The sequence below is a fragment of the Pseudonocardia autotrophica genome (genome assembly GCF_003945385.1).
In the GTDB taxonomy this organism is placed as follows: Bacteria; Actinomycetota; Actinomycetes; order Mycobacteriales; family Pseudonocardiaceae; genus Pseudonocardia; species Pseudonocardia autotrophica.
In genome coordinates this window covers 2,788,552-2,903,894 of record NZ_AP018920.1, presented here as the reverse complement: position 1 = coordinate 2,903,894, position 115,343 = coordinate 2,788,552, and the positions used below count along the sequence as shown (strand labels likewise).

105 protein-coding genes, 1 pseudogene and 1 riboswitch (2 of these 107 only partly in view) are annotated in these 115,343 nt (G+C 72.8%); of the genes and pseudogenes, 57 read left to right on the top strand and 49 right to left on the bottom strand.

The genetic code is table 11. The annotated features are described in order from the left end of the window. The 4 genes from Pdca_RS13710 to Pdca_RS13695 form a co-directional block, all read left to right on the top strand. A protein-coding gene (locus Pdca_RS13710) for a hypothetical protein (protein WP_085911483.1) crosses the window boundary here: on the top strand, window positions 1-88 show its end. 221 nt of this gene lie to the left of the window's left edge; the window shows 88 of its 309 coding nt (coding positions 222-309); its start codon lies off the left edge, out of view; its stop codon occupies window positions 86-88. Window positions 89-91: 3 nt separating this feature from the next. Beyond that, window positions 92-583, top strand: coding sequence for a hypothetical protein (locus Pdca_RS13705; RefSeq protein WP_085911482.1), 492 nt, complete (start codon window positions 92-94; stop codon window positions 581-583). Continuing rightward, complete coding sequence (locus tag Pdca_RS13700; protein WP_085911481.1) at window positions 584-931, top strand: hypothetical protein; 348 nt, start codon at window positions 584-586, stop codon at window positions 929-931. Window positions 932-1,011: 80 nt separating this feature from the next. Further along, the gene (locus Pdca_RS13695; RefSeq protein ID WP_125911394.1) at window positions 1,012-6,036 is read left to right on the top strand and encodes a hypothetical protein; all 5,025 of its coding nucleotides are present in this window, start codon (window positions 1,012-1,014) and stop codon (window positions 6,034-6,036) included. Here Pdca_RS13695 and Pdca_RS13690 read toward each other — a convergent pair. Then, window positions 5,994-7,282, bottom strand: a protein-coding gene (locus Pdca_RS13690) for an IS3 family transposase (protein ID WP_125911393.1) whose coding sequence is annotated in 2 segments (ribosomal slippage) — window positions 5,994-6,928 and window positions 6,928-7,282 — 1,290 coding nt in all. Because the reading frame shifts where the segments join, the coding sequence is not laid out codon by codon here. The genes Pdca_RS13695 and Pdca_RS13690 overlap by 43 nt on opposite strands. Before the next feature lie 373 nt (window positions 7,283-7,655). Here Pdca_RS13690 and Pdca_RS13685 point away from each other — a divergent pair. The 9 genes from Pdca_RS13685 (at window position 7,656) to Pdca_RS13650 (ending at window position 17,508) form a co-directional block, all read left to right on the top strand. Then, window positions 7,656-8,498 (top strand): hypothetical protein, encoded by an 843-nt coding sequence (locus Pdca_RS13685; protein WP_085911479.1) that lies wholly within the window; start codon window positions 7,656-7,658, stop codon window positions 8,496-8,498. A gap of 70 nt (window positions 8,499-8,568) precedes the next feature. After that, window positions 8,569-9,078 (top strand): hypothetical protein, encoded by a 510-nt coding sequence (locus Pdca_RS13680; RefSeq protein ID WP_085911478.1) that lies wholly within the window; start codon window positions 8,569-8,571, stop codon window positions 9,076-9,078. 56 nt (window positions 9,079-9,134) lie between these two features. Further along, window positions 9,135-13,484 (top strand): phage tail protein, encoded by a 4,350-nt coding sequence (locus Pdca_RS13675; RefSeq protein WP_125911392.1) that lies wholly within the window; start codon window positions 9,135-9,137, stop codon window positions 13,482-13,484. Beyond that, window positions 13,481-14,047: a hypothetical protein gene (locus Pdca_RS13670; protein ID WP_085911476.1), complete on the top strand. Its 567-nt coding sequence runs from the start codon at window positions 13,481-13,483 to the stop codon at window positions 14,045-14,047. Before Pdca_RS13675 ends, Pdca_RS13670 begins: the two co-directional genes overlap by 4 nt. 2 nt (window positions 14,048-14,049) lie before the next feature. Beyond that, window positions 14,050-14,202, top strand: a complete 153-nt coding sequence (locus Pdca_RS35560) for a hypothetical protein (protein ID WP_158092084.1) — start codon at window positions 14,050-14,052, stop codon at window positions 14,200-14,202. A gap of 66 nt (window positions 14,203-14,268) precedes the next feature. Beyond that, complete coding sequence (locus Pdca_RS13665) at window positions 14,269-14,922, top strand: excalibur calcium-binding domain-containing protein (RefSeq protein ID WP_085911475.1); 654 nt, start codon at window positions 14,269-14,271, stop codon at window positions 14,920-14,922. 2 nt (window positions 14,923-14,924) lie between these two features. Further along, a complete protein-coding gene (locus Pdca_RS13660) occupies window positions 14,925-15,482 on the top strand; it encodes a sortase domain-containing protein (protein WP_125911391.1) in 558 nt (185 codons plus the stop codon). Between the two features lie 2 nt (window positions 15,483-15,484). Beyond that, on the top strand, window positions 15,485-16,468 hold the full coding sequence (locus Pdca_RS13655) for a glycoside hydrolase family 16 protein (protein WP_125911390.1): 984 nt from the start codon (window positions 15,485-15,487) through the stop codon (window positions 16,466-16,468). 41 nt (window positions 16,469-16,509) lie between these two features. Next, window positions 16,510-17,508 carry a C40 family peptidase gene (locus tag Pdca_RS13650; protein ID WP_158092083.1) on the top strand — a complete coding sequence of 333 codons (999 nt, stop codon included), beginning with the start codon at window positions 16,510-16,512 and terminating at the stop codon, window positions 17,506-17,508. A gap of 98 nt (window positions 17,509-17,606) precedes the next feature. Here the strand turns inward: Pdca_RS13650 and Pdca_RS13645 are convergent, their stop codons facing one another. Continuing rightward, window positions 17,607-17,864, bottom strand: coding sequence for a hypothetical protein (locus Pdca_RS13645; RefSeq protein WP_125911389.1), 258 nt, complete (start codon window positions 17,862-17,864; stop codon window positions 17,607-17,609). Between Pdca_RS13645 and Pdca_RS35555 the strand changes: the two genes are divergently transcribed. The 5 genes from Pdca_RS35555 (at window position 17,854) to Pdca_RS13630 (ending at window position 20,811) form a co-directional block, all read left to right on the top strand. Then, window positions 17,854-18,744 (top strand): hypothetical protein, encoded by an 891-nt coding sequence (locus Pdca_RS35555; protein ID WP_170205949.1) that lies wholly within the window; start codon window positions 17,854-17,856, stop codon window positions 18,742-18,744. The genes Pdca_RS13645 and Pdca_RS35555 overlap by 11 nt on opposite strands. Continuing rightward, a complete protein-coding gene (locus Pdca_RS35550) occupies window positions 18,741-19,061 on the top strand; it encodes a hypothetical protein (protein ID WP_158092081.1) in 321 nt (106 codons plus the stop codon). Before Pdca_RS35555 ends, Pdca_RS35550 begins: the two co-directional genes overlap by 4 nt. Then, window positions 19,061-19,999: a M15 family metallopeptidase gene (locus tag Pdca_RS13640; protein ID WP_158092080.1), complete on the top strand. Its 939-nt coding sequence runs from the start codon at window positions 19,061-19,063 to the stop codon at window positions 19,997-19,999. The genes Pdca_RS35550 and Pdca_RS13640 overlap by 1 nt, the downstream gene beginning before the upstream one ends. Window positions 20,000-20,088: 89 nt before the next feature. Beyond that, on the top strand, window positions 20,089-20,364 hold the full coding sequence (locus Pdca_RS13635; protein ID WP_085911469.1) for a hypothetical protein: 276 nt from the start codon (window positions 20,089-20,091) through the stop codon (window positions 20,362-20,364). A gap of 99 nt (window positions 20,365-20,463) precedes the next feature. Beyond that, complete coding sequence (locus Pdca_RS13630; protein WP_085911468.1) at window positions 20,464-20,811, top strand: hypothetical protein; 348 nt, start codon at window positions 20,464-20,466, stop codon at window positions 20,809-20,811. Between the two features lie 98 nt (window positions 20,812-20,909). Here the strand turns inward: Pdca_RS13630 and Pdca_RS13625 are convergent, their stop codons facing one another. From Pdca_RS13625 to Pdca_RS13580, 11 genes and pseudogenes are all read right to left on the bottom strand, one after another. Beyond that, window positions 20,910-21,353: a hypothetical protein gene (locus Pdca_RS13625; protein WP_085911467.1), complete on the bottom strand. Its 444-nt coding sequence runs from the start codon at window positions 21,351-21,353 to the stop codon at window positions 20,910-20,912. A 434-nt stretch (window positions 21,354-21,787) separates the two neighbouring features. Continuing rightward, window positions 21,788-21,925, bottom strand: a complete 138-nt coding sequence (locus Pdca_RS35545; protein WP_158092079.1) for a hypothetical protein — start codon at window positions 21,923-21,925, stop codon at window positions 21,788-21,790. A gap of 112 nt (window positions 21,926-22,037) precedes the next feature. Then, a complete protein-coding gene (locus Pdca_RS13620) occupies window positions 22,038-23,507 on the bottom strand; it encodes a hypothetical protein (protein WP_085911466.1) in 1,470 nt (489 codons plus the stop codon). Next, complete coding sequence (locus tag Pdca_RS13615; RefSeq protein WP_125911388.1) at window positions 23,504-23,971, bottom strand: hypothetical protein; 468 nt, start codon at window positions 23,969-23,971, stop codon at window positions 23,504-23,506. The genes Pdca_RS13620 and Pdca_RS13615 overlap by 4 nt, the downstream gene beginning before the upstream one ends. A gap of 43 nt (window positions 23,972-24,014) precedes the next feature. After that, a complete protein-coding gene (locus tag Pdca_RS13610) occupies window positions 24,015-24,344 on the bottom strand; it encodes a hypothetical protein (RefSeq protein WP_085911464.1) in 330 nt (109 codons plus the stop codon). Further along, the gene (locus Pdca_RS13605; protein WP_085911463.1) at window positions 24,341-24,559 is read right to left on the bottom strand and encodes a hypothetical protein; all 219 of its coding nucleotides are present in this window, start codon (window positions 24,557-24,559) and stop codon (window positions 24,341-24,343) included. The genes Pdca_RS13610 and Pdca_RS13605 overlap by 4 nt, the downstream gene beginning before the upstream one ends. Before the next feature lie 16 nt (window positions 24,560-24,575). Next, complete coding sequence (locus tag Pdca_RS13600) at window positions 24,576-24,809, bottom strand: helix-turn-helix domain-containing protein (protein ID WP_085911462.1); 234 nt, start codon at window positions 24,807-24,809, stop codon at window positions 24,576-24,578. Window positions 24,810-25,043: 234 nt separating this feature from the next. Further along, window positions 25,044-25,268, bottom strand: coding sequence for a hypothetical protein (locus Pdca_RS13595; protein ID WP_232021560.1), 225 nt, complete (start codon window positions 25,266-25,268; stop codon window positions 25,044-25,046). Further along, window positions 25,265-26,468 (bottom strand): annotated as a pseudogene (gene fmdA, locus Pdca_RS13590) (formamidase). Before fmdA ends, Pdca_RS13595 begins: the two are co-directional and overlap by 4 nt. A gap of 143 nt (window positions 26,469-26,611) precedes the next feature. After that, window positions 26,612-26,896, bottom strand: coding sequence for an FmdB family zinc ribbon protein (locus tag Pdca_RS13585; protein WP_085911543.1), 285 nt, complete (start codon window positions 26,894-26,896; stop codon window positions 26,612-26,614). A 53-nt stretch (window positions 26,897-26,949) separates the two neighbouring features. Continuing rightward, window positions 26,950-28,014 (bottom strand): substrate-binding domain-containing protein, encoded by a 1,065-nt coding sequence (locus tag Pdca_RS13580; RefSeq protein ID WP_085911542.1) that lies wholly within the window; start codon window positions 28,012-28,014, stop codon window positions 26,950-26,952. A gap of 88 nt (window positions 28,015-28,102) precedes the next feature. On the opposite strand from Pdca_RS13580, the gene Pdca_RS36375 reads away from it, so the two are divergent. After that, window positions 28,103-28,528 carry a MarR family winged helix-turn-helix transcriptional regulator gene (locus Pdca_RS36375; protein ID WP_197719984.1) on the top strand — a complete coding sequence of 142 codons (426 nt, stop codon included), beginning with the start codon at window positions 28,103-28,105 and terminating at the stop codon, window positions 28,526-28,528. Between the two features lie 267 nt (window positions 28,529-28,795). Beyond that, complete coding sequence (locus Pdca_RS13570; protein WP_085911461.1) at window positions 28,796-29,047, top strand: hypothetical protein; 252 nt, start codon at window positions 28,796-28,798, stop codon at window positions 29,045-29,047. A 282-nt stretch (window positions 29,048-29,329) separates the two neighbouring features. Here Pdca_RS13570 and Pdca_RS13565 read toward each other — a convergent pair whose 3' ends face one another. The 3 genes from Pdca_RS13565 to Pdca_RS13555 all read right to left on the bottom strand — a co-directional run bounded on the left by Pdca_RS13565 (window position 29,330) and on the right by Pdca_RS13555 (window position 31,601). Beyond that, window positions 29,330-30,076 (bottom strand): AAA family ATPase, encoded by a 747-nt coding sequence (locus Pdca_RS13565; protein WP_232021559.1) that lies wholly within the window; start codon window positions 30,074-30,076, stop codon window positions 29,330-29,332. 266 nt (window positions 30,077-30,342) lie between these two features. Further along, window positions 30,343-30,564 carry a hypothetical protein gene (locus Pdca_RS13560; protein ID WP_085911460.1) on the bottom strand — a complete coding sequence of 74 codons (222 nt, stop codon included), beginning with the start codon at window positions 30,562-30,564 and terminating at the stop codon, window positions 30,343-30,345. A 308-nt stretch (window positions 30,565-30,872) separates the two neighbouring features. Then, window positions 30,873-31,601: a helix-turn-helix transcriptional regulator gene (locus Pdca_RS13555; RefSeq protein WP_158092078.1), complete on the bottom strand. Its 729-nt coding sequence runs from the start codon at window positions 31,599-31,601 to the stop codon at window positions 30,873-30,875. 54 nt (window positions 31,602-31,655) lie between these two features. Here Pdca_RS13555 and Pdca_RS13550 point away from each other — a divergent pair, with 54 nt between their 5' ends. From Pdca_RS13550 to Pdca_RS35540, 3 genes are all read left to right on the top strand, one after another. Continuing rightward, a complete protein-coding gene (locus Pdca_RS13550; RefSeq protein ID WP_125911386.1) occupies window positions 31,656-32,669 on the top strand; it encodes a pyridoxamine 5'-phosphate oxidase family protein in 1,014 nt (337 codons plus the stop codon). 66 nt (window positions 32,670-32,735) lie between these two features. Beyond that, on the top strand, window positions 32,736-34,106 hold the full coding sequence (locus tag Pdca_RS13545) for a cytochrome P450 (protein ID WP_166665945.1): 1,371 nt from the start codon (window positions 32,736-32,738) through the stop codon (window positions 34,104-34,106). An 18-nt stretch (window positions 34,107-34,124) separates the two neighbouring features. Continuing rightward, window positions 34,125-34,859 (top strand): TetR/AcrR family transcriptional regulator, encoded by a 735-nt coding sequence (locus tag Pdca_RS35540; protein ID WP_170205948.1) that lies wholly within the window; start codon window positions 34,125-34,127, stop codon window positions 34,857-34,859. On the opposite strand, the gene Pdca_RS13535 is transcribed toward Pdca_RS35540, so the two are convergent. The 3 genes from Pdca_RS13535 to Pdca_RS13525 are packed head-to-tail and all read right to left on the bottom strand — an operon-like array spanning window position 34,846 to window position 37,780. Next, a complete protein-coding gene (locus Pdca_RS13535) occupies window positions 34,846-36,207 on the bottom strand; it encodes a TRAP transporter large permease (protein WP_085911457.1) in 1,362 nt (453 codons plus the stop codon). The two genes, Pdca_RS35540 and Pdca_RS13535, sit on opposite strands and share 14 nt — an antisense overlap. Then, window positions 36,204-36,743, bottom strand: coding sequence for a TRAP transporter small permease (locus Pdca_RS13530; protein ID WP_085911456.1), 540 nt, complete (start codon window positions 36,741-36,743; stop codon window positions 36,204-36,206). Before Pdca_RS13530 ends, Pdca_RS13535 begins: the two co-directional genes overlap by 4 nt. After that, complete coding sequence (locus Pdca_RS13525; RefSeq protein ID WP_085911455.1) at window positions 36,740-37,780, bottom strand: DctP family TRAP transporter solute-binding subunit; 1,041 nt, start codon at window positions 37,778-37,780, stop codon at window positions 36,740-36,742. The genes Pdca_RS13530 and Pdca_RS13525 overlap by 4 nt, the downstream gene beginning before the upstream one ends. Window positions 37,781-37,919: 139 nt before the next feature. On the opposite strand from Pdca_RS13525, the gene Pdca_RS13520 reads away from it, so the two are divergent. After that, on the top strand, window positions 37,920-38,807 hold the full coding sequence (locus Pdca_RS13520; RefSeq protein ID WP_085911454.1) for an IclR family transcriptional regulator: 888 nt from the start codon (window positions 37,920-37,922) through the stop codon (window positions 38,805-38,807). Window positions 38,808-38,841: 34 nt separating this feature from the next. Here the strand turns inward: Pdca_RS13520 and cobN are convergent, their stop codons facing one another. After that, complete coding sequence (gene cobN, locus Pdca_RS13515) at window positions 38,842-42,549, bottom strand: cobaltochelatase subunit CobN (protein ID WP_085911453.1); 3,708 nt, start codon at window positions 42,547-42,549, stop codon at window positions 38,842-38,844. Between the two features lie 96 nt (window positions 42,550-42,645). Then, window positions 42,646-42,717: riboswitch (cobalamin riboswitch) on the bottom strand. Window positions 42,718-42,948: 231 nt separating this feature from the next. Here cobN and Pdca_RS13510 point away from each other — a divergent pair. The 12 genes from Pdca_RS13510 to Pdca_RS13455 all read left to right on the top strand — a co-directional run bounded on the left by Pdca_RS13510 (window position 42,949) and on the right by Pdca_RS13455 (window position 55,538). Further along, on the top strand, window positions 42,949-45,096 hold the full coding sequence (locus Pdca_RS13510) for a molybdopterin-containing oxidoreductase family protein (RefSeq protein ID WP_085911452.1): 2,148 nt from the start codon (window positions 42,949-42,951) through the stop codon (window positions 45,094-45,096). Window positions 45,097-45,228: 132 nt separating this feature from the next. Continuing rightward, window positions 45,229-45,492: a ferredoxin family protein gene (locus Pdca_RS13505; RefSeq protein ID WP_428842056.1), complete on the top strand. Its 264-nt coding sequence runs from the start codon at window positions 45,229-45,231 to the stop codon at window positions 45,490-45,492. Beyond that, window positions 45,489-46,463, top strand: coding sequence for an NAD(P)/FAD-dependent oxidoreductase (locus Pdca_RS13500; RefSeq protein ID WP_085911450.1), 975 nt, complete (start codon window positions 45,489-45,491; stop codon window positions 46,461-46,463). The genes Pdca_RS13505 and Pdca_RS13500 overlap by 4 nt, the downstream gene beginning before the upstream one ends. Continuing rightward, on the top strand, window positions 46,460-46,927 hold the full coding sequence (locus tag Pdca_RS13495; RefSeq protein ID WP_085911449.1) for a CBS domain-containing protein: 468 nt from the start codon (window positions 46,460-46,462) through the stop codon (window positions 46,925-46,927). Before Pdca_RS13500 ends, Pdca_RS13495 begins: the two co-directional genes overlap by 4 nt. Before the next feature lie 22 nt (window positions 46,928-46,949). Further along, window positions 46,950-47,891, top strand: a complete 942-nt coding sequence (locus Pdca_RS13490; RefSeq protein ID WP_085911448.1) for a cupin domain-containing protein — start codon at window positions 46,950-46,952, stop codon at window positions 47,889-47,891. A 400-nt stretch (window positions 47,892-48,291) separates the two neighbouring features. Further along, a complete protein-coding gene (locus Pdca_RS13485; protein ID WP_085911447.1) occupies window positions 48,292-49,329 on the top strand; it encodes a C40 family peptidase in 1,038 nt (345 codons plus the stop codon). Between the two features lie 82 nt (window positions 49,330-49,411). After that, the gene (locus Pdca_RS13480) at window positions 49,412-50,680 is read left to right on the top strand and encodes a nitrite/sulfite reductase (protein ID WP_085911539.1); all 1,269 of its coding nucleotides are present in this window, start codon (window positions 49,412-49,414) and stop codon (window positions 50,678-50,680) included. Further along, entirely contained in the window at window positions 50,650-51,315 is a 666-nt protein-coding gene (locus Pdca_RS13475) for a precorrin-8X methylmutase (protein ID WP_085911538.1), read from the top strand. The genes Pdca_RS13480 and Pdca_RS13475 overlap by 31 nt, the downstream gene beginning before the upstream one ends. Then, entirely contained in the window at window positions 51,312-52,889 is a 1,578-nt protein-coding gene (locus Pdca_RS13470) for a precorrin-2 C(20)-methyltransferase (RefSeq protein WP_085911446.1), read from the top strand. Before Pdca_RS13475 ends, Pdca_RS13470 begins: the two co-directional genes overlap by 4 nt. Window positions 52,890-52,933: 44 nt before the next feature. After that, the gene (locus Pdca_RS13465) at window positions 52,934-53,407 is read left to right on the top strand and encodes a GNAT family N-acetyltransferase (RefSeq protein WP_085911445.1); all 474 of its coding nucleotides are present in this window, start codon (window positions 52,934-52,936) and stop codon (window positions 53,405-53,407) included. Window positions 53,408-53,433: 26 nt separating this feature from the next. Next, a complete protein-coding gene (locus tag Pdca_RS13460; protein WP_085911444.1) occupies window positions 53,434-54,522 on the top strand; it encodes an alanine racemase in 1,089 nt (362 codons plus the stop codon). Next, a complete protein-coding gene (locus tag Pdca_RS13455; RefSeq protein WP_085911443.1) occupies window positions 54,522-55,538 on the top strand; it encodes an alcohol dehydrogenase catalytic domain-containing protein in 1,017 nt (338 codons plus the stop codon). Before Pdca_RS13460 ends, Pdca_RS13455 begins: the two co-directional genes overlap by 1 nt. Before the next feature lie 67 nt (window positions 55,539-55,605). On the opposite strand, the gene Pdca_RS13450 is transcribed toward Pdca_RS13455, so the two are convergent. From Pdca_RS13450 to Pdca_RS13415, 8 genes are all read right to left on the bottom strand, one after another. Next, the gene (locus Pdca_RS13450; RefSeq protein WP_085911442.1) at window positions 55,606-56,355 is read right to left on the bottom strand and encodes a cobalt-precorrin-6A reductase; all 750 of its coding nucleotides are present in this window, start codon (window positions 56,353-56,355) and stop codon (window positions 55,606-55,608) included. 34 nt (window positions 56,356-56,389) lie between these two features. Continuing rightward, a complete protein-coding gene (locus tag Pdca_RS13445) occupies window positions 56,390-57,574 on the bottom strand; it encodes an ROK family protein (RefSeq protein WP_085911441.1) in 1,185 nt (394 codons plus the stop codon). Beyond that, a complete protein-coding gene (locus Pdca_RS13440) occupies window positions 57,571-59,040 on the bottom strand; it encodes a sugar ABC transporter permease (RefSeq protein ID WP_174824312.1) in 1,470 nt (489 codons plus the stop codon). Before Pdca_RS13440 ends, Pdca_RS13445 begins: the two co-directional genes overlap by 4 nt. Window positions 59,041-59,095: 55 nt before the next feature. After that, entirely contained in the window at window positions 59,096-59,869 is a 774-nt protein-coding gene (locus Pdca_RS13435) for an ATP-binding cassette domain-containing protein (protein WP_085911536.1), read from the bottom strand. Between the two features lie 64 nt (window positions 59,870-59,933). Continuing rightward, complete coding sequence (locus Pdca_RS13430; RefSeq protein ID WP_232021558.1) at window positions 59,934-61,076, bottom strand: sugar ABC transporter substrate-binding protein; 1,143 nt, start codon at window positions 61,074-61,076, stop codon at window positions 59,934-59,936. A 177-nt stretch (window positions 61,077-61,253) separates the two neighbouring features. Further along, the gene (locus tag Pdca_RS13425; protein WP_085911440.1) at window positions 61,254-61,991 is read right to left on the bottom strand and encodes an ABC transporter ATP-binding protein; all 738 of its coding nucleotides are present in this window, start codon (window positions 61,989-61,991) and stop codon (window positions 61,254-61,256) included. Next, window positions 61,988-62,740: an ABC transporter permease gene (locus Pdca_RS13420; protein WP_085911439.1), complete on the bottom strand. Its 753-nt coding sequence runs from the start codon at window positions 62,738-62,740 to the stop codon at window positions 61,988-61,990. The genes Pdca_RS13425 and Pdca_RS13420 overlap by 4 nt, the downstream gene beginning before the upstream one ends. Then, window positions 62,737-63,741 carry an ABC transporter substrate-binding protein gene (locus Pdca_RS13415; protein ID WP_232021557.1) on the bottom strand — a complete coding sequence of 335 codons (1,005 nt, stop codon included), beginning with the start codon at window positions 63,739-63,741 and terminating at the stop codon, window positions 62,737-62,739. Before Pdca_RS13415 ends, Pdca_RS13420 begins: the two co-directional genes overlap by 4 nt. Before the next feature lie 190 nt (window positions 63,742-63,931). Between Pdca_RS13415 and Pdca_RS13410 the strand changes: the two genes are divergently transcribed. Beyond that, entirely contained in the window at window positions 63,932-64,777 is an 846-nt protein-coding gene (locus tag Pdca_RS13410; protein ID WP_125911385.1) for a GAF domain-containing protein, read from the top strand. A 12-nt stretch (window positions 64,778-64,789) separates the two neighbouring features. On the opposite strand, the gene Pdca_RS13405 is transcribed toward Pdca_RS13410, so the two are convergent. Beyond that, window positions 64,790-65,212 carry a helix-turn-helix domain-containing protein gene (locus Pdca_RS13405; RefSeq protein WP_085911437.1) on the bottom strand — a complete coding sequence of 141 codons (423 nt, stop codon included), beginning with the start codon at window positions 65,210-65,212 and terminating at the stop codon, window positions 64,790-64,792. A gap of 141 nt (window positions 65,213-65,353) precedes the next feature. Here Pdca_RS13405 and Pdca_RS13400 point away from each other — a divergent pair, with 141 nt between their 5' ends. Next, a complete protein-coding gene (locus tag Pdca_RS13400) occupies window positions 65,354-67,051 on the top strand; it encodes a choline dehydrogenase (RefSeq protein WP_085911436.1) in 1,698 nt (565 codons plus the stop codon). 365 nt (window positions 67,052-67,416) lie between these two features. Here Pdca_RS13400 and Pdca_RS13395 read toward each other — a convergent pair whose 3' ends face one another. Further along, window positions 67,417-67,602 carry a DUF7455 domain-containing protein gene (locus tag Pdca_RS13395; protein ID WP_085911435.1) on the bottom strand — a complete coding sequence of 62 codons (186 nt, stop codon included), beginning with the start codon at window positions 67,600-67,602 and terminating at the stop codon, window positions 67,417-67,419. A 368-nt stretch (window positions 67,603-67,970) separates the two neighbouring features. Here Pdca_RS13395 and Pdca_RS13390 point away from each other — a divergent pair, with 368 nt between their 5' ends. Continuing rightward, window positions 67,971-68,828 carry an EamA family transporter gene (locus tag Pdca_RS13390; protein ID WP_232021678.1) on the top strand — a complete coding sequence of 286 codons (858 nt, stop codon included), beginning with the start codon at window positions 67,971-67,973 and terminating at the stop codon, window positions 68,826-68,828. A 127-nt stretch (window positions 68,829-68,955) separates the two neighbouring features. On the opposite strand, the gene Pdca_RS13385 is transcribed toward Pdca_RS13390, so the two are convergent. Together Pdca_RS13385 and Pdca_RS13380 are read right to left on the bottom strand one after the other, a co-directional pair. Further along, a complete protein-coding gene (locus Pdca_RS13385) occupies window positions 68,956-70,680 on the bottom strand; it encodes a DEAD/DEAH box helicase (protein ID WP_085911433.1) in 1,725 nt (574 codons plus the stop codon). Window positions 70,681-70,834: 154 nt separating this feature from the next. Beyond that, a complete protein-coding gene (locus Pdca_RS13380; protein ID WP_085911533.1) occupies window positions 70,835-71,452 on the bottom strand; it encodes a class I SAM-dependent methyltransferase in 618 nt (205 codons plus the stop codon). Between the two features lie 117 nt (window positions 71,453-71,569). On the opposite strand from Pdca_RS13380, the gene Pdca_RS13375 reads away from it, so the two are divergent. Together Pdca_RS13375 and Pdca_RS13370 are read left to right on the top strand one after the other, a co-directional pair. Beyond that, window positions 71,570-73,306, top strand: a complete 1,737-nt coding sequence (locus Pdca_RS13375) for a hypothetical protein (protein ID WP_158092077.1) — start codon at window positions 71,570-71,572, stop codon at window positions 73,304-73,306. Beyond that, window positions 73,306-74,142 carry an alpha/beta fold hydrolase gene (locus tag Pdca_RS13370; RefSeq protein WP_085911431.1) on the top strand — a complete coding sequence of 279 codons (837 nt, stop codon included), beginning with the start codon at window positions 73,306-73,308 and terminating at the stop codon, window positions 74,140-74,142. The genes Pdca_RS13375 and Pdca_RS13370 overlap by 1 nt, the downstream gene beginning before the upstream one ends. Here Pdca_RS13370 and Pdca_RS13365 read toward each other — a convergent pair. Both Pdca_RS13365 and Pdca_RS13360 read right to left on the bottom strand, forming a co-directional pair. Beyond that, the gene (locus tag Pdca_RS13365; RefSeq protein ID WP_166665832.1) at window positions 74,076-74,714 is read right to left on the bottom strand and encodes a Pr6Pr family membrane protein; all 639 of its coding nucleotides are present in this window, start codon (window positions 74,712-74,714) and stop codon (window positions 74,076-74,078) included. The genes Pdca_RS13370 and Pdca_RS13365 overlap by 67 nt on opposite strands. Before the next feature lie 61 nt (window positions 74,715-74,775). Continuing rightward, the gene (locus Pdca_RS13360) at window positions 74,776-76,212 is read right to left on the bottom strand and encodes a dicarboxylate/amino acid:cation symporter (protein WP_085911430.1); all 1,437 of its coding nucleotides are present in this window, start codon (window positions 76,210-76,212) and stop codon (window positions 74,776-74,778) included. Window positions 76,213-76,575: 363 nt separating this feature from the next. Here Pdca_RS13360 and Pdca_RS13355 point away from each other — a divergent pair, with 363 nt between their 5' ends. Then, window positions 76,576-78,021 (top strand): alkaline phosphatase D family protein, encoded by a 1,446-nt coding sequence (locus tag Pdca_RS13355; RefSeq protein WP_373865499.1) that lies wholly within the window; start codon window positions 76,576-76,578, stop codon window positions 78,019-78,021. A 3-nt stretch (window positions 78,022-78,024) separates the two neighbouring features. Here Pdca_RS13355 and Pdca_RS13350 read toward each other — a convergent pair whose 3' ends face one another. Beyond that, window positions 78,025-79,185, bottom strand: a complete 1,161-nt coding sequence (locus tag Pdca_RS13350; protein ID WP_085911429.1) for an acyl-CoA dehydrogenase family protein — start codon at window positions 79,183-79,185, stop codon at window positions 78,025-78,027. Continuing rightward, window positions 79,178-80,356 carry an acyl-CoA dehydrogenase family protein gene (locus tag Pdca_RS13345; protein ID WP_085911428.1) on the bottom strand — a complete coding sequence of 393 codons (1,179 nt, stop codon included), beginning with the start codon at window positions 80,354-80,356 and terminating at the stop codon, window positions 79,178-79,180. Before Pdca_RS13345 ends, Pdca_RS13350 begins: the two co-directional genes overlap by 8 nt. A 263-nt stretch (window positions 80,357-80,619) precedes the next feature. On the opposite strand from Pdca_RS13345, the gene Pdca_RS35535 reads away from it, so the two are divergent. The 3 genes from Pdca_RS35535 (at window position 80,620) to Pdca_RS13335 (ending at window position 84,394) form a co-directional block, all read left to right on the top strand. Then, on the top strand, window positions 80,620-80,757 hold the full coding sequence (locus Pdca_RS35535; protein WP_158092076.1) for a hypothetical protein: 138 nt from the start codon (window positions 80,620-80,622) through the stop codon (window positions 80,755-80,757). Window positions 80,758-80,839: 82 nt separating this feature from the next. After that, a complete protein-coding gene (gene hrpB, locus Pdca_RS13340; RefSeq protein ID WP_085911427.1) occupies window positions 80,840-83,335 on the top strand; it encodes an ATP-dependent helicase HrpB in 2,496 nt (831 codons plus the stop codon). A gap of 69 nt (window positions 83,336-83,404) precedes the next feature. Next, a complete protein-coding gene (locus tag Pdca_RS13335; protein WP_085911426.1) occupies window positions 83,405-84,394 on the top strand; it encodes a threo-3-hydroxy-L-aspartate ammonia-lyase in 990 nt (329 codons plus the stop codon). An 11-nt stretch (window positions 84,395-84,405) separates the two neighbouring features. On the opposite strand, the gene Pdca_RS13330 is transcribed toward Pdca_RS13335, so the two are convergent. From Pdca_RS13330 to Pdca_RS13290, 9 genes are all read right to left on the bottom strand, one after another. Beyond that, window positions 84,406-85,245: a CPBP family intramembrane glutamic endopeptidase gene (locus tag Pdca_RS13330; RefSeq protein ID WP_085911425.1), complete on the bottom strand. Its 840-nt coding sequence runs from the start codon at window positions 85,243-85,245 to the stop codon at window positions 84,406-84,408. 69 nt (window positions 85,246-85,314) lie between these two features. Further along, window positions 85,315-86,307 (bottom strand): zinc-dependent alcohol dehydrogenase family protein, encoded by a 993-nt coding sequence (locus Pdca_RS13325; RefSeq protein WP_085911424.1) that lies wholly within the window; start codon window positions 86,305-86,307, stop codon window positions 85,315-85,317. Between the two features lie 181 nt (window positions 86,308-86,488). After that, the gene (locus tag Pdca_RS13320) at window positions 86,489-87,199 is read right to left on the bottom strand and encodes a GntR family transcriptional regulator (protein WP_197719983.1); all 711 of its coding nucleotides are present in this window, start codon (window positions 87,197-87,199) and stop codon (window positions 86,489-86,491) included. A gap of 56 nt (window positions 87,200-87,255) precedes the next feature. Further along, the gene (locus Pdca_RS13315) at window positions 87,256-88,419 is read right to left on the bottom strand and encodes a fumarylacetoacetate hydrolase family protein (protein WP_211286601.1); all 1,164 of its coding nucleotides are present in this window, start codon (window positions 88,417-88,419) and stop codon (window positions 87,256-87,258) included. Next, window positions 88,416-89,729 (bottom strand): enolase C-terminal domain-like protein, encoded by a 1,314-nt coding sequence (locus tag Pdca_RS13310; protein ID WP_085911422.1) that lies wholly within the window; start codon window positions 89,727-89,729, stop codon window positions 88,416-88,418. The genes Pdca_RS13315 and Pdca_RS13310 overlap by 4 nt, the downstream gene beginning before the upstream one ends. 29 nt (window positions 89,730-89,758) lie before the next feature. After that, window positions 89,759-91,039 (bottom strand): TRAP transporter large permease, encoded by a 1,281-nt coding sequence (locus tag Pdca_RS13305; RefSeq protein ID WP_085911421.1) that lies wholly within the window; start codon window positions 91,037-91,039, stop codon window positions 89,759-89,761. After that, window positions 91,036-91,635 (bottom strand): TRAP transporter small permease, encoded by a 600-nt coding sequence (locus Pdca_RS13300; RefSeq protein ID WP_085911420.1) that lies wholly within the window; start codon window positions 91,633-91,635, stop codon window positions 91,036-91,038. The genes Pdca_RS13305 and Pdca_RS13300 overlap by 4 nt, the downstream gene beginning before the upstream one ends. Further along, window positions 91,632-92,660 (bottom strand): TRAP transporter substrate-binding protein DctP, encoded by a 1,029-nt coding sequence (dctP, locus tag Pdca_RS13295; RefSeq protein WP_085911419.1) that lies wholly within the window; start codon window positions 92,658-92,660, stop codon window positions 91,632-91,634. The genes Pdca_RS13300 and dctP overlap by 4 nt, the downstream gene beginning before the upstream one ends. A 48-nt stretch (window positions 92,661-92,708) precedes the next feature. Next, window positions 92,709-93,728: an Ldh family oxidoreductase gene (locus Pdca_RS13290; RefSeq protein WP_197719982.1), complete on the bottom strand. Its 1,020-nt coding sequence runs from the start codon at window positions 93,726-93,728 to the stop codon at window positions 92,709-92,711. 202 nt (window positions 93,729-93,930) lie between these two features. Between Pdca_RS13290 and Pdca_RS13285 the strand changes: the two genes are divergently transcribed. Then, the gene (locus tag Pdca_RS13285) at window positions 93,931-94,308 is read left to right on the top strand and encodes a DUF6319 family protein (protein WP_085911417.1); all 378 of its coding nucleotides are present in this window, start codon (window positions 93,931-93,933) and stop codon (window positions 94,306-94,308) included. A gap of 5 nt (window positions 94,309-94,313) precedes the next feature. Here the strand turns inward: Pdca_RS13285 and Pdca_RS13280 are convergent, their stop codons facing one another. Beyond that, on the bottom strand, window positions 94,314-95,060 hold the full coding sequence (locus tag Pdca_RS13280; protein ID WP_085911416.1) for an IclR family transcriptional regulator: 747 nt from the start codon (window positions 95,058-95,060) through the stop codon (window positions 94,314-94,316). Further along, entirely contained in the window at window positions 95,057-96,466 is a 1,410-nt protein-coding gene (locus tag Pdca_RS13275) for an APC family permease (protein WP_085911415.1), read from the bottom strand. The genes Pdca_RS13280 and Pdca_RS13275 overlap by 4 nt, the downstream gene beginning before the upstream one ends. A 306-nt stretch (window positions 96,467-96,772) precedes the next feature. Between Pdca_RS13275 and Pdca_RS13270 the strand changes: the two genes are divergently transcribed. Then, window positions 96,773-98,665 carry a primary-amine oxidase gene (locus tag Pdca_RS13270; RefSeq protein WP_085911414.1) on the top strand — a complete coding sequence of 631 codons (1,893 nt, stop codon included), beginning with the start codon at window positions 96,773-96,775 and terminating at the stop codon, window positions 98,663-98,665. Between the two features lie 57 nt (window positions 98,666-98,722). Here Pdca_RS13270 and Pdca_RS13265 read toward each other — a convergent pair whose 3' ends face one another. Continuing rightward, on the bottom strand, window positions 98,723-99,997 hold the full coding sequence (locus tag Pdca_RS13265; protein WP_232021556.1) for an NAD(P)/FAD-dependent oxidoreductase: 1,275 nt from the start codon (window positions 99,995-99,997) through the stop codon (window positions 98,723-98,725). A 193-nt stretch (window positions 99,998-100,190) separates the two neighbouring features. Between Pdca_RS13265 and Pdca_RS13260 the strand changes: the two genes are divergently transcribed. The 10 genes from Pdca_RS13260 to Pdca_RS13215 all read left to right on the top strand — a co-directional run bounded on the left by Pdca_RS13260 (window position 100,191) and on the right by Pdca_RS13215 (window position 114,776). After that, complete coding sequence (locus tag Pdca_RS13260; protein ID WP_085911413.1) at window positions 100,191-100,652, top strand: GreA/GreB family elongation factor; 462 nt, start codon at window positions 100,191-100,193, stop codon at window positions 100,650-100,652. An 11-nt stretch (window positions 100,653-100,663) separates the two neighbouring features. After that, the gene (locus Pdca_RS13255) at window positions 100,664-101,887 is read left to right on the top strand and encodes a PucR family transcriptional regulator (protein ID WP_085911412.1); all 1,224 of its coding nucleotides are present in this window, start codon (window positions 100,664-100,666) and stop codon (window positions 101,885-101,887) included. Continuing rightward, window positions 101,877-102,293, top strand: coding sequence for a hypothetical protein (locus Pdca_RS13250; RefSeq protein WP_125911383.1), 417 nt, complete (start codon window positions 101,877-101,879; stop codon window positions 102,291-102,293). The genes Pdca_RS13255 and Pdca_RS13250 overlap by 11 nt, the downstream gene beginning before the upstream one ends. After that, on the top strand, window positions 102,248-102,733 hold the full coding sequence (locus Pdca_RS13245) for a peroxiredoxin (RefSeq protein WP_085911410.1): 486 nt from the start codon (window positions 102,248-102,250) through the stop codon (window positions 102,731-102,733). Before Pdca_RS13250 ends, Pdca_RS13245 begins: the two co-directional genes overlap by 46 nt. A 73-nt stretch (window positions 102,734-102,806) precedes the next feature. Continuing rightward, entirely contained in the window at window positions 102,807-103,415 is a 609-nt protein-coding gene (locus Pdca_RS13240) for a TetR/AcrR family transcriptional regulator (RefSeq protein ID WP_085911409.1), read from the top strand. A gap of 90 nt (window positions 103,416-103,505) precedes the next feature. Next, complete coding sequence (locus Pdca_RS13235) at window positions 103,506-104,180, top strand: biliverdin-producing heme oxygenase (RefSeq protein WP_085911408.1); 675 nt, start codon at window positions 103,506-103,508, stop codon at window positions 104,178-104,180. Window positions 104,181-104,196: 16 nt separating this feature from the next. Further along, window positions 104,197-105,630: an SDR family oxidoreductase gene (locus tag Pdca_RS13230; protein WP_085911407.1), complete on the top strand. Its 1,434-nt coding sequence runs from the start codon at window positions 104,197-104,199 to the stop codon at window positions 105,628-105,630. A gap of 46 nt (window positions 105,631-105,676) precedes the next feature. Then, complete coding sequence (recC, locus tag Pdca_RS13225) at window positions 105,677-109,099, top strand: exodeoxyribonuclease V subunit gamma (protein WP_166665944.1); 3,423 nt, start codon at window positions 105,677-105,679, stop codon at window positions 109,097-109,099. Next, window positions 109,096-112,611: a UvrD-helicase domain-containing protein gene (locus tag Pdca_RS13220; RefSeq protein WP_232021555.1), complete on the top strand. Its 3,516-nt coding sequence runs from the start codon at window positions 109,096-109,098 to the stop codon at window positions 112,609-112,611. Before recC ends, Pdca_RS13220 begins: the two co-directional genes overlap by 4 nt. Then, window positions 112,608-114,776, top strand: coding sequence for an AAA family ATPase (locus Pdca_RS13215; RefSeq protein WP_085911404.1), 2,169 nt, complete (start codon window positions 112,608-112,610; stop codon window positions 114,774-114,776). The genes Pdca_RS13220 and Pdca_RS13215 overlap by 4 nt, the downstream gene beginning before the upstream one ends. Before the next feature lie 109 nt (window positions 114,777-114,885). Here the strand turns inward: Pdca_RS13215 and Pdca_RS13210 are convergent, their stop codons facing one another. Next, on the bottom strand, window positions 114,886-115,343 hold the 3' portion of the coding sequence (locus tag Pdca_RS13210; protein WP_085911403.1) for a DedA family protein. Its footprint extends 328 nt past the window's final position; 458 of the gene's 786 nt are visible here — the last part of the coding sequence; the start codon falls outside the window, past its right edge; the stop codon is at window positions 114,886-114,888.

Below are 115,343 nucleotides of genomic sequence, written 5' to 3'. Positions count from 1 at the left end.
TGAGGCCCTCGAGAAGGCACGGCAGGCCAAGGAGAACCGGCCCCGCCGGGGGACGTCGATCAGGTTGGAACGGAACCCGGAGGCGTGAGCGGTGGCGACGATCGCATGGCTGAAGGTGCACAACCAGGACGTGTTCCGACGTCTCGTACGCGCGTTGCGGGACGCGGGGAACGGGGATTTGCGCCGGGACCTGGTGCGGGAGATCCGCGCTGAGGGCCAGCCCGCCTTGGCGGCCACGAAAGCCGCGTGGGCGACCGTCGATGTCACCTCGTCGCGAGGTGGCGGAACGAAGTCGACTGGACTGCGGGGCCGGATCGCCGGCGCCACGAAGATCCAGGTGCAGCAGAACGGTATCCGGGTGCACGTGAACCCGCGCCAGGTGGATGCCCGCTACGGGCGCACCTTGACGTTCGGGATGAACAACATGGGCACCTGGAAACACCCGGTGTTCGGGAACCGGAACCACTGGGAGAAGCAGTGGGGCCAGGAAGTTTTCTACAAGACCCTCGAACGGTACGAGCCGCGGTGGCGGCGCGGTATCGAACGAGCCATGGACCGAACCGCACGAAAGCTAGGGATGTAGATGACCAGTCCGGGCGCAAACACTCTGTCCTTCCTCCTCGGCGGCCCCGGGTCGACCGAGAAGTCTCGTTTCGACTTCGACCAGTCACCGGCGCTACTCACCGGTGAGGAAACGCAGATCATCCGTGAGCTCACCGGGGCGTCGGCGACGGCGTGGCTGTCCCGCATCGCCGGTTGGGCGAACCTGGACGACATCACCAAACTCAACGAGGTCGACCTCGAGGTTATGGCGTTCCTGGTGCGGAAGCGCGAGAACCCGATGCTGGAGTGGCAGCACTTCCGTCGCACGATCGCGTTCCTGACCGTCGAGCTCGTCGACACCCCCGTAAAGAAGCCTGCCAGCAAGTAGGCAGCACTGCGCTCCTCCCCCGGCGGGCGCTACCCGCACAACGACTTCAAGCGCGCCGGTTGGCGGTGGAGGGGTGACTCGTGGCTCGTGAGCTCCGGTTCGACGTATCGGCCCTGGACCGGGCCTCGCAGGTGTTCGCCCGTATGGGCCGCGCCGTCGAACGGTTCGAGCGGCGCCTCGACGACCTCGACGGGAAAACCGTCGATGTTCACGTCGATGTCGACACCGCCCAGGCCGAACGGAAGGTTGGATCGTTCGCCCGGGAGACCCGGGCGCGGCTCGAGGCGGCGTTGCGGAACCTGCCCGAGTTGGAGATCGACGCCGACTCCGACCCTGCTGAGCGGGCCATCGCCAATGTGCGGCGCAGGTTGGCGGAGCTGTCGGACAAGACGGTCGGGATCGATATCGGTGCGGCGGAGGCGCTCGCGGAGACGCGGGAGTTGCAGCGGCAGCTCGATCAGATCGGTCGATCGTCTCCGAACGTGCAGGTCCGTGCGGATGCGGCCCGCGCTGCGGCGCAGTTGGCGGCCATCAACGAGCTGGTCGATCGGGTCGACGGCCGTCGTGCCCGGATCCGTGTCGATGTTGATCGCGGCCTGGATGAGGCTGTGCTGCGGATGGCGCAGCTGGGTCGCACGATGGGTACGGTCCTGCCGTTCGCCGCCGCGTCGGCTGCTCCGCCGGTCGCATCGTTGGGTGCGTCGGTGGTGGCGCTGTCGCAGGCCATGTATCTGATCCCCGCTGCTGGTCTGGCGGTGGGTGCGGGTATCGCGACCGTCGTGATCGGCATGAACGGGTTCTCCGACGCCCTGAAGGTTCGTGACGATGCGAAGAAGTTCGCGGAGGCGTTGAAGGAGCTCGCCCCGGCCGCGCGGTCGGCGGCGATCACGATCCGCGATCTGGGTTCGGGCTGGTCGGAAGTCCAGAACAGCGTCCAGCAGAACTTGTTCTCGAACCTGGCTGCGGACCTGCAGGTCATGTCGGGTCGCTACTTCCCGATCTTGAATGCCGGCTTGTCGGGGATCGCGACGCAGATGTCGGCGGCCCGCTCCGAGTGGGTGCGGTTCATGTCGTCGGTGGAGGCGACGAACAGCATCGGGCTGATCTTCGACAACATCACGCGGGCGACGATGCCGCTCGGTGGGATCCTGTCGAACCTCACCGACATGTTCGTCAACATCGGGAAGGTTGGCTCTGACTTCCTCCCCGGGTTGGCGAACGGGTTGCAGCGCGCTACCGGTAGGTGGCGGGACTTCATGGCGGAGGCCGCGAACTCCGGCCAGCTCGCCGAATGGATCCAGGAGGGCATCGACACGATCGCCCAACTCGGCCGGATCGTCGGCGATGTCGGATCGACTTTGAACGCGGTGTTCACCGCCGCAGAGACTGCCGGTGCGGACTTCCTGGGCACGCTGGAGCGTGGCACGTCGGCGATGAAGGAGTGGGCGCAGTCCGCGGACGGCACCGACACCCTCGTCAAGTTCTTCACCGATGTCCGCGGCGCCGTTGACGCGCTTCTGCCCGGCCTGCTGGAGCTCGGTGACGCACTCCTGGACGTGATCACCGCCTTGAACGATGCAGGCGCGTTCACGGCTGTCGCGTCGGCACTGTCAGCTCTCGCTGACTCTGCCGCGCCGGTGCTGCGGATCCTCGGTGACCTTGCTGCGGCGGTGTTGCCGCCGTTGGCGGCGATCATCGAGTCTCTTGCGCCGCTTCTGGGCCCGCTGATCGCGGGGATGCTGGCGTTGACCGGTGCAGGCCGTCTGATGGCGGCCGCGATGCACCTTCCCGCTAGTGCGATCAAGTCGTGGCGGGCGTTCCAAACGCTCGGGCAGGCGCTGCGCACCACGAACAAGGGAGCGCAGGACACGTCGGGCGAGATGAACACCCTTGGCGCTCGAGTCGGAGCTCTTAGGGGGCGCATCGGAGGCGCGATCGGCGCGATGCGGCAGTTCTCCGACGAGGCCCGCCTGCAGCGCGCTCTGGCCGCGTCGGCGGGGCAGCAGATCGGCCGGCTCGGCGCCGTATGGGCGGCTTTGGAGACCAGCCAGATCGGGGCGGCGCAGACGGCGTTGGCGTTGCGGCAGTCGTATGTACAGGCGTCAACGGCGGTGCGGAACTTCGCGAACCAGGCCGGTGCCGCGGCGCAGCGGGCTACGGCCGCCTTGGGCGCCGGGCTGGCGGCCGGTGTGTCGCGGGGCGTCGAGTCGATCATCCGGATCCCGTCTGCCGTCGCTGGTGCGGCCCGGGCGCTGAACTCGGGGCTCGGCTATGCCGCGATCTATGCACGCGAGTCGATGATCCAGCTGGGGCAGAGGATCGCGCACACCGCGGGTGTGCTCCGCACCGGTATTGGTGTTGCGGCGATCAACGCTGCGGATGCGATCCGTCGCCTCCCGGCTGCGGTGTCGTCCGCGGCGGCGACGCTGCGCACTGGGCTCGGTGTGGCGGCGATCAACGCGGCTGAGGCGATCCGTCGGATTCCCGCTGCGGTGTCGTCCGCGGCGGCGACGCTGCGGACCGGTATCGGTGTGGCGGCGATCAACGCGGCGGACGGTTTGCGCCGTTTCGGTGCCGCAGCGGTCAATGCTGGGCAGGTCGCTGCTGCGGGGCTGCGGTCCGGTGCTGCTGCGGCGGTGTCGGCGGTCCGGCAGATCCCGGCCGCGACGGTCGCTGCGGGTGCCGCGATCGGCCGCGGGATTCAGACAGGCGTGACCACTGCGGTAGGAGCGCTCCGGGCGCTCCCAGGGCAGGTCGCTGGCGCCATTTCCAGCGCCTCCGCTGCGGTCATGTCTGGCATCCGGGGCATGGGGACCGCGGTTGCCACCGGACTGAGGGCCATCCCCACAGCGGTACAGGGGGCGTTCTCGGGAATCGGGTCGGCCGTCTCCGGCGCGATAGGACACTTCGGTCGGTTCGCCGGGGCGGTGGCAGGCTTGGGTGCATCGGTGGGCTCAGGGCTGTCCCGGGCGCTGATCGGGACCAGGGTCGAGATGGACGGGTTCGTGACTCGTGCCGGTGGTCTGGTGTCGTTCCTCGGCGGCCCGTGGGGTGTTGCGCTGGCTGCTGCTGGGGTTGCGTTGGCGGCGTTCGGGGCGCACCAGGCGAACGCCGCCGCAGAAGCGGCCGCGCACCGGGCAGAGCTCGATGCGCTCGCCGGGACCCTCGACCAGTACTCGGGTGCGATTACGCAGGCCACGATCAACGAGAAGGCGAACCAGCTAGCGAAGGACGGCACCCTCGACACGGCCCGCCAGTTGGGGATCTCCACCCAGGATTTGACGCGCGCCCACCTCGGCGAAGCTGGAGCGTTGGAGCGCGTGCAGGGGCAGCTGGCGAACCATGCGGCCGGCCTGATCTCGCAGTCGTCGGCGTATGACCAGGTCGCACCCCGCCTGGCCGCCTACGGGGTGTCTCTCGACGACATCGCTGCGGCGTCGATCGGGAACGAAGCGGCGATGCGGAAGGTGCAGGACGCGGTCGGGCAGGTCGCCCGGCAGGCCGAAGATGGTGGCGCCGCGTTCGGGAACCTTGTTGACGAGATGTTCGGTGCCGCCGGTGAGGCCGCCCGTCTCGGCGAGGAACTGGGGATCTCGAACGGCGAGCTCGCGAAGATCCAGGATCAGACCCGGTTGGCGGCTCAGGCGTCGAACGAGTTCGCGTCGACCTTGGATGCGATCGGGTCTGGGCTGGCGGCGTTGGGTGAGGGTGCCCCGATGACCGAGCAGCTCGCGAACGGCCTGCGGTCGGTCGCCGAGTCGGCGGCGGAGACAGCGCAGCGTGCCGGTGAAGCTGAGGGCGCCCTGATGGGTGTCGATGCGGGTGCGATCGCGGCCCGGAACTCGATGCAGGGTTCGCGGGATGCGTTCATCGCTGCCGCTGAGGGCGCCGGCATGTCGGCGGAGCAGGCCGGGGCGTTGGCGAACCAGATCGGGTTGATCCCTGCTGCGGCGGAGACGAACTTCCGCACGAACGCGCAGGGTGTCGCCGCGGAGATGAACACCCTCGCAGCGCAGATTCGTGAGGTTCCAGAAGGCAAGGACGTCATCGTTCAGGCGTTGACCCAGGAGGCGCAGGCGAACCTGACGCAGATGGGATTCCAGATCGAGCGTCTGCCTGATGGCACCTTCAAAATCACGGAGAACACCGCGGAAGCTAGGGCGAACCTGGACTCGTTTGTGGCCTTCCAGAACAACCGCACCGCGACCATGAAGTTCGATGCCGATACCGCCGGTGCGAACGGGAAGATCACGGCAACGGTCACACTCGCGGATGGCCAGACCGCGGAGATGACCTACAACGCGAACACGGTCGCCGCAGACGGCAAGGTCAAAGCCACGGTCACGATGGCTGATGGCCAGACCGCGGAGATGATCTACGACGCGAACGCTCTGGCAGCTCACGGCAAGGTCGACGCGACTGTCACCTACGGCAACGGCCAGACCTCGACGATTACGCTCGATTCCGACTCGGCCCCGGCGGTAGGGGAGATCACTCGGACCGTGACGTTCGGGGACGGCCAGACCGCGGAGATGACCTACACGGCGGACTCGGCATCAGCGAACGGCACGGTCACTTCGACGGTGACGTTCGCCAACGGCCAGACCGCGGAGATGACGTTCAACGCGAATTCTGCGAATGCCGACGGGACTATTAACGCCACAGTCAACTACGGCAACGGCCAAACCTCGACGATGACTCTCAACGCGAGAGATCTCGCAACCCCCGTCATCAACGCCATCCCCAAGCGCTCCACGCACGTCGTCGACATCATCACCCGCGGCAACGTCGCGCTCGCCCGGGCCCGCGCCGACGGCGGCTACGCCACACCAGCTGCCTACGCCGCCGGTGGATACCGGCCGCGGCGCATGTCCGCCAGCCGCGCCGAGATCGTCCCTCCGCGCCAGCCCCGCCTGATCGGCGACCGGATGCGCGGAGACGAAGCATTCATCCCCATCAACCAGTCGCCCCGCAGCCAGTCCATCCTCGCCACCACAGCAGGGGCCATGGGCTACGGAATCCACCGACGGGCCTTGACCCCGGATAGTGGACACGGGGTGGATTACGCGGCGTCCGGAACGGTAGCTGCGAAGTCTGCCTCGTAGGTGTTCGGGGTCTGGTAGCGGCAGTAGGAGTGGCGGCGTCGGGTGTTGTAGCGGGTCAACCATCGGAACAGTTGCCGACGGCAGGTGGCCTGATCGGGCCAGAACGCGTTGTCCTGCAACACTTCCCGCTTCAGGGTGGCGTTGAACGACTCGGCGAGGGCGTTGTCGGCGCTGGACCCGACCGCACCCATCGACTGCTGGACGTCGAGTCGGTCGCAGAGGTTGGCGTAGGCGCGGCTGGTGTAGACCGAGCCGTGGTCGGAGTGGAAGATCGACCCGGCGAGGGAGCCGCGGTCCGCGGCCGCCGCTCGGAGGGCGTCTGCGACGAGGTCGGTGCGCATGTGGTCGGCGAGCGCCCACCCGGTCAGGCGCCGGGAGTGGCAGTCGATCACGGTGGCCAGGTAGAGGTTCCCGCCATCGGCCAGGGGTAGGTAGGTGATGTCGCCGACATAGACGATGTTCGGGGCGGGCGCGGTGAAGTCGCGCCCGAGCAGGTCGGGCACCGGGCTCTGGGCGGGCTCGGGGATGGTGGTGCGCACCCGGCGACGGCGGCGGTAACCCGCGATGCCGTGCTCGCGCATGACCCGGCCGATCCGCTTGTGGTTCACCCGCTGCGCCGGCTCGACGCCGTCGTTGATTTCGGCGGTGATCCGCGGCCGCCCGCAGGTGCGGTCTCCGTCGTGCACGGCGCGGATCCGCTCGGCCAAGGCGGTGTCCGCGGCAGTGCGCTTCGCGCGGGCGGGCGCGGCGGCGAGCCAGGCGTAGAACGAGGAACGTCGCACGTCGAGTAGTGCGCACAGCCGCTTCACCGTCCAGCCCCGGCGGGGGCTGGAGGTCGTGTCGGAGTGGTCGGCGACGAACTGGAAGCGGGTCACCAGTTCGTCGCCCCGGCGAAATACTTGGCCGCCTGGCGAAGGATCTCCCGCTCGGTCTCGAGTTTGGTCTTCTCCGCCCGCAGTGCCTTGTTCTCGGCTTCGAGGCGGGCCAGACGCTGCTCGGGCGTCTCATCCGCGACGGGCACGACACCGGCGTTCTGGCGTGGCGCACGCACCGAACGTGCGCTGCGGGTGCGGGTGCCGTCGGGGGCGGTGCGGGTCCCGGTCCCGAGGTTGTCCAGCCACAACGCCAGCGTGGCCCGCTCGACGCCCAGGTCGGCGGCGATGCCCTTCACCGTCGCCCCGGGCGTGGACTCGTACAGCTCGACGGCCTGCCGACGGAACTCGTCGGAGTAGTTCTTGCGGGCCATGGTCAGACATCATCTCGCTTCCCCCGACCGTGCGGGGATCAGCGTGTCCACGGAACGGGGTCAGGGCCCGACTCACCACCAACCCCAGCGCCCTCGCCGCCGGCATCCACGACCAACTCACCCAGACGAAGGCAGCGGCAGCTGTGCAGGCACGGGCCACATCACCATCGATCACCATCCGAGGCGGAGACAACGGCACGAACACTGCGTTGCTCACCGAGGTGCGGGCACTGCGCGATGCGCTCGCAACACGAGGCGTCGAGATCACGCAGAACTTTGCGGTCGCTGAGCTCGGACGAGCAGCCGAAGCAGTCGCGATGGCCAACAGGCGAGCAGCAGCGTTGGGTCTGTTCTCTGGCGGGAGGAGCGTCAAGTGAGCAGCCACCAGCTTGCGGCGAACGGCCATGACCTGATGCCCACCACCGGATGGTGCTGGCTGGAGGATTTCTCCAGCCTCGCCGTCGGGCCGGGGATCCGCGGCTCCAACGTCACCGTCCCCCGTCTCCACGGCGACATCCGCACCGCGAACAAGCGGTACACAGCGACGGAGCTGGTGCTGCCGTTCTGGGTGAAAGGCATCGACCCGGCCACCGGTGCGATGGTCGCGGATTCGGAGCGGCAACTCAGCTTGAACATCGACCGATTGAAGCGGATCTTCGCCGGGGCGAATGTGCAGCTCGTCCACTCCTGGGACGACGAAGGCTCCCGCATCCTCAACGTCGAACTCGCCGCGGAACCCCCCACCGTCATATGGCACCGGTCCGCACCGGCGGCGGCCACGCTCGCTGTCCCTCTCGTCGCCCCCGAACCGTTCTGGGCTGACGAAGAGCAGTACACCCAGGAACTCGTCGGGCCGTCGGGGACATCGGTGGAGCTCACCGAGTTCGCGGACGCGACCGCACCCATGACTGATCTCCTGGTGACGTTCCTGGGGCCGATCTCGAATCCGCTGCTCGTCCACGGCGACCGCACCGTGCAGTGGCACGGCGTCATCCCCGCCGGCCGTCAGCTCGTGCTCAACACGACCACGTTCCAGGCGTCGGCCGGGACCGGAACCCCGTGGTCCCCGGATCTGCGGCAGGTCGAGTGGGCGGGCGGCCCGAACTGGTTCGAGCTGGACCCGACCCGCACCCCGTTCGAGGTGGAGTTGTCGCACACCGGTGGCGGTGCGGCGGCGGCGCGGATCACCGCGGCCCGTAAGTACTTCAACCCGTAGAGGGAGTAGTTCTGTGAACGTTGAGCGCGCCACTGTCGTTGACACTGTGGCCATTCAGAGGTCCACCCGCATGTCGAAGTCTGAGGCGATCGACCTGGCCCGCCAGTGCGGCGCGATCGTCCTCGAAGGCCGGGCCCGCATCGAGAAGTTCCACGCCGACGACGACCTGACTCGGGCAACTCCGTACGAGGTGGTGGATACGGAGCCGAATCTGCTGCTGACTGCGGGTGCGAACCTGATGTGGACGCTGCTGTCGGGTGGGTCGGGGACCGTGTATAACGCGTCGAACGCCCGCATCGCTGTCGGGTCCGGCACGACCGCTGCCGCTGCCTCCGACACCACGCTGCAGACCCAGCACACCGGTGGCCGCCAGCAGGTCACCGGCGCACCCGTGATCGCGACAAACACCATCACCTACCAAGCATCGTTCGGCACCTCTGTCGCGAACGGTGAATGGCGGGAAATCGGACTGGTCAACCACGCCTCCGCCGGTGTCCTGTTCAACCGGCTCGTCACCAACATGGGCACGAAGACGAACCAGGCGACCTGGATCGCGTCGCTCACACTCTCGGCCGGCTAGCACCCCGTCCGAGGTCGGACAACTCCACAGCACAACCCGGGTAGGGAGTATCGCCAGTGCCGATCACGATCGTCGGTGCCACCTCCGCAGCAGTGGACGTCCAGCCCACCATCACCGTCAACGTGCCGACAGGGCTGGCAGCCGGCGACGTCCTGCTCGGGGTGCAGCACTACTCCTACAGCGGCAGCACCAACCACTCCGCCGCCACCGGGTTCACTCAGGCTGCGGTCGACGTGTCCCAGCCTGCGGACGCGACCGCCCCTCGGATCGTGGTGTACACCCGCGTTGTCACCAACCCGGGTGCTGAGCCGGCGAGTTACACGTTCGGGGCGTCGACGAACGCGAACAACGTTCTGTTCCTGATCGCCGTCCGCGGGGTGGACACCACAAGCATCTTTGCGGACTCGTTCGCCGCGCAGGGAACACCCAACGCCACCAGCCACACGCTGCCCACGCGGACGTTGACGACGAACAACTGCCTCTTCGTGGGCGTGTTCACGTCGCAGTACTACAACACGTCGCAGAACACGGCCTGGACTGCGCCCGCTCTGATGTCGGCGGTCATCCAACGCTCCGCGATTTTCAACAACGGGCTCGTCGCCGCGGAAACCCGCAATACTGGTGCGACCGGTACTCGCGTTGCGACCGTGTCGAACTCCGGTTCTGCCGGCAAGGTTGCGTCGTTCGCGCTCCGCGAAGCAGTCGCCACCGACATCCCGGTACCGGTGTCGGATGGGCTCACCGTCACCGAGGCCGCATCCCAGCAGGTCACTGTCCAGGCGGCGGACACGACCACGATCTCCGAGTCGGTGGCGGTGGGGATCCCCATCGACCGCGACGACACGCTCACGGTCACTGAGGCTGCGTTCGCGGACGCTGACACGGCCCCGCAGGAAACGACCACCACCACCGAGCTGGTGGCGTTCGACGCCTCCCTGGGCGTGTCGGACAGTGGCACCGTTACTGAGTCCCCGCACGTCGAGGCGTCGTTCACCGTCGCCGACGTCCCGTTCGGTGTCGCCGATGACGTCACGATCATCAACGTCGCCGCCGATGCCGCCGCCGTCGACGAAACCCTGCACATCGACGCGCAGCTCGTAGTCGGGGACTCGTGGACCTTGTCCGAAGGCGCGGTCGTCCAGGAACGCTACGGCGATCTCCTCGCCTCCATCTGGGCGGTCAACCCGGGCACCGGTGCGCTCCACGCCCTCCCCGACTTCACTGAGCTGAACCTCGCCCCGACTAGGAACGGGCCCGGCACGATCGGGCTCACCTACCCGAAGGCTGGTGTCAACGCGCACCTGCTCGCTGCTGCGGTCGCCGCGGACCGTGACCTTGAGGTCGAGATTTGGACGACCGGGTCACCGTTGGGTGCGCGGCGCGGCTACCTGCAGGAAGCCGCCGGTGATGATGTCGCCGAAGAGGATGAGCTGTGGCAGTTCGCCGGCGGTTTCGCTGAGCTGCGTATGGCTGAGGCGCGGGTGTGGCCGCAGCCGTTGGTCGGTGAGATCAGCCTCGGCGACAACGTGTCTGTCAAGCAGACTGACGTCACCGGCCCGCAGTGGACGCGACTGGTGGGGCCGCTCGGGTTCGTTCCCACCGAGGGCGGCGAGGACGGCCCGACCCTGTCGGTGCCGCAGAAGGTGCTGGACGCGGTCAAGGCGAACGCCGCCGACATCCCCGTCCTGGCTGACCCGAAGCGGGAACTCGTCCTGGCCGCCGCGTCCCCCGGTGACGCGATGCATCTGTTGCTGGCGCAGGCCAGGTCGCGGGGCGCGCTCACCGATATCACGACGAGCTTCACCGGCACCCACGACTCCAGCGGGGTGGCGTGGACGCAGCAGGTGTCGGCGCGGGTGTCGCCGGGCGCCACCTACGAGTCCGTCCTGAACATGCTCGCCTCGTTGGGCCGGGTGGAGTGGTCTGTCACCTGGACCGGGACGCAGCAGTGCCTGAACCTGTATCGGGCCGAAGGCCGCGGCGTGGACCGCACCGTCGGGCTACGGCCGGTGGTGCTGCGCGCATCCCGCAACATCGCTGAGGCCCCCCGGAAGTGGTCGATCCGGTCGTCGTCGACGGCGATGGGCGCTGTCGGCGCGGAGGGCGTGTACGCGGACACCAACAGCTTGGATGCGCAGTCCCGGCGCGGTCGCCGGATCGAGGGGTGGACGTCGTCGCAGAACCTCACCACCGAGGACGCCGTGTTGGCGTACGCGCAGCGCCGGCTCGGCAGCGAGAAGGACGGGACTCTCGAAGTCACCCACGGTCTCGCCCTGGTGCCTGGCGAGCCGCGCCCGGTGGTGGCGTTCGATATCGGCGACTGGGTGTACTCGCAGACCGCAACCGACCTGGAACGCTACCGGGTCGTGGAGTGGTCACTGACGGTCAACGCCGAACGGCAGATGACCGCCACCGTCACGTTGAACGACGCGTTCGTCGACGAGGTAGTGCGCCAGCGCCAGCAGTTGGACGCGATCTCCTCCGGTGAGGTTGTCACGGGCACGTCGGAGCCTGGTGAGTCGCACACGGGGTTCCCGATGCCCCCGACCGGGCTGGTCATCTCGTCGGGGGCCTTCAACACCGGTATCGACGCGTATGCGGTCGTCAATCTGGGGTGGCTCGCTCCGACGATCAACACGAACGGGACGGCGCTCACGGACCTGCAGGGGTTCCGGGTGGAGTGGACGGAGGAGGCGAACTGGGAGGCGTGGCGGTTCGCCGCTGATGTGGGTGCGCAGGCCACGTCGGCGCAGTGGACGACGGCGGTGAATCTGCCGATCCGGTATCGGGTGCGCGCCTACAACCGGTCCGGTCGGTCGTCGGAGTGGGCGACCGGTTCGACGGTGCATACGACGGAGTCGGACACGGACCCGCCGGGTGTGCCGTCTGCGCCGGTGGGTGGCGGCAGCCTGGGGTTGATCGATTTCAGGTGGGATGGTCTCACCGAAGATGGCGCGGACATGTTGCAGGCGTACCCGGATTTCAAGTGGGTCGAGCTGCATATCAGCACGTCGAGCATGTTCACGCCGGATGAGTCGACGCTGGCCGATCACATCTTCGGCAAGGGCACCTACACCTATTCGCAGTTGCCGGACGGTACGTCCCTGAACTATGAGACGACGTACTTCTGTCGTCTGGTGGCGGTGGACCGGCTGGACAACGCGTCGGATCCGTCGGGGCAGGGGTCGGCGGTGCCGGGGCAGGTGTTGTCCCCGGACATCTTCGACGGTGCGGTCGGGTCGGTGAAGCTGGCTGACGCCGCAGTGGTGACAGCGAAGATCGCGAACCTCGCGGTGACCGACGCGAAGATCCAGAACTTGTCGGTGGGGAAGCTGACCGCTGGCATTCTCGAAGCCTCCATGATCATCGGCACCGGGAAGATCGCCACCGGCACCACCGGGGCCCGCTCCGAGATGGACTCCGCAGGGTTCCGGCTCTACAACTCGGCCGGGGCAATGACCGTCCAGATGTCGTCGGCGAACGGCTCCGCGATGATCTCCGGCGAGTACCGGACCAGCCTCACGACAGGGCTGCGGCTGGTGTTCAACCCCAACGGCACACAGCCCGACGAGATCCGCTTCTACCCGGCGTCCACGAACCAGTACGGGCGCATCAAGACCCTCACATCGGTCTCGCCCGTGCACCCGAACCAGGCCGGCCTAGTCATGAAAGCGTTCTCACCCCGCGGTGACCAGCAGTCGGGTGAAGTCGCCGTGTTCCCGAACTATGCGCGGCTCGCGTTCTCCAACGAGATCGAGCAAGGCACTGTGTCCTCGACAGTCATCACAGAGATCCATCAGGCAGGTATCGGCGGCCCCCGAGTGCACGTCACCTGCGCCCCATACAGCAGCCAGGGCGACTCTGGGATCATCCGGCTCGGCGCCACCGACAACGCGAACGTGTTCATCCAGCGTGCCGTGTTCTCGATCTTCGGGTCGGGATCGAACAGGGACGGCAACGTCAAGGCCGGATGCGTCAACCGCTTCTCCTACATCCAGTACGACACAGGTGCGCTGTCGGTGATCAACGACACCACTTGGATCAACATCGGTGCCAACACGTTCGTCACGAACTCCGAGCGGAGAGCGAAGACTGACATCGAAGCTGAACCGTTCGACCCGATCGGGGTCATCAGCGCCGCTGACTGGTACCGCTACAAGAAGCGGGGGACCCTCGTTCCTGGTCGGGCCAACCCTGACCAGCTCGGTTTGATGGTCGACGAAATGCCTGACGAGGTCCTCGTCTACAACGAGGACCAGGACTCGTGGGGCATTGACATCTACGGGGCCCTGGCGGTTCTGTGGGGCGGCACGAGACGTCATATCGTGGAGATCGACAACCTTCGCCGTGAACTGGCTGAACTTCGCGCCCACGTCGCAGGCAGGCCGAAGCTGGTGGCGGCATGACCGCCCCCGTCCCGTTCGACGCGCTCCGCGCCGTCCTCGACGCCGTCGTCCGCAAGCGGGTCATCCCCGGCTACACCTACACCCCGGAGCCGACCGGGGACGACGACGAGCCGGAGCCGGTGATTATCCCGCCGCGGGAGATCCTCGAGGTCGACACCACCGATCTGCCCGCCGAAGTGCTCGATCCGACCGGCGGTGTCGACCTGGCTACGCAGGTCGCGCTGCTGTATGAGGCGATCCGCCGCACTCGCGCGATCCAGCTGCGTTCCGTCCGCGCCCGGCACATGATCACCAGTGGGATCCTGTCCGCCGGTACCTACAACTACCCGGTCACCTGGACCACGACACCGCTCGCCCCGGTCGAAGCGGCCTTGTCGCGCATGGACCTGAGCATCGCCTGGCAGGGCTCCGTGTCCGCCGCACTGGTCGATGGGTCGGTCACCGACACCGGGTGCACGATCCGGCTCACGGTCACCGCCACTGTCGTTCCCTCCGGGAGCAGCCCGATCACGCTGCATGCCGACGGGCTCTACACCTACCTGCCGCCCTACGAGGAGACCTAACAGTGAACGACTCCCTGACCATCGAGGAAATCTCCGAGCACCTCACCGCGCACGGCCGGGAACTGCTCGAGCAGGCCGTGCAGGCCGCGATCAAGGTGAAGCAGCTCCGCAACGAACTCGCCGCCGCACGAAACGCGAACCAGGCCACCGACTAGCCACACTCCCGGCCCCGCACCCGTCATGGGTGCGGGGCGTCGTCATGTCCAGAAAGGGCATCCGCCTTGACCATCACGCTCAGACGCCGCACCGCCACCCTCGTCGCCGCCCCCGTCGCCGCGGCTCTGTTGTTCGCGCCGGCCGCGTGGGCACAGGACACCGACGTTGAGCTGTGCGCGGACCTCGCCGCCGCCGACGTCACCATCGTCGACGATCTCACTGTCGAGCTGCAGACGCGGGTCGCGCTCGCCGTTCCCACTCCCCCCGGTATCAGCGCGGGCACCAGCATCGGTGTGGTCCTGGATGTTCTCGGCTGCGCTGCTGACCCGGAGCCGGAGCCGACGGTCGATCCAACCCCTACCTCGGACCCGGAGCCTGATCCGGTCGAGCCTGACCCGACAGCCATCCCGGAGCCGACCAGCCCCGTCGACCCGGAGCCCACCACCGGTGCGTCACTCTCCCCGCAGCCGTCCACCCCCAACGACGATGCGCCGTTCCAGTGGGCCAACTGTGACGCCGCCCGCGCCGCCGGAGCCGCACCCGTCTACGTCACCGATCGTGGTTTCCACGACGGCCTCGACGCCAACAGCAACGGTATCGGCTGCGAAGACGTCGACGGCGGGAAGCTGTACAACCCGGTCCTGAACGGCGAGACAGCCGGCGACTACAGCCAGACCAGCATCGTCCCCTCGGGGGCCGCTGAGACCGGGCAGATGTGATCGTGGCGCGGGCTGGGCTGCGCCTCACCGTCATCCTGGTCGCCTGCCTCGCCGTGATGACGGCGGCGTGCACGAGCGGCAGCGGCTGGCCGGAACCGCAGGCGGCACCCGTCAACCCAGCACCGGTCGGGTTGCACATCCCCACCATCGACGTGTCGGTGGATGAGGTGATGGGGCTTGCTGTCGACGACAACGGCGCCGTGGAGGTTCCACCCGTCGATTCCCCGGAGCTGCTGGGCTGGTACACCCCCGGACCCGGTGTCGGCGAGGCCGGGCCGACCGTGCTGTTGGGGCATGTGAACGGTGGTGGCCTCGACGGGGTGTTCGCACGACTGCACGAACTCGCACCCGGCGACGACATCCAGGTCCCCACCTCCACCGGGACCACCACCTACCAGGTGGACAGGGTGCAGACCATCGACAAAACCGACTTCCCCACCCGCGACGTGTACGGCGACACCGACCGCGACACGCTGCGGCTGGTCACCTGCGGTGGGACGTGGGATCCGGTCGCAGAGTCCTACGAAGCGCAGGTCATCGTGTACGCGACGGAGGCATGATCATGGCCAGACATGCACGCCCCACCAGCCAGCCGCGTTCCCCTCGCGCGGTCCTCGGCGGCGCCGCGGTCGCAGCTGTCATCCTCGCCGCGTCCACCGCAACCGCCACCGCCGTCGCGCCTGCAGGGAAGCCGACCCCGCCGGTTGGACCGGCGCCAGTGGTGGAGTGCCGCACGGTTGGGCCGGTCAAGCCTGCACCGTCGAACGCCCCGGTGAAGCCGAGCAAGCCTGCACCAGGCAAGCCGCCCGTGTCGTCTCCGGGCACCACAGCGCCGCCTGAGTCGCCGCCTCCCGTGTCGGGAACACCGTCGCAGGGTGCAGGAACCACCGCCGCGCAGCTCCACGGGTGGGGTGCACCGATCCCCGAAGCGTCCGACGACTTCAACGGCACCAGCTTGGACACGGCGAAGTGGTCCGTGTACGACTCGGCCGGGCACGACGGGAACGGGCGCCGCACCCCGGAGCGGGTCACCGTCCAGGATGGGAAGCTGATCCTGACCGGTCTCGCGAACGGTGACTCCGCTGGGCTCGCGTCGACGTTCGACCAGCAGTACGGACGTTGGGAAGCACGGGTCCGTTCCTCGCAGGAGGACATCGGCGGCACCCCTCTTCGACCACTCTTGATCGTGTGGCCGACGTCGAACCTCTGGCCCGACCACGGTGAGTACGACTTCTTCGAGAACCCGGCCCCCGGTGTGAACCACCTGCAAGCTTTCCTTCATCTGCCCGGCCACCAGCCGTACCGGCAGGAAGAAGCACGCCTCGACGGCGTCGACACCAGCCAGTGGCAGAACATCGCGTTCGAATGGACCCCCGAGCACCTCAAGGGGTACGCGAACGGTGTCGAGTGGTTCCACTTCGACCGCCACAACATCACCGGCATGCCATCAGGTCATCTGACGATCCAGTTGGACGCCGACGTGCCGAACGGTCTGAACCCCGCCACCTACGAGGTCGACTGGGTCGCCACCTACGCCCTGAGCTGACCACCCGGCCAGCCCAGCACTGCGCTCCCGAGGAGTGGTTCATGGCGCGCTACCGTGGACGTCACCGCAAACCCACCCACACCGCCCGGAACCTCACGGTCCTCGGCACCACCGGCGCGTTCGCTCTCGGCGCCGGCAGCGCCACCCCCGAGCAGGCCTATGCGCAGCAGTCCGCGTGGGATGTCATCGCCGAATGCGAGTCCGACAACCGGAACGTCGAGAACAGCAGCGGCTCCTCCGCGTCCGGCTACTGGCAGATCATCGACGGGACGTGGAGGGCGAACGGCGGCCTGGAGTTCGCTCCCCGTGCGCTCCTCGCGAGTAAGGCGGAGCAGCTGGTCGTGGCGCAGCGCATCGCCACCAACCGCGGCAGCCTGGCGGACTGGAACGCGTCGAAGGGCTGTTGGGGTGACCGGATCTCGTCGGAGGTTCCGCAGGCTGTAGTCGCCGAGCCGGAGCAGAGGCATGAGGAGGTCGCGCCGCGCCCTCAGCCGGTCACCCCCGTCCCGCCTGCACCTCGGGCTGAGCCGGAGCAGATCGCCGAACTCGCGGTCCCAGACAAGCCTGCTAAGCCGTCGAAGCCGAAGCATGCGAAGCCTGACCCGGCGCCGTCGAGCATCACCCCCGGAAAGCCGTCTGGGAAGCCTGCCGCAGCACCGGTGACCAGCGGCGGGGGCGGGTCGAGCACCACGGCCGGGAACGCTGTCACCGACGCTGCACAGCAGCTCCTCGGTGTCCCCTACGTGTGGGGTGGCACCACAGCGAGCGGGGTGGACTGCTCCGGTCTCGTCAACGTCGCCTTGAAGGCTGCCGGGATCGACCCGCCCCGCACCGCACGAGCCCTACAGACATGGGTCACCCCCATCCGGCAGTCCGACGCCCAGCCTGGTGACCTGTTCTTCTGGTCCCCGAACGGTGGTACCGCCACCCACACCGGTATCTACCTCGGCGGCAACAAAATCATCGAAGCGTCGCAGCCCGGAACCGTCGTAACGATCCGGGACGTGTACAGCGGGATCACCTTCGGCCGCACCCCCTAACCCCCCTCTTCAAGCATGGCCGCACGACATTGGAGGGGGCCCGTGTGGTCGAGCTCCTCACCCTGTCCCCGCAACTCCTGTCCGCAGGAGCCGGTGGGCTACTCATCGTGTTCGTTGTTGTTCTCATCCGCATGCTGTTCGCCGAGAACACCGCCCACGCGAAAGCGATCGAAGCCGAAAACGTACAGCACGCGAAAGACATAGCCGCCGTGGTCGAACGCGCGGACCGCGCCGAACAGCGTGTCATCACAGCCCAACAAGCGCTTGATGCTGAACGGGCACTCCGACATGAGGCGGAAAACCGTGCCGCCACCGCCGAAGCACAGCTCGCGATCTGGCAGGTAGGTGCCGCACATGATCCTGCGTCGACGCGGCTCCCACCGCCGCCGACTCATCCCACCTACGGACGTCACGGACACCGCAACGTTGGCGGCCGTGAACCCCGGCAAGGGCCCGGCGTACAAGAAGGTCAAAGACCGGGTGAAAACCCGTAACGTGATCATCGTCGGGGTACTCGCCGGAGTCCTCGCCATGCTCGTCACCATCAACGCGCTCACCTCCGGCGCCGACAAGCAAACCGCCGTCGCCGAAAAGCAAGCCGTCGAACAGCAACGCGACGAAGCAGTCGCCGAGAAACTCACACTCGCCGACCAAATCACCGCGGAATGCCAGGCAGGCAGGCTCACCGGGCCCGTCTGCCCCGCCGCCGAAGCAGCGAAAACCCGCACCCCCACACCACTACCCGACACCGCCGCGCTCACCGCCGCAGTCCGCGACTACCTCACCGTGAACCCGCCACCCGCCGGACGGGCACCCACCACCCAAGAGGTCGCCGCCGCCGTCACCACCTTCCTCGCCGCGAACCCACCCGCACCCGGTAGGCCACCCACCAGCACGGAAATCGAAGCGGCGGTCCGCCTCTACTACACGGCGAACCCACCCGCCCCCGGACGTGACGGGCAGGACGGTGCCCGCGGCGACGCAGGCCGCCCACCGACCAGCGAGGAAATCTCGACCGCGGTCGCCGCCTACCTGCAGGCGAACCCGCCACCCGCCGGCAGGGTCGGCGACCCCGGCGTTGGGGTCCGCACCATCGGAGACCCGTCACGCGCTGATGACGGCACCTGCCAGATCCGGTTCGAGCTCACCGACAACACGGTCCGCCCGATCGTCGTCCCCGACGACTTCTGTGGCGGGCCACTGCTGCCTGGCCCGGGTGACGGGGACATGTCGTGAAGCGCCGCTACCCGCACCTGCTCATCTACGAACAGATCGTCGCCGAGCGGCTGTTCGACCCGGTCAAGGAGGCGCAGATGGCACGACACCGCGACGACAACGGGGACGGCATCCCCGACCACATGCAGATCGCTGCCACCGAATCCGCGGAACTACCCGACGGCCACGACTACGTGTACACCGACCCCGCCCACGATCCGGCCTGGCCGCACATCACCGACCACACAGACGACACCGCACCGGACTGCTTCCCCGACACGTGGAGCTCGGAGCCGACCGAGCGGGACCAGGCCGCGATCGACGCAGGGAACGCCTGATGGCCACCATCAACTTGCGCGACTACACCCGCACCGCCGCACAGCGTGGCTGGGGAGCCGGATGGCCATCCTGTGGCGGCGCGAAAGCATCGGGGACGGCGATCGTCACCGCCGACGTGTCCGGAACCCGGTTCTCCGTTCACAAACGCATCGCCCGCCTCGTCGACCTCCTCGTCGACGCCACCGAACGCCGCGGGTATCTGCTCAAGCCCGGCCAGTGCGGCGGCTACAACTGCCGACCCATCGGCGGCACCAGCTCCCCGTCGAACCACTCGTGGGGATTGGCTGTCGACCTCAACTGGAACGACAACCCGATGCGGCGCCCACTGACCACGAACATGCCGTCGTGGATGCCCGCCATGTGGAACCGGTACGGGTTCGCGTGGGGCGGCCACTACACCGGCACCCCCGACGCCATGCACTTTGAAGCGATGGGCACCCCCGCCCAGATGGACGCGATGACCGCACTCGCATTGCGGGAACTCGCACCCGGAACACCGATCCCCCAACCGCCTGCCGTCACCCAGCCCGTCGCTCCCATCGTCGCCACCCGCCGCCCCCACCAGGAGGACACCGAGATGTTCATCCAAACCGCCGAACCCCCGGTAGGTGTCACCGACCCCCGCAAGTGGCCGCGGAAACGCTTCTACTACGGCTTCGACCCCACCGGCGGCTGGGGCGGACGAGGGATCATCCGCGTCAACTTCGGCCCCCGCGGCGGCTGCGTGCACCTCGCCCGCTGGTGGGTCCGCAACGCCGACTGGAACGTGAACAACCGCAACCGGATGCACCACTGGGACCACCCACTCACCCCCGGCGGGCACCTGTTCGCGATCGCCGAGGACTGGCAGATGGACCTGCGTACCCGCGCGTCCGGCATCGAGTTCGACCTGGCCGCCCCCGACGGCGTCCACATCTTCACCACCTACGAGAAGTGACGCCCGCCATGCGCTGGTGGGAGTACCTCATCCCGAATCGTTCGATCCTCCACCGGATCGACGGACACATCGCAACCCTAGGAGCGGACATGGCCCTGAACGCCGACGACCTCAAGCAGCGCATCGACGACGCCACCAACAACATCGCCGGAGACATCCGCGGCCTCAAGGCGAAGCTCGACGAGGCACTCGCCGGATCCGACGCCCACGCCGCCCAGGCCGTGCAGGACGCCCTGGCCGGGTTCGACACTCTCGCCGCCCGGCTGGAGCACCTCGCCGACGAGACCCCGGAGGACGAGCTGGAGCACCCCGCCGACCCCGACCACGAGGCTGGCGAGACGCACGAGGACGACGCCCAGCACTGACCTGGCGCGTCACGGTGGCCCCGGCGACCCAGCCTCCGCCGGGGCCCCCCCCCAACCCGCACCGGCGACCGCCGGCCCGCCGAAAGGAACCAACCCCTTATGAGCGTCAAGCGTGAGCCGGCGATGCTGCTCCTCGCCCTCCTCGTCCCCACCGTCCAAGCCGTCGTCGGTCTCGGCCTCACCGACAGCCCCGAACTCGCCGGGCTCATCAACGCCTGCGCCGTCGCACTCGCCGGGGCACTCACCGCCGCAGCCGTCAAGTCCGAGAACCTCCTCCCGATGATCGTCGGCGCCGCGCAGGCAGTCCTCGCGCTCATCGTCGGACTCGGAGTCGGCTGGACCCCGGAACAGCAGGCGCTGCTCCTCGCCCCGATCGCGATCGTCGCCGGGTTTATCGTCCGCGGCCAGGTCGACGCCCCAGAGCCGAAGCAGACTGTGGCTGCCTGACCATCAATGGTGTACGGCACCCGACGATCGAACTGAACCGTACAAACGAAGGCCCCCAGCAGACCATCACGGTCTGCTGGGGGCCTTCGTTTTGTCGTTCAGTGCCTAGAGCACGCCCCGCCGGTCACACCCTCCGCGAACACGTCACACGCGCGACCCGACGACACCAGCACCCCCGACGACGAAAACCCGCTAGTCGTCAACATCCGCCACGTGTGCAGGCACGCCCGTTCCCACTCGACGGGCGACGACCAGCCGGCCTTCCGCGCTGACATCACCGGATCCGACGCCCGTCGTAGTACCGCCAGACGGGCCTCGACCAGCCACCGCCACACCACCATCGGGTCGGCGGAGTGCTGCTCGTAGCGGGCGCCGACCAGACCGTGCCAGCGTTCCGCGCTGTACCGGAAGTTCCCGTCCGACACGTTGATGTCGTCGGACCCCATGTGCCAGTGCGTCACCCCCAGGTCACGCCACCGGCCCGCGTCGGCGAGCTCGACGTCAGGGACCGTGGACGGCACGAACGTGAGCGTCGTCGTCATACCCGGCAGCCTAGTACTGCTCGATGTGGCCGCAATGGGCACACTTCATCTCGTGCGGCCCGTTCGACACCATCTCGTGCCGCCCCGTCGGCGACCCCGGACACTCCACCGGGGCAACAACATCAACCATCAGCTTCTCCGATCAAATCCAGGCGCCCAGCCCGCGCGAGCCGCGCCCGACGATCCCTGCGGCGAGCCCGGATGATCGCCCGATCCCGCCCCGACAACGGCACCGCAGCCGCCACACCCCGCCCGTGCTCCTCGCACACATAGAGGCGAGTCACATGCGGCCGCGGGAACTCGTACCGCCACGGCACCGCCCACACCTCCCGGCTGCCACACTGCCCAGGTGTGCCGCCCGTGGTAGAGACACGGGCGGCACACCCCACATTGCGGGAGTAGGCGAGGTCAAGCACCCGCACAGCCTGCCACGGTCACGCCCACCGCGGCTTCCCCGCCGGATAGCAGCCCTTCGACGGCGCCGGCTTCCCCCGCCCAAACGACTTCTTCGTGTCCTGCGTCGTCGGCGTCTTGTAGCCCTTACCGCCGTACTCCCGCGTGAACCAACCCATCACAGCCTCCTGAACAGTCGAACCAACCAGGCGCGCACCCTGCGCCACCCAGACACTCTGTGAACCCCATACACACGCTCACCGTGGGCGTCGCGGCGCCGATGACGGCCGCTCACCGCTGCCTCGCTAAATGCTCGACACCGTTCGACACCGCATCCAACAAGTCGTCGTGCACCGCAGGCGACGGATAAGCGAGGGCCTGCTCCTCCAACTCCGGCACCGGACGCCCGTGCACAACCTGACCCCGCTCGTAGCGGTCCAGGAGCTTCTCCAACCGCGACGCCTTCGACCCCCGCACCGAAAACAACGTCAACCTGGCCCGACCCGGCAGCGGTTCGAAAATCGCCCGCCACGTGTCCCCACCCTGATTCTGCTCAACGATCACCTCGTCGATGTCCGGGTTCTGCACACAAAGCCGGTGCACCACCTCCCGGCGGTGCGCCGGGGACACCTTGAACTGGCGGGCATAGTCGACCTCGAACCGGCGACCCGACCCATCCACACCCACCGCGGCGATCGCCGTGAAATCCGAACCCGCGTTCGTGCTCACGGCCGGGTCGATCGACAACACCCGCCGCACCGTCGGGATCTCCTCCCGCCGGAACAACGACTCCACCCAGAACGCGCCATCCGCAGCAGCAGCAGGGTCATTCAGGTAGTTCTTCGCGAACCGGCGGGTCCCCTCCCGCTCCAACAGCCACTCAAGAGGCCACATCGCAGGCCACATCGACGACCGCGACCCATCCGGATGGTCCACGAACGGGGAGAAGTGATGAACCCGGAACTCCTCATCCACCACCCACTGCGCATGCTTCCTACCGGCCGCATGCTGTACCGCGTCGTGGATGATCGACCCGTGCATCGTCGTCGTCCCACACAGGGACACCACGGTGTTCTTCTCCCCCATCGGGATCACATCATCAAGCAGCGTCGTGAGCCGCTTCTCCTTCTTCCCGGGGCTGTAGTTCGACTCCCCCGGCTCCACGTCATCGAGACACAAGATCCCGACGCGTTCGCTGCCGAACTTCGTGCCCAACGCCCCCGAATCCATCCCCCCGGTCGCGAACACCCGACCACCACGCGTCGACACCAACGCAGCCGAGTTCGACGCCCCATTGCCCCGCACCGGCCGCAACTCCGGGAAATCCGCGAGCAGCAGCTCGTTCCCGGCCAACTCGGTCCGCAGGTTCGCCATATGCTTCTGCGCCTGCGCAGAGCTGTGGGAGAACGACATGAACGTGTTCCTGTGGCCGTGCGCGAGGGCCCAGAGAGGGAGGATCACGTGTTGCCAGGTGCTCTTTGCAGCTCGGCGAGGGGCCACCCAAATGTCGCGGCGCGGCTCATCCCGCATCCACCTGCGCGCCACCTTCGCCATCGCCAGATGGAACGGCGACAAACTGATCTGGCCGCCCGTCGACGACGACGACAAATGATGCGGCAGGAACGTGAGCGCGAACCGGATCGGGTCCGTCTCCGTCACCGCCCGCCGATAATGGCTGCTCGACTCCATCGCCGGTGACATCATCGGCGCCAACAGGCGGCCCGCATCAAAACCCGACGGGAACGCCACCGACGTCGTCACGACTCACCCTCCGATGCCGGCGCCCCCAACTCGTGGCGCTCCCGCACATTCCGCTGCTGCGCCTCACGCACCGCTGCCAACACCGCCGGATCCATCCCCTTCTCCGGGCGGTCATCTGACACCGCCACCCGCGACGGCGCATCCAACCCGTGCAGCTTCGCCCAACGGTTCTCCACCTGCATCGCCACCGGGATCACCACCTCCGCCTTCGCGCCTTCCTCGATTCGTCGCCGCAGCCACGTCATGTACTCGTTCAACCGGAGTGCCTGGGCGACCCGCGCTTCCGCCTTGTCGAGGAGGTCGATGAACCCTTCGGCGGCTTCGGCTTCGCGGAGCATGCGGACGGCGGTGGCTTGGCTGATGTCGAGTTCGTCGGCGATCCGGCGGGATGACATGCCTTGTTTTGTGCTGAGTTCCCACACTTTAGCGACGGTTTTTGCTCGATCACCGTTCGTGTCAGTCACCGTGACTCACTTTCGACTCACGCAGCGTGACCTGCGGGAACGGTTAGTCATCCTCGTCGTCGTAGTACGAAGTGGACTGTGACTCTCGGGGGGGTGAGTGTTGGTTCCGCGGGTGGATGATCCGGGCACCCTGCGGGGCGCCATCCACCTCGGCTCGGAACCCGTGCTGCTCCTGCCCCTCGGCGCGGACGCGGGCGTTCCCGGACTCTTCGATGTGCCGTAGCCACAGCGACACCGCCAGGGCCCCGGTCACGCCGGCACCGATCCACGGCGCCAACGTCGCCCCGACCATGTAGAGGGCGGCGGCGAAGAACCCGATGAACGCGAACGTCGACGCCCACCGCAGAACAGTCGCCTCCGCTGGCAGGCTCACTGGTCGTCCACGGGGTTGTGGAACTCGTCCAGCTCGCGGGCCGCCCGGTTCAGCATCGACTGGTGCGCCCGCTCGGTAGGCGTCAGGACGGGCGCACCATGCTCTGTGTGTTCGCCGAGCTTGTCGGCGGACTCCTGTAGGGCCGCGGCGACGTAGGCGGCGACGGTGGGGGAGGTCATGAATTCGGGGCCGGTGGTGCGTGCGCGGGGCGGCATCAGGCCACCCCGGCGGTCAGTCGCGTTGCAGGTGCGGCTTCGCCCATCGGTAGGCGGTGGCTTGGTCCACGCCGAAGTGTCGGCCGATCGCCGGCCAGGACCAGCCTCGCCGGTCGTGCAGGTGCGCGACGCGGCGTCCGCGGTCCGCTGCGTGTATCTCTGCTGCGGTCTGCACGAGGTGATGCGATCGCCAGATCCCGGCGATCAGCACTTCGTCGCTCATCGCTTCGAGTTCCTCGTCGGTCGGCACGAGTGTGCACAGTAGGGCCTCCACCTTTGCGGTTGGTGCAACGCGGGAGACGGGGGAGTCTGGTGCGTCGGTGGAGGCAGAGTAGCGCCCCTTTGCAAGCGATGCAAAGGGGCGTCGGTGGTGCGGACTGTTCTAGATCATCGGGGGTGGGAGTCCGCAGCCGGTCCGCAACACACCTCGAACTCACCCGCTAGCACACAGCCTGCCCCATCATCAAACTCGCAGGTCACAACGCTACCCGTCACTCACCCACAACCAGGGATCGTGCGGCAGCCACTCGTTGTCCCAGTGCCGCCCGGAGTACCAGGTCGGGTACAGGATCGCGTTCGACCGGTCGGCGTTCAGCGTCCCGTAGGTGCGGTACGCGATCCGGGCCGGACGCAGCGTCCGGCCACAGGCGAGGGGGAGCTCACCGATCTCGAAGGTCTCGTAGGGCTGTTCGCGCCCGAAGCCGGTCACGACGACACCGCGCAGCTCCCCCGGTCCTTCCACACCGGTCCCGATGCGGACGGCCGGATGTCGTCGTCGAAGATCGCGGTGGGCAGGTAGAGCGAGCAACAGGCGTTCGGGATGTCGACGACGCCCGACACCCGGCCCTCGATCGGCGCCGACCCGAGCAGCAGGTAGGCCTGCGGGCCCGAGTAGCCGAACTTCTCCAGGTAGCTGACCGCGTTGAGGCAGGCGTTGCGGTAGGCGACGGTCGCGTCGTTGTAGAGCTGGGTGTCGGTGGTGTGGTCGACGCCGATCCCGATGAAGGTGACGAACTCCGAGTAACGCGGTTCGACGTTGCCGGGCATCAGGATCGGGTTGGTGGTGACGCCGTAGGTCTCCATCCCGCCCTTGATCAGGTCGACGTGGAAGTCGATGAACCCGCCCATCTCGATCGCACCGCAGAAGGTGATCTCGCCGTCACCCGTGCACCGGGTAGAAGACGCGGCTGCCGCGGGTGAAGTTCTTGATGTCGTGGTTGCCGCCGTTCTCCCGGGGCGGGACGGTGCGGGCGCCGTCCCGGCCGATCCCGGCCAGCACGTCGCCGGACGCGGTGCCGCCGAGCACCTCCTCGTCCAGCGGCGGCAGGGCCAGCGCGGGCACCCGGTCCGGGTCGGTGGCGATCAGCGCGCGTTCCCGGGCGTTCCAGCGGCTCAGCAGCTCGGGCGACGGCGCGGTGCCGAACAGGCCGGGGTGGGTGATCCCGGTGTAGGAGACGCCGGGGACGTGCCGGGAGGTGGCCTTCTGGCCGGAGAAGTCCCAGATCGCCTTGTACGCGTCGGGGAAGGTGTCGGTGAGGAAGCCGCCGCCGTTCTGCTTCGAGAAGATCCCGGTGTAGCCCCAGCCCTGGCCGGGTGCGGGGCCGGTCTCCTGCGGCACCGGGCCGAGATCGAGGATGTCGACGACGAGCAGGTCACCCGGCTCGGCGCCTTCCACGGCGATCGGCCCGGACAGCATGTGGGCGCCGCGCAGGTCGACGTCGCGGACGTCGTTCGCGGAGTCGTTGTTCCCGATCTGGCCGTCGGTCCACTCCCGGCACTCGACGCGGATCGAGGTGTCCGGGCGGACGGTGACGGCCGGCGGGATGTCGGGATGCCAGCGGTTGTGGCCGGGCACTGCCTGCTCGCGCATGGACTTCGCCTGGTCGACGGTGAACACGACGTCGGGCACGGTGGGCTCCTGGGTTCGGTGGGTTTCGCGGGGAATCGCGGGGAATCGGTGCGGGTGCGGCGCAGGGTCGGTGGGCTCGGTGCGAGCTCGGTGCGCGTGTCGGTGCACTCGCTGCGAGCTCGGGGCGCTCGGCGGCAGGTCGGTCAGGGCCGGGGCAGCCGGGCGTGCCGCGGGTCCCGGGTGACGGGCGTGGCCCGCCGGGACCGGCCCGGCACCGACGAGACGACCTGCGGGGTGTCGGCGCTGGCGCCGGATGCGTCCAGCGCGCGGCGCAGGCCGGGATCGACGCCGCGCAGTGCGGGCGCCCCGAACGCCCGCGACGACGACGAGCCGCAGTCCGGGCAGGACGCATCCCGCCCGGCGGCCGACATCGGGCGGATCTGGTCGAACTCGCCGCAGACGGGGCAGCGATGGGTGTAGGTGGGCACGGACACCTCCGAAGTACTGTCGGATGGAAATATGTCCATCGACAGTATGGGTGTCAAGCCAGGCGGGCGAGGACGTCGAAGGACAGGCCGTCGGCGCGGGCGACGTAGACGTCCTGCCGCAGGTGCCCGCCGCGCAGCGAGACCGCACCCCGCGGGCCGTCGAACCCGGTGTCCTCGGCGACCGCGAGCAGCGCGGCGGGATCCACCGAGCCGGCCCGGCCGGCCAGCCTGCCGAGCAGCGTGATCGCCTCGAAACAGGACTCGGCGAGTGCGCCCGGCACCGGGCCGTGCACCCCGAACCGGGCCGCGTAGCGCGCCGAGAAGTCCAGCGACGACGCCGTCGCCAGCGTCTCGAAGTAGCCGGCCGCCGCGTACAGCTCGCGGGTGGCCTCGGCACCCGTCGCGAACAGCATGTTCTCCTCCATCAGCGGGGAGAGCCGCACCCGGCTGCGGTCGGCGCCGGCCGCGGCGAAGGCCCGGTTGAACCGGACCGCGTCCGAGCCGACCAGGAACATCAGCACGCCCTGCGCGCCGGAGCGCTGCACCCGGGTGACCACCGGGCCGAAGTCCTCGCTGCCGAGCGGGACGAACACCTCGTCGAGCACCCGCACGTCCGGGCTCGATCGCACGAAGCGCCGCACCGCGCGAGCCGACCCGCGGGGCCAGACGTAGTCGTTGCCGACCACGCACCAGGTCCGCACACCCAGCTCCGCGGCCATCCAGCGCAGCGCGGGCAGCACCTGGGTCTCCGGGGTCTCACCGGTCAGGAACACCCCGGGCGTCGTCTCGCCGCCTTCGTAGAGGGGGGCGTAGACGTAGGGCACCCGGCCCGCGACGGTCGGGGCGAGCGCCTGCCGGACCGCGGAGATGTGCCAGCCGCTGACCGCGTCCACCCGCCCGGAGTCGAGCAGATCGCCGACCTCGGCGGCGACCTCGGACGGTTCCCGGCCCCCGTCGACCGGGAGCAGCCGGATCTCGCGGCCGAGCACCCCGCCCTCGTCGTTCAGCTCGGCGGCGGCCAGGTCACCGCACGCCTCGCAGGCCGGCCCGAGGATCCCAGCCGGGCCGCTGCGGGGCACGACGAAGGCGACGTCGAGCACTGCGGGAGCCGTGGGCACCGTCACCTCCCCTTCGATCGAAGATGACAGTGTTTACGATGACAGCGATTGCGTCACTACCCCGAACGCCCGGACCGAAGGAGGCCCCGTGACCGCCGCCGAACCCCGCACCGGCGCACCGGCCGCCGCGGCCGCACTCGGACGCGCCGCCCACCGGGTGGAGCGGCGGATCGAAGAGATCGTCCGGCCGCCCGCCGGACCCGGCCTCGACGGCTGGCGGGTGCTCGACCTGCTCGCCGACGGCGAGGGGCACCCGATGTCGGAGATCGCGGCGTACGCGATGGTCCCGGCGCCGACCCTGACGAAGATCGTCGACCGGCTGGTGGATCGGGGCCTGGTGCACCGGCGGCCGGACGACGCCGACCGGCGACGGGTGCTGGTGTTCGGCACCGACCGGGGTCGCGAGCTGCACGCCGCGCTGCGGCCGCGGGTCGCGGAGATCGAACTCGAGGTGCTGGGCGCACTGGGCGCCGATGCCGGGACCGTACTCGCAGCGCTGTCCCGGCTCGGCTGATCGCACAGAGCGCTCAGCGATCACCCGTCCGATGGACGGGCTCGGCGGTGCCGCGCCGGCTGTCGTGCTCACAGCCGGCGCGGCACCGTCAGACACTCGCATCACCGAGCCGCGAGGTCATTTCTTCTTCTTCTTGCCCTTCTTGTCCTTCTTCTTGTCCTTCTTCTTACCCATGGATGATCACCCCCGTTCGCCAGGTCGTAAACTGGTGTACACCTGAGTCAACACCTCCTTGACGCAGGAGATGGTCAAGGAGGTGTTGACGACATGAGCGGAGAGTCGAGCTGTGCGGCGATCCGAGCCGCCCTGGAGGCGGTCGAGTCCGCGGACACGGTGACGGCGCGGATCTCCGCAGGTCGCCGACTGCGACAGGCCGCCGAGCAGCTGGAGCTCGAACTGGTGCAACAGGCCCGGGAGTCCGGCGTCCGGTGGAGCGACATCGGCGAGCTCTACGGCACCACCAAGCAGGGCGTTCAACAGCGGTTCCGGCGCCGCAGCGCGATGACCGGCACCTCGTAGCGATCGCGCCGATGCCCGATGCAGCCTCGGACAGGCCCCGTGAGGACCCGGGCCGGTCGGGCGCCGCCGGCTCGGAGCGGCGGACAGGAGTGGGTGGCCGAAGTTCGCTCACCAGGTGAGCGAGTTCCCCCGACAGACGGGTCCATCGACGCCCGGGCGAACCGGGCGCCGAGAGATCGAGTGACCCCGAGGTGTGCCTGGTTCCGGAATTCGCTCACGTGGTGAGCGGACTCCGACCGGGGAGGGGTCCTGGAGACCACGGGAACGCACCGGCGGCTCAGTTCAGGTGCCGCAGGAACTGATCCGGCGCTGCAGGAATTCTCGTGTCATCCGCACGGGAAGCGCAGCATCGTAATTCGACCGCTCCAGTGTGCCGGTATCGCCTATTTCGAGGATCGTTGCCCCGGGAAGCGCGAGGAGAATCGGCGAATGAGTGGCGATGATGAACTGACTCCCGCGCGCGGTGAGATCCATGATCCGATGCATGACGGCGAGCACGCCGGTCACCGACAACGCAGCCTCGGGCTCATCCAGCAGGTAGAGTCCACGTGGCCCGAATCTGTTGTTCAGCAAGGCGAGAAACGACTCCCCGTGGCTGCGTTCATGGCCTGATCCGCCATAGACGGGCAACAGTGGCGTGGGGCCGATCTTGTCCAGTCGTTCGACTTCGGTGGCGACGTTGTAATAGGATTCCGCTCGCAGGAAGTAGCTTGTACGCTCCCGTCCGGGGCGCCGAGTCACCAACAGGTGATCACCCAGCGCAGATTCACTCGAGCGTGACGCGAAACGGAACGAGCGGGATCCGCCCTCCGGATTCAGGTGGAGTGCGACGGCCAGGGCCTCGACCAGAGTCGACTTGCCGGAGCCGTTCTCGCCGACGAGGAACGTGACGCCCGACTGCAGGGTGAGCGGACCGCGCTCACGGAACCAGCGGATCACGGGCAGGTCGAACGGATACCCTTCAGCAGGTGCATCAGCGGCGAGAGAGATGCGCCCGATGAAATGTCCTGCACGGTGGCCACCTCTCATCGACTGCCCTTCGTCGACTGCCTCTCACCGGAACCCACGCCGGCTCACCTGTCGCACGGGGCGGCCCGCAGTTCCAGCGCCCTGACGTCGACACTCCGGTGATGATCTCACACGAGAGGTGTGTGCGAGGCCGACCGGGAGTCCGCGGGACGGCCGGGACGGCGGCGGTAGAAGTACCGCCGCCGCCGTCCGGGGAGCCCTTCTACCCGAAGGGTTCGTTCACCCGCTGGGTCGCCGCCGTGGCGATTGCGCAGGTCGTACCGGCTCTAGCCCATGAAGCCGGCCTCGCCGACGGTGTCGGAGAGCTCCAGAACCGCGGGCAGACCACCGCGGTCGCTGTCGTCGGACGGCGCGACGACGTCGACGACATCGCCGAGCGTGTCATCCAGCAGGTCGCCCTCGTCGGCCGAGGCGATCCCGGCCAGCGGGAAGGCCACAACGCCCGCGGCACCCATGGTGATCAGCGAGTTCCGCATCCACTTCTTCATCGAATCAATCCTTCGTCCGGACGAGCAGGGGACATAAAGCCCAACGACCCAGCAGCATGCGACGTTCGGATCACGCTGCACGACAATCACATCGGGCGTATACGGGACCTCGATCGCTGCACGGATGCGATGGAAGCAAAGACTTCGACTCCGGTGCGTGATGTCCATCATCGAGCATCCGTTCACCATCGTGACGGCCCGGGCGGTGCGGCTGCGGTCGGCGCGGCGGCCCGGCGTGCGCGAACGAGGCCGGGAACCGGTTCTTCGCCCGGCACCTGAGGTGAGGCCGGGCACGCCCGGCCGGCGACTCAGCCGAACTCGCTCGGGGACCGGCCGGTCACCTGGCGGAAGGCCTCGGCGAAGGCGCTGGGCTTGCGGTAGCCCACCGCACGGGCGGTCGCCCCGACCGAGGTGCCGTTCGCGAGCAGTGTCAGGGCCGCCCGGACACGGGCATGCCTGCGCCACTGCGCGAAGGTCATGCCCGTCTCGGTCTGGAACGTCCTCGTCAGTGTGCGGACGCTGGTGGCCGTGTGATCGGCCCATGCGGCGAGATCGCGCCCGTCCGCCGGGTCCGCGACGAGCGCCCGGGTGATCTCGCGCAGCCGCGGGTCGCTCGGGGCGGGCAGGGTGAAGACGGTGCTCGAGACGGGTTCGAGAAGCTCGGTGAGCAACTCCTCGGCCGTGGCCCGGGTTCGCTCCGGATCGCCGTTCAGGTGCACGATCAGCTCACCGACCAGTGGCGTCACGAGGATGCCGGTCGGCTCGGGCAACCGCGTCGCTCCGGTCATGGCCACGGCGTAGCCGAGCCCGCCGCGGACGACGGTGACCGAGTGCGGGACACCGGCCGGCATCCACAACGCGTGCGTGGGCGGCACCAGCCAGTCCCGCTCCGCGGTGTGGTGGGTGACCGTCGCGTACCTCGACCAGCTCAGCAGGTGGAAATCGTGCACGTGGAGGTCGACGGAGAAGCCACGATCGAACTCCGTGCGCAGGGCGGCGAGCACGCTCCCCGACATCGACACCCCGATCCTGGCCATCTCGCGGCCATGGTTGGCCACACACCGCTGAAGGGCCACCATAGCGTCCGCGGCATGCAGATGGTGACCACCCCGCAGGGGGTCGACGCGCTCATCGGCAGCCCGGCGAAGCCGGTGTTGCTCAAATCGACGACAACCCTCGACGAGGGCTGCCGGACGATCTTCGCCGCGGCCCCGGTCGCGGTCGTGGGGACCCGCTCGGGCACGGTCCTCACCGGCGGGGAACCCGGGTTCGCCCGCGCCGAGTCGGACACCCGCCTCTCGGTGCTCCTGCCCGAGGCACCCACGCCGGGCTCCGGGGTGTCGATGCTGTTCCTGCTGCCCGGCCTCGGCGAGACCTTCCGGTGCAACGGGGTCGCGGGGCGGTCGTCCGGCGGACGGCTCGACGTCACCCTGACCGAGGCCTTCGTGCACTGCGCACGCTGCGTCCTGCGTTCGAAGCTGTGGCGAGCCGTGCCGGAGCCGGCCTCCGTGACGGCTCCCGAGTCGGGCCCGCTGTCCGTACCGGGGGTGGCCGGGTTCCTCGCCACCGCACCGTTCGCCCTGACCACCTCGCGGGACGGCGACGACAACGCCGACACGAGCCCGCGCGGTGACGGCCCCGGGCTGCTGCGCGTGCTCGACGGGCAGACCGTCGCGTTCGCCGAACGGCGGGGGAACAAGCGGGCCGACACCCTGCACAACCTGACGAGCTGCCCGGAGGTCTCGCTGCTCGCCGTCGTGCCGGGCCGGGGTGACGTCGCCCGGCTCGGCGGCACCGCACAGATCAGTGTCGACCCGGCCCTGCTCGCAACGATGGCGTTGCGGGACAAGGCACCTGATGCCGCGGTCGTGGTGCGCGTGGAGTGGGCCGAGTTGGTGCGCAGCCCGGCTGTCGACGCGCTGTGGGCGGGTCCGGCGGCCCCGCTCCCCGATCTCAACGCGATCGCCGCCGCCCATCTCGCCGGCCGTGGTGGTCGCGCGGCGAAGGCGCTCGCGCGTGGCCTGGCCGGCTCGATGAGCGGGGTCACCCGCCGCGCCCTGGATGCGAGCTACCGCTCCGCGCTACGGGACGAGGGCTACGAGTGACACCGGCGCCCGGACCGGGGCGCCGCGCACGGCGAACTGACTGCACGATGCGCAACGGTGCACATTATGCAGCAATGCACACCGTGCAGCGATTCGGTAGGCTGGCGGGGAACCCGACGACGCCCAGGACAGGAGCCCGCCCTGACCGCCGACGAGAACACCACCGCCACCGACTCCCCCATCGCGCTGCGCAGCCTGGTCCCCGAGGACCTGCTCGAGCGCACGCCGAGCTGCCCGTTCGATCCCGCGCCGGGGCTCGCGGCGCGGCGCGGCGCAGGCGCCGTTCAGCCGGTCGAGCTGCGCAACGGAGCCCGGGCGTTCCTCGTGACCGGCTTCGACGAGGCACGCGAGGTGCTGGCCGACTCCCGGTTCAGCGCCGACCGGGTCCGCTACAAGGACGCGACGAAGCTCTCCGCACAGGAGGTCGAGCAGCTCGCCGCTGCCACCGAGCGCGGTGAGCCGCTACGCCCGGCCGACGTGCAGCGCAACGACGGCATGTTCATCTTCATGGACCCGCCCGAGCACACCCGCATCCGCAGGCTCCTGCAGGGCCAGTTCACGGTCCGCCGTATGCGCGCACTCGAGGAGCGCATGACCGAGATCGCCGCGGCGCACATCGACACGATGCTCGCCGGTGGCCCCGGCGCCGACCTGGTGCCCGCCTATGCGCTGCCGCTGCCCTCGCAGATGATCTGTGAGCTGCTCGGGGTCGACTATGCCGACCGGCAGGCGTTCCAGGACAACACCACGGTCGGGCTCAACGCCAACTCCACCGACGAGGAACGCGGCCGGGCACTGGGCGAGCTCTACACGTTCCTGTCCGGGCTCGTCGCGCACAAGAAGGAGCACCCCGGCGACGATCTGCTGTCCGGGCTCATCCACGAGTCCGACCCGCCACTGCCGGACAACCAGCTGATCGACATCTCGCTGGTGCTGCTCGGCGCCGGGCACGAGACCACGGCCAACATGCTCGCCCTCGGCGTGTTCGCGCTGCTCCAGCACCCCGAGCAGCTCGCCGCGGTGACCACCGGGCCGGACGCGATCGACGGCGCCGTCGAGGAACTCCTGCGCTACCTGAGCATCATCCAGCTCGGGGTGTCCCGGGTCGCGACCGAGACCGTCACGCTCGGCGGGGTCGACATCCCGGCGGGCTCCACCGTCATGGTGGCGGTGCCGGAGACGAACCGGGACGAGCGGCACCTCGACGCCGTCGACGAGCTCGACGTCCGCCGGGGGCGGGTGCCGCACCTCGCCTTCGGGCACGGTGTCCACCAGTGCATCGGTTCCCAGCTGGCGCGCGTCGAGATGAAGGTCGGCTTCCGCGAGCTGTTCGCACGGATCCCCGGCCTACGCCTCGCCGTGGCAGCTGAGGATGTCCCGCTCCGCAACGACATGCTGATCTTCGGGGTGCACTCGTTGCCGGTCACCTGGAACTGACATGGCACCGTTCCCGTCGTGAACGACGACGGCGACCGCAGCGACGACAGGGGCGGCAGCGACCACCGCAGGGACGGCGGGCCGGCCGCCCCCGGGTTGCGCGAGCGCAAGAAGCTCGCCACCCGGGAGGCGGTCCGCGCGGCGACGGTCCGGCTCACCGAGCGGTACGGGCTGGACGCCGTGACCGTCGAGCGGATCGCCCGCGAGGCCGACGTCGCGGTCCGCACGTTCTTCAACCACTTCCCCAGCAAGGAGGACGCCGTCCTCGATGCCGTCCGCAGCCGGGCGGCGGAGCTGATCGAGGCGTTCGCGCACAGACCGCCCGGCGAATCCCTGATCGACGCCGTCCGCGAGGCGGCCCTCACTGTGATCGACCGCGACGACGCCCGGGGCCGGGATCACCTCGTCGCGCTGCGCCTGGTGCGCGACGCTCCGACACTGCGTGCGCACGAGATGACGGTGCTCGCCGAGCAGGAGGAGGCACTGGCCGCCGCGATCGCGACCCGGCTCGGCACCGGCCCGGCCACCGGCACCCTGGCGGTCGCAGCCGCCGCGGCGGCCCTGGCCGCCCTGCGGGTCGCGATGAGCAGCTGGCTGGCCCGGCCCGGCGCGGACACCGGCTCCGGCTCCGGCTCCGGCTCCGGCTCCGGCTCCGGAGAGCTTCCGGCCCGCTCGCGGGAGGCGTTGCGGGAGGAGATCGACCGGGCCTTCGCCGGACTCGCGTTGCTGGTCGGCGCTCCTAGAACCCCATGAGGTCGGGCAGCCAGTTCGACAGCACCGGCAGGTAGGTGACGGCCAGCAGCACCACCAGCCCGGCGACGAAGAACGGCCGGATCCCGCGGAAGGCCTCGTTCAGCGAGGTCCCGGCGATCCCGGCGGCGACGAACAGGTTCACCCCGACCGGTGGGGTGATCAGCCCCAGCGCGAGCCCGACCGCCATCATCACGCCGATGGTCGTCGGATCCACCCCGACGGCGAGCAGCACCGGCGCGACGATCGGCACCAGCAGGTACAGCGCCGAGATCGCGTCGACGAAGGCCCCGACGACCAGCAGCAGCACGACCACCATCAGCAGGATCAGCGCCGGGTTCCCGGTGACCCCCAGCAGTGCTTCGGCGAGCGTCGCCGCGATCCCGTTCACGGTGACGACGTAGGCGAACACCGACGCCGCCCCCACGATGAGCATGATCACCGCGGACTGGGCCGCCGCGGTGACCAGCACCCGGAAGAGCATCGACGGGCGCAGCTCCCGGTAGACGAACAGGCCGATCAGCAGCGCGCAGAACGCGGCGACCACGGCCGACTCGGTGGGCGTCACGATCCCGCCGTAGATGCCGCCCAGGATGATCACCGGGAGCAGCAACCCGGGCAGCGCACCGAGGAACGCGCGGCCGAACCCGGTCCAGGACGTCCCGCTGCCCAGCTGCGGATCGGCCGCACCGCCACCGCCCGACGACGACGGCGACGACGCACCGGCGGTCACCGGTTCCCGGACCGGGGCGGTGCGCGGCAGGAACAGGCATGCCACCATCAGCGCGACCGCCAGCAGGATCCCGGGCACGATCCCGGCCACGAACAGCCGCGCGATGGACACCCCGGCGAAGTCACTGACCACGACCGCGAACACGATGAACACGACGCTCGGCGGGATCACCAGGCCCATCGAGCCCGAGCTCGCGACCATCGACGCCGAGTGCCGCCGGGTGTAGCCGGCCCGGACCAGCGCCGGGATCAGGATGGTGCCGAGCGCCGCGACCGTCGCCGGGCCGGAGCCGGAGATCGCCGAGAAGAAGAACGCCGCGAGCACCACGACCGCGGCCAGGCCGTGCTTGCGCCTGCCCACGCAGGCGCTCGCGAAGTCGATCAGCCGCCGGGAGATCCCGGCGTACTCCATGATCACCCCGGCCAGGATGAAGAACGGGATCGCCAGCAGCGTCTCCGAGGAGACCGACGCGGTGAACACGCTCGGCAGCACCGCGAGATCACCGGGACCGCCCGAGGCGAGCAGCCCGAACGCCGCGGCGAGCCCGAGCGCGAACGCGACCGGGACGCCGAGCAGCAGCAACGCGAAGAACGACCCGAACAGCACCAGCGCGATCACCGGCCCACCCCCGTCAGCCGGTCGGACGCCGAGCCGTCGGTCCGCAGCGCGGTGCCCGCGGCGTGCACGGTGCGCACGATCCCCAGCACCGCCCCGACCGGGACCGCGACGGTGAACAGCCACTGCGGCACCCCGATCGAGGGGGTGGCGCGGCCACGGCCGTACTGCGCGAGCGTCATGTCCAGTCCCTGCACGAACAGCACCCCCAGGGTGACGACGACGGCGCCCGCGACCAGCACCGTGTGCACCTGCCGGGCCCGTCCCCCGGTCCGCTCGGCGAGCGCGGTGAACCCGAGATGGGCGCCCTCCCGGATGCCGATCACCGCGCCGATCATCACCGTCCAGACCATCAGGTTGACCGTCAGCTCGGTGGTGAAGGCGAGCGAGAGATTGAAGAAGTAGCGGGTCAGGACGTTGACGAAGGCGATCACCGCGACGATCGCGAACGGCACGGCGGCGAGCGTGTTCTCCACGACCGTCAGCGCCCGCAGCGCCCTCGGTGCCCCCGTGGCGGACCCGGGGTGCGGCGCGCTCATCGGGCCGGCTCCGGGGCGAGCAGCCCGGACAGCTCGGCCCCCCACACGTTCTGCTCGTAGTGCGCCTGCAGCGGATCGACCGCCGCCCGGAACCGGTCGATCTCCTCCGGCGCGAGGACCACGGTGTCCATCAGCTCGACCTGCTCGGCCTGCTGGCGGTTCTCCCGCTCCCGGTTGAGCGCGATCTGCTGCTCGTTCGTCTCGGCCGCGACCTCCCGCACGAGCTCCTGGTCGCCGGGATCGAGCCCGTCGAACAGCTCCTTGTTGATGCCCAGGATCAGCGGGTCGTAGACGAAGTTCCAGACGGTCAGGTGCTGCTGGACCTCGGCGAGACCGGCCGAGGAGATCACGTCGATCGGGTTCTCCTGACCCTCGATGGTGCCCTGCTGCAGCGAGGTGAAGACCTCGGCGAAGTTCATCGTGGTGGGGTTCGCCCCGAGCTCGCGGAAGACGTCGGTGAACAGCCCGATCCCGGGGATCCGCACCTTCACACCGGCCAGATCCTCCGGGGTCCGGACCGGCCGCTCGTTGTTGGTCAGCTGCCGGAACCCGCTCTCGCCGAACCCGAGTAGCTCGACGCCGAACTCGGCGGCCATCGCCCGGTACGCCTCCTGCGCGGGCCGGTCGAGCCCGGCCTCGGCCTCGGCGTACGAGGCGTAGCGGAACGGGGCGTTCACCGCGCCGAAGCGCGGATCGATCCCGGCATAGATGATCGTCGAGTTGTAGGACAGCTCCTTGCTGCCCGACATCAGCTGCTCGACACCGGCCGCGGGATCACCCGCGGAGAGCCGCTCACCGCTGAACAGGTCGACCCGGATCCGGCCGTCGGTGCGCTCCTGCACCGTCTCGGCGAAGTGCTCGGCGGCGGCGTACCAGGACGACGACTCGCCGGGAGTCACCGTCATCCGCCAGGTCGTGGGTTCCGGATCGGCCGGTGCGGGCGGGCCGGCGCAGGCGGTCAGCACGACACAGACGAGCACGGCGAGTGCCGTCACGGCCGGTGTCGCGGGCCGTGCCGCAGGTGGTCTCGACGTCATCGTCTACTCCTCGGGCCGCCGTCCACGTCGGACGGACGGATGGGGCGGTGCCCGAATGCTCCGGAATCGCAGACGGCACTGTCAACGATCCGGCCGAAACGGTGTTCCATCATCTGGACCATTGCCATCAGCCGGGTGGATGGTGATCCTGGTGCTCGTGGCCGGTGATGCGGAGCGGTACCCGTCCGACGACCGGATCGATCTCGCCCGCCGGTCCGCATCCTGGAACGTCGTGCACGCCGCCGACCCGCGGGACGATCCGCCCGGCACACAGAGCGTGCTGCGCGCGCTGACGCTGCTGGACCTGGTCGCGGTGATGGCCCGCGACCGCCCCGCCGGGGTGTCGCTGTCCGAGCTGGTCCGCACCAGCGGACGCCCCAAACCCAGCGTGCACCGCGCGCTCGCGGCGCTGGTGCACGCCGGCTACGTGGAGCAGGAGCAGCCGACCGGGCGGTACCGGCTCGGCTTGCAGGCAGCGGTGCTCGGCGAGCTCGCGGACCGGGGCGCCGACCGGCTCGGCGACGCCGCGACCGACCCGCTGATCCGGCTCGCCGAGTCGTCAGGCGACACCGCGTTCCTGACCGTCCGACAAGGCAGCTACGCGCTGTGCACGCGGACGCAGGAGGGCCCGGGGCCGATCCGCAACAGCGCGCTCGCCGTCGGCGACCGGCATCCGCTCGGGATCGGGGCGGGCAGCCTCGCCGTCCTCTCCGCGCTGGACGACGACGAGGTGGCGACCGTGCTGCGGGCGCACGCGGGCGCCCGGATCCGCTATCCCCGCTACGACGACGCGACCCTGCTCCGGCTGGTGGCGCGGACCCGCGCCGACGGTCACGCCCTCAACGACGGGCTGTTCGTACCCGGCTCGTGGGGGGTCGGTGTGGTGCTGCGCGACCGGGCCGGGCGCCCGGTGGCCGGCCTGAGCATCGCGAGCATCGAGCAGCGGATGGGACCGCGCCGGCGCGCGGAGCTCGCGGCGGAGCTGCACCGGTGCGCCCGGGAGATCGAGGACCGGGCCTGCCGGTGAGCGGTGCCGCACTCGCGGCACCGCCCCCGGTCGGCTACTCGCCCTCCAGGTCGCCCTCCGACTCCAGATACGCCTGCCGGAGCGCCTCCAGGGTGGCGGGCTCCGGCGACTCCCACAGGCCCCGGTCGACGGCTTCGAGGAGCCGCTCGGCCATCCCGTGCAACGCCCACGGGTTGGACTCGGTCAGGAACTTGCGGTTGTCCGGGTCGAGCACGTACTCGGCGGTGAGGGTCTCGTACTGCCAGTCCGCGATGACTCCGGTGGTGGCGTCCCAGCCGAACAGGTAGTCGACCGTCGCCGCCATCTCGAATGCGCCCTTGTACCCGTGCCTGCGCATCGCCGAGATCCAGCGCGGGTTGACCACCCGGGCCCGGAACACCCGTGCGCTCTCCTCGTGCAGGGTCCGGGTCCGGACGGCCTCCGGGCGGGTCGAGTCGCCGACGTAGGCCTCCGGCGCCTTACCGGTCAGCGCGCGCACGGTCGCGACCATGCCGCCGTGGTACTGGTAGTAGTCGTCGGAGTCGGCGATGTCGTGCTCGCGGGTGTCGATGTTCTTCGCCGCCACCGCGATCCGCCGGTACGCGTTCTCCATGTCGTCGCGGGCCGGCACCCCGTCGAGGCCGCGGCCGTAGGCGTAGCCGCCCCACGTCGAGTAGACCTCGGCGAGATCGGCGTCGCCCCGCCAGTCGCGCGAGTCGACCAGCTGCAGCAGGCCGGCACCGTAGGTGCCCGGCTTGGACCCGAAGATCCGGGTGCGGGCCCGGCGGCCGTCACCGTGCCGCTCCGCGTCGGCGAGCACGTGCGCACGGACGAAGTTCTGCTCGGCCGTCTCGTCCAGCTCGGCGACCAGCTTCACCGCGTCGTCGAGCAGGGCGAGCACGTGTGGGAACGCGTCCCGGAAGAACCCGGAGATGCGCACCGTGACGTCCACCCTGGGCCTGCCCAGCTCCTCGAGGCCGATCACCTCGAGATCGCGGACCCGGCGCGACGCGTCGTCCCACACCGGGCGGACACCGAGCAGCGCGAACACCTCGGCGACGTCGTCGCCTGAGGTCCGCATCGCGCTGGTCCCCCACACCGACAGGCCCACCGAGCGCGGGTACTCGCCGTGGTCGGCGCGGTAGCGCTCGACCAGCGACTCGGCCATCGCCTGCCCGGTCTCCCAGGCCAGCTTCGACGGGACGGCCTTCGGGTCGACCGAGTAGAAGTTCCGGCCGGTCGGCAGCACGTTGATCAGCCCGCGCAGCGGGGACCCGGACGGTCCGGCCGGGATGAAGCCGCCGTCGAGGGCGTGCAGCACCCGGTCCAGCTCCTGCGCGGTGGCGTCGAGCCGCGGGACGACCTCGTCCGCGGCGAAGCGCAGCACCGACTCGATCGCCGCCGGGTCGGCACCGGGCAGCGCGGCGAGACCCTCCGGACCCCCGGCCGCCGCACCACGAGCGGGCCGCTGGTCCGAACCCGTGTCACGATCGGCCGGCTCCGGGGAACCGAGGTGCTCGGCGACGACCCCGGGGGCGGCATCGGCGGACCAGTCCGCGGCCTCCATACCGGCGACCAGCGCCCTCGCCACCCCCTCGACGGTGTCGGTGCGGGCGTTGGTCTCGGAGCCGTCCTCGACCAGCCCGAGTGCCTGGCGCAGCCCGGGGACGGACTGCTCGCCGCCCCACATCTGCCGGGCGCGGAGCATCGCCAGCACCAGGTCGATCCGCTGCTCGCCGGCCGGGGCGAGTGCGAGCACGTGCAGCCCGTCCCGGATCTGCACGTCCTTGATCTCGCACAGCCAGCCGTCGACGTTCATCAGCATGTCGTCGAAGACGTCCTCGTCCGGGCGCTGCTCCAGGCCGAGGTCGTGGTGCATCTGGGCCGCGGTCATCAGCGTCCAGATCTGCTGCCGGATCGCGGGCAGCTTCGCGGGGTCGAGCGCGGAGATGTTGGCGTGCTCGTCGAGCAGCTGCTCCAGCCGGGCGATGTCGCCGTAGCTCTCGGCGCGGGCCATCGGCGGGATCAGATGGTCGATCAGGGTGGCGTGCGCCCGTCGCTTGGCCTGGGTGCCCTCCCCCGGGTCGTTGACCAGGAACGGGTAGATCAGCGGCAGGTCGCCGAGCACGGCGTCGGTACCGCAGGACGCCGACATGCCCAGCGTCTTGCCCGGCAGCCACTCCAGGTTCCCGTGCTTGCCGATGTGCACGATCGCGTGCGCGCCGAAGCCGCCGTCGGTCTCCGGGGCGGCCAGCCAGCGGTACGCCGCCAGGTAGTGGTGCGACGGCGGGAGGTCCGGATCGTGGTAGATCGCGACCGGGTTCTCGCCGAACCCGCGCGGCGGCTGCACGATCAGCGTCACGTTCCCGCTGCGCAGCGCGGCGACGACGACATCGCCGGAGTCGGTGTAGAGCGTGCCGGGCGCCTCGCCCCAGTGCTCCTCGACGCCCTCACGGAAGTCCTGCGGGAGCGTCTCGAACCAGCGCCGGTACACCTCGCCGGAGATCCGGATCGGGTTCCCGGCGAGCTTCTCCTCGGTCAGCCAGTCCGGGTCCTGTCCGCCGGCCTCGATCAGCGCGTGCATCAGCGCGTCGCCGTCACCGGACTCGACGCCGGGGAAGCCGGGCGTACCGGGATCGGCGATCCGGTAGCCGGCCTCGGCCATCGTGCGCAGCAGCGCGACCGTCGACGCCGGGGTGTCGAGCCCGACCGCGTTCCCGATCCGGGCGTGCTTGGTCGGGTACGCCGACAGCATCAGGACGATCTTCTTCTCGGCGTTCGGGATCCGGCCGAGGTTGGCGTGGTTCACCGCGATCCCGGCGACCCGGGCGGCCCGCTCGTGGTCCGGGACGTAGACCGACAGGCCGTCGCCGTCGGTCTCCTTGAACGAGAACGGGACGGTGATCAACCGGCCGTCGAACTCGGGGACGGCGACCTGGGTGGCGACGTCGAGCGGGGACAGCCCGTCGTCGTTGGACTCCCAGGTCTCCCGGGAGGAGGTCAGACACAGGCCCTGCAGGATCGGGACGTCGAGCGCGGCCAGCTCGGTGACGTCCCACTCCTCGTCCTCGCCGCCCGCCTGCGCGGACGCCGGCTTGGTGCCGCCCGCGGCGAGCACCGTGACGACCATCGCGTCGGCGCCGCGCAGCGTGTCCAGCAGCGCGGCCGGGGCCTGGCGCAGCGAGGCGCACCAGATCGGCAGCGGGGTCGCGCCCTTCGCCGCGATCGCGTCGCAGAGCGCCTCGATGTAGGCGGTGTTCCCGGCCAGGAACTGCGCCCGGTAGAAGAGCACCGCGACGGTCGGCCCGGTGTCTGTTCCGGTCTCTGTTCCGGCGGCGGGTCGCTCCAGCACGCCCCACTCGGGCAGCTCCACCGGCGGCTCGAAACCCTCGCCGGTCAGCAGCACCGTGTCGGACAGGAACGCGTGCAGCTGCCGCAGGTTCTCGGTACCGCCCTGCGCCAGGTAGCTGTGCGCCTCCGCGGCGACACCGGCGGGCACGGTGGAGAGCTCCATCATCTCCGCGTCCGGCGCCATCTCACCGCCGAGGCAGACCAGCGGCGTGGACCTGGTCCGCAGCAGGTCCAGGCCCTCCTCGAAGTAGCGGTAGCCGCCGAGCACCCGGACGACGACGACGTCGGCCTCGTCGGCCATCGCCCCCAGCTCGTCGAGCAGCACCCGGTTCGGGTTCGCGAGGCGGTAGTCGGCCTCGCCGGCACGGGCGGAGAGCAGGTCGGTGTCCGAGGTGGACAGGAGAAGGATCACCGGGCGGTCCCGGTGCGGGGTGTGCGGGCGCGCGTCATCGGCGGACCTTCCTCGGGATCCTCGTCCCGGACGGAGGGGGCGCGGCGGATGGGCCCGGTGTCTGGCTGCCCCCGCGGAGGCCCGCGGGGGTCACAGTGGCGGGACCGCGCCGGACTCGCACCGGCTTCCTGGTCCCACCCGCCGTCTTCGGTTGTCCGATCACCTTCCGCAACGGGCCGGTCCCACGTCAAGCGAGGCCGCACCGCCGTGGCGCTCGGCACGGGTGCCGCCGGTCACCCCGTCGCCGGGCAACGGTCGGCGAGTCCCGGACAAGACCTGGACAGTCTCGAACAAGCCCGGTGCTGCCCGGCTCGGGCACTGTCGTCGCCGACGCAGCGTTCCCACCACCAAGGAGCAGCGATGACGACGACCGACGACAGGCCGACGAGCACCACGGTGCGGGCCGCCTGTCCCCAGGACTGCCCCGACACCTGCGCGATGCTGGTGACGGTCGACGGCGACGGCAAGGCCACCTCGGTCGTCGGCGACCCGGACCACCCGTACACCAACGGCGGCCTCTGCGTGAAGGTCAACAACTATCTGGACCGGGTGTACGACCCGGGCCGCGTGCTGTTCCCGATGCGCCGGACCGGTCCCAAGGGCAGCGGCCGCTTCGAGCGGATCACCTGGGACGACGCCGTCACCGAGATCGCCACCCGGTTCAAGGCCATCGCCGACGAGCACGGCCCCGAGGCGATCATGCCGGTCAGTTACCTGGGCACCCAGGGCATCCTGAACGGTCTCAACGTCGGTGACCCGTTCTTCGCGAAGCTGGGCGCCACCGTCGCCGAGCGCACCTACTGCGACTCCGGTTCCTGCACCGCCTACGCGATGACCATCGGCGACACCGCCGGGGTGGACCCGGAGAGCCTCGTGCACTCCACGTTCATCCTGGTGTGGGCCTGCAACATCATGAGCACCAACCTGCACCTGTGGCCCTACATCGCGAAGGCCAAGAAGAACGGCGCGAAGGTCGTGGTCGTCGACCCGATCCGCACCCGCACCGCGGCCGCCGCCGACCAGCACATCGCGATCCGCCCCGGCACCGACGGCGCGCTCGCGCTGGCCATGGCGCACGTGATCATCGCCGAGGGCCTCACCGACGACGACTACATCGCGAACCACACCGTCGGCTACGACGAGTTCGCCGAGCGCGTCTCCCGCTACACCCCCGAGTGGGCCGAGACCGAGACCGGCGTGCCCGCCGACACCATCCGAACCCTGGCCCGCGAGTACGCCGGTGCGCAGCCGTCGGTCATCCGGATCGGCGTCGCCGTCGAGCGGCACGCCGGCGGTGGCCAGACCGTGCGCGCCCTGTCCTGCCTGCCCGGCCTGGTCGGCGCCTGGCGCAAGCCCGGCGGCGGCATCCTGCAGCTGCCGCTGTGGGCGTTCCCGGTCAACTGGGGCGCCTTCATGCACCCGGAGATGCTCACCCCCGGCACCCGGGTGATCAACCAGTACCGGCTCGGTGCCGCGCTCGCCGGTGACCTGCCCGCCGGCCCGCCGATCAAGGGCCTGATGGTCTACAACTCCAACCCGGTCGTCACCACGCCCGACCAGGACCGGCTGATCAAGGGCCTGGAGAGCGAGGACCTGTTCACCGTCGTGTCGGAGCAGTTCATGACCGACACCGCGGAGTACGCCGACATCGTGCTGCCGGCCACGACGCAGCTCGAGCAGGACGACATCATGTTCTCCTGGGGCCACCTGTACGTGACCTACAACCACCAGTCCATCGAGCCGCTGGGCGAGGCCGTCCCGAACACCGAGATGTTCCGCAGGCTCGCCGCCGCGATGGGCTTCGACGACCCGGTCTTCCAGCGCACCGACGAGGAGATGATCGCCGAGGCGTTCGACTGGTCCCACCCGCACATGGAGGGGATCACCGTCGAGTCGCTGAAGGAGCAGGGCTGGCAGCGGCTCAACGTGGCCCCGCCGGAGGCCTACGCCCCGCACGCCGAGGGGAACTTCCCGACGCCGTCGGGCAAGGCCGAGTTCGTCTCCGCCGCCGCGGCGGGCGGCAACTTCGTCGTCCCGCTGTTCCGGCAGGGTTCCAACGACCACCAGCCCGGCCAGCCCGTCGACCCGCTGCCGCACTACATCCCGCCGCGCGAGTCCGCGGCCGCGGACCCCGAGCTCGCCGCCCGCTACCCGCTGAACCTGCTCACGCCCAAGTCGCACGCGTTCCTGAACTCCAGCTTCGCCAGCCACGAGTTCCACCGCCGCGTCGCGAACGAGCACACCCTGATCGTGCACCCGGACGACGCCGCCGCCCGCGGCATCACCGAGGGATCGCCGGTGCGGGTGTTCAACGACCGGGGCGAGTTCACCGTCGTCGCGTCGCTGCAGGACACCGTGCCGCTCGGGGTCGTCGTCAGCCCGATGGGCGGCTGGCGCAAGAACTCCAAGGCCGGCGCCACCCTGGCCGCGGTCAACCCGACCGTGTTCGGCGACCTGGGCAACGCGCCCACGTTCTCCGACACCCTCGTCGAGGTCGAGACCGCCTGATCCGCACGGCCCGGCCGGATCGCCCTTCTCGGCCCGGCCGGGCCGTGCCCCACCACGACCGTCCACATCGGAGGAATAGCCGTGGCCTACGTCGTCACCGATGCCTGCATCGACGTGCAGGACCGAGCCTGCATGGAAGAGTGCCCGGTCGACTGCATCTACCCGGGCGAGCGGATGATGTACATCCACCCCGACGAGTGCGTCGACTGCGGCAAGTGCATGCCGGCCTGTCCCAGCGAGGCCATCCACTGGGAGCACAAGATGCCCCCGGAGCAGCTGGAGTTCGTCGACGCCAACGCGGTGTTCGTGCGCGAGCAGGGCTTCTCCGGCGGCGGCGAGGACGCCGACCCGGCCGACGGCGACCACCCGCTGGTCGCGCAGCGGAAGCCGCGATGAGCGGCGAGCTGGCGGCCGATCTGGTCGTCGTCGGCGCCGGACCGACCGGGCTCTACGCCACCTACTACGCGGGCTTCCGCGGGCTGTCCGTGGTCGTGGTCGACGCCCTGGACCAGCTGGGCGGGCAGATGTCGGTGCTCTACCCGGAGAAGCCGGTGTTCGACGTCGCCGGCTTCCCCCGGGTCCGGGCGCAGGACCTGGTCGACTCCCTGGTCGAGCAGGCCGCGCCGGCCGAACCGACCTACCTGCTCGGGCACGACGCCGTGGAGCTGGAGCAGTTCGACGACGGCGTCGCCGTCACCACCGACCGCGGCGTGCGGATCCGGGCGGGCGCGCTGCTGATCACCGGCGGGATGGGCCGGTTCACCCCGCGCCCGCTGCCCGCCGGTGGCGACTACGCCGGTCGGGGCCTGCGCTACGCGGTGCCCCGCCCGGCCGAACTCACCGGCCGCGACGTGCTGATCGTCGGCGGCGGGGACTCGGCGGTGGACTGGGCGCTGTGCCTGGAACCGCTCGCGGCGTCGGTGACCCTGGTGCACCGCCGGGACGCCTTCCGGGCGCACGAGCGCAGCGTCACCGAGCTGCGCGCGTCGTCGGTGCGGCTCCTGACCCCCTTCGAGGTGCACGACGTGCGCGGCGACGAGCGGGTGGCCGAGGTCGACGTGTCCGGCCCGGACGGCGTGCAGACCCTGCGGGTCGACGAGATCGTCGCCGCGCTCGGTTTCAAGGCCGACCTGGCCGCCCTGTCGAGCTGGGGGATCGGGATGAGCCGGCGGCACATCGCCGTCGACCGGTCGATGCGCACGACGCTGCCGCGGGTGTTCGCCGCCGGGGACATCACCGACTTCGAGGGCAAGGTCCGGCTCATCTCGGTCGGGTTCGGCGAGGCCGCGCTGGCGGTGAACAACCTGGTCCCGCTGGTGCGCCCGGACCTGCCGGTCGTGCCCGGTCACTCGAGCGACGCGGCATGAGCACCCCGGCCGCGGATCCCGGCGGCGGGTGGGCGCCGGGCAGCGTCGGCGCGGCGATGATCGGCTGCCCGAAGATCTGCGGGCGCACCACCACGGTGCACCAGGCGCGCGAGGCGCTGCGCGACGACCACGTGCACGCGCTGCTCGTCGTCGACCGCGGGCTGCTCCTCACCGTCGTGGAGCGGGGTGACCTGCTGGGGCAACCCGCCGCGGCTCCGGTCCGCCGGCTGGGCACGGTGGCCGGCCGGACCCTCGCGCCCGGCGCCGACGCGGGGGCCGCCCGGGAGACCATGGCGGCCCGCGGGCAGCGCAGGCTGGCCGTCGTCGACGACCGCGGCGGGTTGCTCGGGCTGTTGTGCCTCAAGAGGTCCGGCACCGGGTTCTGCACCGATCGCGGGGTGCGGGAGCGGGCCGCGCAGCGACGGGTGACCCGACATCCTCACATCGGAGCAACATGTTCGTGACCGTGACATGTCATCCTGCGGTATGGCCCTCGTCACGATCGACACCACCACCGTGGGCGAGGCCGACCGGTTGGACTTCTGGCGGGACACGGTCTGCGACCAGTTCGTCGCTCTGGATGTGACGCCCTCCACCACCGGTCTGGTCTCCGGACGGGTCACCGCTGCGTCGGTGGCCGGGACGCACCTGCGACGGATCTCCTCGGTACCGCACCGCTTCGAGCGGACCACCCGCCAGGTGCGGGCGGCCGACGAGGACTACCTGCAGATCGCGCTGGCCCGCCGCGGCCGCACCCTGGTCGTGCAGGACGGCCGGGAGGCGCTGATCGGCCCGGGCGACTTCGTGATCTACGACAGCAGCAGGCCGTTCACCTTCGTCACCACCGACAGCTTCGAGTACCAGGTGTGCCTGCACCCCAAGGGGGCGCTGCCGCTGTCGGCCGCGGAGACCGCCGAGATCACCGCACGGGTCTTCGACGGGCGCCGCGGCATCGGCGCGATGCTGCCGCCCCTGCTGTCGTCGCTGGACCGGGCGATCGGCGACGACCTCCCCGACGTGGCACAGGACGCGGTGGCCCGGACCATCGGCGACCTGTTCGTCGCGCTGGTCCGCAGCATGGTCCCCGCCTCCGCCTCGGCGAACCTGCACGTCGCGCGGGCCCGCGCCCACATCCGCGCGCACGTCGCCGACCGGGATCTGGACCCGGCCTCGATCGCGGCCGCCTGTGCGATCTCGGTCGGCCACCTGCACAAGGTCTTCGCGGCCGAGTCCACCACCGTCGGCTCGGTCATCCGCGAGGAACGGTTGCAGGGGGCCTGGCACGAGCTCCGCCGCGACGACCTGGCGCACCTGGGGATCGGGGCCATCGGGGCGCGCTGGGGGATGCCCGATGCGGCGGCGTTCAGCAGGGCGTTCCGGGCTCGGTTCGGGAGCGCACCCAGCAGCCACCGGACCCGGACGGCCTGACCGCCCGCGCCGCGGCAGCGGCCGGTGCCGGCGGCAGCAGCGGGACTGTGCGCCCGGCGCGCATCGGCGCCTGCCGCCTGCCGATCATGTCGCGACGGCCCTGTCCGGACGGCCAGGTCGCGACGGTGCTCTCCCGACGGCCCTGTCCGAACGGCCAGGTCGCGACGATGCTCTCCCGACGGCCCTGTTCCGACGACCCTGTTCCGACGGCGCTGTCCCGACGGCGCTGTCCCGACCGCTCTGTCCCGGCCGCCCTGTCCCGATAGTCCGTCACCGGACCGGACGAACCCGGGGGCCTTCCGGGTGAGCCACCGGTGCGTCGCGGCGGCGCGCGGAGCCGGGGCACCGACCCTGGACGCCGCGTCCGGACCCGGTCGCCGGACGCCCCGGAGGTGGCCCCGTGCCCGTGCACCCGACCCCGCCCGGCATCCCCCGTCGTCGGCTGCTCGGTACCGCAGCGGCGACGCTGCTCGCCGTCGGCCTCGTCGTGACCGCGGCACCGGCCGCGCTCGCCGCACCGGCAGCCGGCGGCCCGCTGACCGACCGGGCGTTCGTCGGCGTCTCGGTCGCCACCGTGTGGACCTCCCCCACCAGCCCCCGTGAGATGGACCGGTCCGCCGTCGCCGCGCCGGCCGACCCGGCGGACTGGCTCGGGTCGATGACCGCGGCCGACCGGCGCGAGCTGACCACCGCGTCCCGCACCCAGACCCAGGTCCTCTACGGCGCGCAGGTGCAGGTGCTGGAGCGCCGCGAGGGCTGGACGAAGATCGCGGTGCCCGGTCAGCCCAGCGCGAAGGACGCCCGCGGCTATCCCGGCTGGGTCCCGTCCGCGCAGCTCACCACCGGTGCGGCGTTCGCCGGGCTGCTCGAAGCACTGCCCGCGGGCACCGTCGACGGGGTCGCCACCACCTGGCTGTACAGCGAGGAGACCCGCACCGACCGGCTCCGCGAGATCAGCGCCGGCACCCGGCTCCCGGTCCTCGCCGGTGACTCCGGCGGCGTGCAGGTGTCGCTGCCCGACGGTGGCACCGCCTGGGCCGACGCGGCGCACCTGCGGATCGGCGATCCGGGCCCGGCCTCCGGGGAGGACCTGGTCGGCACCGCCCGGCTGTTCCTGGAGCGGCCCTACCTGTGGGGCGGCCGCTCCGGGTTCGCGCCGGACTGCTCGGGGCTGACCGGACTGGTGCACGAACTGCACGGGATCACGATCGGCCGGGACGCCTCCGACCAGGCGACCGCCGGCCGGGCCGTCGAGCAGAACGACCTGCGGCCCGGTGATCTGCTCTTCTGGAACTCCCCCGCCACGCACGTCGCGATCTATGCCGGCGACGGGCGGATGATCGAGGCCTTCGACGCGTCGACCCCGGTGCGGATCACCCCGGTCCGGTTCGACGCGACGTACTCCGGGGCACGCAGGCACCTGCCCGACCCGGCGTGACCCGGGGCGCGACCGCCGTGTGACCGATACCGCCACGCCGCGCGCAGGCCCCGCACCCCCGGGTGTGCCTACAGTGACCGGCGTGCCGACGACCGCCCGTACCCGCGCCGACGCCTGCCCGGGCGTCGTGTCGCCGCATCTCGCGGCGGACGGTGCGCTGGCCAGGGTCCGGTTGCCCGGCGGCGTGCTGGCCGCGCCCGCGCTGCGGGTGGTGGCGACGCTCGCCGAGGCCGCCGGGGACGGGTCGGTGCATCTCACCTCCCGCGGGAACCTGCAGCTGCGCGGGCTCGACCCGGCCGATCCGCGGCCGGTGCAGCTGCTCGGCGCCGCCGGGCTGCTGCCCTCCACGACCCACGAGCGGGTGCGGAACATCCTCGCGTCGCCGCTGTCGGGGATCACCGGCGGACTCGCCGACCTGCGGGGGTCGGCCGCCGCGCTGGACCGCGGTCTGTGTGCGCGTCCGGGGCTCGCGCGGCTGTCCGGCCGGTTCCTGTTCGCCCTCGACGACGGCCGCGGCGACGTCGCGGGCGAGCGGCCCGATGTGTGCTGGCGCGCGACCGGGGCCGACGACGGCGAGCTCCTCGTCGCCGGGACCGGCACCGGCCTGCGCTGCTCCCGGGCGGGTGCCCCCGCCCTGCTGCTGGACGCAGCGGAGGCGTTCCTGACCCTGGACGCCGGCACCTGGCGTGCCGCCGAGCTCGACGACGCCCCCACCCGCATCGGCGCGATCCTGCGCCGCCGGGCGACGCCCGGCGACGGCCCACCCGCGGCACCCGGCGACGAGCCGGCCGCGGTCGGATCACCCGGCGACCGGCCGACCGTCGACGGGGCACCTGGCGATGGCTCACCCGGCGACGGGGCACCCGCTCTCGGATCACCCGGCGACCGGCCATCGGGGGTCGGGGACCTCGGCGGCGGCGCGCTCGGGGTGGCCCCGGTGCTCGGGGAACTGTCGTCCGCGCAGCTGGCCGCCCTCGCCGGTGCCGCACCGGAACTCATCGTGACGCCGTGGCGCACCCTGGTGCTCCCCCGGCCCGCCGCCGATGCCCCGGCCCGGCTGCGGGCGGCCGGGCTGGTCACCGACCCGGACCATCCGGCGCTGCGGGTCAGCGCCTGCGCGGGCGCACCGGGCTGCGCGAAGTCCCTCGCCGACGTCCGCGCCGACGCCCGCGAGCTGATCCGGCACGGCACCGGGAGACCGGTGCACGTCGTGGGCTGCGCCCGGCGCTGCGGCGCCCCGCACACCCCGCACGTCGACGCCGTCGCCACCGGCCCGGGCAGTTACCGGCTCGACGGCGAACCGGGCACGCTCGTCGCACCATCGCAGGACCGACCGAGGAGCATCCGCTGAGCGGCCACGACTACATCACCGACGGCGCCGAGATCTACCGGCGCTCGTTCGCGACGATCCGCGCCGAGGCGGACCTGACCGGATTGCCGCCCGGGATCTCCGACATCGCCGTGCGGATGATCCACGCCTGCGGTCAGGTCGACCTGACCGCCGACATCGCCGCATCGGACGGGCTGGTCGACGCCGCCCGGCAGGCGCTGAAGGCGGGCGCCCCGATCCTCTGCGACGCCATGATGGTCGCCTCCGGGGTCACCGCGGCCCGGCTCCCGGCCGGCAACGAGGTGCTCTGCCTGCTCCGCGATCCACGCGTCCCGGACCTCGCGCAGCGGATCGGCAACACCCGCTCCGCCGCCGCGCTGGAGCTGCTCGCGGACCGGTTCGACGGCGCCGTCGTCGCCGTCGGCAACGCCCCGACCGCGCTGTTCCACCTGCTCGACCTGATCGACCGGGGCGCGCCGCGCCCGGCCGCGGTGCTCGGCATCCCGGTCGGTTTCATCGGCGCCGCCGAGTCCAAGCAGGCCCTCGCCGCCCGCACCGACCTGGAGTACCTGGTGGTGCACGGCCGCCGCGGCGGCTCGGCGATCACCGCCGCCGCGCTGAACGCGCTGGCCCACGAGCAGGAGATCATCGCGTGAGCAGCGCCGACCCCACCACCCCGAGTGCCGGCACCCTCTACGGTGTCGGGCTCGGCCCCGGCGATCCCGAGCTGACCACGATCAAGGCCGCCCGGCTCGTCCGCGACGCCGACGTGATCGCCTACCACTCGGCCCGGCACGGCCGCTCCATCGCCCGCCGGATCGCCGAGCCGCACCTGTCCGGCACCGCGATCGAGGAGGCCCTGGTCTACCCGGTCACCACCGAGACCACCGACCATCCCGGCGGCTACCAGGGTGCGATCGACGAGTTCTACACCGAGGCCGCCGCCCGGCTGGCCGCACACCTCGACGCCGGCCGCGACGTCGTGCTGCTCGCCGAGGGCGATCCGCTCTTCTACGGCTCCTACATGCACATGCACAAGCGCCTCGCCGGCCGCTACCGCACCGAGGTCGTGCCCGGTGTCACCTCGATCAGCGGGGCCGCCGCGGCGCTGGGCCGCCCGCTCGTCGAGCGGGACGAGGTGCTCACCGTGCTGCCCGGCACGCTGCCCCGCGCCGAGCTGGCGCGCCGGCTCGCCGACACCGACTCGGCCGCCGTCATGAAGCTGGGCCGTACCTTCGGCACCGTGCGCGACGCGCTGGCCGACGCCGGGAAGCTCGATCGCGCGCACTACGTGGAGCGGGCCACCATGGAGGCCCAGCGCACCGGCGCCCTCGGCGACGTCGACGCCGGTGACGTGCCCTACTTCGCGATCGCGCTGGTGCCCGGTGACATCGCCTCGTCGGTGCCCGACCAGGAGAACGACGACCACCGGATCGCCCCCGATCCGGCCGATCCGGCGTCGGTGCGCGGGCCGGGCGAGGTCGTCGTCGTCGGGACCGGGCCGGCCGGGCGGGACTGGCTGACCCCGCAGGTCGCGGCCGCGCTGTCGGTCGCCGACGATCTCGTCGGGTACGGGCCCTATCTCGACCGGGTGCCGCCCAACCCGCGGCAGACCCGGTACCCGTCGGACAACCGGGTCGAGGCGCAGCGCGCCGCGCACGCGCTGGACCTGGCCGCGTCCGGTCGTCGGGTCGCGGTTGTCTCGGCCGGTGACCCGGGGGTGTTCGCGATGGCCGCCGCGGTGCTGGAGGTCGCCTCCGAGCAGAAGTACCGCGACGTCGCCGTCCGGGTGCTGCCCGGGCTGTCCGCGGCGCAGGCGGTGTCCGCGGCGGTCGGTGCTCCGCTCGGGCACGACCACGCGATGATCTCGCTGTCGGACCGGCTCAAGCCGTGGGACGTCGTCGCCGCCCGGCTGCGCGCCGTGGCGGCCGCGGACCTGGCGATCGCGATCTACAACCCGCGGTCGAAGGCCCGGCCGTGGCAGGTCGGCGCGGCCCGCGAGGTGCTGCTGGAGCACCGCTCCCCGGACACCCCGGTGGTGCTGGGCCGCGACGTCGGCGGCGCCGGCCAGCGGATCACCGTCACCACGCTCGGCGAGCTGGACCCGGAGCTGGTGGACATGCGCACCCTGGTGATCGTCGGCTCGTCGACCACCCGGGTCGTCGAGCGCGGCACCGGACCGGTCGTCTTCACGCCCCGCCACTACGAGACCGGGACGACCACCGGCTGAGCCGCTACCGTCCCCGCTGACGGTGGCGCGGAAGGACGCGGGCGATGACGACGACGGTGCACCGCCTGGGTCCCGACGACTGGGAACTTGCGCGGGAGGTCCGGCTCGCCTCGATCCGGGAGGAGCTCGGCGCGGACAGCGCCTTCCTCCGGGAGCTGGCCGCTATGGAGCAGGCGGCATGGCGCGGGGTACTCGCCCGGCACGTCCGGTTCGCCGCACAGCACGACGGACGGCCGATCGGGACGGTGTGCTGGCGCCCGTCCGACGAGCCGGACGAGGGCCTGCTGCACGGGATGTGGGTGTGCCCCACGGCCCGCGGCACCGGGCTCGCGGGCAGGCTGGTGGACGCCGTCGTCGCCGTCGCCGGTGAGCACGGCAGGCACCGGCTGTCGCTGAAGGTGGAGCCGGGGAACGCACGCGCGCTGGCGTTCTACACGCGAACCGGTTTCCGGGTGGTCCCCGGAGAGGGCGGCGCCGCCGCGCTGGTGGTGATGACCCGGGACCTGCGCCGGCCGTGACCGCGGCGATGCGACGATCACCGGTGATGCGCATCGAGGATCTCGACACCCCGTTCCTCGCCGTCGACGCCGGCGTGCTGGAACGCAACCTGACCGACGGCGCGGACCGGGCCCGGCGGCGCGGCCTCGCCTGGCGGCCGCACGCCAAGACGCACAAGTGCGTGGCGGTGGCCCGCCGCCAGCTCGCGCACGGCGCTACCGGCCTGACCCTGGCGACCGTCGGGGAGGCCGAGGTGTTCGCCGCGGCCGGCGTCGACGACCTGTTCCTCGCCTACCCGGTGTGGGCGGCCGGTGGCCGGGCCGACCGGTTACGCGCGCTGGCCGGGCGGGTCCGGCTGCGGATCGGGGTCGACTCGGCCGCCGGCGCGGACCGGCTCGCCGCGGCACTGCGCGGGGCCCCGGCGCAGGTGCTGATCGAGATCGATTCCGGGCACCACCGCACCGGTGTCGCCCCCGGCGACGCGGGTGGTCTCGCCGCGGGTGCGCAGGCGGCCGGGCTGGAGGTGGCCGGGGTCTTCACCTTCCCCGGGCACGCCTACGCCCCCGGCGCGCGCGCCACCGCGGCCGCCGACGAGATCGCCGCACTGTCCGCGGCGGCGGCCGGTCTGGCGGCCGCCGGGATCGAGCCGCTGGTCCGCAGCGGCGGGTCCAGCCCGACCGAGAACCTGTCCCCCGAGCTCCCCGACCGGTGGGCGCCCACCGAGACCCGGCCGGGGGTGTCGGTGTTCGGCGACGCCCAGCAGGTCGAGCTGGACGCCGCCGGGTTCGACCGGTGCGCCCTGACCGCCGTCGCGACGGTCGTGCACGCCCGCCCCGGGCACGCCGTGCTGGACGCCGGCAGCAAGACCCTCGGCGCCGACCGGGCGCCATGGGCGTCCGGCCACGGACGGCTGCCCGAGCACCCCGGCGCCCGGGTCACCGCGCTGTCCGAGCACCACGCCACCGTCGCGTTCGGCGACGGCGACGGACCGGTCCCGGAGCCGGGCAGCCGGGTGCGGGTGCTGCCCAACCACGTGTGCACGGCGGTGAACCTGGCCGATCATCTGGTCGTGGTCGACGGCGGGGAGACGGTCGTCGACCGCTGGCCGGTCGACGCGCGCGGGGCGAACACCTGATGCGGGCGGTACGGGTCACCGCCTTCGGTGCCGCGCCGGAGCTCGTCGAGCTGCCCGATCCGGTACCCGCGCCGGACGGCGTCGTCGTCCGCGTGGAGGCGACCGGGCTGTGCGCCAGCGACCGGTTCGCCTGGCTCGGTCACGACGACGGCGTCACGCTGCCGTTCGTGCCCGGCCACGAGCTGGCCGGCCGGGTCGTCGCGACCGGGCCGGACGTGCGCCGGATCCGGATCGGCGACCGGGTCACCACGCCCTTCGTGTGCGGCTGCGGCGACTGCCCGCAGTGCCGGGACGGCCGGTCCCAGGTCTGCCCGCGCCAGCAGCAGCCCGGCTTCACCCACGACGGCTCGTTCGCCGAGCTGGTCGCGCTGCGCCACGCCGACCACAATCTGGTCCCGCTGCCGGACGGGACCGACGCCGGTGGTGCCGCGCTGCTCGGCTGCCGGGTCGCCACCGCCTACCGGGCGCTCACCGGGCGCGGCGGGGTCCGGCCCGGCGACACCGTGCTGGTGATCGGGGCCGGCGGCGTCGGGCTGGCCGCGGTGCTGGTCGCGGCGACACTGGGGGCCGAGGTCGTGGTCGCCGATCCGGCACCGGCGGCCCGGGCCAGGGCCGCCGAGCTGGGCGCGGCCGGCACGCTCGATCCGGCCGAGGGCCCGGAGCGGGTGCGCGAGCTGATCGGCGACGGCGGTGCCCGGGTGGCCGTCGAGTCCGCCGGGCGGGCCGAGGCACTCGCGTTCGGGATCCGGGCGCTGCGCCCGCACGGCGTGCTGGTGCAGGTCGGCCTGCTCACCGCCGAGCCGGTCGTCCCGGTCCCGGAGATGATCGCGAAGGAGCTGGTGCTGGCCGGCAGCCACGGGATGGCCGCGGCCGACTACCCGGCGCTGGTGGAGCTCGTCGACAGCGGGCGGCTCGATCCGGCCCGCCTGGTCACCCGGCGGATCCCGCTGCCCGATGCTCCGGCGGCCCTGGCCGCGCCGCCGGAGCCGGGCTCGCTGACCGTCGTCCTGCCCTGAGCGCCGCTCGCTCCGTGCCGCTCGCTCCGTGCCGCTCGCTCTGTGCCGCTCGCTTCACGAGTGGTGGTCACAGCAACAGCGCGATGGCCCGCCCGACGGTGTCCGTGCCCCGCACCCCGGGCGGCAGCCCGGGCCGGTCCACGACCACCACCGTGATCCCCCGCTCCCGCGCCGCCACCAGCTTCGCCGCGGTCGCGTCGCCTCCGGAGTCCTTGGTCACCAGCACGTCCGGGCGCACCCCGGCCAGCAGCTCCCGCTCGCTGTCGAGGGTGAACGGGCCACGGTCGAGCAGCAGCGTGTGTCGTCGTGGCAGCGGCGGGCCGGGCGGGTCGACCGACCGGATCCAGAAGGCCGCGTCGAGCGCCGCGAACTCCGCGAGGCCGCCGCGGCCGGTGGTGAGGAGCACCCGGCCGGACGGTCCGGGCAGCAGAGCGGGCAGTGCGGCGGCGGCCGCGGCGACCGAGCCGACCCGGTGCCAGCGGTCCCCCGGCCCGGCCGTCCAGCCGGGCCTGCGCAGCACCACCAGCGGGGTCCCGGTCGTCGCGCAGGCGGCGGCCGCGTTGGCCGTCATCGTCGCGGCGAACGGATGCGTCGCGTCCAGCACCGCGGACACCCGCTCGGCACGCAGGTACCGGGCGAGGCCGTCGGCGCCGCCGAAACCGCCGATCCGCACCTCGCCGTCGGGCAGCCGGGGGCTGCGGACCGCCCCGGCCAGCGACGAGATCACCCGGACGCCGTCGCGGGCCGCCAGCTCGGCCGCCGCCGCCCGGCCCTCGGTGGTGCCGCCGAGTACGAGCACCGTGTGCGGACCGGTCACGGGCCCCAGGCTAGGGCGCAGCTGCCCGCTCGGTTCACAGCGCCTCGAGCACCGGCTCGAACGCCAGCTCCGCGGCGCCGATCAGCGCACCGTCCCGGCCGAGCGGGGACACCACGACCGGGGTCCCGCCGACGGCCCGGCTGACCAGGCTGCGCCGCTCGACGTCGGCTCGGACCCGGTCCAGCACGGTCGGCGGCAGCGCGCCGAACAGGTCACCGAGCACGACCAGACCGGGGGCGAGCATGTTGACCACGGTGATCAGCCCGATCCCCATCCAGCCGGCGAACCCGGCCAGCTGCCGCTCCGCGCGATCCGGGTCCGCGGCCAGTGCGCGCAGCTCGGCGACCAGCACCCCGCGCGGGGTGTCCTCGGGCAGGCCCAGTGCCCGGCCCAGTGCGGGCTCGCCGACCTCGGTCTCCCAGCATCCGCTGGCCCCGCAGAAGCAGTCCCGGCCGTCCGGGCGGACGATCATGTGGCCGAGCTCGCCGACGTAGCCGCCGGTGCCGCGCAGCGGGGCGCCCGCGGAGATCACACCGCCACCGACGCCGACGTCCCCGGCCAGGTAGACCATGTCGGCCACGTCCCGGCCGGCGCCGCGCAGGTGCTCGGCCAGCGCCCCGGCCTCGGCGTCGTTGGCCACCTGCACCGGCCGCCCCAGCACCGCGGCCAACCGGGTGCCCAGCTCGACGTCGCGCCAGCCCAGGTTGGGTGCCTCCCGGACCAGCCCGTCGTCGCGCCGGACGACGCCCGGCACCGACACCCCGACCGCCTGCTCGGTCACCGCCAGCTCGTCGCGCAGCAGCTGCGCCGACTCGGCGACGTGCGTGATCACCTCGCCGGGCAGCCGAGTGCTGCGGTGCAGGTTCCAGCTGTGCCTGCCGAGGATCTGCCCGCCGATCCCGACCATCGCCATCGCGACCTGGTCCACCCGGACGTCCACCGTGAGCACCACCGCCGCCTGCGGATCGGGCACCACCAGCAGCGACGGGCGACCGGCACCGGAGCGCCGGGTCGGGATGGCCTCGGTGACGATCCCGGCGGCGGCCAGCCCGTCGACGACCGCCTTGATCGTGCTCCGGTTGAGCCCCAGCTCCCCGGCCAGGGTGGCCCGGGTGCACGGCCCGTCGACGTGCAGCCGGCGCACCAGTGCCGCGCGGTTGTGCCGGCGGGCGTCGTCCGGGCGGGTGCCCGACGCCGGCCCGGGGAGCTGGGTGGTCACCGTCCGGTGGCCGCCGCCCGCCGGCGGGACGCCACATCGACCCCGGCCGCGAGCAGCAGCACCAGGCCGGTCACCACGAACACCACGGCGGCGGGCTGCTTGAGCAGCCCCAGACCGTTCTGCACGGTGGCCAGCACGGTCCCGCCGATCACCGCATTGCTGATCCGGCCGCGCCCGCCGAACAGCGAGGTGCCGCCGATCACCGCGGCGCCGACCGCGAACAGCAGCGTGTTGCCGCCGCCCGCTGCCGGGTTCACCGAGCCGATCTTCGACGAGTAGACGATCGCCCCGACCGCGGCGAACGCGGTGGAGATCACGAACACCGACGCCCGGATCCTGGCCACGTCGATCCCGGCCCGGCGCGCGGCCTCCCGGTTGCCGCCGACCGCGTAGACGTGCCGGCCGAAGCGGGTCCGGTCCAGCACCCAGGTCCCCAGCACCAGCAGCACCAGCACGATCGGGACGACATAGGGCACCCCGGCGATCGCGATGGCACCCGGCGACCGGTCCTGGACGAGTGCGAAGGTGACCAGCCCACCCAGCACGACCACCGCCCCGATCTTGATCAGCACCAGCCCGGTGGGCCGGGCCACCAGCCCGCTCCGCAGCCGGGCCCGCTGGCGTACCAGCTGGACCGCCGCGTACCCGCCCGCCGCGACCACGAAGAGCAGCCACGAGGCGGGCACCGACAGGTTGCCGTTCGCCACCGCGTTGATCACCGGGTCGCGCAGGGCCAGCGTGCCACCGTCGCCGATCAGCTGGAGGATCACCCCCTGCCAGGTGATGAACAGCGCCAGCGTGACGACGAAGGCGGGCATCCCGAGCCGCGCGACCAGGAACCCGGTCAGGCAGCCGATGACGACCCCGACGCCGACGGCGAGCGCCATCACCACCCCCGGCCCGGTCGGCACGCCGATCACCAGCACCGCGGCGGTCGCGAGGCTGACCACGGTGCCCGCCCACACCCGGACCAGCGCGGCGAGCACCGCGGCGACGACCATCACCAGCACCAGCAGCACGAACACGACGGTGCCGGTGGCACCGAGCATGTTGCCCGCGGAGACCAGGTGCAGCGCCATCATCGCCGCGGCCAGGCCGGACGCGGTCCCGGCGGCCAGGTCGATCTCGCCGGTCAGCAGCACGAAGACCAGGCCCATCGCGATGATCGTCGGGCCGGCACCCTGCTGGAGCAGGTTCGCCAGGTTCAGCAGGCTCCCGAAGGTGCCACCCTGGTCCAGGACGCTGAACAGCACGAACAACGCGGCCAGCCCGAGCAGCGCCGGCAGCGAGCCGAGATCGCCGCCGCGCAGCCCGCGCAGGTAGGCGACGACCGCCTCCCGGGTGGTCTGGGCGGTGGTGTCGATCCCGAAGTCGGCCGCCCGGTTCGCCGGGTTGGCGCGCTGCGCGGCACCCACCGGCGACGTCGTGCCGTCGGTGGTGGTGCCGGTGGGACGGGGGTCGGTCACGATCGGTCCTCCGGGAGCGGCGGGACGGTCGGCGGCAGTGGCATCGGCAGCGCCATCAGACGGTCGCCGATTCGGGTCGGGCCAGGCCGAGCTCGCCGGACCGGCCCGCGGTGATCAGCTGGACGACCTGGGCGTGGGTGACGTCGCGGATCGGCACCTGGGCCACCATCCGGCCCAGGTACAGGCAGGCGATCCGGTCCGAGACCTCGAAGACGTCGGCCATGTTGTGGCTGATCAGCACCACCGCCAGGCCCTGCTCGGCGAGCCGGCGGACCAGATCGAGCACCTGCCGGGTCTGTGCTACACCGAGCGCCGCGGTGGGCTCGTCGAGCAGCACCACCCGGGAGTCCCACAGCACCGCCTTGGCGATCGCCACGGTCTGCCGCTGCCCACCGGACAGCGACGCGACCGGGGTCCGGACCGACGTCACCGTCCGCACCGAGAGCGCCGCGAGGGTGTCCCGCGCGGCCTGCTCCATCGAGCCCTCGTCGAGCATCCACGGCCGGCCGCGCTCGCGGCCGAGGAACATGTTGGCGACGACGTCGAGATTGTCGGCGAGCGCGAGGTCCTGGTACACGACCTCGATGCCGAGCCGGGCGGCGTCGGCCGGGGCGGTCAGCGACACCGGCTCGCCGCCGAAGCGGATCTCGCCGCCGTCGATCGGGTGGATCCCCGCGACGCACTTCACCAGCGTCGACTTGCCGGCGCCGTTGTCGCCGACGAGTGCGGTGACCTCACCGGCCCGAACGGTCAGGTCGACGTCGTGCAGCACCCGCACGGCGCCGAAGCTCTTGTTCACCTGGTGCAGGGACAGGATCGGTTCGGTCATGGACCGCTCCTCCGCGGACGGGCCCGGTGCGCGGCGGACGACGCCGCCGCGCACCGGGGCGGGATCAACTGATGCCGAGCTCGCCGCAGGCGGGCGCGGCCTCCGCGGTGCAGATCTCCGCGGCGCTCACGTAACCGGCGTCGACCACCTTCTTCACCGAGTCCCGGGTGATCATCTCCGGGGTGAGCAGCACCGACGGGACGTCCCGGTTGCCGTCCGGGTCGCGGACGGTCTGGGTGGCGACAGCGTCCGCGGCGGCGGTGTCGCCGTTCGCGAGTGCCGCGGCCAGCTTCGCCGCGGCCTCCGCCTCCTGCTCGATCGGCTTGAACACGGTCATGTACTGGTCGCCGCGCAGGATGGCGGCCAGACCGTCGGCGGTGGCGTCCTGCCCGGTGACCGGCACGGTCCCGTTCAGGCCGTACTTGGCGAGCACGGTGATCACCGCACCGGCCAGCCCGTCGTTGGCCGCGACGACGCCGTCCACCTTGCCGCCGTTGGCGGTCAGCAGCTGCTCGAAGGTGGTTCCGCCGACCTGGTTGTCCCACTTCTCGATCGTCTGGCTGCCGGCCAGGACCAGCGACCCGTCGTCGTAGAGCGGCTTCAGCACGCTCTGCTGGCCGTTGTAGAACAGGGTGGCGTTGTTGTCGGTCGGGGCGCCCTCGATCTCGATGACCTGGGCACCCTGCTCGTCCCCGATCCCCTGGACCAGGCCCTCGCCCTGCAGCGCGCCGACCCGCTCGTTGTCGAACGAGACGTAGTAGTCGCTGGTCCCGCCGAGGTTCAGCCGGTCGTAGTCGATCACCGGGATGCCCTGCGCCTGCGCCTTCTCCGCGACCGTGGCGCCACCGTCGCTGCTGATCGAGGCGATGACCAGCACCCGCACCCCGCTGGAGATCATCCCGTCGGCCAGGGTGGAGAACTTCTGCTCGTCGCCCTGGGCGTTCTGGATGTCCGGGTCCAGGCCCTCGGCCCGCATCGCCCGGTCCAGCATCGGCTTGTCGAAGCCCTCCCAGCGGGCCGAGCTGTCGGTCTCCGGGAGGATCACGCCGACCTTGGTCCCGCCCTCCCCGCCGGCCGCGGACCCGCCGTCGTCGCCGTCGCCCGCGCTGTTCTGGCCGCACGCGCTCAGCGTGAGCAGCAGGCCGAGACCGGCCGCCGTCACCGCCCGCCGCAGCCGGGATCTGCGTCCCGTCCCCTGCATCCCCATCGGAAATTCCCTCCACGACGCTGTGGTGACCGTTGCAACTCGATCGGGCAAATGTTGCGAGCGCCAACGTATTGCGCGATATGCGGTGGCGCACAGCACACTGGATCGAGAAAGTTCCCAACGATCATCACAATTCGGTCACGGCAGCGCCGATTTGTTGTGCCGGAGGGGCTTCGCTCAGGAGTGCAGGAGGTCCAGGAGCTCCGACTCGACGGCGGCGATCCGCGGGTCGGTGAGCATCGCGCGGGTGCGCGGGCGGGGCAGATCCACCGGCACCACCCGGCGGACACCCGCCGGGCGCGGTGAGAGCACCACGACCCGATCGGACAGGAACGCGGCCTCCCGCACGTCGTGCGTGATCAGCAGGGTGGTCCAGCCGTAGCGCTCGCGCATCGACTCCAGCCACTCCTGCATCCCGGTGCGGGTGAGCGCGTCCAGCGCGCCGAACGGCTCGTCGAGCAGCAGTACCTCGCGCCCGCCGACGACCGTGCGCAGCAGCGCCGCCCGCTGCCGCATCCCGCCGGAGAGCTCGCCCGGCCGCGCCTGCTCGAACCCGGCCAGTCCGAACGGCTCGAACAGCACCCCGGCCCGTTCCCTGGCCTCCCGCCGGGAGACCCCGGAGACCTCCAGGCCGAGCGTGGTGTTGTCGAGCACCGTCCGCCACGGGAACAGCAGGTCCCGCTGCGGCATGTAGCCGAACGGGGCCCCGCGCACCGGGGCGCCGTCCACCCGGATCGTGCCGGACGTCGTCGCACCGTCCAGGATCCCGGTCAGCGCGCCGAACAGGGTCGATTTCCCGCAGCCCGACGGACCGACGACCGACACGAACTCCCCCGCCGCGACGTCCAGCGACACCTCCGACAGCACCGGCAGATCCCCGTAGGCCACCGAGAGATCCCGCACCGACACCTTCATCGGTGATCCCCCCGGTACCACGGTGTGACCAGGCGCTGCACCAGGAAGGTCAGGCCGAACAGCGCCACCGACACGGCCGCGGTCACACCGACCGCGGCCAGCACCAGGTCGGTGCGGAACTGGTTGCGCTGCAACTGCATGAAGATCCCCAGCCCGGCCCGTGCGCCGACGTACTCGGCGAAGATCGCGCCGGTGACGGCGTAGGTGACCGCGATCCGCAGCGAGGTGAAGAACGACGGCATCGCCCCCGGCAGCCGGACGTAGCGGAACCGCTGCCAGCGGCTCGCGCCCATGCTGCGCAACAGCGCCGTCGCCGACCGGTCGGTCGCCGCGAACCCCTCGATCAGGCCGACCGCCACCGGGAAGAACGTCACCAGCGCGATCACCAGCACCTTCGGCAGCAGGCCGAAACCGAACCAGATGATCAGCAACGGCGCGATCGCGATCACCGGCAGCGTCTGCGAGGCGACCAGCAGCGGCATCAGCGCGCTGCGCAACCACGGGGAGAAGTCCACCGCCACCGCGATCGCCCAGGCCACGGCCAGCGACACCGTGAACCCGATCACCGTCACCTGCACGGTCGGCAGCGTGTTCGCCCACAGCGCCTCGCGGAACACCCAGCCCTGTTCGAGTACCCGCAGCGGTGACGGCAGCACCTGCGGAGCCACCCCGGACACGACGGCCGCGAGCTGCCAGGTCACCAGCAGCAGGCCGACCAGCAGCAGCGCCGGGCCGAGCCTGCGGGTCACGGCGTCAGGTAGTCGTTGGTGAACCAGGTCGCGAAGTCCGGCTGCGCGGTGACCGGCGCGCCGTCCGGGCCGGCGACCGAGCCGGTGCCGTAGAGGAACCCGGAGAACCCGGACCAGCGCTCCTCGGTCTGGAACCCGACCCGGCCCTGCTCGTCACGCAGGAACTGCTCGGCGAGCATCGCGGCGCCCCGGTCGACCAGCTCGTCGGAGGTGAAGGCGCCCGGGTTCGCGTCCTTGAGCATCTGCGCCGCGGCGGCCGGGTCGTCGGCGGCGAGCCGGTACCCGCGCTGCACCGCACCGACGAACGCGCGGGCCCGGTCCGGGTCCTCCGCGAGCCGGGTGGAGTTGCCGATCAGCAGCACGTTGTAGGCGTCCGGGAAGCCGTAGTCGGTGTAGCGGAACGTCCGGACGGGCTCGTTCCGCAGCTCCGCCTCGATCCCCTCGACGTTGACGAACGGCTCGGTGAAGTCGGCCTGCCCGGCGTAGAGCGCCTCGTACGCCGCGGTGTTGAGCACCTCCGAGGTGAACTCGCCGCGGCCGCCGTCGGCCCGGATCACGGCCTGCATCTTCGGCAGCTCGCCCGGCCCGCCGAACCCGGCGTAGATCTTGCCGTCGAGGTCGCGCGGGGACCGGATGTCGGCGCGGTCCGCGCGGACGGCGACCTCGGTGGCCCAGTGCTGCAGGATCGCCATCACCGAGGTGATGTCGGCGCCGGCGGCCTTGGAGAAGGTGAACGAGTCCTGGAAGCTGATCCCGTAGTCGGCGGCGCCGGTGCCGACCAGGGTGTCCGGCGAGGTCGTGTTCCAGGGCAGGAACTCCACGTCCAGGCCGGCCTCGTCGAAGTAGCCCGCCTGCTGGGCGACGTACAGCCCGAGGTGGTTGGTGTTCGGAGTCCAGTCCAGCGCCACCCGTACCGGCTGCGACGCCGGCGCACCGCCGGCGCAGCCGGCCAGCACCATCAGCAGCAACGCCCCGAACAGCGAGAGCACGCGAACACGCACGAGAAGGCCTCCCTACGCCGGGTGTCACCCGGATCAGGTTCGAACGGTCGGCGGCCGGTCCTGCCGCCCTCTCAGCCTCGGTGCGCGGGCTCCCGCGGTACGCCCGGACGATAACCCAGCCGTTCCGTTGCCCGGCATCGTCACCCGGTCGATATCCTCGGCCCGACCCGGCGGCACGTGGAAGGACGAGATGGCGGCATCGCTCTGGACCTCCGGCGCTCCCGGGCGGCCCGCGCCCGATCCCGGCCCCGCACTCGTGCGGGTCGCGTTGCAGGCCGGCGCGACCTCCGTCGCGCACATCGACGTCGCCGCGATGCTGTCCGGGATCTGCGTGGCGCTGGTGCCCGCCGCCGGGGTCGACGGGGTGGTGCTGGTGCTGCACGAGCCGGCCGACGCGCGCGATCCCGAGCGGCAACGCGTGTTCGGCTCGGACACCGCGGCCATCCGGGTCGGTCAGCTGCAGGACCGCGCCGGTGCCGGTCCCGCGATCACCACCGCCTACGACGGCCGGGTCGTGGTCACACCCGATCTCACCCGGTCCGATCCGCCCGGTCTCGCCGCGACCGCGGCCGGCTGTGGGCTGGTCCGGTCGCTCGCCGTCCCGGTGCTCGTCGGCGGGGTCACCGCGGGCTCGCTGCAGCTGCTCGCCCGCCGGAGCTCCGGGGCCGGGCTCACCGACCGGCTCGCCACCGCACTACAGGTGGTGACCTCGGCGCTGGCCGCCCGGATCTCCGACGTGCGCGAGCTGACCCGGTTGGAGCAGCTCGCCGCCGGGACACCGGACGGGCCCGCCGGGCCACGGGGTACCGACGGGCCGGGGCCCGGCCCGATCACCCCGGCCCCCCGGCGCCCGGCAGGACCCTCGATCACCGCCGCCCCGGGCGGGCGTGCGGGCACCGGACCCCGGGCGTCCGCCGGAGACCGGCCACCGGACCGCACGGCGCTGATTCCGGCCGCCCGGCGCCCCGAGGAACCGCCCGCGGGCCCCCGGGTCCCGGCCCAGCGGCGGGCCCGGCACCGGCGCAACGACGTCTGAGGCCCCGGCGGCTCAGGGCTCCGACGGAGCGCGGTCGGCCTCGGCCGTGGCGCGCAGCGCCTGCAACTGGACGTGCTCCTGCAGGTAGGCGGACACCCGCTGCCTGCTGACACCGAACAGCCGCCCGATCCCGGCGATCGTCTCGCCCTCGGTGTGCAGGGCAACCGCCTCCTCACGTCGGAAGCGTCCCCCTATCGCGCCGAGACCGTCCAACGCTCGGGTGACGGTCTCGACGATCAGCGGCCGTTCCTCCCGGGGTACGATCTCCCTCCAACCGAGCCCCCGGGCACGCATTTCCTGAAGTTCGCGCACCCGTCGGCGAGCGAACTCCAGATCGGCGACGGAGGCGTCGAGTTGGGCGCCCAGCGCGGCCAGTGCCCTGTCCGCGTCGTCTGCACCGGCCTTGTTGCCCGCGTCGTCGCCCTCCGTGGTCACACGACTGAGCGTACGGGCCGATGAGCCCCCTCCGGGAGCACGGCGTACCGTGAAAGCCCGCAAGGGGGGTTGCTCACTCGAATGGAGCAATTCGTACAGGTGAGTGCCAACAGTGCCAAGTTCGGAAACGGGAGAAACGGTATGGCGCGGTACGACGTCGTCATCGTCGGCGGTGGTTCGGCCGGTGCCGTGCTCGCCCATCGCCTCAGCGAGGATCCGTCGCGCACGGTGCTGATGCTCGAGGCCGGGCAGCCCGACCACCGCTGGGACCCCGTCATCCGGATGCCCGCCGCGCTCTCGCACGCCTGGGGCAACCCGCGCTACGACTGGTGCTACACCTCCGAGCCGGAGCCCGGCCTCGCCGGCCGCCGGGTCGCCGTCCCCCGGGGCAAGGTGCTCGGTGGCAGCAGCAGCATCAACGGGATGGTCTACCAGCGCGGGAACCCCGGCGACTACGACCGCTGGGCCACCGGCCCCGGGCTCGAGGAGTGGAGCTCCGCGCACTGCCTGCCCTACTACCGGCGGCTGGAGCGCAGGCTCTCCGAGCACCGGATCGCGCTCGACGCCGACGGTGCGGGCCCGCAGATCGTGGAGCGCGCCCCCGCGGCCGGTCCGCTGAACGACGCCTTCCTGATCGCCGCGGGCCAGGCCGGGCACGCCGTCGTCGACAACGTCAACGGACCGCGCCAGGAGGGCTTCTCCCGGACCGAGCGGACCATCTTCCGGGGCCGCCGCTACTCCGCGACCGACGCCTACCTGCACCCGGTCTCGGCATCGAGGCCGAACCTGCAGGTCCGGACCGGGGTGAGCGTCCGCCAGCTGCGGTTCGACCACTCCGGTTCCCAGGTGATCGGCGTCCGGTACCAGGCCGCCGACGGGACCTTCCGCGACGTCGACGCCGGTGAGACGATCCTCGCCGCCGGTGCGATCGCGACCCCGCAGCTGCTGCAGGTGTCCGGGATCGGCGATCCGGAGCACCTCGCATCGATCGGGGTCGACGTGCGCACCGCACTGCCCGGCGTCGGCGCCAACCTGCAGGACCATCTCGCCATCCACCTGCAGCACGCCTGCGTCCGCCCGGTGTCGCTGTCCACCCACCGCAGGGTGCACAAGCTGCCCGGCGCCGCGGCCCGCTGGCTCGTCTCGGGAACCGGTATCGGCGCGAGCAACCACTTCGAGATCGGCGGCTTCGCCTCGACCTCGCTGGCCGGCGGGATCCCGGACGTCATGATCCTCTTCGCGCCGGTCGCGATGCGCTTCGCGCCGGACGTGCGGCCCGCCGGGCACGGCTACGAGATGCACGTGAGCGTGATGTCGTCCGATGCACGCGGCACCGTGCGCGCCACCTCCCGCGACATCGGCGTCCCGCCCGGGATCAAGCTCAACTACCTCGGCAGCGAGAAGGATCGCAGGCGCTGGGTGGAGGCCATCCAGATCGCGCGGACGCTGCTCGACCAGCCTGCGTTCGCCGGGCTGGACGGCGGCGAGACCTTCCCCGGCCCGACCGTCCGGACCCCGGAGCAGGTGCTCGACTGGGTCTCCCGGCGCGCCCAGAACGGGCTGCACCCCACCAGCACCTGCCGGATGGGCACGGACGAGGGCGCAGTCGTCGATCCGGCCACGATGCAGGTACACGGGGTCGAGGGCCTGCGGGTGGTCGATGCCTCGGTCTTCCCGGACGTCCCGAACTCGAACACCTACGGGCCGGTCGTGATGGTCGCCGAGCGGGCCGCGGATCTCGTGCTCGGGAACACGCCGCTGCCGCCCGACCCGCAGCCGTCCCGGACCGCGTCCCGCAACGGCAGCCACGTGGTCACCGGGCGGCTCGTCGAGGCCTGAACCGACCCGTCCACACGACGCCGCCGGAGCCCACTGGGCTCCGGCGGCGTCGTCGTCGGTGGGCCCGGGTGCCGGTGTCGTCGTCGGTGCGCCGGTGTCGTCGTCGAGTGAGCCCGGGTGCATGCGGCGGCGTCGTCGGTGGGGCCCGGGGGCCGGCCGTTCACGGGGCGAGCGCCATGAGAGGCCCGCTCGCGACACCACCCGGCGTCGTCGGCCGGTTACCCGCGGAAGCCGCGGCGGGCCCGCTCAGCGCGTCTCAGGCGCCGCGAACGGGCATCGCACACGCGAACGGGGCGGGGACCCTGGTCGGATCCCCGCCCCGTTCGGTCGGGTCGGTGGGACGTGACGAGCACGCCCGCGGGCGATCACTCCCCGCCCTGCACCTCCACACCGGACTCACGCAGCTTCTCGGCGTGTGCACGGCCGTGGTGGTTGCAGAAGAGAAGCTCCCCACCGGAGGGAAGGATCGCGCGCACCTTGGCCGCTGCACCGCAACGGTCACAGCGGTCGGTGAGAGTCAATTCGGGCCGGGTCAGCGTTTCGGGCTGCATAGCGGTCTCCCTCCGTCGCGGCGGCGGGCCTCGGGCGGCCCTCCGCCGTATCACTGTGACGACCGCACCAGGCGGGTCGCCCACACTAAAGCAGACGCTCGAGGCCCCTGCACGTGTTCCCGGGGCGAGTCGCGACGTCCGTCACGTCCGGACCGTCTCCGGATCGAGCAGGTGACGCCGCGATGTACCCGCGGTGACCGATTGCGTATGAAGTTGACTGCGTGTGAATCATGCGGGGACAGCAGCCACCCGTGCAAGCGGGCGCCGGTAAACAGGGTGTGTCGGGGGCTTACCGTGACCTGGTGAGTGCACGGCCGTTCGCCGAACGCGTACCCGCCCCGCTGCTGTTCCTGGTGGGCGGCACGTCGATGTACGTCGGCGCGGCGCTCGCCGTCGGCCTGTTCGACCGACTGGCACCGTCCGCGGTCGCCGAGCTGCGGCTGATCGGGGCGGCGCTGATCCTGCTGGCATGGCGGCGCCCGGGGGGCGACGCGTGGCGGGGAGTCCGGCTCGTCCGCGCCGGGCTGTTCGGCCTGGCCACGGCCCTGATGAACGTCGCGTACTACGAGGCGATCGCCCGGCTCCCGCTGGGCACCACGGTGGCCATCGAGTTCACCGGACCGGTGCTGGTCGCCGCGCTGGCCTCGCGTCGCTTCCGCGATTTCGGTGCCGTCGGGCTGGCCGCCGCCGGGGTGCTGCTGATCGCCGACGTGCAGTGGTCCGGCAGCCCGTCGGGGGTGCTGTGGGCGCTCGCCGCGGCGGCCATGTGGGCCGCCTACATCCTGCTCGGAAAACGGGTGGCCAGGGCCGGGAGCGGGATCGACGACCTCGCGACCGGGTTCACGGTCGCCGCGGTGCTGCTGCTGCCGCTGCTCCTGCTCGGGACCGACGGATCCTTCGGTGTGGCGAATCTCGCACCCCTGGTGGATCCGCTGGTGCTCGCCCTGACCGTCGGGCTGGGGGTGCTGTCGTCGGTCGTGCCCTACGTCCTCGACCAGATCGTGCTCCGCCGGGTCGGGCAGGCCCGCTTCGCGGTGCTGCTGGCGCTGCTGCCGGCGACCGCGACCGGGATCGGCGTGGTCATGCTCGGGCAGCTGCCCGGTGGGCTGGAGGCCGTCGGGATCCTGCTGGTGATCCTCGCCGTCGCGGTGCGGTCCCGGGACGGCGACGAGCCGGTCCCCGGCCCCGTCGGCGCCGGCGGGGAGCTCCCCGGCCGCGCTCCCTGAGCCCGCCGGCACTCACCCGGCTGCCGGGTCGCCGGCGCTCGCTCGTTCGGCGGGTACCGGTGCTCACACCCGTTCGGCAGGCACCGGCGGTCACCCGTCCGGCCCTGACCCGTCCGGCGGGCGCCGCTCAGCGCCAGGAACGCAGGGTCGCGATCCGCTCCTCGAGCTGCTCGATGCTCGCCATCGCCACCGGCGGTCCCCCGCAGTGCGCCCGCAGCTCGTTGTGGATCTTCCCGTGCGGCTTGCGGGTCTTGTGGTTGTGCAGCGCGACGAGCGTGTTCAGCTCCTTGCGCAGGGTCTGCAGCCGTTCCCGCACGCTCTGCCCGCGCTGGGCCTGCGGGGGCGGCGGCGGCTCGGTCGCCGGGGTGGCCCTGGCCTGCGCGCCGGTGCGCGGCGAGCCCTTCTTGATCCAGTCCGCCTGCCGCTGGGACAGCAGTGTCCGCACCTGGTCGGGCTCCAGCAGCCCGGGCAGGCCGAGGTAGTCCTCCTCGTCGGCGGAGTAGGTGGCGCCCTCGTAGATCAGCTGGTCCAGCTCGGCATCCGCACCGAGCGAGGTGAAGGCCTTGTCGTCGTCGGGCTCGTCCTTCTGCTTGTTCGCCTCGTTCAGCTCGGCGTCGTTCCAGACCTCTTCCGGACGCTGCGGCTTCCCGATGACGTGGTCGCGCTGCGCCTCCAGCTCGCTGGCCAGCCCGAGCAGCACCGGCACGCTCGGCACGAACACCGAGGCCGTCTCCCCCGACCGCCGGGACCGCACGAAGCGGCCGATCGCCTGGGCGAAGAACAGCGGCGTCGACGCCGAGGTCGCGTAGACCCCGACGGCCAGGCGCGGCACGTCGACGCCCTCGGACACCATCCGGACCGCGACCATCCAGCGTTCCTGCGAGCGGGCGAACTCCGCGATCCGGTCGGAGGCCCCGTTCTCGTCCGACAGCACCACCGCCGGCTGGTCACCGGTGATCCGGCGCAACAGCCCCGCGTACGCGCGCGCGGTCGCCTGGTCGGAGGCGATGACCAGGCCGCCCGCGTCGGGCATCCCGCCGTCGCGGTGGCTCTGCAGGCGCCGGTCGGCGGCGGCCAGCACCGACGGCATCCAGTCGCCCGCCGGGTCCAGAGCCGTCCGCCACGCCATCGCGGTCTGCTCGCGGGTCAGCGGCTCACCGAGCCGGGCGGAGATCTCCTCACCGGCGCTCGTCCGCCAGTTCGAGGTGCCCGAGTAGGCGAGGAACACCACCGGCCGGACGACGTTGTCGGCGAGCGCCTCGGCGTAGCCGTACTGGTGGTCGGCCCGGCTGCGGGGCGCGCCGTCGGTGTCCGGGACGTACTCGACGAACGGGATCGGGTTGTCGTCGGAGCGGAACGGGGTACCGGTCAGCGCCAGCCGGCGGGCCGCGGGCTCGAACGCCTCGTACACGGCGTCGCCCCAGCTGCGGGCGTCACCGGCGTGGTGGATCTCGTCGAGGATCACCAGCATCCGGCGGTTCGAGGTGCGGTTGCGGTGCAGCATCGGGTGCGCCGCGACGCCGGCATAGGTCACGGCGATACCGTGGTAGTCCCGCGACGTCCCGCCCGCGGAGTTGCGGAACTCGGGATCGATCGCGATGCCGGCGGCGACCGCGGCCTCGGCCCACTGGTACTTCAGATGCTCCGTCGGGGTGACCACCGTCACCGCGTCGATCACCCGATCGCGCAGCAGCTCCGAAGCGACCCGCAGCGCGAACGTCGTCTTGCCCGCGCCGGGCGTCGCGACCGCGAGGAAGTCCTGCGGTGAGGTGGCGAGGTAGCGAGCGAGTGCGCTGCGCTGCCACGCCCGCAGCGGGCGGGTCTCCGGCGACACGAGCTGGGTCTCCGACACACGTCTCCCCTGGTCCGTGGGTCGTTCCCGGGCGGGAACCTGCGAGCTCCCGCGGGCGTCTCGGTCGTCGGCGACCCCGCCGCGGGGCGCCGATCAGGGTAGCCCGGCGCCCCGCCGCCGATCCCGGGTGGGCGCTGCGCGCCGTCGCTCCAGGTCAGCGGTGGCGGGGCCGGCGGGCGGTCAGGACGAAGGCCGGCGGGAGGTTCGCCCACACCGTCGGGCCGCCGGCGACCTCGCCGAACGCGGCGTCCAGCTGACGGCGCAGCCGGTGCGCCGGCGGCAGCACCCGGGTGCAGGTGTAGCCGAACTGGGTGAACACCCCGTCCGGCCGCAGTGAGCCGGCGATCACCTCGGGCAGCGTCCGGCCGGTCGTGGGGTAGGCGGCCCAGGGCAGCCCGGAGACGACGACGTCCACCCGGCCGAGGCCGCGCTCGGCCAGCAGCGCGGGCAACGTCGTCGCGTCGGCGACGGCGACGTCCAGCCCCGGGTGGGTGTGCTCCAGGACCGCGGCGAGCCGCGGGTTCAGCTCGACCGCCACGTGGTGCCCGCGCCCGCCGAGCCGCTCGGCGATGACACCGGTGAACGCGCCGGTACCCGGCCCCAGCTCGACGACGACCGGTTCCCCGGTGCCCGGCACCGGCCCGGTCGCCGCCGCGGCGAGCGAGCGCGAGCTGGGCAACAGGGACGCGGTGCGCAGCGGGTCCCGCAGGAACTCCCGCAGGAAGGCGGCGCCGGACGGTGCCGGGAGCGGAGCGGACGGCGGCACGGGCATCGGGGCTCCCGGGGAGGTGTGCGGACGGAGTGCCGCCACCGTGCCCGGGCCGCCTGACCGGGCGACGGCCACGGGGTGAACGCGCCCCGTCGGCCCGGAGTGGGGATGATGGGACCGATGAGCACGGGTGACGGACGCGCGGCGGGCGACGGCGGGCAGCCGGCAGGCGGACTGCTGGCGCTGCCCGCCGCCGGGCTGCGGCTGGCGGCGGCGCTCACCGCGCGGCCGTCGCTGCTGCTGCGCCGCGGCGGCGGCTGGGTGCTCGAGCTCGGCCGGGTCGGGCTCGGATCGAGCACGGCCACCCCGCCGGACGACGAGGTGGCCGCCGACCCGGTCCGCCGGCGTCTGGCGCAGGTGCAGCTGGTCACCACCGACGCACTGTCCGGGCTGCTCGACGACGCCGCCGCCGACGGATCGCCGCTGCCCCCGCAGGACGCGGACCGGCTGCGCGCGCTGCTGCTCGGCCCCACCGGCGCGGGGGCCCCGGAACGACCGTCCGGCAGTGCTGATCCCGGTGCCGACTCCGATCCTGTCCCCGTCCCGGACGGGCCGGGCCCCGACGCCGCCCGGCGGGTCTTCACCGCCCCCGGCCCCGGCGACCCGGGTGTGCCGTTCGACACCGGGGCCCGGGACGCCCGGGGTGGCCCGGTCGCCGGACGCGACGTCGCCGCCACCCCCGGCGCCGTCGTCCTGCGCACCCCGGTGTTCGAGCTCCTGCAGTACCTGCCGGTCACCGAGCGGGTGCACGACGCGCCGGTGCTGGTCGTCCCGCCGCTGATCCACCGGTACTGGCTGGCCGATCTCGCGCCCGGCTACTCGCTGGTCGAACACCTGCTCGGGCGTGGCCTGCAGGTGTTCGCGCTGTCCTGGCGCCCGGCCGGGCCGGCCGACGCGGGCCGGGACCTCGACGCGCACGCCGCCGCCGTCCTCGACGCGCTGGAGGCCTGCACCCGGATCGCCCGCGCACCACGGGTGTCGCTGCTCGGCGTCCGCACCGGCGGGTTGCTGGCCGCGGCGGTGCAGGCGCACCAGGCCGCGATCGGACTGGACGACCGGGTCGCCGGTGTCGGCTACCTGGCGACCGTGCTCGACCAGTCGGACGCGCTGCCCGGGTTCCGGCCCGATCCCGCCGTCACCCGGGCCGCGGCCGAGCAGGCCGCCCGGGACGGCGTGCTGGACGGCCCCACCGCCGTCTCCGCCTGGACGTGGCGGCGCGGAACGGACCGGGTGCTGCCGTGGGCCGTCCCGGACACCACCGGCGGGGCCGTGTCCGGCCGCGCGGCCCGGGCGATCCGGGCCTGGGCCGCCGATCTGCTCCCGCTGCCCGCCGCCCTGCACACCGATCTCGCGGCGCTGGCCGACTCCACCTTCGGTTCGGACGACGACGACAGCGGCGGGGTGCGGGTGCTGGGCACCCCGGTCCGTCCCGCCGAGCTCCGCCGGGACGGCTACCTGGTGGCGGCCGCCGACGATCCGGTCCAGCCGTGGACCGGTGGCCACCGCACCGCCCGCATGCTGGGCGGCTCCTGCCGGCTGGTGCTCGCGCCCGGCGACCAGGCGGGTGCGCTGATCGCGCCACCCCGGGCGGGCGGATCGTTCCGCGCGGCGAGCTGCGGGACCGGTGACGGCGACCCGCAGGCCTGGCTGGCCGCGGCGAGCCGGATCGAGGGCTCCTGGTGGGAGGATCTCGCCGGCTGGCTCATCGAGCGGTCCGGCACGCTGCGCGACGCACCACCCGAGTTGGGCGGGCGCAGGCTGCGACCGCTGTTCCCGGCGCCGGGCACCTATCTGGGCGCCGGCGACGGACATTCTCACACCCCTGAAGATCCGGCGGGGGCTTACGCTCGCCCGTGATGTCCCGATCAACCCCCAGCCCCGCGCCGCTCGAGGAGCACGACGTCCTGGTCGGCGGTCGCAGCATGCGCGTCGTCCGCCGCCCTGCCTCCGGCCCGGGTGCCCGGCGCACCCCGCTGCTGTTGTGCAACGGGATCGGTGCCGCGACCGACGTCCTCGATCCGCTGGTCGCCGCGCTGCCCGAGGACCTGGACATCATCCGGTTCGATCCGCCGGGGATCGGCGGATCGGCTGCCCCGCGGATGCCGTACCACCTGTCGTGGATGGCGCACCGGGTCGGTCAGGTGCTGACGAAGCTGGGGATCGGCGAGGCCGACGTGCTCGGCTTCTCCTGGGGCGGGATGCTCGCCCAGCAGCTCGCGATCAGCCGGCGTCGCCGGGTCCGCAAGCTGATTCTGGCCGCGACCGGCCCCGGCGCCCTGATGGTGCCCGCGTCGCCCCGGGTGATGGCGGTGCTGACCTCGCCGAAGCGGCACCAGGACCCGTCCTACGTCGACACGGTCGCGGCGAAGATCTACGGCGGGTCGCTGCGCCACCACCCGGAGCGAGCCGCCGAGGCGCTCGGGTCGGGTTCCCGCCGGGGCCCGCTTCGCGGCTACTACTACCAGCTGCTGGCGCTGTCCGGCTGGACCAGCCTGCCGCTGCTGCCCGCGATCACCGCGGACACCCTGATCATCGCCGGTGACGACGACCCGATAGTGCCGCGCGGCAATGCGACGATGCTGAACCGGGCGATCCGCCGGTCACGGGTGCACCGCTACCCCGGCGGTCACCTGGAGCTGCTGCTCGACCCGGAGCCCTTCGCCGCCGAGATCGACCGCTTCCTGTCGTCCTGACCGCGCGGCCCGAGCGCGACGACCAGCCAGCCGAGCACCAGGAACCCGCCCGCCAGCGCCACCACGTTGCGGACCAGCCCGGTGTACCCGAGCATCCGCACATCCAGGAAGTAGTAGGGCGCTCCGTCCAGCAGCAGCTGCGCGAATGCCAGGTACGCGGCCGGATACAGCAGCCACAGCGGCGGATGCCACCAGCGCGGCCCCGGCCGGTCCCGCCCGGTCAGCAGCCAGTCGGCGAGCGCCAGCGCCGGGACCACCAGGTGCAGCAGCACGTTCGCCGGGGTGAACCCGGTGCTCCGGTCGATGAGGAACACCAGCCACACCAGGCCGGCGCCGAGCAGGTAGACCACGACCGCACCGCGCAGCGCGGGCCGGGCGTCGAACCTGCGGGTCAGCAGCGTCGCCCCGTAGACGACGGCGGCGAGCACGTTCGCCTGGTAGGTGAAGGTCGTCAACCGCCATGCCACGCCCGAGCGGGAGTTCAGCTCGACCGCGACGAGCGCGGCCACGACACACAGGACGATCGCGGCACGCAACAGCACCGCGACCGGCGGACGGGGGCGGACGGTCACCCCGGGACAACTCCCGGGACCGGCCGGAGGGTTCCCGGCCGGTCCCGGTCGATGACCGTCGTCACGCGCCGCCGGTGGCCTGCCGTCCGGCCACGGCCGCCGGGGCTGCCGGATCGGCCTGAGCAGCCGTGTCGGTCTGAGCAGCCGCGTCGGCCCGGGTGGCCGGGTCGGCCGGCGTGCCGGTCGACGGGGCCGCGGAGCCGCCGGTCTCCGGGGCATCGGGCTCGCCGCGGCCCAGGATGCCCTCCTGGGCGGCGACGATCGTCGGCACCGTGATCTGCCCGCCCACGTTGGTCGCGGTCCGCATCATGTCCAGGATCGGGTCGATGCCGATGATCACCGCGATGCCGGCGGCGATGACCTCGGGCGGCATCCCGACCGCGGCCAGGGTCAGCGTCAGCATGGTGAACCAGCCGGTGGTCCCCGCGGTCGCCAGCGCGCCGAACACCGCCACCGCGATGATCACCAGGTACTGCCACGCGACCAGCTGGATGCCCGACAGGTGCGCGATGAAGATCGTGGCCAGCGCCGGGTAGACGGCGGCGCAGCCGTCCATCTTGGTGGTCGTGGCGAGCGGCACCGCGAAGCCCGCGTAGTTCCGGTCGACGCCCAGGTCGATCGCCGCCTGCCGGGACAGCGGCAGCGTCGCGCCGGACGAGCGGGACACGAACGCGAACTGCAGCACCGGCCAGGTGACCGAGAAGAAGCGGCGCGGACCGATCCCGGCGACGAACTTCAGCAGCAGCGGGTAGACCCCGAACAGCACCAGCGCGCAGCCCAGGTAGACGGCCGCGATCAGGCCGAACAGCGAGCTGAAGACGTCGGTGCCGTAGCTGGCGAAGGCGTTGCCGAGCAGGCCGACGACGCCGATCGGCGCGAGCACGATGATCCAGCCGATGACCTTCAGGACGATCTCGAACGCGGACCGGCTGAAGGCCACGAACGGCTCGGCCCGCTCCCCCAGCGCGTACGCGGCGGCGCCGATCAGCAGCGCGGAGACGACGACCTGCAGCACGTCGCCCTCGGCGAACGCGGCGATCGGGTTGTCCGGGACCAGCCCGGACAGCAACGACTGCCAGGAACCGGGGGTGCGCTCGCCGACGGCCTCGACGGCGTCCGGATCGGCGGTCAGCGTGACGCCCTCCCCCGGGCGTCCGATCAGCCCGATCGCCAGTCCGATCAGGACGGCGATCAGCGACGTCCCGGCGAACCAGGCGACGGTGCGGCCGCCGAGCCGGGCCGCGGCGCGGCCGCCGCCGAGATCACGCAGGCTGACGATGCCGACGACGATGGCCAGGAACACCAGCGGGACGACGGTGAACTGCAGCAACCCGGTGAACAGGCTGCCGAGGGTGTCCAGTCCGGTCGCCAGCCACTCCTGGCCGGTGACCCGGGCGGTCAGCCCGAGCAGAGCACCGAGCAACAGCCCGGTGAGGGTGAGTACGGCGAAGACGCGCGGCGTGCGCCAGGCGCGGGCCGCGCGGACGACGAGAGACACGGGTGGGTCCTTCCGGAACTGCCGAGGTGGGTCACTGCTGCTCTGGACAGCTGCGACAACCGCTCGTCGGCCGGCGGCACAGGTCGATCACCCGGCGCCGCACCAGCAACACACCTCTCCCCCGCACGTGACGCCCCAACGCAGGTGTCGCCGTGAAACTTCCCGGAACTCGGGTAGCCCTCCCCACACCGGGCCCGCCGGGCCGGCCCCGCATCCGCCGGGGATCCGGTCCGGCGGGCGTGTGCGGGTCACCCGACGGTCACCGAATCACCCACACGGAGCGGGCACACCGGCGCGTAGGTCCGGGCCGCGCCGGGGTGCCGGGCACATGATGGGCGGGCCCGATCGACCCGAGGAGGCCCCGTGCCCGGCCCGACCCGCCGCACCGTGCTCACCGGCATGGTCGGCACCGCGCTCGGCGGCCTGCTGCCCGAGCTCCCCGGCACGGCCCCGGCGCCGCTGCGCCGGACCACCGATCCGTTCACCCTCGGCGTCGCATCCGGCGATCCGTCCCCGGACGGGATGGTGCTCTGGACGAGGCTCGCCCCGCGCCCGGACGCCGAGGACGGGCTGGGCGGGATGGCCGGGCGGCCCGCCGTCGTCGACTGGGAGATCGCCGAGGACGAGGGGTTCACCCGGGTCGTGCGCCGCGGCAGCGAGACCGCGGTGCCGGAGTTCGCCTACAGCGTGCACGCCGAACCGGCCGGACTGCTCCCGGGCCGCGAGTACTTCTACCGGTTCCGGTCCGACGGGCACGTGTCCCCCGCCGCCCGCACCCGCACCACCCCGGCGGCCGGGGCGGCCGTGCCTGCGCTGACGGTGGCCGTGGCGTCCTGCGCGAAGTTCGGCGCCGGGCACTTCACCGCCTACCGGGCGCTCGCCGACGACGATCCCGATCTCGTGCTGCACCTGGGCGACTACATCTACGAGACCGACGAGGGCGACGTCCGCGACCCCGGCGGGCCCGAGCCGACCGACCTGGCCGGCTACCGCCGCACGCACGCCCACCAGAAGACCGACGACGACCTGCGGGCCGCGCAAGCGGTCGCGCCGTGGCTGGTCGTCTGGGACGACCACGAGCTGGTCAACAACTGGGCCGGCGGCGACCGCGGACGCTCACCGCAGCGGCGGCGCGCCGCGTTCCAGGCGTACTACGAGCACATGCCGCTGCGCCGCGCGTCGGTCCCGCGCGGCCTGGACATGCAGCTCTACCGGCGGATCGGGTGGGGGTCGCTGGCGACCTTCCACATGCTCGACACCCGCCAGTACCGCGGCGGGGACTCGATCACCGGCGCCGAGCAGGAGCGCTGGCTGCTCGACGGGTTCCGCACCTCCACCGCCGGCTGGGACGTGCTGGGCCAGCAGGTGTTCTTCGCCCGGCGCAGCGGGGGCCGCAAGTCCGGGGACAGCTGGGCCGCGTTCCCACGGTCCCGGGAGCGGATCACCCGCGGCTGGGTGGACGCCGGTGTCCGGAACGCGGTCGTGCTCACCGGCGACGAGCACGTCCACCACGCGAACGAGATCCTCCCCGGCGAGGACCGGGACGCAGCACCGGTCGGCACCGAGCTCGTCACGACCTCGGTGACCTCCGGTGGCGACGGCGACGGCGACCGGGGTGACGGCGGCGAGGAGAACCCGCACATCCGCTACCGGGAGGACCGGCGCGGCTACCTGCTGACCCGGTTCGAGCCGGCGCAGCTGCGCGCGGACTTCCGGGTGGTCGAGCGGGTGAGCAGCCCGGGAGCGCCGGTCCGGACGTCGGCGTCGTTCACCGTCCCGGACCGCGAACCGGGGCTGCACCGCAGCTGAGGCTCAGCCGGTCGCGACCCGCGGCACGGCGAGATCATCCGGCAGGGTGTCCAGCACGGCGGCGGCGATCCGCTCCCGGTACTCCTCGGCCGACCCGAGCAGTGCGGCGTCGGCGATCGCGCGCTTGTAGTAGAGGTGCGCCGGATGCTCCCAGGTGAACCCGATCCCGCCGTGCAGCTGCACGGTGTCCGCGGCGGCCCGGTAGGCGACCTCCGAGCAGGTGGCCTGCGCGATCGCGACCGCCAGGTCCGGATCGTCGAGCCGCGGATCGACGATCGCCCAGGCGGCGTGCAGCGCGGCGGTGCGGGCCTGCTCGACGCCGACCAGCATGTCCGCGAGGCGGTGCTTGACGGCCTGGAACGACCCGATCGGCCTACCGAACTGCCACCGCTGCGTCGCGTACCCGACGGTCAGCTCGAGCAGCCGCGCCGCGATGCCGACCTGTTCGGCGGCGAGCAACGCCCCGGCCGTGCGGAAGGCGTGCTGCAGGGCCCGGTCGGCGTCGTCGCCGGTGGCCAGCACGGTGCCCGCGGCGCCGTCCAGCCGCACCCGGGCGATCCGCCGGGTCGGGTCGAGCGATCCGCGCCCGGTCACCGTCACCCCGGGCACGCCGGGCTCGACGCACGCCAGCACGGGGCCGTCCGGGCCGTCCGCGGCGACCAGCAGGACGTCCGCAGCTGCCGCGTCCGGCACGTGCCCGATCTCGCCGGACAGGGTCCCGCCGGCGGCGGTGACCGCCGCCGCCGTCGCACCGTCGTAGGGCGCGAACAGGCCGGCCACCAGCGCCCCGGTGCGGGTGCCTGCGGCGAGATCGGCCAGCAGCGCGTCCCGGGTTCCGGACGCCGGTGCGGCGACCAGCGCCGGGATCGCCAGCCCGACCGTGCCCAGCAGCGGGCCGGTGACCAGCGCGGCGCCCAGCTCCTCGGCCGCGACCGCCTGGTCGACGACAGTGCCGCCGGCGCCGCCGAGCTCCTCGGGGACGGCGAGCGACAGCGCGCCCAGCTCGCCGCCGAGCCGGGCCCACAGCGCCCGGTCGAAGCCGTCGTCGGAGGCCATCAGCCTGCGGACGGTCGCCTCGTCGTGCGCCCGCTCGCAGAATCGGTGCAGCGCGGTGCGCAGCTCCCGCTGCTCCTCGGTCACCGTGAACTCGGCCTGCTCAGCCACGGGGCACCTCCTTCCAGGGGCGGTCCGAGTCGGACCGCGGCTCGCCCGGCAGGCCCAGCACCCGCTCGCCGAGGATGTTCCGCATGACCTCCGAGGTGCCACCCTCGATGGTGTTCGCCCGCGAGCGGAGGAACCGCTGCTGCAGGGTGGAGCCGGGATCGGGCCGGATCTCGTAGTCGTCGTAGAGCAGCGCGTCGGGCCCGAGCAGGTCCATGCAGAACTCGTAGACGTCCTGGTTCAGCTCGGCGCCGACCAGCTTGGACACCGAGCCCTCCGGGCCGGGGCGGCCCTCGGTCGCCGTCCGGCCGGCCCGGACCAGCGTGAGCCGGTGGGTCTCGGCGCGCGTCCAGAGCCGGGCGAGCCGGTCGCGCAGCACCGCGGTCTGCCGGTCGGGGTTGGCCCGCCACAGGCCGAGCGCCTCGCCGATCACGCCGCTGCTCCGGCGCCCGGTGACGCCGCCGATCGCGGTCCGCTCGTTCATCAGCGTGGTGATCGCGACCCGCCAGCCGGCGCCGACGTCGCCGAGCCGGTGTGCGTCGAGCACCCGGGCGTCGTGCAGGTAGACCTCGTTGAACTCGGCCTGGCCGGTCATCTGCCGCAGCGGCCGGACCTCGACACCGGGCTGCGTCATGTCGATCACGAAGTAGGTCAGGCCACGGTGTTTGGGCAGGTCGGGATCGGTGCGGGCGACCAGCATCCCCCACCGGGCGACGTGCGCCAGCGTCGTCCACACCTTCTGGCCGTTGATCACCCAGCCGTCACCGTCCGGGACCGCGCTGGTGGTGAGCCCGGCGACGTCGGACCCGGCGCCCGGCTCACTGAACAGCTGGCACCAGATCTCCTCGCCGGTCGCCAGCGGGCGCAGCCAGCGGGCGACCAGCTCGCGATCGGCGCAGTACTCGACGACCGTGGGGGCACCCATCCCGTAGCCGATCGGGTTGACCGCGAACATCCGGTCGCCGCCCGCGTCGGTGACGACGCCGTCGACCACCGTCTGCAGGCCGCGGGAGAGCCCCAGCCCGCCCAGGCCCACCGGATGGTGCACCCAGGCCAGCCCGGCGTCGTAGAGCGCGCCGAACAGCTCCGCGCGTGGCACGGTGCCCGGATCGTGCCTCCCGACCACCTCGCGGGCGGCCGTCTCGACCTCGGCAGCTGTGCTGGGCGGGGTCATCGCACCTCCGGGAACGCTCCGTCGCGGTCACCCCCGAACGTAGCCGAGTTCCGGTCGTCATCGAGTTCCACGACCACTGAATTCCACGACCACCGAAGTCGGCGACCACCGAAGTCGGCGACCGCAGGGTTCGACGGCCACAGGGGTCGACGACCACAGGGGTCGACGACCACTGTTAACACCGACTGCTCCGTACGCGACATCACGTTCGTCCGAGCGGTGGCGTGCCACCGCCCCACCACCGCGGTCGACGGAGACCTGACATGACGCTGCTGCACCGCCCGCACCCCGCGGTCCTCGACGACCGGGGCATCCCGACCTGGGTCGTCCTGTCGATCACCGCGCTGCTCGCGTCGGCCGTCGGCGCGCTGCTGGTGCTGCCGTTCGTCGGAATCGGCTGAGGCAATCCCCGGGGGCCCTCCGGGGGCTGTCCCGGGGAGTCGGAACCGAGAGGTCGGTACCGGAGGGCCGATACTGGGGGCGATGGTTCCCCCACTGCCCGATCTCCCGGTCGCCGCCGTCCTCGAGGACCTGCGGCGGGCGCTCGACCAACGCGGCTCCTGCGTGCTCGTGGCGCCGCCGGGCACCGGCAAGACCACCCTGGTGCCACTCGCGCTGGCCGGGCTCCCCACCGGCACCGCCCCGTCCGGACGAGTGCTGGTCGCCGAACCGCGCCGGGTCGCCGCCCGCGCCGCGGCCGCCCGGATGTCGTCGCTGCTGGGCACCCCGGTCGGTGGCACCGTCGGGTACCGGGTCCGCGGCGACTCCCGCACCGGACCGGACACCCGGGTCGAGGTGGTGACCTCCGGGTTGCTGCTGCGCAGGCTGGCCGCCGATCCGGAGCTGGCCGGGGTGTCCACGGTGGTGCTCGACGAGGTGCACGAGCGCCATCTCGACGCCGATCTGCTGCTCACCCTGCTGCTCGACGCCCGCGACGGGCTGCGCCCCGATCTTCGGCTGCTCGCCACCTCCGCGACCCTCGACGCCACCCGGCCGGCCGCGCTGCTCGGCGGCACCGCAGGCCCGGCACCGGTGCTGGAGGTCGCCGCCCGGACCTACGACGTCGCGCTCACGCACGTGCCGCCGGCGCGCGGCGAGCGGATCGAGGCCACCGTCGCGCGGACCGCGGTGCGCGCACTCGAACACGGCAGCGTGCTCGCGTTCCTGCCCGGCGTCGCGGAGATCGGCCGGGTCGCGGCCGCGCTGCGCGGCCGCGATCTCGATGCCGACGTGCTGCCGCTGCACGGCAGGCTGCCCGCGTCCGAACAGGACGCCGCCCTGCGGGAGGGCCCGCGGCCGCGAATCGTGCTGTCGACGGCCGTCGCCGAGTCCAGCCTGACCGTGCCCGGGGTGCGGGCCGTCGTCGACTCCGGGCTGACCCGGGTACCGCACGTCGACCACCGGCGCGGACTGGCCGGGCTGGTCACCCGCCGGGTGTCCCGGGCGGTCGCGACCCAGCGGGCCGGCCGGGCCGGGCGCGAAGCACCCGGAACCGCCTACCGGTGCTGGCCCGACGGCGAGGGCCTCGCGGACGCCCCGGAGCCCGAGATCCGGATCGCCGACCTGACCGGGCTCGCGCTGGACCTCGCCGTCTGGGGCACCCCGGACGGCAGCGGGCTGCGCTGGTGGGACGAGCCGCCGTCCGGCCCACTGGCCGCCGGACGGGCGGTGCTGACCGCGCTGGGCGCGCTCGACGCCGGCGGGAACGTCACCGCGCGCGGCCGCCGGATCGGCGCGCTCGGGCTGCACCCGCGGCTGGCCAGGGCACTGCTCGACGGCGTCGACGCCGGTGCCCCGCAGGACGTCGCGGGGATCGTCGCGGTGCTCGACGACGACACCCTCGCCGGCCCGGCCGACGACCTGGCCGCCGCGCTCGCCCGGCTGCGCTCCGGGGAGGCGCCGGGAGCGCGGCGCTGGCGCGGCGAGCGGGACCGGCTGGCCAGGACACTGCAGCGCACCGGCGGCACCGGCCCGCACCGGGACCGGGTGCCCGGGACCGAGCTCGTCGCGCTGGTCACCGGGCTCGCGCACCCGGAGCGCCTCGCCCGGCGGCGGGACGCCGGATCGGGGGTCTACCTGATGGCAGGCGGGACCGCCGTAGAGGTGCCGCCGGGACCGCTGCGCGACGCCGAATGGCTCGCCGTCGCCGTCGCCGACCGGCGTCCCGGTGAGGTGCACGGGCGGGTCAGGCTGGCCGCCGCCACCGACCGGGAGACCGCGGAGCGGGCCGGTGCCGCGCTGCTCGTCACCGGGACCGAGGTGGCCTGGGACGCCGGTGACGTGCGCGCCCGTTCGGTGCACCGGCTCGGCGCGATCGTGCTCACCGAACGCCCCGATCCCCGCCCGGGACGTGACGCGGTGCGCGCCGCGCTGGTCACCGGGCTGCGCTCCGAGGGCACCGGGCTGCTGCGCTGGACGGCGTCGGCGTCGTCGCTGCGGGAGCGCCTCGGGTTCCTGCACCGGGTGCTCGGCGACCCGTGGCCGGAGGTCACCGAGGAGGCGCTGCTGGCCTCTGCGGAGGACCCGGCCGGCTGGCTCGCCGGCCCGCTGGCGACCGCGCGGCGGCGCGCCGACCTCGCCCGGGTCGACGCCGGGCAGGCGCTGCGTGCGTATGTGGCGGCGCACGTCGGCGGGCTCGCCGGGCGGATCGACGAGCTCGCCCCGGAACGCCTCGCCGTGCCGTCCGGGTCGCGGATCGCGCTCGACTACTCGGGGGATGCCCCCGCGTTGCCGGTACGGGTGCAGGAGGTGTTCGGTTGGACCGGTTCACCGGCCGTCGCCGGGGGCCGGGTGCCGGTCGTGCTGCACCTGCTGTCACCGGCCGGGCGGCCGGCGGCGGTGACGGCGGACCTGCCGTCGTTCTGGGCGACCGGGTACCCGCAGGTGCGGGCCGAGCTACGCGGCCGCTACCCGAAGCACGCCTGGCCGGAGGACCCACGGACCGCCGTCCCGGGGCGCGGCACCGGCCGGCGACGGTGACTCGGCATGTGTCGCACCCGACCGTGAACCCGCTTGAACCGGACGACGCGGGCGACGGAAGCTGACCCGGTGACGACCACCCCCGACGCCCGTCCCACCCCCGACGACGTCCGTGCCGCCGCGGAGATCCTGCACGGCGCCGCCCACCGCACACCGGTACTGACCTCCCGCCTGACCGACGCCGAGCTCGGCGCCACCGTGCTGGTCAAGGCGGAGAACCTGCAGCGCACCGGCAGCTTCAAGTTCCGCGGCGCGTTCCACACGTTGTCCCGGCTCGACGCCGGCCGGCGCCGCGCCGGGGTGGTCGCCTACTCCTCCGGCAACCACGCCCAGGCGCTCGCGCTCGCCGCGCAGCTGCAGGAGGTCCCGGCGACGATCGTCATGCCGCAGGACGCGCCCGCGTCGAAGATCGCCGCCACCCGCGGCTACGGCGCCCGGATCGTGCACTACGACCGCTACACCGAGGACCGGGCCGTGATCGCGGCCGAGCTCGCCGACCGCAGCGGGCTCACCCTCGTCCCGCCCTACGACCACCCGCACGTGATCGCCGGGCAGGGCACCGCGGTGCTGGAACTGCTGGAGGACCACGGCCCGCTGGACGCGCTGTTCGTCTGCCTGGGCGGCGGCGGACTGCTGTCCGGCTCGCTGCTGGCGGTGCAGGCGCTGTCGCCGGGCTGCGCCGTGTTCGGTGTCGAACCCGAGGCGAGCGACGACGGCAGGCAGTCGCTGCGGGCCGGCCGGATCGTCAGCATCCCGCAGCCCCGCACGATCGCCGACGGCGCCGCGACCAGGCACCTGGGCGACCTGACGTTCCCGATCATCGCCGAGCACGTGACGGACGTACTGACCGTCCCGGACGACGCGCTGATCACGGCGATGGCGCTGTTCGCGTCACGCTACAAGGTGGTCGTCGAGCCGACCGGTGTACTGGCCTTCTGCGGGATGCGGGCGGCGATCGCCGCCGATCCGGAGCGCTTCGCCGGGAAGCGGATCGGGGTGACGGTCTCCGGGGGGAACGTCGATCTGGACCGGTTCGCGAGCCTGGTCGGCACCGGCTGAGGCTCGCCCGGTCAGCCGGCCGGGACGGCCGCGGCGCGGCGGCTGCGCCGGTGGTACACCACGGCGGCGACGGCGGCGAACATCAGGAGCGCACCGGCCGTCACCCAGACGGCGTTCGAGCCGGACGTTCCGCTGCCCGCCCCCGGCTCGGAGCCGGCGGTGACGATCGCCGGGATCAGGTTCCACACGGTGTGGAAGGCGCACGCCACCCACAGCCCGCCCCGGCCCAGCGACAGGAAACCGAGCAGCAGCCCGAGCGCCGCGGTGCTCACCACGTAGGCGGCCGTGACCCCCGGGTTCAGGCTGTGGCACAGGCCGAAGATCACCGCGGTGAACAGGACGGCCCCGTAGGTGCCCAGGTCACGCCGGACGGCGTGCAGCAGGTAGCCGCGGAACAGGATCTCCTCGGTGGAGGCCTGCACCGCGACGGTCATCAGCAGCACCAGCACGGCGAGCAGGCCCGGGAACAACGGGCCCGACCCGTCGTCGTCGGCACCCTGTGCCGGGGCGAGCATCCCGACCAGCACCTGCATCGCGATGAACAGGACGACCGCGACCAGCACCCCGGTGAGCACCCCGGCCGCCGGGCGCGGCACCCGGAAGCCGAGATCGGCGAGGCTGCGCCCCTCACGGAACCGGAGCCACAGGGCGAGCACGATCAGCGGCGGCAGGAACGCGACCAGGTTCCCGAGCGCCGTCACCTGCCATGAACTCTCCGGCAGGCCGGTCAGCCACAGCACCCCGGCCCAGAGGTACGCCCCGGCGAACACCAGCACGACGATCCCGATGGTGGCCAGAGCGACCCGCCGGATCCGGGCGCCGGCGGTGGTACTCGCGGTGGAAGACGCCATGCGCCGAACCTATGCCGCAGCCGCGGGCCCGCTCGTGCCGATCGACCGTTTCGCACCCGGAAGGGTGGCTCACCCGATCCGCAGCACCGGCTTTCCCGGTGCCCGATCCGGCGACTCCAGGTAATCGTGTGCGGCAGCGACATCGGCCAGGTCGAAGATCCGGTCGACCAGCGGGGTCAGCGTCCCCGCGGCCAGACCGGCCCGCGCGAACGCCACCGCGCGGGCCAGCACCGCCGGGTCGCCCGCCACCTCGCGGACGTGGAAGCGGCGCAGCCACACCGGCGCGTACCCGGCGGCGGGCAGCGGCGTCGGCTCCCCCGACAGCCCGCCGTGCACGATCACGGCCGCCCCCGGGGCGCAGGCCCGGACCAGGCGTTCCACCCCGGGTCCGCCCTCGGCGTCGAGTACCAGATCGGCGCCGCCACCGAGCGCGTCGCGCAGCCCGGCGGCGTCCGGGCTCCCGGTCAGCACCTCGTCGGCACCGGCCGCGCGCAGCGCGTCGACGTGCCGCCCGTCCGGCACCACGGCCACCGCCCGCACGCCGAGATGCCGGGCCACCTGCAGCGCCACGGCGCCGATGCTGTTCGCCGCAGCGGTGACCAGCAGCCGGTCGCCCTCGCTCAGCCGCACCGCGTGCCGGGTCATCCCCCACACCGTCAGCAGCGGCATCCAGACCGCGGCCGCACCGGCGTCGTCGAGACCGGGTGGGCGGGCCAGCAGCGCCCCGGCCCCGACGATCGCTTCCTCGGCGTACACCGGGTGCGTGTTCTGCGACGACGCCGGGATCACGCAGACCTCGTCGCCGGGGCTCCACGGCCCGGCGTCCGGTCCGGTGGCGAGCACCGTCCCGGAGCACTCGCTGCCGAGACCGGCGGGCAGTACCGGGGTCTCCAGGTAGGTGCCCCGCCGGAAGTTCACCTCGGACCGGTTCAGTCCGACCGCGTGCACCCGGATCCGGACCTCGCCGGGGCCCGGGTCGCGCAGCTCGACGTCCTCGATCCGCAGCACCTCCGGGCCGCCGGTCTCGTGGAACCGGACGGCACGGACCGTTGACCCGGTCATCGGGCACCCGCTCCGCTGCGCGGTGTTCGCACCGGGTGCTCACGCGGCGCCGCCGGGGGCGGCACCGGGTGCGGCACCGGCCCGGCGCCGCGGCGGGCGAGCGGGCCACCCGCCGCGATGGGTGCCGTCTGCGGCTCGTCGTGCATGGTGGTCCTCCGGTCGTCGGGCGGGTACGCCGGTATCAGAACAGGCTCTGCCGGCCGGGTGTCCGCAGCTGCGCACGGTCACCGGCGGCGAAGGCGGCGTCGAACCGGTGGAACGCGTCGACGAGATGGCGGCGCATCGCCTCCTCTGCGGAGTCCGGGTCGCACGCCGCGATCGCCTCCAGCACCGCGCGGTGCTCGCGCACGGTCGCCGTACCGTCGATGTCGGGCGAGTAGAGGCGGAACGCGTGCAGGTGGCCGTGTGTCCCGGCGTAGGCCCGCCGCGCGACGTCGTTGCCGCAGGCGGCCAGGATCTCGCCGTGGAAGGTGGTGTCGTGGGTGATCAGCAGCCGTCGCACGTCGGCCAGGCCGACCGCGGCACGCTCGAACCGGTCGACCTCGCGGGCGAGCCGGCCCGCCGGGTTCGCCAGCCGGTTCACCGCCACCGCGCGCACCGCCCACAGGTCGACGAGCAGGCGGAACTCGAACAGTTCCCGCAGGCCGGCCCGATCGAGCAGCGCGGTCGTCCGGTAGCCCCGGCCCTCTTCGGCGCGGACGACGAGATGGTCGCCCTCCAGGTGCCGCACCGCCTCCCGGACCGGCGTCTGGGACACCCCCAGGTCACGGGCCAGCGCGTCGAGGTTGATCCGCTCCCCCGGCTCGATCCGGCTCTCCAGGATCATCGTCCGGATCTCCTCGTAGACCTCGGCGGTGCTCCTGCGACCCGGAACCGACAGCTCCCCGGTCACCGGCGCCTCCTCTCGACACGTCCACCCGGGACGGACGGTAGCGGGTCACCGCGACCTCACCCCGATCCCGCCGCCTGCCGGTGCAGGTACCCGATCAGCGCCCCGATCCCGAACTCCCACGACGGCAGCTCCTCGGTCCGTCCGACGTCGTTGACCAGCGCGCCCAGCTGCGGGCTGGAGATCGTCACCCGGTCGCCGACGAGGTGCGTGAAGCCCTTCCCGGCTGCGCCCCGGTCGCGGGTCGGGGCGAACAGCGTCCCGGTGTAGAGGACGAAGCCGTCCGGGTACTGGTGGTGGGCACCGTAGGCGGCCGCGACGAGCTGTTCCGGGGTGCGGCTGAGCCGGCCGACGTCGTTGTGGGCGTCGAGCACGAAGCCCTCCGGCCCCTCGATCCGCAGCGCGATCCGCTCGGCGCGGACCGAGTCGAGGGTGAAGCCGTCGTGGAACACCCGGACGAACGGGCCGAGCGCGCTGGAGGCGTTGTTGTCCTTCGCCATGCCCAGCAGCAGCGCGCTGCGGCCCTCGACGTCGCGCAGGTTCACGTCGTTGCCCAGGGTCGCCCCGCGCGGGACGCCCCGCGAGTCGACCACCAGCACGAGCTCCGGTTCCGGGTTGTTCCAGTCCGAGAAGTCCGGGATCCCGACCCGGGCACCGGGTCCCACCGACGACAGCACCGGGGCCTTGGTGAACACCTCCGGGTCCGGCCCGATCCCGACCTCCAGGTACTGCGACCACAGGCCGCGTTCGCGGAGCACGGTGCGGATCCGGTCCGCCTCCGCCGAACCGGGTACGACACCGGACAGGCCGCCGGTCACGCCGTCCCCGAGCGCGGCGGTGACCTGCGCCCGGACCGTGTCGGCCAGCGCCGGGTCGCCGGCACAGCGCTCCTCGATCACCCGTTCCACCATGCTGCCGGCGAACGTCACCCCGCACGCCTTGACCACCTGCAGGTCGACCGGGGCGAGCAGCCGAGGGCCGGTCGCGGCGGGGTCGGTCGCCGCGGCCAGGCTCCACCGGACGGGTGCCGCGGCGGCGGCCCGCGCGAGGTCCGCGGACGGGAGTTCGAGCAGCGACGACACCGTCGCGGCAGTCCCGAACAGGTCGGCGAGCCCGTCCCCGCGCACCGCGACCGGGCGCGGCCCGCCGGTGCCGGGATCCCACACCCGCCCGACGAGCAGCGCGTCGGCGGCGTCGGCCGGGAGCAGTCCCGGCGGGCTCACCTCGGCGCCCCCTCGGCGAGATCGCGCCAGCCCGGCCCGTCCGGGAACTCCCAGTGCCGCAACGACTCCTCGTGCATGGCGGCACCGGTTCCGGGGGCCGAGGGTGCCGCGTAGCGGCCGTCGCGGACGACGACCGGATCGACGAAGTGCTCGTGCAGGTGATCCACGAACTCGATCACCCGGTCGCCGATCCGCCCGCTCACCGCCGCGTGATCGAAGAACGACAGGTGCGCGACCAGCTCACACAGTCCGACCCCGCCGGCGTGCGGGCACACCGGGACGTCGAAGCGGGCGGCCAGCAGCAGGTTGGCGACGTTCTCGTTCACCCCGGCGACCCGGGTCGCGTCGATCTGCATGACGTCGATCGCGCCGGCCTGCAGCAGCTGCTTGAACACGATCCGGTTCGCGACGGCCTCCCCGGTCGCCACCCGCACCGGGTGCACACCGGCCCGGATGTCGGCGTGTCCGAGTACGTCGTCGGTGCTGGTCGGCTCCTCGATCCAGTACGGCCGGTGGGCGGCGAGCGCTGTCACCCGCTCGATCGCCTCGCCGACCTCCCAGCGCTGGTTGGCGTCGATCGCGATCCGCACGCCGTCGCCGACCGCACCGCGGGCCAGCGCCAGTCTGCGGTCGTCGTCGGCCGGGTCGCCGCCCACCTTGAGCTTGATCATGTCGAAACCGTCCCGCACGGCCTCCCGGCACAGCCGGAGCAGCTTCTCGTCGTCGTAGCCGAGCCAGCCAGGAGTCGTCGTGTAGGCGGGATAGCCGCACCGTTCCAGCTCGGCGATCCGCTCCGCCCGGCCGGGCAGCGCGTCCTGCAGCAGGCCGAGCGCGTCGTCCGGGGTGATCGCGTTGCGGATGTGGGTGAAGTCGACGACGCCGACCAGCTCGGCTGGCGACATCCCGGCCAGCAACCGCCACAGCGGCACGCCCGCACGGCGCGCCCGCATGTCCCACAGCGCGTTCACCAGGCCGCCGCAGGCCATGTGCGCGACCCCCTTCTCCGGCCCGAGCCAGCGCAGCTGGGAGTCGTGGACCAGCCGCCGGGACGCCGAGCCCAGGTCCGCCAGCAGCTCGTCGACGTCCCGGCCGACGAGCAGCGCGCCGTAGGACTCCATCGCGTGGACGACGAGCTCGTTGCCGCGACCGGCGGTGAAGACCAGGCCGTAGCCGGTCTCCCCGCCGTCGGTGCTGAGCATGACGTGCGCGGCCGAGTAGTCGGGATCGACGTTGACCGCGTCGGATCCGTCGAGCTCCAGCGACGTCGGGAAGCGGACGTCGCGGGTGCGCACGGACGTGATGACCGGCATGGGACTCCTTCTCTGTGCGGGGACCGGGGTCAGGCGAAGCCGAGCGCCGTGGGCAGCCACGTCGTCAGCAGCGGGAAGAACGTGATCACCATCAGCACCGCGACCAGCGCGACGTAGAACGGCAGCAGCCCGCGGATCACCGTCGGCACCGGCGTCCGGGTGACACTGGCCAGCACGAACACGACCAGCCCGACCGGCGGGGTCAGCAACCCCACCATCAGGTTGAAGATCACGATCGCGGCGAAGTGCAGCGGATCGATCCCGAACACCTCGGCCACCGGGGCGAGCACCGGGACCAGGATCAGGATCGCCGCGGTCGGCTCCAGGATCGCGCCGACCACGAACAGCAGCAGATTGACCAGGATCAGGAACACGACCGGATACACGGTGAAACTGAAGATCATCTCGGCGGCCAGCTGCGGGGCCCGCTCGCGGGCCAGCACCCAGCCGAACAGTGCCGCGGACGCGACGATGAACAGCACCGAGCCGGACGTCTCCACCGTCTGCAGCAGCGTCCGGTAGAGCCGGCGCAGGTCCAGCGCCCGGTAGGCCAGCGCCAGCACGAGCAGGTAGACCACACCGATCGCGGACGCCTCGGTCGGGGTGAAGATCCCGGACAGGATCCCGCCGAGGATGATCACCGCGGCGCCGAGCGCCGGCAGCGAGCCGAGCACCGCGCGGAACCGCTGTGCCGCGGGCAGGCTCTCCTCCCGCAGGTCCGAGCGCTTGCGCATCAGCCACCACGAGGTCGCGCACAGGGTGAGCACCAGCAGCAGCGCGGGCACGATCCCGGTCATGAACAGCGCGCCGACCGACAGTCCGGCGGTGACCGCGTAGATGATCGCCGGGATGCTCGGCGGGATCAGCGGGGCGATCAGCGACGACGCCCCGGTGATCCCGACGCTGAAGGTCAGCGGGTAGCCGCGCTTGACCATCGCCGGGACCTGGACCCGGCCCATCGCCGCGGCGTCGGCGATCGCGGCGCCGCTCATCCAGGAGAAGCCGAAGCTGGTGCCGACGTTCACGTAGCCCAGACCGCCGCGGACCCGGCCGACGACCGCGGTCGCGGCGTCGAAGAGCTTGTCGGTGATCCCGGAGACGTTCGCCAGGTTGCCCAGCAGGATGAACATCGGGACCGCGAGGATCGGGAAGCTGTTCACCCCGGACACGGTCTGCTGGGCCGCGATGCCCAGCGACGCCGTCGGATCGACGACCACGTACACCAGCGACGGGACCAGCAGCGCGATCGCCACCGGTACCCGCAGGAGCAGCAGGGCGATCAGCGCGCCCACCATCAGTGCGAGCGTCACGGGATGCTCCTCGGGGCTCCGGCGGTGAGCGCCTCCACGGCGCCGGGGATCTCGTCCGGGTGCCGGAGCGCGACGTAGAGGTTCAGGGCGCCGTGCAGCGCGACCAGCGCGAACCCGGCGACGGCCGCGGCGTAGACGACGGTCAGCGGCAGCCCGGTCGCGGGTGCCAGCAGCGATGAGCTGCCCGCCGCGAACACCGCCCCGGCGACGGACAGGGTCGCCGAGGCGACCAGCACCACGATCCCGGCGAACACGTCGACCAGCCGCGAGGCCCGGCTCCCGAGCCGGTCGACCAGCAGATCGACGACGATGTGCAGCCGGCGTGACATCACGTAGCCCGCGGCGACGAAGGTCAGCCACACCAGCAGGAACCGGGCGATCTCCTCGGTCCAGCTCAGCGGGTTGTCGAAGACGTAGCGGGTCAGCACCTGCAGCAGCACCGCCACCAGCACACCGGTGAGCAGCAGGCAGCACACGACGCGTTCGACGTCGACCAGCAACCGGTAGCCGCGACTGCGCCGCTCCAGCAGGTCGGGAGCCTCCGGGACCTCCTCGGGAGCCTCCTCGGGAACCTCACCGTGGACCTGGGTGCTCATCGGACCGACTCCCTGATCTCCTGGTACACGTCGCCCCAGGACACCCGGGCGGGCAGCTCGGCCCGGACCCGGTCGGCGAACGGCGCGATGTCGACGTCGTTGACGGTGAGCGTGCCCTCGGCCCGCCACTGCTCGACGATCTCGGTCTCCTCGGCGAGGATGCACTCCCGGATCGCCTCGCTCGCCGCCGTCGCGGCCGCGTCCAGCCGTTCCCGCTGCCGGGGTTCCAGGGCCGAGTTCAGCTCGTCGTTGGCGATCAGGTGGACGCCCTGCACGATGTGCCCGGTCAGGTTCAGATGGTCCTGGACCTCGTGGAACCCGGACGACGAGATGGTCGGCACCGGGTTCTCCTGCGCGTCGAGGGTGCCCTGCTGCAACGCGAGGTAGACCTCGCCGAGCGCCATCGGGGTCGCCGCACCACCCATGATCCCGAAGTTGGTGAGGTAGAGCGGCGCGTCCGGGGTGCGGATCTTGACCCCGGCCAGGTCCTCGGGCCGCTCGACGGGCCGGTCGGCGGTGATGTGCCGGGTCCCGTAGTACCAGCTGGACAGCACCCGCATCCCGCTGCGCTCGCGGAACTCCTCGTGCACCCGGGCGACGACCGGCCCCTGCACCGCGGCGACGAACTCACCGACGTCGTCGAACAGGTACGCCCCGTCGAGCACCGCGGCGGGCTCGTACCAGACCCCCAGGAACGACGGCCCGGCCACGGTCAGGTCGAGCCCGCCGGCGGCGACCTGTTCCAGTGACTCGGCCTCGGTGCCCAGCTGCGCCGAGGGATAGCTCTCGACGGTGATGCCGCTGCCGCGCAGCTCCTCCTGGATCAGCGGCGTACCGCACTGCTCGACCGGGTGGCTCACGTCGTAGGCGTGCGCCAGCCGCAGCACCGTGTCACCCGGTTCACCCGGCGCGACCGGGATGTCGCTCGCGTCGATCGGCCCGCCCAGTCCGCAGCCGGACAGCAGCAGGGCCGCGGCGGCCGCTCCCGCCCCGGCGCGGCGCAGGCGCCCTCGTCGGTCACCCATGATCGCGCTCCCTCGAACGTCGTCGTCCGGTGCTCCCCCGCCGTTCCGCTACGTGCCCTCCCCGATTCCCTCGATCCCCAGGTCGGCGGCCATCCGGTCGAGCTGCTCGAGCGTCGGGCCGGCGAGCGGGACCCGGTCACCGGTGCGCGCCTGCTGCGCCCGCTCCGGATCGCCCGGCGCGTGCACGGTGCCCCCGGGCGGGGCGGCGGACCGCACCCGCTCCTGCATGTCGGCCGCGCGCGCCTCGGTGTGCCCGCGCCCGGTGAAGGCGGCGGTGTCGACCGCGAGCAGCAGGTGCCCTGCGTTCATCCTCGAACCCGGATCCACCCACATGTCGATCGTCTCGTCGGCGTAGCTCGCCGAGGTCAGAGCGGCCGCGAGCACCTCCAGCAGCACCGACAGGCCGGAGCCCTTCTGCCTGCCGAACGGCAGCAGTGCCCCGCCCAGTGCGGCGGCCGGATCCGTGGTCGGGGTGCCGTCGGCGGCGACCGCCCAGCCCTCCGGGATCTCGCGGCCCTCGTCACGGGCGGCGACGACCTTGCCGTAGGCGCCGTTGCTGGTCGCCATGTCCACCGCGAGCGGCCCGTCACCCGAGCTCGGCACGGCGACGGTCAGCGGGTTGGTCCCGAGCACCGGCCGGGCCCCGCCGAACGGGGTCACCGAGGCGCCGGTGGTGGAGGTCAGCAGCCCGGCCATGCCCTGCTCGGTCAGCCGCTCGGTCCAGTAGGCGCCGGCGCCGTAGTGCGAGCTGCCCTGCACGGCGACCACCGCGGCGCCGTGCTCACCGGCCAGTGCCGCCGCCCGGTCCACCGCGACCGCCATCGCGACCTGGCCCAGTCCGCCGTCGGCGTCCAGCACCGCGGTGGCGCCGTGCTCGCGCACCCAGCGCGGCCGGGCCCGCGCGGTGACCCCGCCCGCCCGGATCGTGCGGACGTAGAGCGGGAGTCGCAGCAGGCCGTGCGAGGCGATGCCACGGCGGTCGGCCGATGCCAGGGAGTCACCGACCAGTCGCGCGTCGTCATCCGGGACACCGACCGCGGTCAGCGCCCGGCCTGCGAAGGCGACCACTTCCGACACCGGGAATCGACGCACCGTTGCACCTCATCCTATAGGAATTCAGTCGAAGGTATAGGCATAGGCAGGACGGGACAACCCCACCGATGCACATCCCGTGACCGGCCGCCCGCGGGGGTGGATTACTCGAACGGGTGTTCTGACTTCACCCTTGGGCCTGCCACAGTGGAACTGTCGAGGGGAAGCGGGGACGCACGTGGACGAGGATCTGGCCACCGGGACCGGGGCAGACACGCAGGAGACCGGCGACGAGGCACCCAAGCGCAGGCGCGGACGTCCCAAGGGGTCGTCGACCGCCCGCACCACCCGGGTCGTGACGATGACGCTGACCGTGAGCGGCTCCGCCGACGGCGAGTGGCAGGCCGAGCTCAAGCAGGGCTCGAGCTGGATCGCCCGCGGTCTGCCGGTGAGCGCGTCGGCGGTGTCGGCGGCCGCCGCCACCCTGCACGCCGATCTCGCCGGGCCGGTCGACGAGGTCATCGAGAGCGCGAAGTCGGCCAAGGCGGCGCGGGTCGCCGAGCTGGAGGCCGAGCTGGAGCAGGCCCGCAAGGCGCTCGCCGCACTGGAGGAGTGAGCGGATCAGCCCAGCAACGGGCCGAGTGACCCGGCGTGCTCGCGCAGCAGCGCGACCAGCTCGGGATCGGGATCGGCGACCCGGGCGGCCGGGCCGGACAGCGCCAGCCCGGCCACCAGGCGGCCGTCCGCCGGCGAGCGGACGGCCGCCGCCAGGCACCCCCGGTCCGGGCGCAGCTCGCCGGTCTGGCTGGCCAGGCCCTGCTCGGTGACCTCGTCGAGCACCCTGGACAGCCGGTCCGGGTCGGTCACCGTGTGATCGGTGACCCGGCGCAGCTCACGTACCAGTGCGCGCCAGTCCGGTTGGTCGGCCAGCAGCAGCCTGCCCAGCGCCGAGGCCTGCGGCAGCCGGGCCAGCAGGTCCGGATCGCTGGGCGGGTGATCCGGATCCGGATCGAGCAGGTGCAGCCGTCCGCCGTCGAACACGGCCAGGTGCACGCCCCAGCGCACCCGGCTGCGCAGGTGGTCGACCACCCCGCGGGCCGCCGTCGGCAGCCGCGGCACACCGACCGGTGCCAGCCGTGCCGCGCGCCGGCCCAGCGCGAACCCGCGCAGGTCCGGCAGCCGCACCAGGTACTCCTCGCCGACCAGCAGGTTCAGCACCCGGTACGTCGTGGCCGGCGGCAGGCGCAGGGCGGCCGAGATCTCCTTCGCGGTCACCCCCGGCCCGGCGGCGACGACCTCCTCCAGCACGGCCAGCGCGGTCCGCACGGCGCGTGGCTGACGGCCGCTGATCGGGGGCGGGGCGCTCACCGGACGCGGTGCCAGACGTCGGAGGCGACGGTCTCGTCGTACACGCCGAGCGCGGGCAGATCCCCCCGGCGGCGCTGCAGCACGGACCAGCCGGCGCCGGCCGGCAGCGCGACCGCCAGCACCAGCCCGGACAGCGGGGCCGCCACCACGAACGCCACCAGCGCCGCGAACAACGCCGGCACCGCGAGCGCGGCCGTCGCCACCGCCGCCGGGGTGAGCTCCCCGATCCGGCGCAGGAACAGCGGCGCGGCCAGGCAGACCAGCAGATAGGTGACCAGGAACCCGACGGTCGCCGCCCCGAGCAGCCCGACCAGCAGCACCTCCGGCGGGACACCGGCAGCCAGCGGCACGGCCACCGCCGCCGCGGCCGTCGGGACGGCGGCCAGCACCGCCACGTGCGGCGTGCGGAACCGGCGGTGGGTACGGCCGAGCACACCGGGCACGGCGCCGTCGCGGGCCAGCGAGAACAGCACCCGCGACAGCGCCGTCGCGGTGGCGACCGCACAGGCCAGGAAGGAGAGCACCAGCGCGGCGTGCAGTACCGGCGGGATCCACCACCAGCCGCGAGTGGTCGCCAGCACCTGCACCGGCTGGACCTGCCCGCCCAGCCCACCGGGCACCGCCGCGAATCCGCTCGTCTGCACCGCGGCCGCGAAGACGTAGAGGACGCCGGTCACCGCCGCCGTCGCGAACACCGCCCGCGGCACCGTCCGGAACGGGCGCCGGGTCTCCGCGCCCAGCGAGGTCGCCACCTCGAACCCGATGAACGCGGCCAGCGCGGGCACCACCCCCGCGACCAGGCCCGCCGCCCCGATCGCCGGCTGCGGCCCGGCGCCCGGCCCGGGCAGCGGCCCCCCGGCGAGCAGCAGCGCGAACACCCCGACCAGTGCCCCCACCGCGATCGCCTCCACGAGCAGCACCACCCGCGCGGCCGGCCGCACCCCGCGTGCCACCAGCGCCGTCACGATCAGCCCGCACAGCACCGCCGCCGCCGTCGTGCCCCACCGGGTCTGCGCCGGGCCCGCACCCAGCAGCGGCTGCAGGTACAGCACCGCCCCGCCCAGTGCCGCCGCGCAGAGCAGCAGGTAGCCGAGCGCCGCCGCGACGCCCCCGGCGAAGGCGGGCCCGGACCCGAGGCCCTGCGCGGTCAGCGGGTACAGCCCGCCCGGCGCGGCCATCCTGGTGGTGAACCGGCCGATCGACGCGGCGACCAGCAGCGCGATCACGGCCGCGGCGACGAACGACCACACCGTCCACGGGCCGGCCAGCCCGGCGACGATCACCGGGGTCGCCGCCATCGCCGCCGACGGGGCCGAGCCCGCGATGGACTGCGCCACGACGTCGGCCGGACCGAGCCTGCGACGTTCCAGCCCGTGCACGGGCGAGCGGTCGCGCAGCGTCGCCACCTCGGCACCTCTCCCCTCCGGATCAACGACGGTCGCCGGCCGTCACGGGCCGCCCGGTCGCACGATTGTCCGCTGCGGACCCTAACCCCCTGTCACAGTGCCGTGACCAGCAGCGATGACTCGAACGAGAAAATCGACACACCGGTTCCCACGCGGCGGGAACGGATGGCAGGGTGATTCGCACCACTCGGGACGGGCAGTTGTGCCGGTCGGTCGGGCACGTGACCGTCCGGTCCCGTTCGTACCCACGCCGACGGCCGGCCGATGACGTCGCGGCCCCGGCACCGTCCGACACGAGGAGATCCGATGACCGCCGTCCAGCCACGGACCGCGACCGGGCATCCGCTGGGGATGACCACCGAGACCGAGGTCGCCACCGTCCGGGAGGTGCTGGACGCGGCCGGCCTGCTCACCGAGCACGTCCGGTACGCGTTCTTCGCACCGGAGGAGCCCTCGAAGGACGAGGTGCTCGCGGGCGGTCCGGCCGACCGCCGGTTCCGCGCCGTACTGCTGGACCTGTCCACCGGCCGGTCCTGGGACACGGTGGTGTCGGTGACCGCCGGCGAGCTGGTGTCCGTGCGCGAGCTGGAGCCCGAGCGGGACGGCCAGCCGCCGATCATCGACTCGGAGTTCGAGTTCATCGAGGACGTCCTCAACGCCTCCCCCGACTGGCTGGCCGCACTGGAGAAGCGGGGCATCGAGCCGGCGTCGGTGCGGGCGGTGCCGCTGTCCGCGGGCGTCTACGACTACCCCGAGGAGAAGGGCCGCCGGCTGGCGCGAGCGTTCGGCTTCCGGCAGGACCACGAGGCCGACCACGCGTGGGCCCACCCGATCGACGGGCTGGTCGCCTACGTCGATCTCACCGCCCGCACGGTCGACCGGGTGATCGACACCGGCGTGGTGCCGGTGCCGGAGACCAGCGGGAACTTCGACGACCCGGCCGTCCAGGGCCCGCCGCTGGAGGGCCTGAAGCCGATCGAGATCACCCAGCCCGACGGCCGGTCGTTCACCGTCGACGACGGCCACGTCCGCTGGGGGAAGTGGGACCTGCGGATCGGGTTCAACGAGCGTGAGGGCCTGACCCTGCACCAGATCGCCTTCGACGACCGTCCGGTCTGCTACCGGGCATCGGTCGCCGAGATGGTCGTGCCCTACGCCGATCCGGCCCCGGTCCGGTTCTGGCAGAACTACTTCGACTGCGGCGAGTACATGTTCGCCCGCTACGCCGACTCGTTGCAGCTGGGCTGCGACTGCCTCGGCGACATCCACTACCTCGACGCCACCCTGGCCGACGATCTCGGCAACCCGAAGACCGTCCGCAACGCGATCTGCATGCACGAGGAGGACTACGGCGTCCTCTGGAAGCACACCGACGTGTTCACCGGCTCCAGCGAGGTGCGCCGCCAGCGCCGCCTGGTGATCTCGTTCTTCACCCCGATCGGCAACTACGACTACGGCTTCTACTGGTACCTCTACCTCGACGGCACGATCGAGCTGGAGTGCAAGGCGACCGGCATCGTGTTCACCTCCGGCACGCCCGGCGAGTACGCCACCGAGATCGCACCCGGCCTCGGCGCCCCCTACCACCAGCACCTGTTCTCGGCCCGTCTCGACATGACCGTCGACGGCCTCGCGAACGCGGTCGAGGAGGTGGAGGCGGTGCGGATCCCGATGGGCGAGGGCAACCCGTACGGCAACGCGTTCGGCCGGTCGGCGACCCGGCTGACCCGCGAGTCGCAGGCGCAACGGGACGCATCGCCCGGCACCGGGCGGGTCTGGCACGTCGTGAACACCGAGAAGACGAACGGGCTCGGGCAGCCCGTCGGGTACGTACTGCACCCGCTCGGGCAGCCGACCCTGCTGGCCGACGAGGCCTCGTCGATCCACGCGCGGGCCACGTTCGCCTCGAAGGCGCTCTGGGTGACCCGCTACGACCCGGCCGAGCGGTACTCGGCCGGCGACTTCGTCAACCAGAACCCGGGCGGGGCGGGCCTGCCGTCCTACGTGGCGGCCGACCGCGAGATCGACGGTCAGGACGTCGTGCTGTGGCACACGTTCGGCCTGACCCACTTCCCGCGCCCGGAGGACTGGCCGGTGATGCCGGTCGACTACACCGGGTTCACCCTGAAGCCGGCCGGCTTCTTCGACCGCAACCCGGCCCTGGACGTGCCGCCGGGCACGTCGAAGGACTGCCACTGAGCGGATCGCTCGTGACCGGGGTGCCGGCTCCGCGGGGGCGACCCCGCGGAGCCGGCCTCAGCGGGTCGGGGCGAACGGCCGCAGCTCGCCGGGGACCTGCCCGGTCACGACGTTGCGGGCCACCAGCCGGCCGGTGAGCGGGCCCAGCACCATGCCCCACATCCCCAGCCCGCCCGCGACGAACACCCGCGGTGAACGGGTCGGACCGATCAGTGGCAGCCCGTCCGGGGTGCACGGCCGGGACCCGACCCACTCGTCGGCCCGGTCGGTGAGATCGGCCCCCTGCAGCAGCGGCTGCACCGCGCGGGTGATCGCGGCGATCCGGCGCGGGTCGAGCGGCTCCTGCGGTGCACGGAACTCCATCATCCCGGCGATCCGCAGCCGGTCCCCCAGCGGCGTCATCGCCACCCGCTGGGCCGGGAGGTACACCGGTCCCGCGGGCAGCTCGGCCACCGGCACGGAGAAGCTGTATCCGCGCCCGGCCTGCACCGGGGTCCGCACGCCGAACGGCCGGGCCAGCTCGCTGCCGGTCGCGCCGGTGGCCAGCACGACCGCGTCGAACCGGGACTCGTCGGCCCGGCCCTCCTGGGTCCAGCGGACCGTGACCCCGCCGTCGCCGGCGTCCTGCACACCGGTGACGGCGGCGCCCTCGCGCAGCAGCGCACCGCCGGAGGTCACCGCGCCGGCCAGGCCGGCCAGGCACCGGGGCGGGTCCACGAAACGCTGGTCGTGCAGGGCGATCGCGCCGGCCACCCGGCCGGAGAGCATCGGGGCCCGGGACCGGGCCTCGTCACCGTCGAGGAGGTCGTAGCCGACCTTCTGACCGGTCTCGGCCATCGTCGCCAGCTCCGCGACCAGCTCACCGCGCGCGGCGAGCTCGTCGAAGCAGACCAGGAAGTCCCCGGCCGGGCGCATCGCGAGATCGGCACCGCCGGCGGCGACCTCGTCGAATGCGTCCAGCGCCAGCTCGTTGACGGCGCGGTAGGCCGCCATCCCCCGCCTGCGCCGGGCCGAGGTGCTGTTCCGGACGAACCCGGCGAGGAAGCGCCACAGCCGCGGATCCGCCCGCGGCGGCACGTAGACCGGTGACGACGGATCGAACACGGCCCGGATCCCGGTGCGCAGCACCGCGGGGCCCGGCAACGGGGTGGTCAGGGCCGGGGCCAGCCAGCCCGCATTGCCCCAGGAGGCGCCCGATCCGGCGGTGCGCGCCTCGAACACCTCCACGTCGATCCCGTCACGCCGCAGGAACCACGCCGCCGACAGGCCGATCATTCCGGCACCCACCACCGCGACCCGGTGTGGCGCCGGAGTCCGTCCGCTGTCCGTCACTGCCCCTCCTCCATGATCGCGGCTCGAGTCTGCGTGCCGCCGGGGGCGTCCCGTCACGGTCGTCCCGGGCAACGTCCGGGTCTCCGAGACTGCCGGAGTCCGGCAACGGGGAGGCCCTTTCCCGCAGCTCGTGGTAGTTCTGCTTGCGGGGAGTCCGGCACATCGCCGCACCCCGGCGTACGAGGAGTGGACGATGAGCGTGACCCGGGTCTGGCTGACCGAGCGAAGCCACCAGGAGCTGCGTGCCGAGCTGCAGTCGCTGCTGCAGCAGCGGGAGGCGGTGGCCCCGGCCGACGGCCGCGAGCACGACAGCCCGGACGGACCGGGTGCCGAGGAGCGCGACCGCGAGCAGCGGATCCGGCGGCTGCAGGAGCTGCTGCGCGATCCGGTGGTCGGCGACCAGCCACCGGACGACGGCGTCGCCGAGCCCGGCATGGCGGTCACCGTGCGCTACGACGACGGCGAGACCGAGACCTTCCTGCTCTCGCACGACGAGAACCGGATCCGTCCCGACGGGACCATGATCTGCTCGCCGGACTCGCCGCTCGGTCGCGCGCTGCACGGCGCGCACCAGGGCGACGCCGTCCGGTACCAGCTCCCCGACGGCGGCTGGGCCGAGTGCACGCTGCTCCGCGCCGTGCCCTTCGAGCACTGAACCGACACACCGTGTACGAGACCGAACGGACCGAGGGGCGCAACGGGATCCGGCAGCCGGGCGCACCGGTGTCGGACGTCTGGCTGCGCCGGGTCGCCGACGAGGCCGGGCGCGGGGCGGGCGGTGTCCCACCCGAGCTGCTCGGTGACTTCCTGCGGGTGCTGGCCGACGCCGCGGCATCCGGCAGGCTGCCCTCGGACTCCGAGCTCGACGCGGTGCGACGCAACGGCGGCCGGGCCGCCGAACTGGGGGTCAGCGCGGGGAACGCGGTGCAGCTGTACCTGTCGGCCGCCTGGCGGCTGTGGCGGGAGCTCCCGCCGACCGCGCACTTCCGGGACGCCGGGACCACCGCGAACGCCGCGGAGGCGGTCATGCGGGCGGTGGACCTGGCGGTGGCCGGGCTAGCCGACGGCTACACCGCGGCCCGCCGGGACCTGGTGCGCCACGAGGAGACACTGCGCCGTGAGCTGATCGAGGACCTGCTGCGTGGCGACGGCGACGCCGGCGGGCTGGTCGCGCGGGCCGAGCCGTTCGGGATGGATCTGGGCCGGCCGCACCAGGTCGCGCTGGCCGCGCCGGACGGCCGCCCGGCCCGGGTGGACTCCGTACCGGCCGCCCTGGAACGCGCCGTCGTGCGCGGGGTCGGCGACCGGGACGTGCTGGTCGCCACCAAGGACGGCCGGATCGTCGTCATCGCCCCGGCCGGCACCGGCGCGGGTGAGCTCGGCGGCCTGCTGCACGGCGAGCTGACCCGCACCGGGCGCGGCGCCGGCTGGCGGGTGGCGGTGGGCCGCGCGCACCCCGGGTCCTACGGGATCGCCCGCTCCTACGAGGAGGCCAGGGAGGCACTGACCACGGCGGGCCGGCTGCGGCTGCCGGCGCCGGTGCTGCGGGCCGAGGACATGCTGGTCTACCGGGTGCTGCTGCGGGACCAGCCGGCCATCACCGACCTGGTGCAGACCGTCGCCGTACCGCTGGCACGGGCCCGCGGCGGCGCCGCGCCGCTGCTGGAGACCCTGGAGGCCTTCTTCGCCACCGGCTGCGTGGTCGCCGGGACCGCCCGCCGGCTGCACCTGTCGGTGCGCGCCGTCTCCTACCGGCTGGAGCGGATCGCGGAGCTGACCGGCCACGACCCGACCGACCCGGGGCAGCGCTTCACGCTGCACGCCGCCGTGCTCGGCGCCCGGCTGCTCGGCTGGCCGGACCGTGACCTCCCGCCCGGCGATGCGGGCTGAGCCGGACCTGGAGCTGGTGGCCTCGATCGTCCGGCGCGCCGGGCTGGACTGTGTCGTCGAGGGCACCGGCCCGCAGCGGCGGCTGCGCGCCCGCCGGCCGGGCGGACCGGGCGCCGGGGTCGCCGCGGGCTGGGCCGGGGACGCCGGCTGGGTCGGCCCGGCCGGGGCCCGGCACCGGGTGCCGGACCCGGACCCGCGCCGGCTGGCCGCGGTCGTCGTCGCGCAGACGCTGCACCCGGACCCGGCCCGCCCGCTGACCCACGCCGAGGCCGGGGCCTGCGGTCTGGCCGGGGCACTGCTGTGGCGCGGGCCGGGCACTAGTGTCGGTACCGATCCGATCGCCGATCCACAGGAGGATCCGTGGCACTCGCCGCAGGGGACACCGTCCCCGACGTCCAGCTCATGACCCCGACCGCCGACGGCCCGAAGCCGGTGCAGAGCGCGACCGCGCTGGGCAGCGGCACCGTCGTGCTGTTCGGCGTGCCCGGGGCCTTCACCCCGGCCTGTTCCGACACCCACCTGCCCGGCTTCGTGCTGCGGGCCGACGAGCTGAAGCAGAAGGGCGTCGACACCGTCGCCTGCACCGCCGCCAACGACGCGTTCGTGCTCGGTGCCTGGGCGGAGGCCCGCAACGTCGGCGATTCCGTGCTGATGCTGGCCGACGGCAACGCCGAGTTCGCCACCGCCGCCGGCCTGGACATGGACGGCTCGAAGTTCGGCCTGGGCACCCGCTCGAAGCGCTACGCCGCGATCGTCAAGGACGGCGTGGTGCAGTGGATCGGCGTCGAGGACGTCCCGTCCTCGGTCGACGTCTCCGGCGTCGAATCGGTGCTCAAGCAGCTCTGATCCGGCTCTGATCCAGCGCTGATCCAGCGCTGTTCCCACCCGGTCACCGGCACGCGGGCCTAGACTGGCCCGCGTGCCGAAGGTGATCGGGGGTTCGCTCGCGACGCATCGCGAGCAGGTGCGCGAGCGCGTGTTCGGTGCGCTGCGCGAGCAGCTCTACGGTCGCGGCTTCGAGTCGGTGACCCTCTCCGGCGTCGCCGCGGCCGCCGGCGTCGGCCGATCGGCGATGTACAACCATTTCCCGGACCGACAGGCGCTGCTGGTCGCGTTCGTCGAGGCCGAGGCGGCCCGTTACGTCGCCGATCTCGACGCCGCGCTGGCCGGCGCCCGGTCCCCCGCCGAGCGGCTCGCGATCTTCGCCCGGATCCAGCTGCGCCGGCTCGCCGAGTTCCACCTGCCGCCCGGTCAGGCGCTGGCCGGCGCGCTGGACCCGCAGGCGTACCGCCGGATCGCCGCGCACGCCGACCCGATCGGTGACCGGCTGACCGCGATCCTCACCGACGGCGCGCTCGACGGCTCACTGTCCGGCGACGATCCGGCGGTGCTGGCCGGGCTGGTCTCGGCCGCGCTGTCCAGCCGGAAGATCGTCGAGGTGCCCGCCGCCGAGCTCGACGAGACCGTCGAGACGGCGGTGCGCGCGGTGCTGCGGATGGTCGCTCCCTCGACGGTCCCCCTCGGCTGAGGCTAGCCTTACCGGGATTCAGCCCTTAGCATCGTGATCTGACACGGTGTCAGATCCGGCGCCGTGACGCTCCGCTGTACGGGAGGGCCGATGAGCGCCACGACCCCGATCTCCGGCACGCCGGCCGACACGACACTCTCCGCAGAGCTGCGGCAGGCGACCTTCGAGGTCCACGAAGAGGCACACCGCTCCACCTACATGGCGGCGCTGCTCGACGGCGGGCTCCCGCTCGACGCCTACACCCTGCTCGCCGAGCAGTACGGCGCGATCTACGCCGCCCTGGAGGCCGCGTCCGACGCGATGGCCGATCACCCGGTCGCCGGCCCGTTCGTGATCGACGACCTGCGCCGGCTGCCCGCCCTGCACGACGATCTGGACGCGCTGGGCAGCGGCGTCCCGCGGATCCTGCCCGCCACCACCCGCTACGTGGAGCGGCTGCACACCGCGGCGACCGACCCGGAGCGGTTCGTCGCCCACCACTACATCCGCTACCTGGGTGACCTGTCCGGCGGTCAGGTGATCGGGAAGCTGCTGCAGCGCACCTACGGCCTGTCCGGCGACGGCGTTCGGTTCTACGACTTCACCTCGCTCGGTGCCCCGCCGCGGTTCCGGGCGCGCTACCGCGAGCTGCTCGACGCGACCGGCTGGGACGCCGCGGCCCGCTCCCGGGTGGCCGCCGAGGCGGTGCTCGGGTTCCGGCTGAACATCGCGGTGCTCTCCGAGATGGCCGAGGAGGTCGGGCTGGAGCAGCCGCTCGCATCGTGACTCCTAGACTGGAGGCGTGCGTAGCGGTGTCGACGATCTCGACGGTATCGACCCCGGCGAGCTCGCCACCGCGCTGAAGGTCCTCGCGCAGGTCGACGAGCTCCCGCCCGAGCATCCGGACGCGATCCGCGTCCGCCGGGCGACCGCCGGGATCTGGAAGTCGGTGCGGATGCGCCGGCGGGCCGAGAAGCGGGAGCAGGAACGGGCGTCCGACGCCGCGGTCACCGCGGCGACCGCGACCGGCGCCGACGGGCGGACCGACGACGAGACGGCGGGCATCCCGCTGGTCTCCTCGGCCCGCGGCGCGACCGCGGGCGTGCTGCACCGGGCCCGCGGCTGCTACACCTGCAAGACCCGGTTCACCGTCGTCGACGCCTTCTACCACCAGCTCTGCCCGAAGTGCGCGGCCGCGCACCACGCGCACCGCGACGCCCGCACCGACCTCACCGGCCGCCGGGCGCTGCTCACCGGCGGCCGCGCCAAGATCGGCATGTACATCGCGCTGCGGCTGCTCCGCGACGGCGCGCACCTCACCATCACCACCCGGTTCCCGCGGGACGCGGCGCGCCGGTTCGCCGCGCTGGACGACAGCCCCGAGTGGCTGCACCGGCTGCGTGTGGTCGGGGTGGACCTGCGCGATCCCGGTCAGGTGGTCGCGCTGGCCGACGAGGTCGCCGCCGCCGGACCGCTGGACATCCTGGTCAACAACGCGGCCCAGACGGTGCGCCGCTCCCCCGGCTCCTACGCCGCGATCGAGGCCGCCGAATCCGAGCCGCTGCCGGCCGGCGAGCTGCCGGAGATCCTGTCGTTCACCAGCGCGGCGCGCGAGCACCCGGCGCTGCTCGCCGGAGCGGTGCCCGGGGCGGACCTGGCGGCGCTCGCCGTCACCGCCCGGTCGGCGTCACCGGAGCGGATCGCGGACGGCACCGCGGTGGACGCCGGCGGGCTGCTGCCCGACACCGCCGCCGTCAACAGCTGGGTCGACCACGTCCAGCACGTCGACCCGATCGAGCTGCTCGAGGTGCAGCTGTGCAACCAGACGGCGCCGTTCGTGCTGGTCTCACGGCTGCGCCCGGCGATGGCGGCGGCCGGGCCGCACCGCAAGTACGTGGTGAACGTGTCCGCGATGGAAGGGGTGTTCGGCCGCGGCTACAAGGGCCCGGGGCATCCGCACACGAACATGGCGAAGGCCGCGCTGAACATGCTGACCCGGACCAGCGCCGAGGAGATGTTCACGACCGACCGGATCCTGATGACCTCGGTGGACACCGGATGGATCACCGACGAGCGGCCGCACCCGATGCGGATGCGGCTGGCCGAGGAGGGCTTCCACGCCCCGCTGGACCTCTCCGACGGCGCCGCCCGGGTGTATCACCCGATCGTCGCCGGTGAGCGCGGCGAGGAGTTCTACGGCGTGTTCCTGAAGGACTACGGCGTGTCCCGCTGGTGAGGAGGCCGCGCGTTCGCTGTCGGTGCTCGCCGATAACGTGCCGGGCGTGCTGGAGCTGCATCGGTCCGAACGCGCGGACACCCTCGTCGAGGCGCTGGCCGGGCTGCTCGCCGATCCCGCACCCGGCGGTGCCGATCCGTTCGAGCCCGAGATCGTCGCGGTCCCCGAGCGCGGGGTGGAGCGGTGGCTGGCGCAGCGGCTCTCGCACCGGCTCGGCGCGGGCGACGGCAGCGGCGGGATCTGCGCCAACGTGCGGTTCCCGTCCCCGGCCACGCTGCTCGGCGAGGTCGTCGAGTCGGTCACCGCGACCCTCACCGGCAGCACTGCCGGCAACGCTGCCGGCACCGGCAGCACTGTCAGCACCGACACCGCCGCCGGCACGGCGGACAGCGATCCGTGGGCGCCGGGTCGTGCGGTGTGGCCGCTGCTCGAGCTGATCGACACGGCCGTCGCCTCCGGCGACGGTCGGTTCGCCGGTCTGGCCGCGCATCTGGAACGGGGCGGGCACGGTCGCCGCTACGCGCTGGCCAGGGCACTGGCCGGGTTGTTCGGCTCGTACGCGACGCACCGGCCCGCGCTGCTGCGGTCCTGGGCCCTCGGCGACGACGCCGTCCCGCCGGACCTGGCCTGGCAGCCGGAGCTGTGGCGGCGGCTGCGGTCCGGTCTGGGTGTGCCCGGGCCGGCGGAGCGGCTCGCCGACGCGGTGGCCGCGCTGCGCGACGGGACCGATCCCGGGGAGCTGCCCGGGCGGATCTCGCTGTTCGGGCCGACCCGGCTCGCCGCCGAGCACCTCGCCGTGCTGGAGGCGCTGTCGGTGCACCGCGACGTGCACCTGTGGCTGCCGCACCCCTCCCCCGTGATGTGGGAGGCGGTCCGCACCGGCCGCCCCGCCGAACCCCCCGCGCGCGCCGCCGACGGCAGCGCCGCGCTGGTCCGCAACCCGTTGCTGCGCTCGCTGGGCCGTGACGTCCGGGAGCTGGCGCTGCGGCTGCCCGCGGCCGGGCCGGGCGTCACCGACACCCACCACCCCGCCACCGGGCCGACCGGGCCGGAGACCCTGCTGCAGCGGGTGCAGGTCGCGCTGCGCGACGACACGCCGCCGGCACCGCCCGCCGAGCGCCCGCTGCTCGACACCGGTGACCGCAGCATCGTGCTGCACTCCTGTCACGGCCCGGACCGGCAGGTCGAGGTGCTGCGTGAGGTCCTGCTCGGGCTGCTGGCCGCCGATCCGGAGCTCGAACCGCGCGACATCATCGTGATGTGCCCGGACATCGAGGTCTTCGCACCGCTGATCACCGCCTCGTTCGGGTTGGCCCCGGAGCCGGGCGGCGAGGGCACCGGCCCGTCCCGCGAGGAGCTGCATCCCGGGCACCTGCTGCGGGTGCGGCTGGCCGACCGGGCACTGCGCCAGGCCAATCCGCTGCTGGGCACGGTGTCGACCCTGCTGGAGCTCGCCGGGTCCCGGCTGACGGCGTCCCAGGTGCTCGACCTGATCGCATCCGGCCCGGTCCGTCGCCGCTTCCGGCTCGACGACGACGCGCTGGAGCGGATCTCCGAGCTGGTCACCGCCGCCGGGGTGCGCTGGGGGCTCGACGCCGCGCACCGCGCCCCCTACCGGCTCGACGGGGTGGAGCAGAACACCTGGCGGTCCGGGCTGGACCGGCTGCTCCTCGGCGTCGCGATGGCCGAGACACCCGGCGCACCGGCCTGGCTGGGCAGCGCGCTGCCGCTCGACGAGGTCGACTCCTCCGATGTCGACCTGGTCGGCAGGCTGGCCGAGATCGTCGACCGGCTGGCGACCGTGCTCGCCGCGCTGCGCGGGCCGCAGCCGCTGTCGGACTGGGTCGCCGCACTCACCGAGGGCCTGTCCGCGCTGACCGACACCACTCCCGCCGACGCCTGGCAGGCCGGGCAGGCCCGGGCCGAGCTGGCCGACGTGCTGCAGTCGGCGGGCCCGCAGGCCGGGCGCGTCGATCTCGACCTTCCCGACGTCCGCGGCCTGCTCGCGGAGCGGTTGCGCGGCAGGCCGAGCCGGGCGAACTTCCGCACCGGCACGCTCACCGTCGCCACCCTGGTCCCGATGCGCGCCGTCCCGCACCGGGTGGTCTGCCTGCTCGGCTGCGACGACGGGGTGTTCCCCCGGGCGGGCGCCCCGGACGGTGACGACGTGCTCGCCCGCCATCCGGTGGTCGGCGAGCGGGACCCGCGCGGCGAGGACCGCCAGCTGCTGCTCGACGCGATCTGCTCGGCCACCCGGCACCTGGTGGTGGTCAGCTCCGGGGCCGACGAGCGGACCGGCGCGGACCGGCCGCCGTCGGTGCCGGTCGGAGAGCTGTGCGACGCGATCGACGCCTGCGTGCAGGTCCCGGTGGGGCGGGCGTCCGAGGCGCTGCGCGCCCGGCACCCGTTGCAGCCGTTCGACCGGCGGAACTTCCGGCCCGGTGAGCTGCTCGCCGACGGGCCGTTCAGCTTCGACCGGGCGGCGCTGGCCGGGGCCGAGATGGCCGCCGGCCCGCGAGCGGCGGTGCCGCTGTTCCCGCCGGCGCCGCTGCCGGCCCCGGAGAGCCCGGACGACCCGGTCGAGCTCGACGATCTGATCGCCTTCGTCGAGCACCCGGTGCGGGCGTTCCTGCGGCAGCGGGTGCGGGTGCTGCCACCGCAGGAGAACGCCGAACCCGACGACGCGCTGCCGGTCGAGCTCGACGGTCTGGGCACCTGGCGGATCGGGGACCGGCTGCTCGCCGACCGGGTCGCCGGGGCCCCGCCGCAGGCCGTCGCCCGGGCCGAGACGCTGCGCGGCGATCTGCCGCCGGGCGGGATCGGGCGCCGGGTGCTGACCGACGTCGGCGGGCGGGTGGAGCCGCTGGTCGCGTTGGCCACCGCGGTCCGCACCGGCGCGCCGGGGTCCCAGGACCTGGTGGCGGAGCTGGACGGGGCCACCGTGACCGGCACCGTTCCCGGGCTGCACGGCGACGTCGTCGTGCGGGTGGAGTACTCGCGGCTCAAGGCCAAGCAGCGGCTCCGGGCGTGGGTGCAGCTGCTGGCGCTGACCGCCGCGCACCCCGGCCGCCGTTGGACGGCCGTGACCATCGGCCGGGGCAGCGGCGGGCCGGCCCGGTCCACACTCGGGCCGGTCGATCCGGCGCGGGCACGTCAGGTGCTGGCCGATCTGGTGTCGTTGCGCCGGGACGGGCTGCGCGAGCCGCTGCCGCTGCCGACCGACGCGGCCGCCGTGTACGCCCGCAACCGGTCCCGCGGGGTGGTCCCGGCGAACGCGCTGGCCGCGGCCGACGCCGAGTGGTCCCGGTTCGAGCGCGACGATGCCGCGCACGCCTTCGTCCGCGGCCCCGGTGCCCCGCTGCTGGTCCGCGAGGAGCCCGGTGACGCCGCCGAGCCGACCCGGTTCGGCGCGCTCGCGACCCGGTTGTGGGCACCGCTGCTCGACCACGAGAGGCAGGACGCGCCGTGACCGCCGTTCTCTCCGCCCCGACCTTCTCCGTCGACGGGCCGCTGCCCGAGGGCACCGTCGTGCTGGAGGCCAGCGCCGGGACCGGGAAGACCTACACGATCGCCGCGCTGGCCACCCGCTACGTGGCCGAGGGGATCGCCGGGCTGGACCGGCTGATGCTGGTCACCTTCGGCCGCGACGCCACCCAGGAGCTGCGGGAACGGGTCCGGGAGCGGCTGGTCGGCACCGAGCGGGCGCTCGCCGCGGTGCTCGCCGGTGCGGCCGTGCCGGACACCGATCCGGTAGTCGCGCTGCTCGCCGCGGGCGACCCGGCCGACGTCGAGCGGCGGCGGGCCCGGCTGGCGGAGGCGTCGGCGTCGTTCGACGCGGCCACGATCGCCACCACCCACCAGTTCTGCATGCAGATGCTGGCCGGGCTCGGGGTGGCCGGCGACAACGATCCGGAGGCCGAGTTCGTCGAGCACGTCGACGACGTCGTCACCGAGGTCGTCGACGACTTCTACGTCCGCAAGTACGCAAACCCGGATGCCGGGCGGCCCGCCTTCACCCGCGCCGAGGCACTCGCGCTGGCCCGCCGCGCGGTCGCCGACCCGCAGGCCGAGCTGGAGCCCCGCGACGCCGATCCACGCTCCGTCGCGGCGGTGCGGCACGGCTTCGCCACCGCCGTGCGGCGCGAGGTCGACGCCCGCAAGCGGCGGCTGCGGATCTACAGCTACGACGACATGCTGACCCGGCTGGCCCAGGCGCTGCGCGACCCGCTGCGCGGTCCGGCGGCCCGGGAGCGGCTGCGGTCGCGCTTCTCGGTGGTCCTGGTGGACGAGTTCCAGGACACCGATCCGCTGCAGTGGGAGATCCTGTCGCTGGCCTTCCACTCGGCGCCCGGCACGACGCTGGTACTGATCGGCGATCCCAAGCAGGCGATCTACGCGTTCCGCGGGGCCGACGTGCACAGCTACCTGCAGGCCAGGGCTGCCGCGACCGAGCGGCGCACGCTGTCCACCAACCGGCGCAGCGACCGGGCGTTGCTCGGCGCCCTGGAGCGGGTGTTCGGCGAGGCCACGCTGGGCGACCCGGAGATCGTCGTGCACCCGGTCGACGCGCACCACACGACGAGCAGGCTCACCGCCCCGCGGGACGCGCCGCTGCGGCTGCGCCTGGTCGACCGGGACCGGCTCGATCTCACCGGCCGGCAGCTGGGCCGGGCCCCCGGCGCACGGAGGGTCGTGGCCCGCGACGTCGCCGCCGACCTGTCGGAGCTGCTCGCCGGCTCGGCGACCTACGACGGCGAGCCGCTGCGCCCCGGTCAGGTCGCCGTCCTGGTCCGGACGAACGCGCAGGGTGTCCTGGTCCGCGACGCCTGCGCGCAGGCCGGTGTCCCCGCGGTGCTGACCGGCAGCACCAGCGTGTTCACCACCCCGGCCGCGCTGGACTGGCTCACCCTGCTGGAGGCCGTCGAGCAGCCGCAGCGGACATTGCGGCTGCGGGCGGCGGCGCTGACCCGGTTCGTCGGGCACACCGTCGCCGATCTCTGCGGGCCCGACGCCGACCGGCTGGTCGACGCGCTCGGTGCCGACCTGCGCGGCTGGCACACGGTGCTCGCCGAGCGCGGGGTCGCCGCGCTGGCCGAGGCGGTTTTCGCCCGGTACGCCCCGGCCCGGCGGCTGCTGTCCCGGCCGGACGGCGAGCGCGACCTCACCGACCTGCGGCACGTCGGGCAGGTCGTGCACTCGGCCGCGCTGGAGCGCCATCTCGGCCCGACCGCCCTCACCGAGTGGCTGCGGCACCGGATCGGCGAGGCCGCCCGGGACACCTCCGCCGAGCGCAGCAGGCGCCTCGAGTCCGACGCCGACGCCGTCCAGATCGTCACCGTGCACCGGTCGAAGGGCCTCGAGTTCCCGGTCGTCTACCTGCCGTTCGCCTGGGACCGCTGGGTCAACGACACCCCCGACCCGCTCCTGTACCACGACACCGCCCCCGGTGGCGGGCCGCGGCGGTTGCTCGACGTCGGCGGATCGACCGGCCCGGACCGGCCGGGTCGCACCGCGCTGCACCAGGCCGAGGAGGCCGGCGAGGACCTGCGGCTGCTCTACGTCGCCCTGACCCGCGCGTGCAGCCAGGTCGTCGCCTGGTGGGTGCCCGCGACGACCACCGCGGCGTCGTCGCTGCACCGGGTCCTGCTCGGGCACGGCGGGCCCGGTGCCGAGCCGGCCACCACCGCGAAGGTCCCCGGCGACGCGGTAGCTCTGCAGTACCTGCGGGAGCGGCTCGACGGCAGCGGCGCGATCGTGGAGACCCTGCACGATCGCGAGCCGGTGCGCCGCCCCGCCGATCCGGACGACGACCAGCCCGCGGTCGCGGAGTTCCGCCGCAGCCTGGACACGGCATGGCGGCGCACGTCCTACACCGCGCTCACCGCGGCCGCGCACGCCGCGCACCGGATTCCGCTCGGCGACGAACCGGACGAGGCACCGGCGGGCACGCCGGGGGTGCTCACCGAACCCGAGGTCGAGGGCATCCGCGACGAGCCGGAGGCCGCCGGTGGGCCCGCGGGGCCGGTCACCACCGGGCCGCGATCGGGCGCTGCCGAGCCGCAGCCGGGGGCCGCCGGAGCGCGATCAGCGGCCACCGGGCCGCAGCCGGGGCCCGATCCGGCCGCCGTGCCGTCGCCGATGGCGGACCTGCCGATGGGCGCCGGCTTCGGCACCCTGGTGCACGCCGTCCTGGAACACCTCGACACGACCGTCGCCGCGCGAGGCGACGACGCGCTGCGCACCGAGCTGGTCGCCCACGTCACCGCGGAGCTGACCCGCCAGCCCGCCGACGTCGATCCCGAGGCACTGGCCGACGCGCTGGTGCCGGTGCTGCGCACCCCGCTCGGCCCGCTCGCGTCCGGCCGGTCACTCGCCGACTTCGCCCCCGCCGACCGGCTCTCCGAGCTCGACTTCGAGCTGCCGCTGCGCGGCGGCGACACCCCGACCGGCCTGCTCACCCTCGCCGGGCTCGCCACGGCCGTCCGCAACCGGATCGGGCCCGGTGACCCGCTGCACGGTTACGCCGACCGGCTCGACGGTCCCGACCTGGCCGGGCAGCCGCTGCGCGGTTACCTGACCGGCAGCATCGACTCGGTGCTGCGGGTCGACGGGCGCTACCTGGTCGTCGACTACAAGACGAACTGGCTCGGCCCGGCGGGGCCGAGCGGGCGGGAGCCGCTCACCGCGGCGCACTACACCGCGGACCGGATGGCCGAGGCCATGAGCGACGCTCACTACCCGCTGCAGGCCCTGCTCTACGCGGTCGCGCTGCACCGTTTCCTGCGCTGGCGGTTGCCGGACTACGACCCGGAGAGCCATCTGGGCGGTGTCGGCTATCTGTTCCTGCGCGGCATGTGCGGGCCGGCGACCCCGGTGACCGGTGTTCCCCCGCTGGCCGCGCCGTGCGGGGTGTTCGCCTGGCGGCCACCGGCCGCGCTGGTCGAGGACCTGTCGGAGCTGCTGGACGGAGCCCGCACATGACGACCGGAGCGACGTCCGGACTGACGGCGGGAGCGACGGCGGTACCCGAGCGGGACCCGTACGGCCCGCGGGCCGCCCGCACCGCGGCCGGAGTGCTCGCCGTGTTCAACGAGGCCGACGTCCTCGCCCCCGGCGACGTGCACGTGGCGCGCCGGCTGGCCGGGCTCGGCGGACGCGGTGACCCGGTCGGCGCCGCCGATCCGGCGGCGGCGGAGCCCGAGCCGGTGGTGCTCGCCGCGGCGCTGGCGGTGCGCGCGATCCGCAACGGCTCGGTCTGTGTCGATCTCGGGTCGGTCGCGTCGACCACCGCGGGCGAGGGCGAGATCACCGTCGACGTGTCCGGGCTGCCGTGGCCCGAGCCGGGTACGTGGCGGGCCGCCTGCGCGGCCAGCCCGCTGGTCGCCGACGGTGACGCCGCCCCGGCCGGTCGGCCGCTGCGGCTGCTCGGCGACCTGCTCTACCTGGAGCGGTACTGGCAGGAGGAGGAGCTGGTGCGGCGCGAGTTCGTCGCCCGCTCCGGCCCGGTCGCGCAGGTGGACCCACAGCGGCTGCGCACCGCGCTGGACCGGCTGCTCGACGATCCCGGCGCGGAACGGCAACGGCTGGCCGCCGCGGTCGCCGCGCTGCGCCCGGTCAGCGTGATCGCGGGCGGCCCGGGCACCGGCAAGACGACGACCGTCGCCCGCCTGCTCGGCGTCCTGCACGACCTGCACTCCGACCGGCCGGGGCTCCCCCCGTTGCGGGTCGCGCTGGCCGCACCGACCGGGAAGGCCGCCGCCCGGCTCACCCAGTCGGTCGCCGAGGCGGTCACCCACATGCCTCCCGACGACCGGTCAGCCGTCGAGGGCACGGTGGCCTCCACCCTGCACCGGCTGCTCGGCTCGCGGGGCGCGTCCGGCCGGTTCCGGCACCATCGCGGCAACCGGCTGCCGCACGACGTGGTGGTCGTCGACGAGACCTCGATGGTGTCGCTGACGATGATGGCGCGATTGCTGGAGGCGGTACGCCCGGACGCCCGGCTGGTGCTGGTCGGCGACCCGGAGCAGCTCGCCTCGGTGGAGGCGGGTGCCGTGCTCGGGGATCTCGCCGAGGCATCCGGCCGGACCGAACCGGAGCTGCAGGAGGCGCTGGAGGCGTGCGGCGCGTTCCGGGCCGAACGCCCGGTCCGTCGCACCGGCGATCTTGGTGCCCCCGATCCCGGAGCCGAAACCTCCGGTACCGGGACCGAGGCCTCCCGTGCGAGTGCCCGTGCCGAGGCCGATGCCTCCAGCGCCGAGGCCGGTGCCGGTGACTCCGGTGCCGACGCCTCCGGAGCCGACGGCTCCGGTGCCGATGCCTCCGGTGCCGAGGCCACGGCCTCCGCTGTCGCGGGTGAGCCGGTCGTGGTGCGCAACGGCGTCGTCCGGTTGCAGCGCAACTGGCGGTTCAGCGGCGCGATCGCCGCGTTCGCCTCGGCCGTCCAGTCCGGCGACGGCGACGCCGCGATGGCGCTGCTCGCCGGGGGGACGGCCGAGCTGTCGTTCGTCGCGGTGGATCCGGCCGAGGTCGGGGCCGACGGGCTGACCCCGCTGCGCTCGCAGGTCGTCGGGGCGGCCGTCGACCTGATCGGCGCCGCCGAGGAGGGCAACGTCGAGCAGGCGCTGCGGGTGCTCGACGATCACCGGCTGCTGTGCGGGCACCGCCGCGGCCCGTACGGCGTCGCGCGCTGGACCGCGGAGATCGAGCGGTGGCTGTCCGCCGCCCGCCCCGGCTACGACGCGCAGGCCCCGTGGTTCCCCGGGCGGCCGCTGCTGGTCACCGCGAACGACTACGACCTCGGCCTGTTCAACGGGGACACCGGCGTCGTCGTCCGGACCGAGGACGGGCACCGGGCGGTGTTCGTCCGCGAGGGCAGGCCCGCCGCGTTCGAACCGGCCCGCCTCGGCGGGGTCGGCACCGTCTACGCGATGACCGTGCACCGCAGCCAGGGCAGCCAGTTCCGCCGGGTCACCGTCGTCCTGCCGCCCGCCGACTCCCCGCTGATGACCCGCGAGCTGCTCTACACCGCGGTCACCCGGGCCAAGGAGTCGGTCCGGATCATCGGCACCGAGGCCGCGGTCCGGGCTGCGATCGCCCGTCCCGCCGGCCGGGCGAGCGGTCTGCGCCTGCGCCTCGCCACCCCCTGACGCACTACGCACCCCTTCGCCCCGGTTCACACCCGTTGCAGCAGGTGTGAACCGGGGCGAAGTGGTGTGGACCGGGGCGAAAGGGTGTGCGGAGGCGCCGGTGGCGCGGTCAGCCGGGCTCGTCGGTGGGGGTGGCCGGGTTGGCGGCGGATTTCTGTTTGCGGCCCGAGCTGTAGGCGACGAACACGACCAGCGCCAGGCTGATCCACAGCGCGTACTTGTCGATCGCGAGCACGACGTCGACCGCCTGCTGGCCGAGGCCGTAGCCGAGGCCGGCGACCAGGCCGGTGATCAGGGCCGCGCCGATCGCGTCGAACAGCAGGAACGTGCCGAGCCGCATCCGGCCCAGGCCGGCCAGTGCGAACACGGCGACCGCAGGGATCCCGGGGAGCGCGGCCGCGACGACCACCAGCGGCATCGCCCACCGTGGCCAGGCCCGGACCCGGCCGACGAAGCGCTGCGCCCGGTCACCGGGCGCGAAGAACGTCACGACCTTGGGGCCCCAGCGGCGTCCGGCCAGCCAGAACAACCAGTCGAACTTGATCATGCCGAAGACACCGGCGACGA

What these genes read in the sequence shown, in the direction of transcription:
- Pdca_RS13670 (WP_085911476.1), top strand. Translation starts at nt 13,481, where the DNA reads ATGACCGCCCCCGTCCCGTTCGACGCGCTCCGCGCCGTCCTCGACGCC.
- Pdca_RS13500 (WP_085911450.1), top strand. Translation starts at nt 45,489, where the DNA reads ATGAGCGGCGAGCTGGCGGCCGATCTGGTCGTCGTCGGCGCCGGACCG.
- Pdca_RS13260 (WP_085911413.1), top strand. Translation starts at nt 100,191, where the DNA reads ATGAGCGTGACCCGGGTCTGGCTGACCGAGCGAAGCCACCAGGAGCTG.
- Pdca_RS13495 (WP_085911449.1), top strand. Translation starts at nt 46,460, where the DNA reads ATGAGCACCCCGGCCGCGGATCCCGGCGGCGGGTGGGCGCCGGGCAGC.
- Pdca_RS13270 (WP_085911414.1), top strand. Translation starts at nt 96,773, where the DNA reads ATGACCGCCGTCCAGCCACGGACCGCGACCGGGCATCCGCTGGGGATG.
- Pdca_RS13455 (WP_085911443.1), top strand. Translation starts at nt 54,522, where the DNA reads ATGCGGGCGGTACGGGTCACCGCCTTCGGTGCCGCGCCGGAGCTCGTC.
- Pdca_RS13235 (WP_085911408.1), top strand. Translation starts at nt 103,506, where the DNA reads ATGAGCGCCACGACCCCGATCTCCGGCACGCCGGCCGACACGACACTC.
- Pdca_RS13510 (WP_085911452.1), top strand. Translation starts at nt 42,949, where the DNA reads ATGACGACGACCGACGACAGGCCGACGAGCACCACGGTGCGGGCCGCC.
- Pdca_RS35545 (WP_158092079.1), bottom strand. Translation starts at nt 21,925, where the DNA reads ATGGGTTGGTTCACGCGGGAGTACGGCGGTAAGGGCTACAAGACGCCG.
- Pdca_RS13380 (WP_085911533.1), bottom strand. Translation starts at nt 71,452, where the DNA reads ATGCCCGTGCCGCCGTCCGCTCCGCTCCCGGCACCGTCCGGCGCCGCC.
- Pdca_RS13490 (WP_085911448.1), top strand. Translation starts at nt 46,950, where the DNA reads ATGGCCCTCGTCACGATCGACACCACCACCGTGGGCGAGGCCGACCGG.
- Pdca_RS13465 (WP_085911445.1), top strand. Translation starts at nt 52,934, where the DNA reads ATGACGACGACGGTGCACCGCCTGGGTCCCGACGACTGGGAACTTGCG.
- Pdca_RS13395 (WP_085911435.1), bottom strand. Translation starts at nt 67,602, where the DNA reads ATGCAGCCCGAAACGCTGACCCGGCCCGAATTGACTCTCACCGACCGC.
- Pdca_RS13520 (WP_085911454.1), top strand. Translation starts at nt 37,920, where the DNA reads ATGGTGATCCTGGTGCTCGTGGCCGGTGATGCGGAGCGGTACCCGTCC.
- Pdca_RS35535 (WP_158092076.1), top strand. Translation starts at nt 80,620, where the DNA reads ATGACGCTGCTGCACCGCCCGCACCCCGCGGTCCTCGACGACCGGGGC.
- Pdca_RS13410 (WP_125911385.1), top strand. Translation starts at nt 63,932, where the DNA reads ATGGCGGCATCGCTCTGGACCTCCGGCGCTCCCGGGCGGCCCGCGCCC.
- Pdca_RS13435 (WP_085911536.1), bottom strand. Translation starts at nt 59,869, where the DNA reads ATGACCGAACCGATCCTGTCCCTGCACCAGGTGAACAAGAGCTTCGGC.
- Pdca_RS13460 (WP_085911444.1), top strand. Translation starts at nt 53,434, where the DNA reads ATGCGCATCGAGGATCTCGACACCCCGTTCCTCGCCGTCGACGCCGGC.
- Pdca_RS13505 (WP_428842056.1), top strand. Translation starts at nt 45,229, where the DNA reads ATGGAAGAGTGCCCGGTCGACTGCATCTACCCGGGCGAGCGGATGATG.
- Pdca_RS13370 (WP_085911431.1), top strand. Translation starts at nt 73,306, where the DNA reads ATGTCCCGATCAACCCCCAGCCCCGCGCCGCTCGAGGAGCACGACGTC.
- Pdca_RS13425 (WP_085911440.1), bottom strand. Translation starts at nt 61,991, where the DNA reads ATGAAGGTGTCGGTGCGGGATCTCTCGGTGGCCTACGGGGATCTGCCG.
- Pdca_RS13630 (WP_085911468.1), top strand. Translation starts at nt 20,464, where the DNA reads ATGAGCGTCAAGCGTGAGCCGGCGATGCTGCTCCTCGCCCTCCTCGTC.
- dctP (WP_085911419.1), bottom strand. Translation starts at nt 92,660, where the DNA reads ATGGGTGACCGACGAGGGCGCCTGCGCCGCGCCGGGGCGGGAGCGGCC.
- Pdca_RS13310 (WP_085911422.1), bottom strand. Translation starts at nt 89,729, where the DNA reads ATGCCGGTCATCACGTCCGTGCGCACCCGCGACGTCCGCTTCCCGACG.
- Pdca_RS13300 (WP_085911420.1), bottom strand. Translation starts at nt 91,635, where the DNA reads ATGAGCACCCAGGTCCACGGTGAGGTTCCCGAGGAGGCTCCCGAGGAG.
- Pdca_RS13530 (WP_085911456.1), bottom strand. Translation starts at nt 36,743, where the DNA reads ATGAGCGCGCCGCACCCCGGGTCCGCCACGGGGGCACCGAGGGCGCTG.
- Pdca_RS13390 (WP_232021678.1), top strand. Translation starts at nt 67,971, where the DNA reads ATGTACGTCGGCGCGGCGCTCGCCGTCGGCCTGTTCGACCGACTGGCA.
- Pdca_RS13640 (WP_158092080.1), top strand. Translation starts at nt 19,061, where the DNA reads ATGGCCACCATCAACTTGCGCGACTACACCCGCACCGCCGCACAGCGT.
- Pdca_RS13555 (WP_158092078.1), bottom strand. Translation starts at nt 31,601, where the DNA reads ATGGCCAGGATCGGGGTGTCGATGTCGGGGAGCGTGCTCGCCGCCCTG.
- Pdca_RS13525 (WP_085911455.1), bottom strand. Translation starts at nt 37,780, where the DNA reads ATGACGTCGAGACCACCTGCGGCACGGCCCGCGACACCGGCCGTGACG.
- Pdca_RS13215 (WP_085911404.1), top strand. Translation starts at nt 112,608, where the DNA reads ATGACGACCGGAGCGACGTCCGGACTGACGGCGGGAGCGACGGCGGTA.
- Pdca_RS13565 (WP_232021559.1), bottom strand. Translation starts at nt 30,076, where the DNA reads ATGAGAGGTGGCCACCGTGCAGGACATTTCATCGGGCGCATCTCTCTC.
- Pdca_RS13605 (WP_085911463.1), bottom strand. Translation starts at nt 24,559, where the DNA reads ATGCCGCCCCGCGCACGCACCACCGGCCCCGAATTCATGACCTCCCCC.
- Pdca_RS13700 (WP_085911481.1), top strand. Translation starts at nt 584, where the DNA reads ATGACCAGTCCGGGCGCAAACACTCTGTCCTTCCTCCTCGGCGGCCCC.
- Pdca_RS13325 (WP_085911424.1), bottom strand. Translation starts at nt 86,307, where the DNA reads ATGACCGGGTCAACGGTCCGTGCCGTCCGGTTCCACGAGACCGGCGGC.
- Pdca_RS13655 (WP_125911390.1), top strand. Translation starts at nt 15,485, where the DNA reads ATGGCCAGACATGCACGCCCCACCAGCCAGCCGCGTTCCCCTCGCGCG.
- Pdca_RS13400 (WP_085911436.1), top strand. Translation starts at nt 65,354, where the DNA reads ATGGCGCGGTACGACGTCGTCATCGTCGGCGGTGGTTCGGCCGGTGCC.
- Pdca_RS13560 (WP_085911460.1), bottom strand. Translation starts at nt 30,564, where the DNA reads ATGAAGAAGTGGATGCGGAACTCGCTGATCACCATGGGTGCCGCGGGC.
- hrpB (WP_085911427.1), top strand. Translation starts at nt 80,840, where the DNA reads ATGGTTCCCCCACTGCCCGATCTCCCGGTCGCCGCCGTCCTCGAGGAC.
- Pdca_RS13645 (WP_125911389.1), bottom strand. Translation starts at nt 17,864, where the DNA reads ATGTGCGGCACCTACCTGCCAGATCGCGAGCTGTGCTTCGGCGGTGGC.
- Pdca_RS13570 (WP_085911461.1), top strand. Translation starts at nt 28,796, where the DNA reads ATGAGCGGAGAGTCGAGCTGTGCGGCGATCCGAGCCGCCCTGGAGGCG.
- Pdca_RS13430 (WP_232021558.1), bottom strand. Translation starts at nt 61,076, where the DNA reads ATGGGGATGCAGGGGACGGGACGCAGATCCCGGCTGCGGCGGGCGGTG.
- Pdca_RS13550 (WP_125911386.1), top strand. Translation starts at nt 31,656, where the DNA reads ATGCAGATGGTGACCACCCCGCAGGGGGTCGACGCGCTCATCGGCAGC.
- Pdca_RS13375 (WP_158092077.1), top strand. Translation starts at nt 71,570, where the DNA reads ATGAGCACGGGTGACGGACGCGCGGCGGGCGACGGCGGGCAGCCGGCA.
- Pdca_RS13625 (WP_085911467.1), bottom strand. Translation starts at nt 21,353, where the DNA reads ATGACGACGACGCTCACGTTCGTGCCGTCCACGGTCCCTGACGTCGAG.
- Pdca_RS13545 (WP_166665945.1), top strand. Translation starts at nt 32,736, where the DNA reads ATGCAGCAATGCACACCGTGCAGCGATTCGGTAGGCTGGCGGGGAACC.
- Pdca_RS13330 (WP_085911425.1), bottom strand. Translation starts at nt 85,245, where the DNA reads ATGGCGTCTTCCACCGCGAGTACCACCGCCGGCGCCCGGATCCGGCGG.
- Pdca_RS13635 (WP_085911469.1), top strand. Translation starts at nt 20,089, where the DNA reads ATGGCCCTGAACGCCGACGACCTCAAGCAGCGCATCGACGACGCCACC.
- Pdca_RS13345 (WP_085911428.1), bottom strand. Translation starts at nt 80,356, where the DNA reads ATGACCCCGCCCAGCACAGCTGCCGAGGTCGAGACGGCCGCCCGCGAG.
- Pdca_RS13650 (WP_158092083.1), top strand. Translation starts at nt 16,510, where the DNA reads ATGGCGCGCTACCGTGGACGTCACCGCAAACCCACCCACACCGCCCGG.
- Pdca_RS13250 (WP_125911383.1), top strand. Translation starts at nt 101,877, where the DNA reads ATGCGGGCTGAGCCGGACCTGGAGCTGGTGGCCTCGATCGTCCGGCGC.
- Pdca_RS13680 (WP_085911478.1), top strand. Translation starts at nt 8,569, where the DNA reads ATGTCGAAGTCTGAGGCGATCGACCTGGCCCGCCAGTGCGGCGCGATC.